Source organism: Saccharobesus litoralis (assembly GCF_003063625.1).
GTDB lineage: Bacteria > Pseudomonadota > Gammaproteobacteria > Enterobacterales > Alteromonadaceae > Saccharobesus > Saccharobesus litoralis.
The window spans coordinates 1,384,113-1,499,455 of sequence record NZ_CP026604.1; the positions used below are offsets into that span (position 1 = coordinate 1,384,113).

At 42.2% G+C, this 115,343-nt stretch carries 82 protein-coding genes and 1 pseudogene (2 of these 83 cut by a window edge); 38 read left to right on the forward strand and 45 right to left on the reverse strand.

Features of this window, described 5'->3' with window-relative positions:
* Nucleotides 1-3,333, forward strand: partial view of a cobaltochelatase subunit CobN gene (locus tag C2869_RS04820; RefSeq protein WP_108601876.1) — the 3' portion only. 831 nt of this gene lie to the left of the window's left edge; 3,333 of the gene's 4,164 nt are visible here — the last part of the coding sequence; its start codon lies beyond the left edge, outside the window; its stop codon occupies nt 3,331-3,333.
* A 121-nt stretch (nt 3,334-3,454) separates the two neighbouring features.
* The gene (locus C2869_RS04825; protein WP_108601877.1) at nt 3,455-7,738 is read left to right on the forward strand and encodes a cobaltochelatase subunit CobN; all 4,284 of its coding nucleotides are present in this window, start codon (nt 3,455-3,457) and stop codon (nt 7,736-7,738) included.
* A 200-nt stretch (nt 7,739-7,938) separates the two neighbouring features.
* Here the strand turns inward: C2869_RS04825 and C2869_RS23110 are convergent, their stop codons facing one another.
* The 3 genes from C2869_RS23110 to C2869_RS04840 form a co-directional block, all read right to left on the reverse strand.
* Entirely contained in the window at nt 7,939-8,334 is a 396-nt protein-coding gene (locus tag C2869_RS23110; RefSeq protein ID WP_108601878.1) for an AraC family transcriptional regulator, read from the reverse strand.
* Between the two features lie 201 nt (nt 8,335-8,535).
* Nucleotides 8,536-8,826 (reverse strand): helix-turn-helix domain-containing protein, encoded by a 291-nt coding sequence (locus C2869_RS04835; protein WP_108601879.1) that lies wholly within the window; start codon nt 8,824-8,826, stop codon nt 8,536-8,538.
* Between the two features lie 116 nt (nt 8,827-8,942).
* Nucleotides 8,943-9,152, reverse strand: a complete 210-nt coding sequence (locus tag C2869_RS04840; RefSeq protein WP_108601880.1) for an AraC family transcriptional regulator — start codon at nt 9,150-9,152, stop codon at nt 8,943-8,945.
* 313 nt (nt 9,153-9,465) lie between these two features.
* Here C2869_RS04840 and C2869_RS04845 point away from each other — a divergent pair, with 313 nt between their 5' ends.
* Nucleotides 9,466-11,109: a response regulator gene (locus C2869_RS04845; RefSeq protein ID WP_108601881.1), complete on the forward strand. Its 1,644-nt coding sequence runs from the start codon at nt 9,466-9,468 to the stop codon at nt 11,107-11,109.
* Nucleotides 11,110-11,298: 189 nt separating this feature from the next.
* Here C2869_RS04845 and C2869_RS04850 read toward each other — a convergent pair whose 3' ends face one another.
* Nucleotides 11,299-11,901 (reverse strand): glutathione S-transferase family protein, encoded by a 603-nt coding sequence (locus C2869_RS04850; protein WP_108601882.1) that lies wholly within the window; start codon nt 11,899-11,901, stop codon nt 11,299-11,301.
* 133 nt (nt 11,902-12,034) lie between these two features.
* Here C2869_RS04850 and C2869_RS04855 point away from each other — a divergent pair, with 133 nt between their 5' ends.
* From C2869_RS04855 to C2869_RS04865, 3 genes are all read left to right on the forward strand, one after another.
* Complete coding sequence (locus C2869_RS04855; RefSeq protein WP_159084041.1) at nt 12,035-12,613, forward strand: TetR/AcrR family transcriptional regulator; 579 nt, start codon at nt 12,035-12,037, stop codon at nt 12,611-12,613.
* Between the two features lie 24 nt (nt 12,614-12,637).
* Nucleotides 12,638-13,603: a hypothetical protein gene (locus C2869_RS04860; protein WP_108601884.1), complete on the forward strand. Its 966-nt coding sequence runs from the start codon at nt 12,638-12,640 to the stop codon at nt 13,601-13,603.
* 160 nt (nt 13,604-13,763) lie between these two features.
* A complete protein-coding gene (locus tag C2869_RS04865; RefSeq protein WP_108601885.1) occupies nt 13,764-14,429 on the forward strand; it encodes a cupin domain-containing protein in 666 nt (221 codons plus the stop codon).
* Between the two features lie 294 nt (nt 14,430-14,723).
* On the opposite strand, the gene C2869_RS04870 is transcribed toward C2869_RS04865, so the two are convergent.
* From C2869_RS04870 to efp, 3 genes are all read right to left on the reverse strand, one after another.
* Entirely contained in the window at nt 14,724-18,440 is a 3,717-nt protein-coding gene (locus C2869_RS04870; protein ID WP_159084042.1) for a PAS domain S-box protein, read from the reverse strand.
* A gap of 310 nt (nt 18,441-18,750) precedes the next feature.
* The gene (epmA, locus tag C2869_RS04875) at nt 18,751-19,728 is read right to left on the reverse strand and encodes an elongation factor P--(R)-beta-lysine ligase (RefSeq protein WP_108601887.1); all 978 of its coding nucleotides are present in this window, start codon (nt 19,726-19,728) and stop codon (nt 18,751-18,753) included.
* 490 nt (nt 19,729-20,218) lie between these two features.
* Nucleotides 20,219-20,788 carry an elongation factor P gene (gene efp / locus C2869_RS04880; protein WP_108601888.1) on the reverse strand — a complete coding sequence of 190 codons (570 nt, stop codon included), beginning with the start codon at nt 20,786-20,788 and terminating at the stop codon, nt 20,219-20,221.
* Between the two features lie 53 nt (nt 20,789-20,841).
* Between efp and epmB the strand changes: the two genes are divergently transcribed.
* Entirely contained in the window at nt 20,842-21,840 is a 999-nt protein-coding gene (gene epmB / locus C2869_RS04885; protein ID WP_108601889.1) for an EF-P beta-lysylation protein EpmB, read from the forward strand.
* 108 nt (nt 21,841-21,948) lie between these two features.
* On the opposite strand, the gene C2869_RS04890 is transcribed toward epmB, so the two are convergent.
* A complete protein-coding gene (locus C2869_RS04890) occupies nt 21,949-22,146 on the reverse strand; it encodes a hypothetical protein (RefSeq protein ID WP_108601890.1) in 198 nt (65 codons plus the stop codon).
* 186 nt (nt 22,147-22,332) lie between these two features.
* Between C2869_RS04890 and C2869_RS04895 the strand changes: the two genes are divergently transcribed.
* Nucleotides 22,333-22,674, forward strand: coding sequence for a hypothetical protein (locus tag C2869_RS04895; RefSeq protein ID WP_108601891.1), 342 nt, complete (start codon nt 22,333-22,335; stop codon nt 22,672-22,674).
* A 160-nt stretch (nt 22,675-22,834) separates the two neighbouring features.
* On the opposite strand, the gene C2869_RS04900 is transcribed toward C2869_RS04895, so the two are convergent.
* The 5 genes from C2869_RS04900 to C2869_RS04920 all read right to left on the reverse strand — a co-directional run bounded on the left by C2869_RS04900 (nt 22,835) and on the right by C2869_RS04920 (nt 28,170).
* The gene (locus C2869_RS04900) at nt 22,835-23,764 is read right to left on the reverse strand and encodes a Gfo/Idh/MocA family protein (RefSeq protein ID WP_108601892.1); all 930 of its coding nucleotides are present in this window, start codon (nt 23,762-23,764) and stop codon (nt 22,835-22,837) included.
* A gap of 176 nt (nt 23,765-23,940) precedes the next feature.
* The gene (locus tag C2869_RS04905) at nt 23,941-25,776 is read right to left on the reverse strand and encodes a TIGR03545 family protein (RefSeq protein ID WP_108601893.1); all 1,836 of its coding nucleotides are present in this window, start codon (nt 25,774-25,776) and stop codon (nt 23,941-23,943) included.
* Nucleotides 25,777-25,783: 7 nt separating this feature from the next.
* Nucleotides 25,784-26,293, reverse strand: coding sequence for a TIGR03546 family protein (locus tag C2869_RS04910; protein ID WP_108601894.1), 510 nt, complete (start codon nt 26,291-26,293; stop codon nt 25,784-25,786).
* 53 nt (nt 26,294-26,346) lie between these two features.
* Complete coding sequence (locus C2869_RS04915; protein WP_108601895.1) at nt 26,347-26,667, reverse strand: DUF2845 domain-containing protein; 321 nt, start codon at nt 26,665-26,667, stop codon at nt 26,347-26,349.
* 75 nt (nt 26,668-26,742) lie between these two features.
* The gene (locus tag C2869_RS04920; RefSeq protein ID WP_108601896.1) at nt 26,743-28,170 is read right to left on the reverse strand and encodes a peptidoglycan DD-metalloendopeptidase family protein; all 1,428 of its coding nucleotides are present in this window, start codon (nt 28,168-28,170) and stop codon (nt 26,743-26,745) included.
* A gap of 300 nt (nt 28,171-28,470) precedes the next feature.
* Between C2869_RS04920 and tyrS the strand changes: the two genes are divergently transcribed.
* Nucleotides 28,471-29,664 carry a tyrosine--tRNA ligase gene (tyrS, locus tag C2869_RS04925; protein ID WP_108601897.1) on the forward strand — a complete coding sequence of 398 codons (1,194 nt, stop codon included), beginning with the start codon at nt 28,471-28,473 and terminating at the stop codon, nt 29,662-29,664.
* Nucleotides 29,665-29,923: 259 nt separating this feature from the next.
* Here the strand turns inward: tyrS and C2869_RS04930 are convergent, their stop codons facing one another.
* Nucleotides 29,924-30,802, reverse strand: a complete 879-nt coding sequence (locus C2869_RS04930) for a DUF3014 domain-containing protein (RefSeq protein ID WP_108601898.1) — start codon at nt 30,800-30,802, stop codon at nt 29,924-29,926.
* Between the two features lie 635 nt (nt 30,803-31,437).
* Between C2869_RS04930 and C2869_RS04935 the strand changes: the two are divergent.
* Nucleotides 31,438-32,453: pseudogene (locus C2869_RS04935) on the forward strand (response regulator).
* Complete coding sequence (locus C2869_RS04940; protein WP_108601899.1) at nt 32,453-33,421, forward strand: sensor domain-containing diguanylate cyclase; 969 nt, start codon at nt 32,453-32,455, stop codon at nt 33,419-33,421. The pseudogene C2869_RS04935 and the gene C2869_RS04940 overlap by 1 nt, the downstream one beginning before the upstream one ends.
* 73 nt (nt 33,422-33,494) lie before the next feature.
* On the opposite strand, the gene C2869_RS04945 is transcribed toward C2869_RS04940, so the two are convergent.
* Nucleotides 33,495-33,965: a helix-turn-helix domain-containing protein gene (locus tag C2869_RS04945; protein ID WP_199915629.1), complete on the reverse strand. Its 471-nt coding sequence runs from the start codon at nt 33,963-33,965 to the stop codon at nt 33,495-33,497.
* Between the two features lie 54 nt (nt 33,966-34,019).
* Between C2869_RS04945 and C2869_RS04950 the strand changes: the two genes are divergently transcribed.
* Nucleotides 34,020-34,406 carry a hypothetical protein gene (locus C2869_RS04950; RefSeq protein WP_108601901.1) on the forward strand — a complete coding sequence of 129 codons (387 nt, stop codon included), beginning with the start codon at nt 34,020-34,022 and terminating at the stop codon, nt 34,404-34,406.
* A gap of 65 nt (nt 34,407-34,471) precedes the next feature.
* Here C2869_RS04950 and C2869_RS04955 read toward each other — a convergent pair whose 3' ends face one another.
* From C2869_RS04955 to C2869_RS04975, 5 genes are all read right to left on the reverse strand, one after another.
* Nucleotides 34,472-34,825, reverse strand: a complete 354-nt coding sequence (locus C2869_RS04955; protein WP_108601902.1) for a hypothetical protein — start codon at nt 34,823-34,825, stop codon at nt 34,472-34,474.
* Nucleotides 34,826-34,962: 137 nt separating this feature from the next.
* Complete coding sequence (locus C2869_RS04960) at nt 34,963-35,454, reverse strand: hypothetical protein (RefSeq protein WP_108601903.1); 492 nt, start codon at nt 35,452-35,454, stop codon at nt 34,963-34,965.
* Between the two features lie 132 nt (nt 35,455-35,586).
* Nucleotides 35,587-38,166, reverse strand: coding sequence for a DNA mismatch repair protein MutS (mutS, locus tag C2869_RS04965; protein WP_108601904.1), 2,580 nt, complete (start codon nt 38,164-38,166; stop codon nt 35,587-35,589).
* 119 nt (nt 38,167-38,285) lie between these two features.
* The gene (locus C2869_RS04970) at nt 38,286-39,467 is read right to left on the reverse strand and encodes an ABC transporter substrate-binding protein (RefSeq protein WP_159084043.1); all 1,182 of its coding nucleotides are present in this window, start codon (nt 39,465-39,467) and stop codon (nt 38,286-38,288) included.
* 243 nt (nt 39,468-39,710) lie between these two features.
* Nucleotides 39,711-39,968 carry a Rho-binding antiterminator gene (locus C2869_RS04975; RefSeq protein ID WP_108601906.1) on the reverse strand — a complete coding sequence of 86 codons (258 nt, stop codon included), beginning with the start codon at nt 39,966-39,968 and terminating at the stop codon, nt 39,711-39,713.
* A gap of 445 nt (nt 39,969-40,413) precedes the next feature.
* Here C2869_RS04975 and C2869_RS22970 point away from each other — a divergent pair, with 445 nt between their 5' ends.
* The 5 genes from C2869_RS22970 (at nt 40,414) to C2869_RS04995 (ending at nt 50,702) form a co-directional block, all read left to right on the forward strand.
* Complete coding sequence (locus tag C2869_RS22970) at nt 40,414-40,536, forward strand: hypothetical protein (protein WP_268958799.1); 123 nt, start codon at nt 40,414-40,416, stop codon at nt 40,534-40,536.
* A gap of 32 nt (nt 40,537-40,568) precedes the next feature.
* A complete protein-coding gene (locus C2869_RS04980; RefSeq protein WP_108601907.1) occupies nt 40,569-44,282 on the forward strand; it encodes a TonB-dependent receptor plug domain-containing protein in 3,714 nt (1,237 codons plus the stop codon).
* A 92-nt stretch (nt 44,283-44,374) separates the two neighbouring features.
* Nucleotides 44,375-46,192 (forward strand): Ig-like domain-containing protein, encoded by a 1,818-nt coding sequence (locus tag C2869_RS04985; RefSeq protein ID WP_159084044.1) that lies wholly within the window; start codon nt 44,375-44,377, stop codon nt 46,190-46,192.
* 243 nt (nt 46,193-46,435) lie between these two features.
* Nucleotides 46,436-48,790 (forward strand): alkaline phosphatase D family protein, encoded by a 2,355-nt coding sequence (locus C2869_RS04990; RefSeq protein WP_108601909.1) that lies wholly within the window; start codon nt 46,436-46,438, stop codon nt 48,788-48,790.
* A 451-nt stretch (nt 48,791-49,241) separates the two neighbouring features.
* On the forward strand, nt 49,242-50,702 hold the full coding sequence (locus C2869_RS04995) for a helix-turn-helix transcriptional regulator (protein ID WP_108601910.1): 1,461 nt from the start codon (nt 49,242-49,244) through the stop codon (nt 50,700-50,702).
* 434 nt (nt 50,703-51,136) lie between these two features.
* Here C2869_RS04995 and C2869_RS05000 read toward each other — a convergent pair whose 3' ends face one another.
* The 6 genes from C2869_RS05000 to uxaC form a co-directional block, all read right to left on the reverse strand.
* On the reverse strand, nt 51,137-52,456 hold the full coding sequence (locus C2869_RS05000; protein WP_108601911.1) for a glycoside hydrolase family protein: 1,320 nt from the start codon (nt 52,454-52,456) through the stop codon (nt 51,137-51,139).
* 374 nt (nt 52,457-52,830) lie between these two features.
* Nucleotides 52,831-53,913 carry a glycoside hydrolase family 117 protein gene (locus tag C2869_RS05005; protein ID WP_199915661.1) on the reverse strand — a complete coding sequence of 361 codons (1,083 nt, stop codon included), beginning with the start codon at nt 53,911-53,913 and terminating at the stop codon, nt 52,831-52,833.
* Nucleotides 53,914-54,331: 418 nt separating this feature from the next.
* Nucleotides 54,332-55,915 carry an alpha-L-fucosidase gene (locus C2869_RS05010; RefSeq protein ID WP_108601913.1) on the reverse strand — a complete coding sequence of 528 codons (1,584 nt, stop codon included), beginning with the start codon at nt 55,913-55,915 and terminating at the stop codon, nt 54,332-54,334.
* A gap of 162 nt (nt 55,916-56,077) precedes the next feature.
* Nucleotides 56,078-58,999, reverse strand: a complete 2,922-nt coding sequence (locus C2869_RS05015; RefSeq protein WP_108601914.1) for a glycoside hydrolase family 2 protein — start codon at nt 58,997-58,999, stop codon at nt 56,078-56,080.
* Nucleotides 59,000-59,432: 433 nt separating this feature from the next.
* Nucleotides 59,433-62,375, reverse strand: coding sequence for a glycoside hydrolase family 2 TIM barrel-domain containing protein (locus C2869_RS05020; RefSeq protein WP_159084045.1), 2,943 nt, complete (start codon nt 62,373-62,375; stop codon nt 59,433-59,435).
* Nucleotides 62,376-62,614: 239 nt separating this feature from the next.
* A complete protein-coding gene (uxaC, locus tag C2869_RS05025) occupies nt 62,615-64,030 on the reverse strand; it encodes a glucuronate isomerase (protein ID WP_108604964.1) in 1,416 nt (471 codons plus the stop codon).
* 278 nt (nt 64,031-64,308) lie between these two features.
* Between uxaC and C2869_RS05030 the strand changes: the two genes are divergently transcribed.
* Nucleotides 64,309-65,424 (forward strand): AraC family transcriptional regulator, encoded by a 1,116-nt coding sequence (locus C2869_RS05030; protein WP_108601916.1) that lies wholly within the window; start codon nt 64,309-64,311, stop codon nt 65,422-65,424.
* Nucleotides 65,425-65,521: 97 nt separating this feature from the next.
* Here the strand turns inward: C2869_RS05030 and C2869_RS05035 are convergent, their stop codons facing one another.
* The 3 genes from C2869_RS05035 to C2869_RS05045 all read right to left on the reverse strand — a co-directional run bounded on the left by C2869_RS05035 (nt 65,522) and on the right by C2869_RS05045 (nt 68,315).
* On the reverse strand, nt 65,522-66,307 hold the full coding sequence (locus tag C2869_RS05035) for a porin family protein (RefSeq protein WP_108601917.1): 786 nt from the start codon (nt 66,305-66,307) through the stop codon (nt 65,522-65,524).
* A 363-nt stretch (nt 66,308-66,670) separates the two neighbouring features.
* Complete coding sequence (locus C2869_RS05040) at nt 66,671-67,750, reverse strand: FecR family protein (protein WP_108601918.1); 1,080 nt, start codon at nt 67,748-67,750, stop codon at nt 66,671-66,673.
* A complete protein-coding gene (locus tag C2869_RS05045) occupies nt 67,743-68,315 on the reverse strand; it encodes an RNA polymerase sigma factor (protein ID WP_108601919.1) in 573 nt (190 codons plus the stop codon). The genes C2869_RS05040 and C2869_RS05045 overlap by 8 nt, the downstream gene beginning before the upstream one ends.
* A gap of 191 nt (nt 68,316-68,506) precedes the next feature.
* Here C2869_RS05045 and C2869_RS05050 point away from each other — a divergent pair, with 191 nt between their 5' ends.
* The 4 genes from C2869_RS05050 (at nt 68,507) to C2869_RS05065 (ending at nt 75,496) form a co-directional block, all read left to right on the forward strand.
* Entirely contained in the window at nt 68,507-71,731 is a 3,225-nt protein-coding gene (locus tag C2869_RS05050) for a TonB-dependent receptor (protein ID WP_329604289.1), read from the forward strand.
* A 78-nt stretch (nt 71,732-71,809) separates the two neighbouring features.
* The gene (locus tag C2869_RS05055) at nt 71,810-73,363 is read left to right on the forward strand and encodes a tryptophan halogenase family protein (protein WP_108601920.1); all 1,554 of its coding nucleotides are present in this window, start codon (nt 71,810-71,812) and stop codon (nt 73,361-73,363) included.
* Nucleotides 73,364-73,394: 31 nt separating this feature from the next.
* On the forward strand, nt 73,395-74,132 hold the full coding sequence (locus C2869_RS05060) for a SapC family protein (RefSeq protein ID WP_108601921.1): 738 nt from the start codon (nt 73,395-73,397) through the stop codon (nt 74,130-74,132).
* An 809-nt stretch (nt 74,133-74,941) separates the two neighbouring features.
* On the forward strand, nt 74,942-75,496 hold the full coding sequence (locus tag C2869_RS05065; protein WP_108604966.1) for a DinB family protein: 555 nt from the start codon (nt 74,942-74,944) through the stop codon (nt 75,494-75,496).
* Nucleotides 75,497-75,562: 66 nt separating this feature from the next.
* On the opposite strand, the gene C2869_RS05070 is transcribed toward C2869_RS05065, so the two are convergent.
* The 6 genes from C2869_RS05070 to C2869_RS05095 form a co-directional block, all read right to left on the reverse strand.
* Nucleotides 75,563-76,690 carry a substrate-binding domain-containing protein gene (locus tag C2869_RS05070; protein ID WP_108601922.1) on the reverse strand — a complete coding sequence of 376 codons (1,128 nt, stop codon included), beginning with the start codon at nt 76,688-76,690 and terminating at the stop codon, nt 75,563-75,565.
* Between the two features lie 95 nt (nt 76,691-76,785).
* Nucleotides 76,786-77,172, reverse strand: coding sequence for a DUF1801 domain-containing protein (locus C2869_RS05075; protein ID WP_108601923.1), 387 nt, complete (start codon nt 77,170-77,172; stop codon nt 76,786-76,788).
* Nucleotides 77,173-77,245: 73 nt separating this feature from the next.
* On the reverse strand, nt 77,246-78,523 hold the full coding sequence (locus C2869_RS05080) for a TRAP transporter large permease (protein ID WP_108601924.1): 1,278 nt from the start codon (nt 78,521-78,523) through the stop codon (nt 77,246-77,248).
* Nucleotides 78,523-79,038: a TRAP transporter small permease gene (locus C2869_RS05085; RefSeq protein WP_108601925.1), complete on the reverse strand. Its 516-nt coding sequence runs from the start codon at nt 79,036-79,038 to the stop codon at nt 78,523-78,525. The genes C2869_RS05080 and C2869_RS05085 overlap by 1 nt, the downstream gene beginning before the upstream one ends.
* 22 nt (nt 79,039-79,060) lie before the next feature.
* Complete coding sequence (locus C2869_RS05090; RefSeq protein WP_108601926.1) at nt 79,061-80,038, reverse strand: sialic acid TRAP transporter substrate-binding protein SiaP; 978 nt, start codon at nt 80,036-80,038, stop codon at nt 79,061-79,063.
* 121 nt (nt 80,039-80,159) lie between these two features.
* Nucleotides 80,160-81,287 carry an AraC family transcriptional regulator gene (locus C2869_RS05095; protein ID WP_108601927.1) on the reverse strand — a complete coding sequence of 376 codons (1,128 nt, stop codon included), beginning with the start codon at nt 81,285-81,287 and terminating at the stop codon, nt 80,160-80,162.
* 233 nt (nt 81,288-81,520) lie between these two features.
* Between C2869_RS05095 and C2869_RS05100 the strand changes: the two genes are divergently transcribed.
* The 4 genes from C2869_RS05100 to C2869_RS05115 all read left to right on the forward strand — a co-directional run bounded on the left by C2869_RS05100 (nt 81,521) and on the right by C2869_RS05115 (nt 87,323).
* Complete coding sequence (locus C2869_RS05100; protein ID WP_108601928.1) at nt 81,521-82,738, forward strand: glycoside hydrolase family 88/105 protein; 1,218 nt, start codon at nt 81,521-81,523, stop codon at nt 82,736-82,738.
* Between the two features lie 254 nt (nt 82,739-82,992).
* Nucleotides 82,993-83,823: a 5-dehydro-4-deoxy-D-glucuronate isomerase gene (gene kduI, locus C2869_RS05105; RefSeq protein ID WP_108601929.1), complete on the forward strand. Its 831-nt coding sequence runs from the start codon at nt 82,993-82,995 to the stop codon at nt 83,821-83,823.
* A gap of 202 nt (nt 83,824-84,025) precedes the next feature.
* Nucleotides 84,026-85,420, forward strand: a complete 1,395-nt coding sequence (locus tag C2869_RS05110; protein WP_108601930.1) for a BNR-4 repeat-containing protein — start codon at nt 84,026-84,028, stop codon at nt 85,418-85,420.
* An 850-nt stretch (nt 85,421-86,270) separates the two neighbouring features.
* Nucleotides 86,271-87,323 (forward strand): aldo/keto reductase, encoded by a 1,053-nt coding sequence (locus C2869_RS05115; protein ID WP_108601931.1) that lies wholly within the window; start codon nt 86,271-86,273, stop codon nt 87,321-87,323.
* A gap of 127 nt (nt 87,324-87,450) precedes the next feature.
* Here C2869_RS05115 and C2869_RS05120 read toward each other — a convergent pair whose 3' ends face one another.
* The gene (locus C2869_RS05120) at nt 87,451-88,437 is read right to left on the reverse strand and encodes an IS110 family RNA-guided transposase (protein WP_108601932.1); all 987 of its coding nucleotides are present in this window, start codon (nt 88,435-88,437) and stop codon (nt 87,451-87,453) included.
* Nucleotides 88,438-88,660: 223 nt separating this feature from the next.
* Between C2869_RS05120 and C2869_RS05125 the strand changes: the two genes are divergently transcribed.
* Nucleotides 88,661-89,899: an IS4 family transposase gene (locus C2869_RS05125; RefSeq protein ID WP_228710816.1), complete on the forward strand. Its 1,239-nt coding sequence runs from the start codon at nt 88,661-88,663 to the stop codon at nt 89,897-89,899.
* Between the two features lie 323 nt (nt 89,900-90,222).
* Here the strand turns inward: C2869_RS05125 and C2869_RS05130 are convergent, their stop codons facing one another.
* From C2869_RS05130 to otnK, 3 genes are all read right to left on the reverse strand, one after another.
* A complete protein-coding gene (locus tag C2869_RS05130; RefSeq protein WP_108601933.1) occupies nt 90,223-90,507 on the reverse strand; it encodes a putative quinol monooxygenase in 285 nt (94 codons plus the stop codon).
* Nucleotides 90,508-90,694: 187 nt separating this feature from the next.
* The gene (gene otnC, locus C2869_RS05135) at nt 90,695-91,333 is read right to left on the reverse strand and encodes a 3-oxo-tetronate 4-phosphate decarboxylase (protein WP_108601934.1); all 639 of its coding nucleotides are present in this window, start codon (nt 91,331-91,333) and stop codon (nt 90,695-90,697) included.
* The gene (gene otnK / locus C2869_RS05140; RefSeq protein ID WP_108601935.1) at nt 91,327-92,604 is read right to left on the reverse strand and encodes a 3-oxo-tetronate kinase; all 1,278 of its coding nucleotides are present in this window, start codon (nt 92,602-92,604) and stop codon (nt 91,327-91,329) included. Before otnK ends, otnC begins: the two co-directional genes overlap by 7 nt.
* Before the next feature lie 165 nt (nt 92,605-92,769).
* Here otnK and C2869_RS05145 point away from each other — a divergent pair, with 165 nt between their 5' ends.
* The 7 genes from C2869_RS05145 to C2869_RS05175 all read left to right on the forward strand — a co-directional run bounded on the left by C2869_RS05145 (nt 92,770) and on the right by C2869_RS05175 (nt 100,419).
* Nucleotides 92,770-93,453 (forward strand): GntR family transcriptional regulator, encoded by a 684-nt coding sequence (locus tag C2869_RS05145; protein ID WP_228710767.1) that lies wholly within the window; start codon nt 92,770-92,772, stop codon nt 93,451-93,453.
* Nucleotides 93,454-93,501: 48 nt separating this feature from the next.
* The gene (locus tag C2869_RS05150) at nt 93,502-94,608 is read left to right on the forward strand and encodes an isocitrate/isopropylmalate dehydrogenase family protein (protein ID WP_108601936.1); all 1,107 of its coding nucleotides are present in this window, start codon (nt 93,502-93,504) and stop codon (nt 94,606-94,608) included.
* Nucleotides 94,609-94,624: 16 nt separating this feature from the next.
* Nucleotides 94,625-95,644, forward strand: a complete 1,020-nt coding sequence (locus tag C2869_RS05155) for a tripartite tricarboxylate transporter substrate binding protein (RefSeq protein ID WP_108601937.1) — start codon at nt 94,625-94,627, stop codon at nt 95,642-95,644.
* Nucleotides 95,641-96,408 (forward strand): hypothetical protein, encoded by a 768-nt coding sequence (locus C2869_RS05160; RefSeq protein ID WP_108601938.1) that lies wholly within the window; start codon nt 95,641-95,643, stop codon nt 96,406-96,408. The genes C2869_RS05155 and C2869_RS05160 overlap by 4 nt, the downstream gene beginning before the upstream one ends.
* 7 nt (nt 96,409-96,415) lie before the next feature.
* Nucleotides 96,416-97,957 carry a tripartite tricarboxylate transporter permease gene (locus tag C2869_RS05165; protein ID WP_108601939.1) on the forward strand — a complete coding sequence of 514 codons (1,542 nt, stop codon included), beginning with the start codon at nt 96,416-96,418 and terminating at the stop codon, nt 97,955-97,957.
* A gap of 232 nt (nt 97,958-98,189) precedes the next feature.
* Nucleotides 98,190-99,227 (forward strand): Gfo/Idh/MocA family protein, encoded by a 1,038-nt coding sequence (locus C2869_RS05170; RefSeq protein WP_108601940.1) that lies wholly within the window; start codon nt 98,190-98,192, stop codon nt 99,225-99,227.
* 217 nt (nt 99,228-99,444) lie between these two features.
* Nucleotides 99,445-100,419, forward strand: coding sequence for an SMP-30/gluconolactonase/LRE family protein (locus C2869_RS05175; RefSeq protein ID WP_108601941.1), 975 nt, complete (start codon nt 99,445-99,447; stop codon nt 100,417-100,419).
* A gap of 213 nt (nt 100,420-100,632) precedes the next feature.
* Here C2869_RS05175 and C2869_RS05180 read toward each other — a convergent pair whose 3' ends face one another.
* A complete protein-coding gene (locus C2869_RS05180) occupies nt 100,633-102,090 on the reverse strand; it encodes a sulfatase family protein (RefSeq protein ID WP_108601942.1) in 1,458 nt (485 codons plus the stop codon).
* 433 nt (nt 102,091-102,523) lie between these two features.
* On the opposite strand from C2869_RS05180, the gene C2869_RS05185 reads away from it, so the two are divergent.
* Together C2869_RS05185 and C2869_RS05190 are read left to right on the forward strand one after the other, a co-directional pair.
* Entirely contained in the window at nt 102,524-103,981 is a 1,458-nt protein-coding gene (locus C2869_RS05185) for a tagaturonate reductase (RefSeq protein ID WP_108601943.1), read from the forward strand.
* The gene (locus tag C2869_RS05190) at nt 103,982-105,472 is read left to right on the forward strand and encodes a UxaA family hydrolase (RefSeq protein ID WP_108601944.1); all 1,491 of its coding nucleotides are present in this window, start codon (nt 103,982-103,984) and stop codon (nt 105,470-105,472) included. It begins immediately after the preceding gene.
* A 77-nt stretch (nt 105,473-105,549) separates the two neighbouring features.
* Here C2869_RS05190 and C2869_RS05195 read toward each other — a convergent pair whose 3' ends face one another.
* Both C2869_RS05195 and C2869_RS05200 read right to left on the reverse strand, forming a co-directional pair.
* Nucleotides 105,550-106,050 carry a flavodoxin family protein gene (locus C2869_RS05195; protein ID WP_108601945.1) on the reverse strand — a complete coding sequence of 167 codons (501 nt, stop codon included), beginning with the start codon at nt 106,048-106,050 and terminating at the stop codon, nt 105,550-105,552.
* Between the two features lie 37 nt (nt 106,051-106,087).
* Nucleotides 106,088-106,501: a VOC family protein gene (locus C2869_RS05200; RefSeq protein ID WP_108601946.1), complete on the reverse strand. Its 414-nt coding sequence runs from the start codon at nt 106,499-106,501 to the stop codon at nt 106,088-106,090.
* A gap of 112 nt (nt 106,502-106,613) precedes the next feature.
* Here C2869_RS05200 and soxR point away from each other — a divergent pair, with 112 nt between their 5' ends.
* Nucleotides 106,614-107,087, forward strand: coding sequence for a redox-sensitive transcriptional activator SoxR (soxR, locus tag C2869_RS05205; RefSeq protein WP_108601947.1), 474 nt, complete (start codon nt 106,614-106,616; stop codon nt 107,085-107,087).
* 13 nt (nt 107,088-107,100) lie between these two features.
* Here soxR and C2869_RS05210 read toward each other — a convergent pair whose 3' ends face one another.
* Entirely contained in the window at nt 107,101-108,165 is a 1,065-nt protein-coding gene (locus C2869_RS05210; protein ID WP_108601948.1) for a GTP pyrophosphokinase, read from the reverse strand.
* Between the two features lie 80 nt (nt 108,166-108,245).
* The gene (locus C2869_RS05215; RefSeq protein WP_108601949.1) at nt 108,246-110,069 is read right to left on the reverse strand and encodes an ABC transporter ATP-binding protein; all 1,824 of its coding nucleotides are present in this window, start codon (nt 110,067-110,069) and stop codon (nt 108,246-108,248) included.
* A gap of 284 nt (nt 110,070-110,353) precedes the next feature.
* Here C2869_RS05215 and C2869_RS05220 point away from each other — a divergent pair, with 284 nt between their 5' ends.
* The gene (locus tag C2869_RS05220) at nt 110,354-112,036 is read left to right on the forward strand and encodes a PKD domain-containing protein (protein ID WP_228710768.1); all 1,683 of its coding nucleotides are present in this window, start codon (nt 110,354-110,356) and stop codon (nt 112,034-112,036) included.
* A gap of 264 nt (nt 112,037-112,300) precedes the next feature.
* Here the strand turns inward: C2869_RS05220 and C2869_RS05225 are convergent, their stop codons facing one another.
* Nucleotides 112,301-115,343: the 3' portion of a DEAD/DEAH box helicase gene (locus C2869_RS05225; RefSeq protein ID WP_199915630.1), read on the reverse strand. 1,193 nt of this gene lie beyond the right edge of the window; the window shows 3,043 of its 4,236 coding nt (coding positions 1,194-4,236); its start codon lies off the right edge, out of view; it ends in the stop codon at nt 112,301-112,303.

The following is a 115,343-nucleotide window of genomic DNA, read 5'->3' on the forward strand; positions in this document are numbered from 1 at the left end:
GTCGAAAAACGCCGTAAAGAATTTACCCAAATTGGCGTGCCTGTTTTACATGCGATGAACTACACCGAAGGTAGTGAAGCGGACTTTAAAGCGGATAACGCCGGTATTTCACCTTCATTAACCCCATTCTTCTTAGTGATGCCAGAAGACACAGGCAGTGCCGATCCAACCATTATCGCCGCTAGCCCTAAACAAGGTGCTAATGCCGGTAATAAAGTCGTTATTCCTTATCAAATGCAAGCCTTAGTCGAGCGTGCTTATAACCATGCGCGTTTAGCTCATATAGATAACAGCCAGAAAAAAGTCGCGACCTTTATTTGGAACTACCCTCCGGGTGAGAAAAACGTCGGTGCGGCGTTTTTAGATGTACCAAGCTCTATTGAACAAATTGCTACAGCGATGACGGAACAGGGTTATAAGATTGCTTTCCCTGAAACAGAGAGCAAGGGCGAACTTAAAGACTGGTTAATTGAGTCGGCAGGCTTATTACTGCGCCCTTATTATCGTAATGAAGATGCTGAAGGTTTGGTTGCTAAAGGCCTAGCCGATTATTTACCGCTAAGTACTTATTTGGCTTGGTTTAATCAATTACCAGAAGAGGTTCGCACACCCATTGTTGAACGTTGGGGCGCGCCAGAGCAAAGCTCAATGCTGCGTAAGGCTACCATCAATGGTCAACAAGTTGATGCTTATGTGATCCCGCGGTTGGATTTAGGCAATATGATAGTTATGCCGCAAGGTTTACGTGGCGAAAATGCCGAAGAAAGCGCCTCGCTTTATCACGATACTAAAGAGCCTGCCAATCACACTTACTTAGCTATTTACCTTTATGCGCGTGAGCAATTTGGGGCCAATGCTTTTATCCATTTAGGCACGCATGGTTCACAAGAGTGGTTATCAGGTAAAGAGCGTGGATTATCGGTATATGACGCACCTAACCTAGTGATAGGCAACTTACCGGTATTCTATCCATATATTATCGATAACGTTGGTGAAGCCATGCAGGCTAAGCGCCGTGGTCGCGCAACAATGATCAGTCACTTAACCCCAGGTTTTGCTAAAGCAGGCCTATATGCAGATGTTGCCGTGCTAAATGAAAAATTAGCCAACTATATGATTTTAGAAGCGGGGCAAACTAAGGCCAATACCGAAAAAGAGATCATTAAGTTAGCCATTGAGTTGGATATGCTCAAGGATCTTTCAGCTAACTCGGGCGCTATGCTCAGTGAAGACGAGCTAAAAGCTAACTTTGCAGACTATGTGGCTACTTTGCAAGATCACTTAAATGGTTTGGCGGCGATGAGTCAGCCGTTAGGTGTACATACCTTTGGTGTATTACCAGAAGACGCGCATCTATATACCACCATGTTGCAAATGCTAGGTGAAGAATATGTCACTCGCGCCGCAATTTACGAGAAAGACCAGGGTCTAGCGTTAGAGCAACCTAATAACAACAGCCTTGAGCGCCAAAGTAAAGAAGAAGGCAGCCCTGAGCCTATCGGCGAAGCCGATGAAGATATGCAGCGTTTAGGTGTTGCTGAACTGGCCAGCCTAGAAGGTTTTCAATTATTAAAAGCCAGTGTAAATGGCGAGGAACTTAAAGATTTAACCCCAGAGCTAGAAGCCGATCTCAAACAAGCGCAAGAATATTGGGATAACTTCCAAGCGATTAGTGAGATTGAAAATCTACTATCTGCACTTGAAGGTAACTATATTCCGGTAAGCCATGGTGGTGATCCTATCCGTAACCCTAATGCCGCCCCTACCGGACGTAACTTGATTGGTTTTAATCCTGCCAAAGTCCCCACTAAAGAAGCGTATGAGGCGGGTGTCACCTTAATGAATCAAACCATAGATGCTTATGTTGCTAAACACGGTCGTTACCCAGAAAAACTGGCGTTCTCGTTATGGTCGCTAGAAACCATGCGTCATCAAGGGGCACTAGAAGCGCAGATCCTGCATGCATTAGGTTTAAAACCAAAATGGGATCGTCAGGGTAACGTGTCAGGTACTGAGGTTATTGAATACAAAGACTTAGGCCGTCCACGTATCGATGTGGTGATCTCGGCGACTGGTTTATATCGTGATGCTTTTCCTAACGTCATGCTGTGGCTAGCAGATGCGATTGATAAAGTCGCGAAAATGAAGGAAGAGAATAACTTTGTTTATCGCAATGCCAATCAGTTAAAGCAAACTTTATTGGCTGAAGGTAAAACCGAACAAGACGCTGACTACTTATCTTCGGTGCGTATTTTCTCTAACGAAACGGGCAATTACGGTACTGGTTTAGCCAGTGCGAGTTTAGCGTCTGGCACTTGGCAAGACGACAGCAAGTTAGCTGATTTATATACCCGCCGTATGGGCTTTGCCTTTGGTAAAGACGAATCACGTTGGAGCGAGAATGTGGGCGGCTCTGATGGTAATAGTGATCTATACAGTAAAGTCTTATCGGGTACTGAAGGGGTAATCTTCTCTCGTTCAACCAATCTATACGCCATGATGACCAACGATGACCCATTCCAATATTTTGGTGGCATCGGCTTAGCGGTACGTAACTTAGATGGCAAAACGCCAGAGATGTACGTATCTAACTTGCGTAAAAAAGACCAAGTTAAAAGCCAAACCTTAGCGCAATTTGTTAACCAAGAGCTGCGTTCGCGTTACTTCCACCCTCGCTGGATCAAAGCCATGCAGGACTCGGGTTACGCAGGCGCTACGGCTATTTTAGATCGCGTTAACAACCTTTGGGGTTGGGAGGTGATGACACCAGAGTCGATCCGTGATGATCAATGGCAAGAGTTCTTCGAGATCTATGTTGATGATAAATATCAAATGGATATGCGTGAGTTTTTTGAAAGCAATAACGCTGAAAGTTTAGCGCAAATTATCGAGCGTATGTTAGAAGCCGAGCGTAAAGATTATTGGCAAACCGACGAAGCCACGATCAAAAAGCTGGTCGAAACCTATGCTGAGCTAGCGGTTGAATTTGATGTTGCTACTAATAACGATAAGTTCAACGAGTATATGGATCAAAAACTGACTGGTTTTGGTTATCAACCTCTTTCGGAACAACTCGCCGCGTTAGAACCAGTACCAGCGATGCCTGCTAGCAATAGTTCAGCAGAGATGGAACAAGTACAAGGTCAAAAGCTCGAGAAGCAAAGCCAACAAGATGTAGAGATAGATAACTCATTCTTGTACAAGTCACTGCTTATCATGTTTTTGATTATGTTAGTTGGCGCGGTATATCAAGCCCGCATGGGGCGCGTCAGTGGCAAGAACACCAATAAGGTGATCCAGCTAGCACAACAGAAATTAGATAAAGCCGCTTAGGCTTATCTCAACGATTAAAGGCCGTTTTTAACGGCCTTTTTTTGCGCTTTAAAACAACAAATACGAATGAGAGTTTTAGCGCAAATAAGATAACGATATTTGATGACAAAATGGGAACACGATGAAAATAATCTCTCGGATCAGTTTATTGTTGATGGCTGTTTGCTGTTGGCAACTCCAAGCGCAAAGTGCGGATAAGAACGCCGCCAATGCGGCAATTGATATATTGTTTGTTAGTGGCCAGCATTCCAATCAGGCTAAAGTTGGATTATTGAAAAAGGCTGCGGCGGATAATGGCAATGCCACTTGGCATATCACGCAGAAAAGCGCTAAAGCCCTATCCGATCTCGCAGTCGCGGAAAAATTGTTCGCCCAGCAAGATCTGGTTATTTTTGACGCAGCATCTGCGCGTTTTGCTAAGCGTTCGTTTGAGGCTTTTTTACCTTCGATTGCTAAGGTTGCAGGGCAAACTCAGACTAAATTTATCGCGTTAAACTGGCTGCAAAACAAAGCAGCACAACAAGGCTTAAGCGAAACCCAACAAAATGCGCTGCAAACTTATTGGAAAAACGCGGGTCGAGCTAATTTAAGCAATATGCTTAACTTTGTTGTTTTTGATGTATTGCAACGTAAAAACAGCAATAACATAGCGCTAGTAAAGCCGATCATCTTTCCTAACAAGGGTATTTACCATCCACAGCAACCTAATTTAATGAGTGAGTCTTTAGCGGACTATCAAGCTTGGTCTCCCTCAAACGCTAAGCAGTTAAAAGTTGCATTGCTAATGCAACGCGCCTTAATTGAGACCGAACAGACAACGGTTATTGATGAAACGATAGCTAGGCTAGAAGCAAAAGGCGCTTATGTCGTGCCATTCTTTTTTGAATTAAGTCCGCGTAGTGGTGATTACTCGCATTTATTGCAATCTACACTGGCTGATGGCAGCAAAAAAACTGAAGTCGATTTAATCATTAATTTTCGCAATATTCACTGGGCAAACAAACGTAAAGCTGAGTTCGAGCAATTTGGCGTACCTGTTGTGCAAGCGTCACCTTACTACGATGGTGATCAAAAAGCTTGGGAAGAAAGTGCGGAAGGTTTTTCGTCAGCTATGATGGCGTTTTTATTGGTCTTACCTGAATCTGCTGGGGTAATTGATCCATTAATCGTGTCAGCGAGAAATCAGCAAACTCAAGAAGTAGAAGTTATCGACTATCAGTTAGACTTTTTAATTGAACGCGCGCTTAACTATGCCAAATTGGGTAAAAAGCCCAACGCTGAGAAAAAACTCACCACTCTGTTTTGGGGCGATGAGGCGATGGGCGCTTCTTTTCTTAATGTTCCGGACAGCTTACGCACTATCAGCCATAGGTTAAATGCCGAAGGTTATAATATTGAAAAGCGCGATGCGCAGTTCTTTATTGATAATGTTGATCCTATTCTCAATCCTTTTTACCGAGACTTTGAACTAGAAGCCTTAATTAAGGACGACTTAGCTGAATTAATGCCTGTAGCCGAATACAAGCAATGGTTAGCTACCGTACCGCAAGATATTGTGAATAGTATTAACGAACATTGGGGACAGCCAGAAGATAACTTTATGGTGACTTTCCGTGATGGTCAGCACTATTTCATTATTCCGCGTATTCGCAATGGCAATATGCTAATCATGCGCCAACCGCCACGAGGTGACAATCCAGATAAAGAACAAGGTTTGTATCACGACACATCAATACCGATGAACCATTACTATCTCGCTGCCTATTATTATGCACGCGTGTACTGGCAGTCGGATGCTTTTATTCATTTAGGTACGCATGGTACCCATGAATATTTACCGGGTAAAGACCGTGGCCTGTCGCGTTACGACGGTGCTAACTTATCAACCGGTACTACGCCTGTTATGTATCCGTATATTGTTGATGATGTGGGTGAAGCCATGCAAGCTAAGCGTCGCGGCAATGCCGTTACGGTTGGCCATATGACCCCGCCTTTTGCCGCAGCAGGCTTGCAAGGTGTTACCGCTGATATGCACGAGTTAGTCGACCAATATCGTCATATCGATACCGGTGGTGTTAAAGAAAAAACCAAACAGCAAATCATTGATTACTGTTTTGCTGAAAATTTATGTGATGATTTAAATTACGAGCTAGCCCAGAACAATGCGGACTTTGACTTGTTCTTACAGGAATTACACGATTATTTAGAAGAGCTAGCCGCTTCTAATCAACCACTTGGTTTGCACAGCTTTGGCGAGTTAGCAGAACAACGTTTAATTATTTCTACTTTAGGACAAATGCTTGGCAACGACTTTTTACGCACCGCTTCTGAGTTTGAACAAGAGCATTATCAACATGAAGACGGTCATGAACATCACGATCATCATGATCATAGCGATCATCAGGAGCACGAAGAGGGACACCATAAGCATGATAATTGGCATGGTGAAAATCACGACGTTCATGAAGAGCTCGTTGCGAACCATCAAGGTGAGCATTCTGACAATCACGATGACGAGCACAAAGACGGTCAAGATAAACCGAAAAGTCACGATGATATTAACGACGGCTTAATGCATATTGTTAATGAAGACTTAGAACACACAGCCGGCTTTAAAACGTTACGTGATTACGTAGTTAAAAACGGTGATATAAACGATTTAACTGATGAGTTGCAGCCTTTTGTTGAGTTAGCCAAAACTTATTACGCTGGCATCACGGGTATTAAAGAGCTAGATAGCTTAGTTGCTGGGTTAAACGGTAAATTTATTTCCGTTAAAAACGGCGGTGATCCGGTACGTAATCCTGAATCTTTGCCAACCGGTTTTAACTTAATCGGTTTCAATCCATCTCGACTACCGACTAAAGCGGCTTATGAGCAAGGTTCAGAGTTGGCCGAAGAAGTGATCGCCAACTACTACAAAAAACATGGTGAATACCCGGACAAACTGGCTTTTTCATTATGGTCGGTAGAAGCCATGCGTCATTACGGTGTTCTCGAATCACAAGCATTACGTGCCATGGGCATTCGTCCTAAATGGAGCCCTGACGGTCGTGTTGTTGGAACAGAGATAATCCCTTATCAAGAGCTAAATCGACCGCGTGTAGATGTTGTGTTGTCTGCTACGGGGTTATATCGGGATGCTTTTCCTAATGTCATTGAAATGCTGGCTAAGACGATTAAAGAATTGTCTGAACTAAAAGAGCAAGGCAACTCAATTTGGCAGAACAGCCTAAAAGTTCAACAGCAATTACAAGATGAAGGTGTAGCAGAAGACGAAGCGGTTTACTTATCAAGTGTGCGTATTTTCTCTAATTCATTTGGCGATTACGGCTCGGGTGTTGATGACCCTATTATGGCGAGTGACACATGGCAAACCGATAAAAAAATTGCCGACAATTACTTAGCGACTATGGGTAAACACTTCGGGGTAGATAAATCTCGTTGGGGGCAAGAAATCGATAATCTTTACGCCAAACAATTATCCGGAACTGATGTCGCGATATTTTCCCGTTCTTCAAATTTATACGGCATGATCACATCAGATGATCCGTTCGAATATTTCGGTTCACTGGCGCTAGCTGTGCGTAATATAGACGGTAAGAGCCCTGAAATGATGATCAGTAATCTACGCAATACCAAACGCGCCAAAATGGAGTTAGCCGCAGATATGATGTCTAAAGAGCTACGTACCCGTAACTTCCATAAACGTTGGATCGCTGAAATGCAAAAAGAAGGTTACAGCGGCGCGTTAACCATGGCTGGCGCGTTAAACAATTTTTGGGGATGGCAGGTCGTTGACCCTAATGTTGTGCGTAATGACCAATGGGATGAATTTGCTGATATTTATGTTAATGACAAACTGGAAATGGGCTTAGACGAATGGTTTGAAGACGTAAACCCTAAGGCGCTCACTCGAATGATGGAACGTATGTTAGAAGCCGAGCGTAAAGAATATTGGGACACGGATCCTGAGCGCTTAAAGCAGATTGTCGAAAAATACATTGAGATGATCGAAAAATACGACATCATTGTGATGAACGATGCGGTTAAAGAGTATGCCAACGAATTAGCCGAAGGTTTTGGTTTGCAACCTTCTTCTCTTGAAAAGATAGCAAACGCCAAGACAATGGAAGAGATGGCAGCACAAAAACTTAAGCAAGTAGCAGAGATGCAAGCTCAAGCAGCCGCCGCTAAACAATCACAAGTTGAAGGTCAAAAACTTGAGAAACAAACTCAGGAGCAGCAAAGCGAACAAGATTACTTTATCTGGAAAGCGCTAGCTGGCTTCCTGTTTATCATGTTAATTGGTGGTATTTACCAAACACGAGTTAGCCGCCGTTCAGCTAAGCAGTTAAATAAAGTGATTCAGTTAGCTGACAAAAAACTAGATAAAGTAACTTAGTAGCATCCATGCCTATTATGTTCCACGTGGATCATTGACTATATACACACGTGGGACATTTTGTTTCATCTTCATTGTTAAGTGTCCAAGTGTTGGACAACTTAGCTAAATCTAAAATTGTCCAACACTTGGACACGCAACACCTAGAAAATAAAAAAGCGTAACTCAAAAAAACAATATGAGTTACGCTTGTTCCATTCTTAACTGGCAATCGGAATATTAATACGAGTTAACCATTCCGATGGCGGTAGTTCTCTTGGATTATTTAAATACTCTTCTACCACTGGCGCATCAGCTAGTTCTAATTGCTTCTCTGGTAGCCATTGGTGATAAAGCCAGTGGTAGGCGGTTTCAAGCTCGCTGTATGGGCCTTTAAATTCAATCGAGACATATTTCTGTGGCGGTAGGGTTTCTGTTTCAAGAGGTGCTTGTACGGCGCGATCGACAGTTAAGCCGGCTTTCGAACGTAGCTTATCGGTAGCAACCGTTTCGGGATCATCGTAGTACAGGCCAAATGAACGATTTTGTGTACTATTGTTTTCGAGTAGACCCTGCCCTGCTGCATGCGTAAACAGCTGCTCAAAAGTATTACCGATTTGCTAATACCCAAGCTGCATGAAGATCCTCGATTTCAGCGTGAGATAAAACGCGTTTAGGCAAGGCATTGATTGAAGATAATGGTTATTCCCTTGTCAAAATCAATAACGCAGCATAAGCGCGTTTTAGCCACGCCCTTCGGGAGCTTCTCAGGACTTCCACTACTGCGTTGTGTTATTTTGAAAGGTGCCTACATTCCTTCAACAACACGCCTTGTATTGAAAGCCCTGAGATAGCTCTGAAACAGGTATCTTCAAGTAGCTTGGGTATAAATCACCTTGGTGGGGTAAATAGGCTAAGGTGATTTCTTCTAGTTGGGTAAACGTTACATCAAACATGGTGGTATATTCCTTGGCTAAAAATTGAGGTTTTTGTAAAGCCGTTAAGCGAGGTTTAGCTTGGCGGTATGCTTCAGGTGTTAGTGAATATTGTTGCTGAAAAGCGCGAATAAACGCGGTAGCACCTGAATATTGATAACGCTTAGCAATCAATTAAATGGCTTGGTTGGTGCGCAATAAGTCGGACTTTGCATGATGTAAGCGTAAACGGCGAATATAGTCTTCTCGCTCAGGTCTTATGGTTCATTGTCGGCGCTTACTCGCCCCAATCACATAATTGAGCATATGCTCATGGGGTCTCGACGCTTGACGGTTTCACCTAACATGCCACGATATAAACGATGGAAGTGATAAGGTGAAAAACAAGCGATATCCGCTAACTGATTTATATCTAACGGCTGGGTAAGATTTTGCCAAATATAGTCGACTACCCTACTTAACCTATTTTGATAATTAACCCGAGTTTTTGCTTTTTTCATGTTTCGTTCCTAATTATTGCAAACAGCAGGCATGTCTGCCTGTTGACCTCATCTATTTAGCCCTAATTTGGATATACAATGTTTGCGCTTTTTAATATTTGTACCTTGTTATGTACTATTGGCTTTAAATATTCATTAGCCAATAAGCTTAACCGCGAACGTTGTTGTGTACTATTGTTTATATATTTTGTTTTAAACAAGCTCGCCGATCACTAATAAATATTATTAAAATAACGCGCAGTAAAATTGCGTTTTTCGAGTATTATTAAATTGAATAAACGTAAACTTTAACGATTGATAACTAAGCCGTTACATGGAAAAACAAGATTTAAGCCATTACCCTGCCCTTAATGTGTTGATAATAGATGATCACACGCTGGTGCATAGCACCATAAAGCGAACCTTGTTTGACTTGGGGATCACCAATACTTTTTGTGCTTCTAATGCATTTTATGCGCTGCGACTTTGTGAAGAATATAAGTTCCATATCGTGATTTGCTCATTTAATGTCAATAGCGATAAAGACGGCTTTCATTTACTTGAAGAGTTAAAGTTTAAAGGTTATGTCAGCAAACGAACCGTTTTAATTTTTTTAAGTGCTGATACTGAAGAGGCGTTAGTGAATAGCGTGGCTGAATTACAGCCTGATGATTTTTGGGCTAAGCCACTTAACCACCATCAAATTGAAACGCGTTTAGCCTATACCTTAGATATTAAAAAAACCTTATATAACGTTTATCAAGCAGTCGATGACAAGGAATACAGCAAAGTTGTTTATTTTGTTGAACGGCATTTGCTCAATAATAAATTAAAAAAATATTTTCCTCATTTGTTACGCATGAAAGGCGAAGCGTTATTAGCTTTGCGAGAATTTGAAGATGCCGAGGCTTTTTACCGAGAATTGTTAGAAACGAATAAGCAATCTTGGGTGCATTTAGGCTTTGTTCGCGCGTTAATCAAGCAAGACAAAATAGAAGAAATTGAAGATCTGTTATTAACCTTACAAGAGCGAATCGATACTCGCTTTGCGACTTATGATCTGCTAGCGCAATATCATATCGAACACCAAGCATATGAGCAGGCTTATGACGAAATAAAAAAAGCCTCTGCCTTATCCCCGCGTAACATTGAACGCCATAAAAAATTATGGGATCTGGCGCGTTTAACGCAAGATTTTGAAGGGCAGTTTGTTGCGACCCGTAATATGGCTAAGTACGCGAAAAACTCCATTCATGAATCGCCAGAAATGTATTTGCATGTTATTCGATCAGGCATTGATTTTGCGTCAACCTTAAGCGATGGTCAGTCAACTAAGGTGATCCAGCAAGTTGAAAAATCGATCACCGATCTTGAAAAAAGTGGTTTTGAATTAAAAAGTATCAAAGAACAAATGCAAGTGATTCAAGCACGTTTGCATAATGTAAAAGAGCAACGTCGCTTAGCAGAGCGCTTAGTAGATACGCATGTCAGCTTACAAGTTAACCCTTCGTTAGAAGATAACTTAGATAAAGTAAAAGTTTTTCACGAATTAGGCCGCCGTGAAGAAGCCATGATTTTGCTGGATGCGGTGCAAAATCAAGTCACTTCTGATTGTTTAACCGGTCAAGTTGTCAGCAAATACGTTGAGCATGAAGTTGAGCAACGGGGCGAAGTGCATTTTACTGCGAAGCAGCTTAATAATATGGCGTTTCAGTTTTTCCAGCGTAACCGCTTTGACTCTGCATTAAAGTCGTTAAGTCAGGCGTTACAAATTACCCCAAAAAGTGCGCGCGTGATGCTGAGTATGCTGAAAGTACTAGTGGCAATTAATCGTCAAGAAGGGTTGGATGTTGAACAAAAGCAGCTAGCAGAAGAATTAGTTGAGATCCTAAGCCAAGCAGAGTTGAACGAAAAGCAACAGCAATCTTACCAAGCTTTGGCTGACGAGTTAGTTGTTAAACTTGGGGTTAAAGCCTAAATATTGTATAGCCTTCTCGCTCAGGTCTTATGGTTCATTGTCAGCGCTTACTCGCCCCAATCACATAGTAGAGCATATGCTCATGGGGTCTCGAAGCTTGACGGCTTCCCCTAAAACCTGATCGCTTTGACTATAGCTGATTTTTTAACTTATAACCCCTTTCCTAAAGTGCAATTTCTAGCTAAATGCTTAACTTGGGTTGAGTAGTTTATCGGCTCCCAATTGTGCTAAGTGAGGTCGCGTTGCGATTTTTTCTATATAGCGATTGAGATTGGGATAATTTTGTAATTGCTTGTCATTGCGCAAATAAGCTAAATTTTGCCAAGCGAATATATCAAGTAAGCTAAACTTGTCCTGATACCAATAATCCTTATTGATTAAATGAGCCTCCATGGCAGCCAGTTTGCTGGGGATTTTAGCTTCTAACTTGGCTCTTACTTTTTCACATTCTCCCAAAACTTTTAAGCCAATAATGCCGCCACTTAATTGATCTAGGCTGCTTGAAAAATAGAATAGCCATTGCATGAATTCAGGATCAACTTCATTAATTAACTCAGTTCCGTGTAGGCGACATAAATATAAGCTAATAGCACCGGCTTCGAATAAGGTTTGCCCATCGTCAGTGACCAAGGTCGGAATAAGGCTATAAGGGTTGATGGCTTTAAAAGCCTCTTGTCTATGTTCGCCTTGCCGAGCGTTTAATTGAATGACATCCAGTGTTATATCTAATTCAGCGGCTAGCCAGCGTATTTTCAGTGAGCGGTCAAAATGAAATAAGTGATAAAGCTGCATAGTCTTGTTCCTTTGCTGATAATGTTAAGTAACCGATTGGTGTAAAATAACCTTGTTTTTATCTTGATGCAAGTAAAAAGTAACCGGTTGGTGTAATATATTGTCTTGACGACTAAAAAGTAGAGTAGTGCAGTTGGCTAGAAATAAAGAATATGAGCGTAAAACCGTTATTAAACAATCGTTTAATGTGTTTATTAGCAAAGGCTATGAATCGACTTCGCTAACGGATTTAACCACGGCAACGGGATTAAACAAAAAAAGTTTGTATAACGAGTTTGGTAACAAGCAAGCGTTGTTTTTAGTGGTATTAGACGATTTTATTCAGCAAGAATTTAATAATACGCGGCCGTTGTTAATGGCGGAGCCTTTAAGTATTGCTAACATTCAGGCATTTTTTAGTTATTTATTTGAGCATTTTGCTAATAGTGGTTGCTTAATGACCTTAAGTTTAAACGAGGCATCTTGTATACCTCAGGAGGCATTAATGCTTATCAATAAATCGTTATCTGCGTTAGAGCAGGCTTTTAGTCGCAATATTATGGCCGATCTGAACCTAGATCAGCATGAAGCCAATCTATTAGCGCGTAATCTTTTAGCGCTTATGCAAGGTTATACTAGTTTAAGCCGTTCAGAGCCATTTAGAGCGCGTAATTTTGAGGCGATTAACCAGTTTTTAAAAAGTCTTAAAAAATGGCCTGTAGGACTTGTTTAAGCGATTATAAAAAGGACGAACAACATGCAGCTAATTTCAACTAAAGCGATTTCACCCTTTAACCAAAAGCATTGTGCCTTTACTGACTTAACCTGCTATGCGGGACGCTATTTTGTTTGTTATCGCCAAGCCGCTAACCATGTGAGCAAAGATGGTGAAATTATTATTCAGGTTTCTGACGATTTAGTGGTTTGGCAAACAGCCAGTGTGGTGCGAGCGGTTAATACCGACTTGCGTGACCCTAAACTGAGTATCGACGGCCAAGGCCGCTTGATATTGCTGTACTACCGAAAACAGTTTGCCGAAGATGGTCGCAATATTTATAACTTACCGGCAGTGCGCTTTTCAAGTGATGGTTTGAGTTGGTCAAGCGAGAGGCAACTTTGCGATAACAATTGGTGGTTGTGGCGTTTAAGTTATCATCCAACTAAGAAAAATTTTGCGCTAGGTGTGGCGTATAAACGCGCTGAAAATCGCGTCAAGCTATACGCAGGCGATCCATTACGCCAATTTGAGTGTATCGAGCCCGATTTATTTAGCCAAGACCGATATGGCAAAGGCTATCCGAATGAAAGTGATATTCAGTTCTTAGCGGACGGCACCGCTCTGTGTCTTTTACGCCGCGATGCCGATACAGGATCGGTGCAGCTAGGTACTGCATCAGCACCTTATAAAAAATGGCAATGGTTAGATTTAGGTTATTACCTTGGTGGGCCGACTTTACTGCAATTACAAGATGGCCGTCTGATTGTTGGCGCGCGAATTTGGTCTAAAAAAGGCGGACCTAAAACGGCTTTGTTTGAGCTTAAGCTGACAAAAAACAATTTAGCTGAATATTTTGCATCTTTAGATTTGTTGCTCGTTTTACCTTCTGCTGGTGATAATAGTTACCCTAGCTTGTTAGAAAGGCAAGGGCATTTATATGTGTCTTATTACTCGCAGCATTTATCGCTGCAATGCCGTGTTTACATTAGCAAAATAAAACTATGAACCATCATCAATTATTGACCGCTTAGTGCCTCGTCGCATGTGACTTATCATTTGCCTTGAGTCGTTACTGATAGGTTACAAATACCATTAACCTAGCTTGCTCGTGGCGTTTGTTTTGTGATGAGCGTAATTTATCTGATTTAATCAAAGAGAGGCGGATATGTTAAATATGGATTTTAGCCAGCGAGTGGTGATCAATACGCATTTATCACCTTGGCTTGATAGCCCAATGTCGGGCGTACAACGTAAACCGTTAGCACGTGAAGAGGCTGAGCGCGGACACGCAACAAGTATTGTGCGTTATCAAGCCGGTTCTCGTTTTCGGCGTCATGAACATCCGTTAGGTGAAGAAATTTTAGTGCTTGATGGTGTCTTTTCTGATGAGTTTGGTGATTTTCCAGCTGGGACCTATTTTCGCAATCCACCGGGTAGCAGCCATGCGCCTTTTAGTGAACAAGGTTGTACGCTATTAGTTAAGTTACATCAATTTTTCTCTGGCGATAGTACACAATTACGTATCGATACCCACAATAGCCCGTGGTTGCCAGGCCAAGGAAGACTGCAAGTTATGCCGTTGCATCAATATGCTAATGAAAACGGTGCTGAGCAGGTGGCTTTAGTTAAGTGGCCAGCCGGAGAACGTTTTAAAGCGCGTCAGCATTTTGCGGGTGAAGAGATTTACGTTATTAGCGGTGAGTTTATCGATGAATTGGGTCGATATCCTGCGGGAACTTGGCTGCGCAGTCCTCATGGCAGTCAGCATTGTCCCTATGTTGAGCAAGATACCATTATTTGGGTAAAGACCGGCCATTTACCAATTAAGTAATGGCTATTTTTCTACTTACTAGAGCGATATAGTCAAAGCGATCAGGTTTTAGGGGCAGGTTTCTAGTTCCAGACGAAACCTAAGTACCTACATCCATGTAGGCAAAGCCGTCAAAGCTACCGCGTCCTGCTCTCGCCCCTTACCAGCATCCATGCAGGCAAGCTTCGAGACCCCATGAGCATATGCTCTATTATGTGATTGGGGCTGCCTAAAGGGATTTAGGTAGTAGGACGACGCAGGAGCCAAAGTCGAGAGTAAGCGCTGACAATGAACCATAAAGCCTGAGCGAGAAGACTATGATAGCCATTTATTCAGCGCTTGTAATAACTTTTCACTATCAAGCGGTTTGGATAGGTAGTCGTTCATACCGGCAGCAAAACACTTTTCATCGTCGCCGATCATCGCGTTAGCGGTTAAGGCAATGATTGGAATATGTTGATAGCCACTGTTGTTTAACGCTCGGATCCGCTCTGTGGTTGCATAACCATCGAGTACTGGCATTTGACAGTCCATTAAGATTAAATCGAATTGCAAAGCATTGGCTGCTAGCGTGTCTAAAGCTTGTTGACCATTCTCGGCGATAGTGACTTGATAACCTAGATTATCTAACATAGCTTTGGCGACTTGTTGGTTAATGAAGTTATCTTCAACTAATAATAGGTGGTGACGATTAGTTTGCTCTGTTTTTTGTTGAGTGCTAGTAGATTGCTCATCTGCCGTTGTTGGCTCTTGGTTAGCCCACTGTTGCAGTAAGTTATACACGGCGGAAGGGCGGAAGGGTTTGGTTAAATAGCAACAATAACCTTGTGCTTGGCAATCTTGCGATAATTCAGCATTGATAATATTGTTCAGCATGACAGATGCGGTTTCACTTTGGCTTGCTTGGATTAGCGCGTCGTCATTTTGTTTATTAATTTGATAGTCAATAAAGGCTAGATCGAACGATTTATTGGTTTGGCTTAACCATTCGGTCGCTTGTTGAACTTGGTCAGTAACTTGGCTGGTAATACCATATCGTGCCAGCAAGTCGCTTAAAATGTTATTACTAGTCTTGTTGTTATCAACAATTAAGGCATGGCCACTAAATTGTGCTTTAGATTGAGCTTTGCTTTGAGTGGCTGAACTTTCCACTTCGATAGCCAGTTGTACCGTCATGGTTGTGCCAACACCTTCCTGACTTTGTACACTGATGTCGCCACCCAGTAATTGGCTTAATTGCTTGGAAATAGCCAAGCCAAGTCCAGTGCCACCGTATTTACGTGTTGTGGATGTATCAACCTGAGTAAACTTATCAAATAAATCAGCTTGTTTGTGTTTTGCAATTCCTATTCCGCTGTCTTGCACCTGTATGGTTAATTGATTGCCCTTGCTAATACTGATGTGAACTAATATTTCCCCTTCATGGGTGAATTTAATCGCATTACTCACTAGGTTAGATAATATTTGGCGTATGCGGCTTGGGTCAGTCTTGATTCGATTTGGGACGTCAGCATCAATTTGATAGTGTAAATTTAACTGTTTGAGTTGAGCTTTGATGCTTAACGTATCGCAGACACTAGCAATCAATTCTTCAATATCAAAACTAATCTGTTCTATTTCTAATTTACCGGCTTCAATTTTAGAGAAGTCTAAAATGTCATTTAGTAAGCTAAGTAACGAATGACCGCTTGACTCTAACAAGGATGCATAATGGCGTTGTTGTTCATCTAAATCAGACTTGAGCAGAAGTTCACACATACCAATTATACCGTTCATTGGCGTGCGAATTTCGTGGCTCATGTTGGCTAAGAATTCGCTTTTGGCACGGTTAGCCGCTTTGGCTTTTTCTTCGGCTTTTTTAAGTTTGGTTATATCTTGAAACGCGCCAGTTAAACTGACTGGCTTACCGTTTTCATAAATGGGTTTACCTGTGGCTCGCACCCATATACGTGTACCGTCGGCTTGGATGAAGGGCAGTTGTAAGTCCCAAGAAGAATTTTGCGCTATGCTTTCTTGCACCGCTTGGCTGATGGTGTCTCTGGCTTCTGGTGCATAAAAATTGATGGCTTGTTCTACGTTAGGTTGGTAGTCAGGCGACACGCCATGAATACGATAAACTTCTTCACTCCAAAATAACTCATTGGTTTCTAGGTTTAGCTCCCAGCCGCCAAGTTGCGCCATATTGCCGGTTGCTTGCAGTAATTGGCTAATGCGTTTTTGTTCTTGTTCTAATTTTTTTATGTCACTGAGATCGCGCCCAACCCCGACAAAACCAAATACCTTACCGGCACTGTCATATAAGGCGGCGATACTTAACATAACAGGAAAGCGTCGGCCGCTTTTACTAATATAAGTCCACTCGCTTTCATCGATAAGGCCGCGTCGCGCTTTGGCAACTAGGGTTTCAAACCCAGGTTTGATATTACAACCTAATTCGAAAGACAGTGCTTGGCTGCGCAGAATGACTTCTTTTTTGTCATGTACCGCTAACGGACTGGGGCTACCTAATACTTCATCTGGGGTATATTCCAGTAGGCGTTCAGCGGTTTTGTTGTAGGATAAAACCTTACCCGTTGTATCGGTCGACACTATGGTGAGATTGGCGCTGTTTAAAATCGCGGTTTGCATGGCGGAAAAGCGTTTAATACGCTCTTCGGCTTGCTTTTGTTGAGTAATATCATACTCAATAGCCATAAAGCCAGTTAACGCATTTTGCTCAAATACGGGTTGGCAGTCTATTTTAATCCAATAAGGGTTGCCATTTTTGTGGTAATTGATGATTTCAACGGTAAATGCCTGCTTGGCGCTTAACGCGTCAGTCATTTGTTGTATTGTGTCTTGGTCACTGTCTGGACCTTGTAAAAAATCCTTGGGTTTTTGGCCAATCACTTCATATAAGTGATAACCACTTATCCGTGTAAACCCTTGGTTCACCCAAGTGATCTTGCCGGTTTGATCGGTAATAACGACGGCATTGTCTGTCGCTTCAACAACCCGAGCGAGTTTAGCGTTTTCTTCTACTGTGGCTTCTAGTGCTTGTTCAGCTAAGTAGCGTTCTGTTAAGTCGTAATTAACGCCGATGACCTTAACCGCTTTGTTATCACTGCCGCGCACAATTTTAGCGAAGGTCTTAATATATTTGGTATTGCCGACAGGGGTAATGACCCTAAATTCACCATTGAATACGTCAAGGTTAGCCATGGCGTACTGGAAGTTTTTTTCTAACAAGCCTAAATCGTCTGGGTGAACTAGGCGTCGCCAATTATCATAAGTACAGTTAAAGTCGAGTGGATCAACCTCATATAGCGGGTACATTAAGCGATCCCAAGCAAGGTTGTCTGTAATGAGATCGTATTTCCAAATACCAATGGCTGCCGATTCAGAGGCAATTGCGTATTCTTGAGTTATGGCTATTAATTGTTGTTCGGTAGCGATGCGATCACTTATATCTTCTACACACAATAATATGCGTTGGCTATGAGTTCGGCTAAATCCAACTTGAACTTGGAGTTCCACTCCATCTGCGCGCTTGGCGGCGTAATAGATGCCACGACTAATAGGGATGCTTGTGCCTTTTTTATCTAGCTGCGCGCTGTAAAAACGAATGCTGAATTCTGAATCTGCTGCAAATAGGCAACTAATGGCTTGACCGGCGAGTGGCTTGTTTTCATAGCCAAAAATGCGATTTGCTTCGCGGTTGCTGCTTATGATGATATCTGAACCATCCGATGCGACCTCAAGAAATCCACAAGGCGCATTCATTAAGCTGTTGTCCATTTCCTTTGTATCGCAATGGATGAGGCTGATATTTGAAACAAGCCAGTGAGTTGAGTCGATGGGTGACAGATCAAATTGTAGAGCGCAATTAAGTTGTTCTAATTGCGCTTTAAATTGTGACGATTCATCAGCGAGTTCAAAATAAGGTTGCCAAGAAAACTGTTTTAAAGTTTCATTAGTTTGGCTTGATACACAGGTCAATAATTGCTGATAGGCTTGGTTTTCATCGATCACTTCATTAAGCCGGTTAATCACGATTGCAGGCTGCACAAGGGCATTAATGAAGTTTGAAAAGCTCAGCATAGTTTGAGTATCTGTCGTTGTTTAATTAGTGTTGCCTAGTTATAGTCTTCTCGCTCAGGTCTTATGGTTCATTGTCGGCGCTTACTCGCCCCAATCACATAGTAGAGCATATGCTCATGGGGTCTCGAAGCTTGACAGCTTCCCCTAAAACCTGATCGCTTTGACTATAGATAAGCTTAATGCTATTTTCAGCTATTAGCCACGTACGCCTGTGCTTATCTTTTGTTGCGGGCAAGTACGGGCAAGTCCTGAAAGTTTAACACTAACAATTGGTTATATTAAAACTTTGTATCTCATGTATATGAGCGGCTTGTTGAGCTAACATGACCAGCCTGTCAATGCCTAAGGCAACGCCTGCACATTGAGGTATTCCAGTTTTAAGGGCGGCTAATAAGTATTCGTCTATGGGTTTGGTTGCTAAGCCGTGCTCTTGGCGCAATTGATTATCATGTTCAAAGCGGCGTCTTTGTTCGTTAGCATCGGTTAATTCATCAAAGCCGTTGGCTAATTCAATTCCTTTAAAGTACACCTCAAACCGTTCTGCTACTCTTGAGTCCTGTGCTGACAACTTGGCTAAAGCGGCTTGGCTAGCTGGAAATTGATAAATAAAACAAGGCTGCTGTTGACCAATTTGCGGTTCAATATACTGATTAAATATATATTGCAGTAGCGTGTCATATTCGTTTGCTTGGTCTTGATACAGGGTTGTGAGGTCCGCTTCATTGTTATCCACTAAAAAGTGCTTTAAGCGAGCAAGGTCGCCATCAAGTGGATCAAGTTGCGTAAACTGCATAAATGCCTGTTGATAGGTTAGGTAATCTGCGCTTGGGCAGTTGAGTATTTGTTGCAAAAGGTGATCGACTTCGTGCATTAGTTGTTTGGCGTCAAACCCAACGCGGTACCACTCTAGCAGGGTAAACTCTGGGTTGTGGTGCCGACCAGCCTCGTCATTGCGAAACGCTTTACAGATTTGATAAATACAGCCGCTACCAGCTGCGAGTAAGCGCTTCATCGCGTATTCTGGCGAGGTTTGTAAGTACAAGGTTTTACCTTGGTGACAACCTGGGCCATAGAATTGACTTTGCATATTTTCGAGGTGCAAGTCGGTTACACCACTACTAGCGAGCAATGGGGTTTCAACTTCTAACACATCACGTTCCGCGAAAAATTTGCGGATCTGAGCTAGGGTATTGGCGCGTTGTTTTAAAGCGCTAATTGACGCGGATGGTTGCCATGCCATGGGGGAATCCTTTTCGGGTCCGTGAACATTTATAGTCTTCTCGCTCAGGTCTTATGGTTCATTGTCGGCGCTTACTCTCGACTTTGCTTACATGGATGTAAGTACTTAGGTTTCGTCTGGAACAGGAAACCTGTGGCTCCTGCGTCGTCCTACTACCTAAATCCACTTTCTTCCATTAAGAGCGGCAGCCCCAATCACATAGTAGAGCATATGCTCATGGGGTCTCGAAGCTTGACAGCTTTGCCTACATGGATGTAGGTACTTAGGTTTCGTCTGGAACCAGAAACCTGCCCCTAAAACCTGATCGCTTTGACTATAGGCTTACGAACTTGATGTGGTGAAAATGTCGAAATAAATTTCGACCGACAAATCAATCTAAAGCTTACTTTTCTATTAAATAGGATTAAACGATACAATCAAAAAAGGGATGTTTTACCATCCCTTTTTAGTATATAAATAGGTTTATGCTGTTTGTTCTTGAGTCGGTAAATTACTTACTCGCTCGACCTACATATTCGCCAGTACGAGTGTCAACTTTAACCACTTCGCCAATTTGAACAAATAATGGTACGCGGATCACTGCGCCTGTGACTAATGTCGCTGGTTTACCACCTGTGCCGGCCGTATCGCCTTTAAGGCCAGGATCCGTTTCAGTAATTTCTAACTCTACAAAATTAGGCGGAGTGACAACAATTGGGTTACCGTCCCATAATGTAATGGTACAAACATCTTGTTCGACTAACCATTTAACCGCATCACCAACTGCTTTTTCGTCAGCGGCAATTTGCTCAAAGGTATCGTTGTTCATAAAGTGCCAAAACTCACCATCGTTATAAAGATACGCAAGGTCGTGATCCATGACATCTGCGCCTTCAACTGATTCGCCAGATTTAAAGGTTTTTTCTAAAACTTTACCTGAAATCAATTTACGAATTTTTACGCGGTTAAACGCTTGGCCTTTACCTGGTTTTACGTATTCGTTTTCTAGGATGGAACAAGGCTCGCCGTCAAGCATGATTTTAAGGCCGCCTTTGAATTCATTTGTGCTATAGTTCGCCATAACTTTCTCTGATCAATTCACTTGCAAATATAATCCCGCAATTCTAAACCAAAATGACCATTTTTGAAGCGTGTTGGCAAAAAGAACTAGCGAATTCTTTTACAGATCCAATAAAACTGCTCGATTTTTTACATATTTCAACTGAAAACGTGGCTGATGACGCCGCAGCTCGCAAATTATTTCCGTTACGCGTGCCGCGTCCTTTTGCGGAAAAAATGCAAAAAGGCAATGTTAACGACCCGTTATTGAAACAAGTTATGACTTCAGCACAGGAATTTAGCCCAGCATTAGGTTATAGCGACGATCCTTTGCAAGAGCATGACGGCGTGATCCCCGGCTTGCTGCATAAGTATAAAAGTCGAGTATTGATGATAGTGAAAGGAGGGTGTGCCGTAAATTGCCGCTATTGTTTTCGTCGGCATTTTCCGTATCAAGATAACCCTGGCAATTTGGCTAATTGGCGTAAGGCTGCAGATTATGTTGCTAAGCGGCCAGAGATCAACGAAGTTATTCTGAGTGGCGGCGACCCTTTAATGGCCAAAGATGAACAATTACAGCAATTGTTTGCTTTATTTGAGTCAATTAGTCATGTGAAGCGGATACGCATTCATACAAGGCTTCCGGTTGTTTTGCCGCAACGTATCAGCAATGGTTTAGTGGCATTATTAACCTCTAGTAATAAGAAAGTCATTGTGGTTAATCACATTAATCATCCTCAAGAAATTGATAGGCTTTTTGTCCAAGCCATGGACAAGTTGCAGCACGCTAATATTACCTTGCTTAATCAAGCCGTGTTACTGAAAGGGGTTAATGATACAGTCGAGTTGCAAGTGGCGTTGAGCGAGGCCTTATTTGCAGCAGGTATACTGCCCTACTATTTACATTTATTTGATAGAGTGACTGGGGCTGCGCACTTTGAGGTAGATGATAATATCGCCCAACAAATCTATCAGGGCATGTTAGCTGAATTACCCGGTTTTTTAATGCCTAAATGGACAAGAGAAGTGCCTGAACGTAGTAGTAAAACGCCAATCCACTATAAAAACATTTAAATATAGGTAAGACTATAAGAACAAAACCTCTACAGGGTAGAGGTTTAGATTTAAAATAAGTTTGAGGGTGCCGAGACCATTTTCCCTAACCCGGTCTGGCATACCAAGTTAAACCTTGATATTGATGTTGTTCCCAATAGCTGGATCAGCGGGCTGTGAGGGGGGGACATCTGCCGACTTCAAGAGCTCCAATGATGCTTGTCCTTCAGCTTCTTGTTGATCTTTTGCCAGTTTTGCCGAACGCAATTCAGCGCTTGACGTATCTGGACCACCTACAGGGTTCGAACTTGCAGAACCTATTTGCATGAGTTACTCCAAAGTTTGATTTATTTATCAATTACTAGCGTAATTGCTAACTAAGCCATGTACATCAGTTAAGGTTAACGAGAGTTTTTACCCTCAATCAGCTTATCGACCGTAAACTAAAAGACTTTAGGAAAAAAATTAAATAAAATTAAGAGTATTGAGTGACAAGCCCAAAAGAGATTTTTTATGGAGCAAGTAGTTGAAGCCTTTAGGCAAAATTTAAAATTAGCACGTGAAACCGCACAGCAATCAGATGATATTTTGCAGCAGTTATCTGAACAGGGTATGGGCAAGTTTAGTGCAATTTTCCCAACAGAAGCGGGTTTTAAAACCCAAGCCAATCGTATTATGCCGTATGTGGAAGAGGTCGCTGAATTATTTTACGACTTAACAGGCAATGGCACGCGCAATGATTTTACCGGCGACGATTTAGCGAAATTAGCGTCTATGCTTAAACATATATTTGCTGTGCAACAGCAGCTCGCTGCCAATACGTTGGTAGCGCCGCCACAGTCAGAGCAGCACTAAATCGACAATATATAGTCAAAGCGATCAGGTTTTAGGGGAAGCCGTCAAGCTTCGAGACCCCATGAGCATATGCTCTACTATGTGATTGGGGCGAGTAAGCGCTGACAATGAACCATAAGACCTGAGCGAGAAGACTATATTGAATTCAGCGTATTGAGTTTTAGCCTTGATTGAATTTTGCAAAATCAATTAAGGCTTTTTCCATTGCCACGGCGCGCTCTAAGTTAAATAACCCTGCCGCTTTTGCCTCTTTAGTCGTAATTTGACCGCGAATGGTTGCTAAATACAGACGAACCGCCTCTGTGTTAGCTTGTAGCCAAATATCCTCTTCTGTTGAAAATTCACCGCTGTTTTGTGGAATACCATTAAGCTTAACAGGATCAAAAAACCAGTTGGAATAAGGGCGATACCCTCCTTTTAATTGCAAATCCCCTTTCTCGCCAACGAATGTAATGTCGTACAGCATTGATGGTTCATGGCTACGGTAAAAACTGATATCGAGCTGCACTCGCTCTGTGGTAAATACCGCTGTAATATGGTTATGGTCCGGCATTTGGTAGGCCATTTTCAGATCAAATGCGCCAAACAGGTGACTTATATAAGCAAATGGATGGACAACTATATCGGTAAACCAATCTTTAAAAGCTTTTTCGCCAGGTAAATCAAAACTGGATTTCATTATGATGCTTTTAACTCGCCCGAGTTGCCCTGAGCGAATAATATCAGTGCACTGTTGTACGCTACGCAGGTGAGGAAAAGCGTAGTTGACATAACATCTAGCAAAGGATTGAAAATCAATCGCGTCGCTATCTACGCTCGATAAACTGACAGGCTTTTCACACCATATGGCTTTTTGTGGAAAGTGCTGAATAATATCTAAATGGGTGTCGGCTGGACTGGCGATTATAAGTAAATCAGCATCGTCTAACGCATGCAGATCGGTCGAGGCTAGGGGAATATTTTCTAGCTTGGCAATTTTCTGACACTTTTGCAGGTTTTTTCCAACTAAAACAGCAATATCTAAATCGTTTTTTGCAAATGTACCTATATGGATCCGCCCCCAATTGGAGCCTATTAAGCCTACTTTCATCTATTATCCTCAATTGTTGCCGTGTGGTGCTTCTATTATGTGTTATAGGTAAAAGTATAGACGGGGATCAGTTAGCTGGTATAAAAATTAGTTTCCAGTTGGTTATGGCTGAACAATAGAAAAGAAAAAGCCCTGAATTCAGGGCTTTAAGTGATACTGGTTTTAAAGAGATGGGGTTAGCCGAATAGCTTACCTAGCTTTTTCTTTAATTTATCTTCGACTTTGTTTTTTAGCTTATCCTTATGCTTGTCGATAACTTTGCTTTTTAACAATTCGTCAAGTTTACCGTCAGTGTCATCAAGCAGTTGACTGAGTTCGGCTAGCTCATTCGCTTCTTGTTGGTTTAGATTTAGGCTATCAGCGGCTTGTTGCTGCAGTTTTGACTGTAAGCTGGACTTAAAATCATCCAATTTCGCGGCAACCTGTTGTTTGGCGGCATCTTTTAATAGCGAGTCTAGTTTTGATCTGACACTGAAGTTAGGGTCATTTATTTCACCTGTAACCGTTACTAGTAAATCGAGAGGCGACAATCCCTTAATGGTATTCAACACCGCTCTATTTAGGCTTGAATCTGCCGATCCCGAATATTGCGCATTACCAATATCTAACTTGGCGACACTGGTAATTTGACTGTTAGTGAGATTGAAATCTCCTGTCCCTTGCAGATCAGCACTGTCGAGTGACAGTTGCAGTGAATCACTGTTAGCTAAAGACAGTTTATCGAGTTTTAATTGGGTTAGTTGCCATTGCCCATCACTGGTTATTACGCCATTTTCTGATATTCGAGCTTTACCTTCGCCATTTAATTGGCCACTGCCTAACATGTTGCTGCTTAGTAATGTCCATTGCGTTGGCAAGTTTCTGAACCAATGTTCAGACGTGAGCTCATTTATGCTTAAGTCGAACTCACCTTGCGGACTAATAATATTAATTTTGGCAGACTTAACTAACCAAGAGGGCAGAGGATTACGTTCAGTGAAATGGACAAAGCGGCCCATTGCGTTGGTATTGAGCTTTTCTTCTTTAGTTGATGATTGACTTAGTAGCGGCTTAACTCGACGGTAAATATCTGTTGCTGTGTTGTAATGCTCGCGCGCTTTTGCGCCAAATAATAAGTGGGCAACATCGCCCCCGTCTAATTCATCTAGCTGGTAGGTTTGTTCAATATATTGCCAGTCAGCTTTGGGTGCGGTTTTTAATTCGCTTACGGCTTGGCTTATATTGCTTTTACTTGTGGCGAGTTGTTCTTTTGCGGCTTTTATCGCTGCCTTATCTTGTTTAAATTGCTGTTTAAGCTTCTCAAAGTCTTGTTTAAGTTGCTCAACATCTTCAAGCGATTTAACTTTGCTATCACCGAGTTTTTTCAACTCTTGTTCATAGTACTTTAGGGTGTCTTGATTTGGGATATCTGATTTTAAATCTTGATACTTTTGCTTTTCAGCGGCATAAACGCTTTTTAAGTTATCAGCCGCTTTGGGGGTTTTTAGATTAGGATCGTTAAGTACAGTATCTGTACTTGGAAGCTCGATATCCATTCCTGTTAGTGATGCATCGTCTTGGGCGCTAGTTTGCTCATTGGCTTCAGGTTTAGCTATCTCTGATTTGTTGAATACTTCACCTGGTGTATTACGGTGACTGCCGAGCGCCAGTTGATTGATACTGAGTTGTTCAATAATTGTTTTGCCAAACAGATATTGCCAAAAGTCGATACCGGCACTGGCTTGTTGAAATGCCACTAAATTTTGCGTGGGTTGCTCAGGATCGGTAGCTTGAAAGCCTATAATATCCAGATTAAAAGGCGACCATTGAACATCAACTTGTTCAACATTAACCTCGGCTCCCAAATACCAGCCTAAGCCTTTTTCAATACTGAATTTAATTAGCATACCGGCAAAAACATACAGGAATAAACCAATAAAAATAAAGGTGGTGGCAAACCCTGCTAAACCTTGCCAACGTAAAATGGATTTTTTAACCGGCTGTGAGGCGGTTGTTTGTTGGTTATTAGACATAATTACCTTAGCCTCCTGTTACCGTTTGATAAATTTGATAAAACTTCGACGATTTCAGCCATTGAACAACCTTAAACTTTTCAATGAAGGCTTTGATATGGACTCGGTAACGAATAACGATTTGTTGGCTCGCTAACATGCAGGGCACAAACAGTATTAAGCCTACCAGTAGAGAGCCTAATGTTAACGTATGATGCAAGTGAGCTAATTTATAGATATTAAATTGATAAAGACTGGTCCATAACCCTTGCAAGCTAGGTGCGGTTAATAAGGCTTCTCCTAAGCTAATAGAGATAGGGGCTAACAACAGGCCAACAGCAGAAAAAACGGTGGCAGATAAGAAAAATGCACTGAGATTAATGCGTATCAAAAAGGCGAGTAATAAAAAAAGTAAGTTGTGTAGACTGAGTAAAGGAGTTATTCCTACACAAAGACCAAGCGCGATCGCTGCCGCGATTTGTCTTGGTGAACTCTCTGAATTGAGAGCATGCAGTAATTTTGCGAGCAGGGTGAGCATAGAGATCCTAGCTAAATAAATTTGAGTTTAAGTTTATTGGAAATTGACGTTTACTACTCAACACGCCGACCATTATCTATCTGCTTTAATATACCATCGACAAAATACAAGTGCTTGAAATATCCACCTTTTGTTGTTTTATATTGCCATAAGCTTTTACGACCTTTAGGCCAATAATCTTGTCGAAAGTTTTTCTTCAGTTGAGTTTTATATTGTGGCGCACCGCAAATTTGCTTAATTTGCGCGCTTGTCATGCCGGTTTTGGCAAAGTGTTTGCCACATTTAAAGCTGGCGCTATGTACTTGTGAACCATACAAAAAACAAATAATAAGCGTTGTGTGAGTAGTAAAACGTCGAACAAATCCTTTGTTCATGGTAAATCCTTTATTTGAGGTAACGCTTCATTGTTTTGCTAAAACGTCTTGAATCGCTACCTGTATTGGCTAAATCTAGTTAGTTTGCGCTAACAAAATACGTTTGTTTTGCGCAAGTAAAGCTGTCATTTTCTTCGATTGCGCCAAGAAGTTAGCCTTCTCATTTTTGTCGATAGGCACGGCTTTTGGTAGTTTAACTGTCTTCGGATTACGGTGCACGCCGTCAACTAAAAACTCATAATGTAGATGCGGGCCAGTAACACGCCCCGTGGCACCCACGGTACCAATTTTCTGATTTTGCCGAACTTTGGCGCCGGTTTTTACGTAGCGACGATGTAAGTGTAAATACTTGGTTGTGTATTTTTCACCGTGCTGAATAAAAACATAATTACCGTTTAATTTACTGTAACCGGAACGGATGACTTTACCATCACCGGCAGCTACAACAGGCGTGCCGGTTCGCGCTGCATAATCAATGCCTCGATGTGGACGAACTTTGCCCGTAACTGGATGAAGGCGGCGAGGGTTAAAGCTTGAACTTATGTATTTAAAATTAACCGGAGCGCGTAAAAAAGCTTTACGCATACTACGTCCTTCTGGGGTGTAGTAATTGCCGTCTGAATGTAACACGGCAGCGTAAGATTGATTTTGATTAATAAATTCAGCGGCTAATATCTCACCTGGACCAATATATTCACCGTCGACATAACGTTTTTCAAATACCACATTAAAGCTGTCGTCTTTACGAATATCCAATGCGAAGTCGATATCCCAACCAAAAATATTGGCCAAATTCATAATTTGCGTTTCTGTTAAACCGGCGTCGACTCCAGCATTCCAGAAACTGCTAGATATAGAGGCAAATGAAAAGGCTTCGCTTGTTTCCACTTGTTTGGTTAATTTTCGGCCTTTAAACCCTGTTTCAGTGGCGGTGACAATGAGGGTGTCGATAGCAGATTCTGCATAGGCAAGTTCCGCTAATTCGTTGTTGTTGTCGAATGTGATAATTATCTCATCACCGGGTTTGAGCTGCTTAATAATTTGTTTAGCCGTATTATTTTTACTGACTTCGAGTAGGGTTTTAGCTGGAATTTTATGGCGCTCAAATATTTTAGCTAGGCTGTCATTCTTTTTAACGTCAGCGGTAACAACTCTTTGTTCTTGTTCTACTAAGGTTTGCGGGCTAACTGGCTGTGAGTTGTTATTTGCTATGGTTTGTTGGCTAACTAAACTAGGGGCGATATAGGCCGCTGATGGCTTATTCTCGGCCGCCAGAGTTGATATTGCCGGGTTTTCGGTAAGATCGAGATCAAGCGGTAACGCTATCCGTTCGCCGGGACGTAAAGACCCTAAGTTATTGATTTCAATACCTGAATCGTCATCAGTATGTCGGGAAGCGGAGGCATCATCCGAAGGGAAAAAGCTGGCAAGCAAAATAATGCCAGTTATTGCGCCAATTGAGATCTGATGAGTACGAGGAAATTGATGCCAAATATGTAACATTTACCAGTCGAAATTAACCATGAACAATGCGCCGAGCATATAACGAATTGCCATTGTTTTCTACCTGTCAGATACTGATTATGGCGTTAAAGTCGCTTAATTTCGCTTTTTTGATTGATTGACGCTGAGATTACCGGTTTTTGTAAACTTTTCTCTACAAAAAACGTGATTTTTCGAGACAGAATGCGAGTTTTACTTTCAATGCTAACGCGGCATGATTACAATCTGCGCACGCAAAAATCCTGATGGGATCCGGGGGCAAGTGTACTGCCCGTAAAAAAGAACTATAGAGAATTATCAATGACAGATATTCAGGCTGCACTGGCAGAAATTAAACGTGGTGCTGAAGAAGTACTTGTTGAAGAAGAGCTAATTGAAAAACTAAAAGAAGGTCGACCATTACGCATAAAAGCTGGTTTTGATCCAACAGCGCCTGATCTGCATTTAGGGCACACGGTACTTATCAATAAGTTGCGTGCTTTTCAGCAACTCGGTCATGAAGTTATTTTCTTGATTGGCGACTTTACTGGCTTGATCGGCGATCCGACAGGTAAAAATGTCACTCGTAAGCCGTTAACCAAAGAGCAAGTATTAGCAAACGCAGAAACATACAAAGAGCAAGTATTTAAAGTTTTAGATCCTGCTAAAACTCGAGTTGAGTTTAACTCAAAGTGGATGGAGCAATTGGGTTCGGCTGGCATGATCAAATTAGCAGCTCGCCAAACAGTTGCGCGTATGCTTGAGCGCGATGACTTTAAAAAACGTTATGCCAACGGCCAATCTATTGCGATTCATGAGTTTTTATATCCACTGGTTCAAGGTTGGGATTCAGTTGCATTAGAATCAGATGTTGAGCTTGGCGGTACCGACCAAAAATTCAACCTATTAATGGGTCGTGAGCTACAAAAAGAAGAAGGTCAAAAGCCACAAACTGTATTGATGATGCCATTGTTGGAAGGTTTAGACGGCGTACAAAAAATGTCTAAGTCATTAAACAACTATATTGGTATTACTGATGCGCCCAACGATATGTTTGGTAAAGTGATGTCGATTAGTGATGAGTTAATGTGGCGTTATTTTGATTTATTGAGCTTCCGTCCTTTAGATGAAATTGCCGGCTTAAAACAAAAAGTGGCTGATGGTGCTAACCCTCGTGATATTAAAATTGAGTTAGCTAAAGAGTTGATTGCTCGTTTTCACTCAGATGACGCAGCTGAAGGTGCACATCAAGACTTTATTCAACGTTTTCAAAAAAATGCGATCCCTGATGATTTACCTGAAGTGACAATTGCTGGCGGTGATGACTTAGCAATTGGCAATTTATTGAAAGAAGCAGGCTTAGTGGCTAGTACGTCAGAAGCGATGCGCATGATCAAACAAGGTGCAGTTAAAATAGACGGCGAAAAAGTGACAGATAATAAGTTAACTGTGGCTAGCGGTACAACGGCTGTTTATCAAGTCGGTAAACGTAAATTCGCTAAAGTGACTAGCTAGTAACTAGTACTGTTTCCAGAAAGAAATGATCAGTTGAAATCACGATGTAAGCTAGAAAAAATGAACCAATGTAGGTCGAAATTTATTTCGACAATAGCAGCGGAGCTGCTAAAGGCTTAGTTTCCATCGACAACAATGCCCTAAGGTTTCAACCTTTGTCGAGGCAAGCCTCGACCTACAAGAGGGATTTCAATACGCGTGTTAATAATAAAAAACCGATGTGACATCACATCGGTTTTTTTGTTGGTTAAAGTCTGGTTTATCTTACTAATTCGGCTTTAAATTGAGCGAGTTTAGCTTGGACTTTTTTCTGGTTTTTAGGGCCCATGCGGATCAGCAGTTTTTGAATAGGGGCTAAGCTTTCTAAAGCCGGATCGGAAAATTGATACATGGCGGATGGCGCAATGAGGCGAATATCCCCTTCTACCACTGGTGCATCCAGCGCTTGGTCTATAGCCGCTAGTAACGTATCGTCAAAGTCTTTGCCATTGTAGCCAATTTCTTCATAGGCTTCTGATAACAAAGGTTTTGCTAAATCAAAAAGTGCCATGCTAGCCGATACGGGTAAATTGTCGATTAGGTTGGCCAAATCGTTGTAGCGGCTATAGCTACTTTCTTCTAGCGTGAAATAGTGCTCGTTACCGGTTTGCATGGCTTTTACTACAATACCTGTGCTAGGTGCTTTTACAGGACTATATTGATGAGCTAAATCACCGCGCGAGGCATTATCAACAAAAACGACAAACTTTCGCACTAAATCATTATTAACCAAATCGTCATGAGCCAACACTTCATTTTGGCTGGTTAAAGAGGCTATTTGGTTTTGCATCCAACCACTGCTTTGTTCTAGTTCAGGAATACTCGGTTCTTCTGGTTCTGGGGCAACAACTGGCTCAGGTTCATCGACAATGACTGGCTCGGGGTCAGCGATCTCTACAGGTTCTGGCTCAGGTTCTGGGGCTGTGTTTATTGGCTCGGGTTCAACCGCAGGAGTTGGCATTGCCACTTGTTCGGGTTTGGTTTGATTGACTTCGGGAGTTTCATCCGAAGGCCATAACGCGTAAAGACTTATGCTTGAGACAACAACAATGCCTGCCAATATGGCTGGCACTAAACTGGAAGATGTGGGTTCGGCCATAATTAATTCCTAATGTTCTAAAAACGATTCAATTTAATATAGCCTTCTCGCTCAGGTCTTATGGTTCATTGTCAGCGCTTACTCTCGACTTTGGCTCCTGCGTCGTCCTACTACCTAAATCCCTTTAGGCAGCCCCAATCACATAGTAGAGCATATGCTCATGGGGTCTCGAAGCTTGACGGCTTCCCCTAAAACCTGATCGCTTTGACTATAGATATTTCTATTGATAGCTCAATAATCACTTAATTAAACTTAGATATCGCCATTCGGGTTAAAGTTCCCGTTATGCGATATTTATTTTAAAATTTTATCTTTAATATCTGAGACTTATAATAAACATACGTGTATAACTATAGCTTGAAAAAAGTGCTTCGTGTTGATTTTTTGAACGGTTTTTAGCTCATTATGCGTTATCTATATAGCGATACATTTTCCTATAATAAAATGTTTATAAAAATGTAAAATAATTGTTGAATCCCTTGCTGTTAGTCAGCAATATGCTATTCATGATCTGGTAGTTTCTGCTAAATAATGATTGTTTTGCACAACAAAATTTGCGAAACCAGATATTCTCCACAACACTTAGTATAAAGTTCGGCTTAGTTAATCCACGTTAAATTCGAAAAAGCGAGATTATGACAACCCAAGTACTCATTTGTGACGATTCAAACTTTGCGCGAAAGCAGATGGCCCGCTCACTGCCAGATGGCTGGGAGGTGGAGATCACTTTTGCTTGCAATGGTGAAGAAGCTTTACAAGCAATTAAAGACGGTAAAGGCGAGGTTGTGTTTCTCGATCTAACTATGCCTGTGATGGATGGTTTTGAGACACTGCGCAATATTAAACAACAAGATCTTCACGCGTTGGTCGTTGTTGTGTCTGGTGATATTCAGCCTGAAGCCCGGCAGCGAGTGAAAAGTTTAGGGGCTATTGATTTTATCAAGAAGCCAATAAACAAAAATAAAGCCGAGATGATCCTGAAAGAATACGGCATCTTATAAACGCGACCTAAGGTTAAGAGAAGCAAACAGTGAATCGAGCTTTGAATGTAAGCATCACGGAAGATCAAAGAGATTGTTACCAAGAAATAACCAATGTGGCTATGGGGCAGGCGGCAGATTTGCTCGCACGCTTGTTAGAAGTCCATGTCATCTTGCCTATTCCCGTGGTTAACTTGCTTGAAGTTAACGAACTGCGCATGGCGTTAAGTGGTATCGAAAATTCTGATTCAGTTTCCGGTGTATGCCAAGGCTTTATTGGCGATGGTATATCAGGTGAAGCACTACTGATATTTAATGATGCTAGTTTTAGTGATATTTCGTCGTTACTTAAATATGGCGGTGATTTAGATACGTCATTAGAGCTGGAATTGTTAATGGATACGGCCAACATCTTGATTGGTGCTTGTTTGCGCGGTATCGCGGAGCAATTACATGTTATCTTTAGTCAGGGGCATCCTATTGTCTTGGGGCAACATGTCAATTTAACGGATTTAGTACAGCCAGATAATTATCGCTGGAGTAAAACCCTAGCGATAGAAATAAACTACAAAATTGAAGGCTTCGATATTAACTGTGATCTATTGTTGTTATTCGCAGAAGATTCTATCGGAGCCCTAAACCAAAAGATTAATTTCCTGTTGGACGAGTAATGCCGAATTCTCAGGTTGATGAAGATTTAAAACAAATGCATGCCTTAATGGCTATGCTGCAAAATTTGGATGTTGGATTGGTGATTTTAGATCGCAATTACAACATTCAACTTTGGAATAGCTTTATGGAAAGCCATAGCGGTATGTACCCGCACGAAGTGCGTGACAGATTGCTATTTGAAGAGTTTCCGGAAATAAACGAAGATTGGTTTCGTCACAAAGCAGAATCCGTTTTTCTATTAAATAATCGGGCTTTCACGACTTGGGAACAACGTCCCTATTTATTTAAGTTTAAGAACTATCGCCCTATTACAGGTAAAGCCGAGTTTATGTATCAAAACTCGACGCTTATTCCTTTAGCTTCGGCCAATGGCGTGGTTGAACGTATTGGCATCATTATTTATGACGTAACTGACCAAGCTATCAATCGAGTAGAGTTAAAAGAAGCTAACGATCAATTAAAACGGCTTTCTCGAACCGATAAGTTAACTGGGCTATATAATCGTGGCTATTGGGAAGAATGTTTAAATAAAGAATTTAAACGCTGCAAACGCACAGGCAATACCAGCACTTTGTTAATGTTTGATATTGATCATTTTAAAAAGGTTAATGATCAATATGGTCATCCAACTGGGGATGAAGTTATTAAAGTCACAGCCAATATTTTGCAAGAAACCATGCGTGAAACTGACATTGCTGGACGTTATGGTGGCGAAGAATATGTGGTTATATTGATTAACTGTAGTGCTGAACAGGCATATCATTTTGCTGAGCGCTTACGGACTAAAGTTGAGCAAACCGTGGTTGAACATCAAGGTTTCAAGGTTAACTATACCGTTAGTTTAGGGATATGTGAGCTTGCCGATACCATAGTTAATCATAGTCAATGGATAGAGTTAGCAGACCAAGGTTTGTATCGTTCAAAAGAGTCTGGTCGCAATACAGCAACAATTTATACGCGTAACTAGCGTTCTATTTTACTAGGACGAATGTAGGATTAACAAAAAGGCGTCTTGTGGTGAGACGCCTTTTTGTATTTTACTAATCTATCAACTCGCTTACTATTTTTTGCACGGTGCGCAGCTCGTTTATTGTGTTGGTTAGGTTATTAATCGAGGGCTCGTTTAAAAGCAAGTCATCAAGTTCAGCTAAGGTTTGTCTGGCGCTAGCCATCAACTGTTCGCCTAGCTCGGTAAAGACTATTTGCTTTTGCTTACCGACTCCGTCTAATTGCTCTAAATAGCCAAGCCTAACCATTTCTTTAACGGTTTTCGCGACCATTTGTCGAGACACACCCAGCTTTCGGGCGATCTCTGAGCCATAATTGACATCACATTCCAAAGCACTTAAAAAATTCAATGTTGAACTCGTCGCTGCCGGAAACCCTTTATTAGTCAGAGTATTAGCAAGGTGTTCACTGATCAAATGATTCATACGCGAACTGATCATTACCAAGTTTAACGACAGGCTTTCCACCATAGGTGTGCCTCTTTTTGTCAACCTTGTTGACATGTGTATTCCTCTTGTCTACCCTTATGTCAACCGAGTATACATAAGGACCTAACTATGTTCACACTAAAAAATACTTTACTAGCTAATGCCACGAGTTGTATTTTATTTGGGTTAGCCTTTGTGATCTGGCCACTAAGCATCGCAAATTGGCTAAGCGCTACTAGCCCGGCACCCGAGCTCATATTACAAATGGTTGGTGCAATCTTGGTACTAAATGGCGCGCATCTACTTTGGGCTGCATCACGACAAAAACCTAACTCGTTATTAGTTAAATATTTTGCGATTGGCGATTTTAGCTGGGTGGTTGCAACTGGGGGATTAATCAGTTTAGGTGTGGCGGTGACCAGTAGTGCAGGCGTAATACTAGCTTTGCTGGTCGCTTTAGTTGTGGGGATGTTTGGGATTTTGCAATGGCGGTTTAGTGCCTGTACAGACAACTAATGACATCTTGAATTAGCGAGTCAATGAGTTAATAACCAGAGACTCGCCCAATAGACAATCAATCGCTATTTACAATCGCGGCGATATAAACGATCAAGGTTGATCACTACACTGTCTAATGCAAGGTCAAACTTGTCGCGATCCATCTTGTTGTATGCCTTAAATAAACGGTCGACTGCTTGATCTAATTTGAACTCTTTTTCGACTTTAGTTAGTAGATCTAAAGCATCCAGTAAATCACCTAAAGCTTTGTCTAATTCATCACCTTCGGTAATAGTTTGTACTTTATCGAGTGCGATAATAATGCTGTCTAAATCGTTAGCCAGCTCGGTTAAATCTTCACAGCTAAACTTTTCAGATGCGTGGCTTGAAAAGCTTAAAACAAACAAGGTAGCGACTATTCCGATTAGTTTTTTCATATTAATCCTCAATTAATTGGCTGAGTGTTGTGGTGCTTAATTTGTGCCGCACTATAACGATCCGGCTAAAATCTACGAGTAACTAGATCACAAAGTAGAATTATACCCTCAACTCGGGTTAACAATTACGATCAAGTTTAGTTTCGTTTCACGCATTCAGCAGTATCAAGTTCAGATTGGTGCCAATCTATTGCCTTATCAGCTTGTGTATGGCCCCATATGGTGATGGGTAAAAATAGTAATGGCAGACATAATAAAAGAGCGCAACGGCGTTTAGCTTGACTACCTTTTAATACCTTGGTTGGTTTAAATACCTTAACGCCAGTTGGTGGGTACTGTTGCTCTACAAGCCCCTTGATTGCCAGAGGCCAGAAACATATCGCTAGGGTTAATGACGTTAGCATAGGGATCCCGACAAATAGCCCCAGCCATAATATTTTAATGTCGGAAACGCCAAAAGACTGATGACAATGAGCCGATTCGATAAATGATTGCAAGAAAGGAAGCAAGCCAAATTTTAAAACCAGTATCAGTACCAGAGCAATGCCGAGGTAAATGCTAAGGCGGAGTCGTTTTTCTGATTTAGAGTATTCAGGTGCATACTCTGTTGCAAGTTGCGGTTCTGACATAAAAAACTCCACGTATCATATCGATACAAGGGCAGACTATATTTGTGCTAACTCAAGTATATATGCCGAACGCCAACTTGCAGGTGTAAAATCTGCCCTACAACAATTTACCGTATTTGTAGGGCAATTTAACTAGCTCTGATTTAGCGTTTTTAGTTCATAAATCAGATCCAAAGCCTGTCTTGGGGTTAAGGCATCTGGGTCGATCGTGTCCAGTTTTTCAATAGCAGGGTTCTGGTTGGACAGTAAATCAAGCTGACTAGCGGCTGGTGCTTGCGGCAGTTGCATATCGTTCGTACTGCGATTGGCCTCTAAATCAGCTAATTTGGCTTTAGCCATTTTTACTACATTTTTAGGTACACCGGCGAGCGAGGCTACTTGTAATCCGTATGAGCGGTTGGCTGCGCCTTCTTGTACGGCATGCATAAAACTAATCGAATCACCGTGTTCAATCGCATCTAAGTGGACATTGGCGACATTGTCATGGTCTTGTGCCAATTGCGTCAACTCGAAATAGTGGGTGGCGAATAAGGTTAGTGATTTGATTTTACGTGACAAAGATTCAGCACAAGCCCAAGCGAGTGATAAGCCGTCGTAGGTACTGGTGCCACGGCCTATTTCGTCCATCAATACCAAACTGTTTTCGGTAGAGTTATTGAGGATATTGGCGGTTTCTGTCATTTCCACCATAAAAGTCGAACGACCTGATGCCAGATCATCCGATGCGCCAATACGGGTAAATATGCGATCGATCGGACCTATTTGTGCACTATCGGCAGGAACAAAGCTGCCGATATGCGCCATGATGGTAATCAGAGCCGTTTGGCGCATATAGGTTGATTTACCCCCCATATTTGGCCCAGTAATGATCAGCATCTTACGGTTTAAATCAAACTGCACAGGGTTAGCGATAAAAGGCTCGCTGGTTAATACTTCGACTACAGGGTGACGACCAGCGGCAATACTCAGTCCGGGCTCTGCACGAAACGCTGGACGACAATAGTTTAAACTGTCAGCCCGTTCAGCTAAGTTATTGCTAACATCTAATTTAGCTAACTTTTGTGCTAGCGTTTGTAAACCAGCAATATGCGGTGCGAATTCATCAAACAGCGCTTCGTATAAACGCTTTTCACGCGCAAGTGCTTGGCTTTGGGCGCTGAGCACTTTGTCTTCTAACTCTTTAAGCTCTGGGGTAATAAAGCGTTCTGCGTTTTTAAGTGTTTGGCGACGTATATATTCGGTTGGCGCATCAACCGATTGCGCGCGGCTGATCTCGATAAAAAAGCCATGCACCTTGTTATAACCGACTTTTAAGGTATTTAGTCCGGTACGTTCGCGTTCACGTAGCTCTATTTGCTCCAGTATGCTTTCGGCGCCTCGACTTAACTCGCGTAAGTTATCTAGTTCTTGATCGTAACCTTCGGCTAATACCCCACCGTCGCGAATAACCACAGGCGGGTTTTCAACAATGGCTCGCCCCAATAATTCGGCAAGTTGTTCAAAATATTCAATACCTTGGCCGTAAGTTTGCAAAGCAGCTTCTTGGCTGTCGGCTAATAAGGCTTGCACGCTAGGCACGGTATTTAAGGCTTTACCTAGACGAGAAAAATCACGCGGACGCGCCGAACGTAACGCAACGCGCGACAATATACGTTCAATATCGCCAATCTGTTTTAACTCAGGTTTTAACTCTTCGTACAGGCCTGATTGCTGGATCGCTTCAATTAAATCGAGTCTATGCTCGATCTCTTCAACATTACGCGTCGGCTGCACTAAATAACGTTGCAGTAATCGACTGCCCATGGCCGTAGCCGTTTTGTCTAATACCGAGATCAAAGCGTTGTCGCGACTGCCCGCTAAGGTTTGATTGAGCTCTAAGTTTTTAATGGTGACAGCATCAAGGTATAAGCATTGTTCAAGACGCAAGATCTTGAGCGGCTGTAAATGCGGTACGGCAGTTTTTTGGGTTTCTTTTACATACTGTAAAACACAACCGGCGGCAGGAATGGCTAAATCGTTATCTTGCAAACCAAAACCAGATAAGTCCTGCATTTGGTATTGTTTGCAGATTTGCGAGTGGGAAGTTTTAAACTCAAAGTCCCAATCTGGACGGCGACGGGTACATTTATAGCTATCTAAAATATGGCTATATACAAAGCTTTCAGGATAAAGGATTTCGCTAGGCGCCACTTGCTGCAAGAAAGATTTTAACTCGTCCAACGAATGGACATTAGCCACTTCAAAACGCCCTGTACTGACTTCAATACAGGCAACGCCAAAGTTTTCGTTTTTGTCGGCGTAAATTGACAATAAAAGGTTGTCGCGCAACTCATCTAATAAGGCTTCATCTGTGATGGTACCCGGAGTTAACACGCGCGTCACTTTGCGTTCTACTGGCCCTTTGCTGGTAGCGGGATCGCCAACTTGTTCGCAGATCGCCACAGTTTCACCCAAGTTAACCAACTTAGCTAAATAGGTTTCCACTGCGTGATAAGGCACACCCGCCATCGGGATTGGCTGGCCTGCGGTCTTACCTCTATGAGTTAGAGAAATATCAATTAGCTCAGCGGCCTTTTTCGCATCATCAAAAAATAATTCGTAAAAATCACCCATGCGATAAAAAAGCAGGGTAGTGGGAAAGTCGGCCTTCAAACGCAAATATTGCTGCATCATTGGCGTGTGTTGCGATAGATCTTGAGGACTTTTACTCATAGGAAATAAGAATATTTAAAGTAATGATTATGCTCAGGTATTTGGGGTGCGCATCTTAGCACAGATGAATAGTAACAAGGAGTGGAAAGGGAAAGCTAAGTTGGCTAACTAGCGTTTTTTCATTTGAAATATTTGCGGCGTAAGCGCTCCATATTTTCAGCAAAGGGTTTAATTTCGCCACTGCGGATAAATTGCACAAACAAAGGGCGGCTGTGTTTCTCAAAGTCTGGTGGTAACATGCGATCAATAAATTGGCTATGCCCCGCTGCTGTTGAGAGTGCATTAGCGAGCTTCTGTATTAAAGGCGCGGGAGGTACTGAAGAAAGACGGTTGGCAGCAAAACGCCCTGTGTTGCTACTTAGGCGATTTTGGACGTGAGCTTGGCTCATAAAGAGTAAAAATCGTTTAATAGCGTGGTGTTTTTCACTGTTTTTGTTTACTGCAAAGCCTTGCACAGGTACAGATTCATAGCGTGGAATATTGGCTCCTTTTGGGAAATTAAAAAAATTTAAATTGTCGAATTTGTTGGTGGTAGATGTGCTGGTGATTATGGAATTGTTGCCAAAAACAAAAGCTATTTCATTGCGATAAAATAAATGCATAACGTCTTTCCAGCTTTGTTCACCGTAGGCCTCACTAAAGCAGTTCGCATGAATGAGCTGTTGCCAAGCTAACAGCACTTGCCTAACTTTATCGCTTTGGTAGGAAATCTCGCCATTGGTTAGTTGCTGAAAAAAAGTTAAGCCATGCAGTCTCAGGGTTAAATATTCAAACCAAGCCGCTATATTCCACGGCGTTTTTGCTGCGATATAAAAAGGAATAATATTTTTTGCACTTAGTTGTTTGCAGGTTGTCGCTAGCTCTTCTAAGGTTTGTGGAACGTGCCATTGCTGAAAATTAGCTGAATTTAAGTAATATATATGCCAGCCGTTGATAGTTAGTGGTAGAAGTAGTTTATGCGAATCAAAGGTGATGGTGTCACTTAAATGCGCAAAGTATTTATCGAGATTGTTGGCTTGCCAAAGTTCATTGAGGCGTTTTAAGTCACCGCGTTGATAATAGGCTAATAATCTGCGCGATGCATGGGCGTTAATGATATCTATTGGCTGCCCATCCTTTGTTTGCCAATTTTTTCGGTCATCCAGATCTTTCATATCAGCTATTCGTACCCGAATGATTTTAATACCTGTTTCTTTTTCAAAATCTTGATAAATCGGTACATGAATCGCTTGGACTTTTGGACCAATACCAATACCGACATACAGTTTATCTGTTGCAAGTACATTGAAGTGACTCAGCAATAAACTTAGGCAGAAAACGAGGCGAATAAAACGAGATAGCAAAGTGCAGTTGTTCTTAGAAAATCTATGTCTACAGTCTAGTCAATAAAATACATTTTCGCTGAGCGCGGGAAAAAATAAGCATTGGGTTGTGCTAGACGAATATGAGTTGGTCTTTTATAGAGGTACGCAAAAGACCAAAAAAATGAAGATAAAGTAGAAATTGGCTGATAAATATTGTTACCTATTATCAGCGTTAATCACTTAATTTAGCTCAACAACAAAATTATGGGCTGCTATCGGGTTATTGATTGCAGCTAAGCAATTAATGTCCAGCAAGTTTATGGAAAGGAGCTCAGAGTCAGTTTGCAGCTTTAACCACTCTTTACCATTTTCCAATACTATATCTAATGCCTGTCCAGTTTGTTTATTGCCATCAGCCAAAGTCACTTGTACCTGACTGCGGCGCATACAAACAATCTCAAAGTGATCATGTAAATCGCAGCTTATTAGCTTAGTCATTGGCTTCTACCTTGTAACTTTGATTGAACGGTAGAATAACCTACTTGTTGGTCATGCTCACTGACGTTTTCACATTTATTTATTCAAAATAACCACGCAACCAAGACACCAAATGGGCAAAGCCAGTTGCGTCTCGATATATGATGTACTTCTTCTGTATTTAGAAGATGTGACCAGTGTTCATCTATTATTTGACTCTCAATTCGCTTAGTACATTATTTCAAATGTTTTTATGACACATATCCAAACAATATCCCAATAATCAGAAGGTATTGTCGTTCTATTCAAATGTATCCATATGTTGGCTATGTAAAATTTTAAAGCCTGAAATGTTGAATAAAAGTTAAATGGTGTTGACCTAACTGAGAGGCGGTTATGGCTATTTCTCTTGTGTGTAAATTACCCACTCACTTTTATTTTTCTTTTTAGTGTTTTAAGTCCAAACATGGAAAACAACAAAATTCTGTCTGTTTGTGCTTATTACAACGCTGCCGCAGAGCAGTGGATAATTGCTACTTCATCTTGTGTATTTAGCGTTGTTGAACGTGAAAAAAATATAAAAGTTTAAGTGGCATTGATTAGATAATTTGGAGATGTCTCATGGCACAAACATTTAGACTAAAAGCAGTTTCAGCAGCAGTAATGGCGGCCTGTATGGCAACGCCGCTATATGCAGCACCAGAAGATAAAGCCGCATCTGAAGAAGATGTTGAAGTTATTGAAGTGACGGGTTTTAAAGCCAGTTTACAAAAAGCCATCAACGCTAAGCGTTTTGCCAATAGCGTAGTCGATACTATTCATGCAGAAGATGTAGGTAAATCAACTGATGCCAATATTGCTGATGCCTTGTCTCGCGTAACTGGTGTAACGGTGCAAGAAAGTGATGGTGAAGGTACTCGGATCTCGGTACGTGGTGCTGGCGCATCATTAAATCAAATTTCAATGAATGGTGTTGCCTTAACGGGTGGCTTTAGTGGTAGTGATGCTAACGAAGCTGATAATAGTGTCGATCTCAGTGCATTCTCATCTGATATTTTGTCTTCAATTGATGTTATTAAAACGGCTGCTGCCGATCACGATGAAGGTTCGTTAGGTGCGAATGTTATTTTACGCACTGCAAAACCGCTTAGCTTCAATAATTCACGCCGTAATTTAGATTTTCAAGGTCGGTATAACGAGTTCTCTGGTAATTCAAATTACCGTTTATCAGGCACTATTTCAGAAAAATTCTTTGATGAAACGCTAGGTGTTATTTTAACCGTAACGGATGAAACGCAAGATGCACGAACTGATCGTGTGCGTGTTGAATTTTGGAACCAAGCTAAAAACATTGGCGACAATCGCTCGTATGATTTATCAACCTATGATGCTGAAAAAGCATTAGCAGGCGATTTTCCTTATAAATCAATCCGTGTACCAGATGCCGATGGTAACGCCCCTGCTGATTTTGATGAAGCGACGCAAGTCCTTATTCAAGAATCTGCACTAGAGGTTATTCCTCGTCAGTATCAAGATATGTTACTTGATATGAATGAACGAGATCGTTTTACATTGAATGCTGGAATTCAATGGCGCGCCAGCGAAGATACTGAATTACAACTCGATTTTAACCATTCCGAACTGAATATTAAACGTGATAATCATAGATTACGTTTAAATTTTACTCCCAATATGTCGCCTTATGCTCAAGATCCACTTAATCAGTGGTGGGGGATTGATCTAGAAAATAAGACGGTTGATCGCATGATAGGTCGTCATCCGCAAGGCACTTTCGACCGCACAATCGGCGGTCAAAATATTGAAAACGATGTGGCGACATTATCTTTACAAACACAGTTAACGGATAATCTTAAGTTAGACCTTAAAGCTGGCTATTCACGCACCACAGACGATACGCCTGAGAGTGTGGCTATTTCTACCGCAACATGGAACACCATTGGCCAAACTTTTGTTAATACCATGGACGCGGATTACATTACACCGACGGGATATGACTGTACATCGGGTCAGTGTGAGTTATTTGTTGGTGAGAAATTTGTTGAATATGACCCGGTTGTTAACAGAACCACACGAGCTGATAGTCGTTTCACCCCGCATGACTTGTTTGGTAATCACCTAGGCAACATTCGTCGTACAGAAAACCATTTAGTTGATAGCAATAAATCTTTGTTTGTTGATTTTGACTGGGATGTTGACTGGGGCAACATTATTAAAGTTGAGTTCGGTGGTAAGTTATCTGAACGCTTGAAAACGGTTGATGCTCAAACCACAACATTAACCTCAGGCGCTAGAGTTGTCGAAAACATTGATGGACAAGCGCAGGAAATATCCTCAGGGCCACTACAAAATATTCGTATGGCTGACATTTTGGGTAATGGTGCCTTCCCAGTTAACAACTTCTTGGAAGACTTAACGCCTAATCGTGACGCCGCTTTTTTACAGGGTTGGGGTTTGCTGGATCCGTTTAAAGCCTACGAATTGGCATTTTCAAGACCAGCCGGCACCACAGCTTTAGCCCGTAACCCAGCGGGTTCACGTGAAATTGGTCAAGATACTCAAGCCTTATACGGTAAGGTTAATTTTGAATTTTTAGATGGCCATTTAACCGGTAATCTAGGTTTACGATATGTTCAAACACAAGTAGAAGCGCAAGGCTTTAGCTCCATTCAATACCATAATGCGGTTCACGGTATTGATCCTTATGATTTAATCATTAATAAAGAGTTGGCCGATGTCACTAAGCCTATTTGTCAGTCATTTAATTACACCAATGGTAATCAAAATGAGCCAGATAACTTTAGCGCAGTGGCTAGTAGTGGCTGTATGGACTGGCGTTTAACCCATTCATATCAAACCAATAATAATAGAACACTCCCCCTATTTGAAACACGCATCGATCCGGCAACAGGTAGCGAGTTTGCATGGCCAGATGGTTCACCTAAGCAGTGGTTAGCCGATGTACCGACTTATGATCCAAGTATGACCGAGGAGGAGCTACTGGCTGAAGCTCAGGCTCATAACATGATCCTATGGTACGACTATAGCGGCGATACACCTAAAAAGTTAGTTGATATCGCTCAGCCGGATCAAGTGCAATTTACCGACGGTTCTGGTTCTGTTACCACCAACTTTGGTGTTGCTCGTAATAGAAACCCATTAATTGGTTGGAATGATCGCCGCACCACATTCTTTGGACCGGCGGGATCAGATGCGCAAACCACAGCGTTTTTCCGTACATCGCCGATTGCTGACGAGTCAGACTATAGTGTTTGGTTACCAAGCTTGAATATTAATTACCAATTAAGTGATCAATATATAGGTCGATTTGCTATGTCCAAGACCATGGCTAGACCGCGTTTTGACTCAGTTAACCCTCGTGTCCAAATAAACGAGAGTATATGGGATGCATGGGGCACAGGTGCATTAGGTAATACTCATCTTAAGCCACTTGAATCGGTGAATTTAGATTTGTCTTTTGAACGTTACTGGGGCGATTCAAACATGATGTCTGTTGCCTTGTTCTATAAAGATATGAGTAATTTCGAAGAGACATTTAGCACTCCGTATTACTACGTTAATCACATGAGTGACTATACGTTGCCAGAAGGCGCGGGTAACCCAGATAACTTGCTAATCACACCTAATGGTCAAGTTCCGGGTGATGAATCTAACTGTATGCCTCAGCGTTGGGTGTTCCAGCAAATAACTCAACCACTGACCATTCAATGTCATCAAGTCAACATTAATGAAATACGCAATGGTAAGGGTGCTGTTACACAAGGCCTTGAGCTGAGCTATACGCAAATTTATGACTTTTTACCAGGTGCTTTATCTGGGTTAGGTTTGAGTGTTAACTACACGTATGCGGACTCTGAATCTGATGCAGAATCAGTAACCTTATCGGAAACGGAAGAACGTTTAATTACGCCATTACCGCAAACCCATACGCCTAAGCACTCTTCTAACATTGCGCTATTTTGGGAGAAAAACGGTCACTCTTTGCGCTTAGCAAATCGCTATAACTCTATTCAATTAATCAACCGAGGTTTGACGAGTGGGGCTGAGTGGTTAGATAGCACTAATCGCCTAGATTTCAGTTCAAACTTCAAGATCAACAATACTTTCTCTATTACGTTTCATGCTTTGAATTTAACTGATGATATTCGACGCACCTTCTATACCAGCACCCGTACTGAGATCAACGGCGAAGTGTTCGACGAAGGAAATGCAATGGACGGCGGTAATACATCAAGAACCATGTCCGAGTTTAAAACAGGCCGTAACTACCGCATTGGTATTCGCGCCTCATTCTAAGTCAACCCGCTTTAGTTAGGTTCATGAAATTTATAACAGCAAAAAGGTCGTTACTGACCTTTTTGCGAGAACAGTACATTTGGAGAAGTAAGATGAATAAAAACTTACTAAAAAATACCTTATTAGCCAGTGTTATGGCAGTGGCATTAGTTGGTTGTAAAAGCGATGTTGAAGAGGGTTTTGACTATGGTTACAACGCCAGTAAACCTGCAGAATTTTCAACATTAAAAGTCACTATTGTCGAAAACGCGGCATCGGAAACCGGTGACATTGTTCGTGTAGACCTGATGCAAGGCGCTACATCAGATGGGGAACCATTAACCGCAGAGTCAACATCGGCCATTGTTCGTAGTGTGCAATTTGATTTAGATGCATTGGCCGTACTCGATCCACGAACTGGCACGGGTAACAACTCTCGTTCAGCATTTCGTATGGTCGGCAATTATTTATATATAAATCTCGCCATGTTTGCAGACGCTTTGCAAGCCGGTGGTTCATTGCCTCAGCATACGTTTATTATTGATTACATTATTGATAATGGCGCCATACTGGCGGAAGGCGAAACCCTACAAACACGTCGATTAGAATTGACCATAGCTGGTTCACCAGATCCCGTTGAAGGTGTTGAAGTACCGAGTGAGCTAACCGTCGCGGTAGATGGTGAATTACAAGCCATGGCGTCTGTATTACCTGCTTACGCATTTAATAAAAACCTGATTTGGCAATCGAGTGACTCTGACATTATCAGCGTTGACCCTGCGTCTGGCGTACTACGCGGTATTAAAGAAGGCACAGTTACTATTACGGTAACCACAGAAGAAGGTGGCTTTAGCGATACCTTTACCGCAAACGCAACAAATGCTCCACGAAATGTCGCGTTAATGAATGTTTATAGTAAAGATGGCCTAGAAGTTACCTCTAGTCAGAATGGTCAGAGCAATCAAAACGGTCAGGTTACTGTGCCTGCCTGTACTGCGATTGGTTTTGAAGCAATGTCTACTCCTGAAGCCGGAAAACAATTGGCAGGCGATTTTGTCTACAACTGGTCAACGGGATTAGACAGTGTTAACAACATCAACAATGGAGAAATGGTTTATTTCTCTAGCGAAGTAACAGGCCCATATGTCGCAGGTGTATCACTGAGTGGCACCGCTTTTGAAGCTGATATTGATGTAATGGTTGAAGCTAACTTGGCTTGTAACAACAGCAACCATTCAATCGACCTTAATTTTGATGATGATGGCAAGTTTACCAGATGGGGTGTGCAGCCTATTGTCGAATGGGCAACCATTACCCATGACGAAAACGGCTTAACAGGCAAAGCACTGAGCTTTACCCGCAATGTATCGGACGCAGATAAAATGTTGGATGCAGGGCAAATCACTCAATTTGGCGATGTTCTCGGTATTATTGCCTTTGATTGGGCAAAAGGTACGGCAAACGGTGGTGCGAGCTTTTTCGGTAGCCATTTTGGTTTAGGCACCGCGCCAGCTAATCCATCCATTGCCTCTGTTGGTAAAGAGATTAAAGCGGGTATTTGGGTCAAATTAATCAAGCAAGACCCGAGTGATACCACCCCGGTTGTCGTTAAACATCACTTACTGCCATGGAGTGCTGCCAGTGTAATTGGCCCTAACCGCCCACCTAAGCGTTTAGTTTCACCTGATTTTACCGGTGTGATCCCTGCCGATAAGCATGATCAATGGGTATATATAGAATTTGTCGATCAACAACACGACGATGATGACGCTACTTTCAACTCAACTTTTACGATTCCTGCCTCTTGGGGTGAAAACAATGATGGCTCTGGCTGGATAAACGTTCAACCGGAATTTTTATTCGAAGGGTTGGCAGAGGGCGACACCATTCTAATTGACGATTACGCCATTCAGCACGTCAATGCCAATTAGTAAATGATTGAGCAACAGCCTTGGGCATTGTCAATTTTGCAATGCCCTGACTGATGCTCTGCAAGGTGGCCAAATCAAGCTAAGCAACCACTTATACGTTTTTGCAGCCTGCTGTGTGCTGTGTGCTGTTGCCGGAGCTGGTGGCCTCTCCACTATGCTCTGGCTTTTTGTGTACAAGCTAAAGTGTGAGAGTTCTTGTATGAGACGCCACCATAAAGAACACAATTTAAATAGGAGTCTTTTATGACCAGCAATGTATCTAGACGCGACGCATTAAAATTTATCGCGGCAGGTGTTGCAGCAAGCGGCGTAGCTTGTACGGCCAATACCAATTCATTAGTAAATAGTGGAGCTAGCAAGCCCAGTAAACCAATGACTGATAAATGGGCGAATACTCATGATCGTACTTGGCTTGGTGGAGAATATTGGGCTAACCCTATGGAAGATTGGCAGATCGTTAATGGTTATGCTGAATGTGCGAGCCGCCAAGGCAATCGCAGTGTTCATTCTTTAACGCACCGCTTAGAAAATACCAACAAAGCGTTTTCAATGTCAGTGAATATTGTTCAGGTTGACGACAAAAAAAATGTAGGCGGCGCGGGTTTTCGCCTTGGGGTGAGCAGTGATATTAATGAATATAGAAGCAGCTGCTTTGTGCAACGTGGTCTAGATGTTGGCATTATTCAAGATAAGTTGTCGGTAGCCGGTAAACGAGTTGCATTAACTGAGCCTGTTGCAAAGCAGGCGGTCACATTAACCCTCACAGGTACGCCACAAGCGGGTGCGGTTTCTCTAGTATTAAGTGCCACTTTAACTGAATCAAACAAAAAGATAGGCGAATTAAGTCATTTGGTGCCGGCTAGTGATGTGTTGGGCAATGTCGCAGTGGTGAGTAATTTTGTCGTAAACTCACATGCAAAGCCTGAAAAAGAAGGCAACTTATTCCGTTTTGGTAATTGGCAATTGTCTGGTGACGCGTTTTCGGAGAACCCATCTCGCAAGTTTGGCCCTATCTTATGGACAATGTACACATTGAACAATACTCGAAGCAAGGAAGGGTATGTGATGAAAATGAGTGCGTTTACTGGCCCTATGGGTAAAAAAGATAGCCAAACGGTTATTTTACAAATTCAGCAAGGGCAAGAATGGGTTTCGTTAGCAGAAAGCAAATTAGATCCTGATGTTTGGGTGGCTAACTTTCGCATAGCGAATTGGCAGGAAACAAAAGACACCCCATTTAGGGTGGTGTATAACGAGCAGCATAGAGATGGCTCGACAACGCCTGATTTATGGCAAGGCATTATTCGAGCAAACCCTGAAGGTCGACCTGTGAAAATGGCGGCATTGACCTGTCAAAATGATTACAGTTATCCGTACGCGCCAGTCGCGGAAAATGTCAAAAAACTAAATCCTGATATCGTGTTTTTTTCAGGTGATCAGATATACGAAAGTCATGGCGGCTTCGGTATTATTCGTCATCCATTTAAGCCTTCGCTTCTCAATTACCTGAGAAAATTCTATCAGTTTGGTTGGGCGTTTGGTGAGGTCATGCGCGATCAGCCAACAGTTTGTTTGCCTGACGATCATGATGTTTTGCAAGGCAACCTCTGGGGGCAGGGCGGCCAACCGATGAAAAGCCCTGAATCTGACCCAAATGCATCATTAACCGGCGGTTATATTCATCCGATCCCTTTTGTAAATCTTGTACATAAAACTACGGTGGGTCACCACCCTGATCCATACGATCCTAATCCAACTGCAACTGGAGTGGTTAATTACTATTGTGACATGGTTTATGGCAATGTTGGCTTTGCAATTTTAGCTGACCGATTATGGAAAAGCGGCCCTGAAGATGCTGGCGTTATTGTTGGCGAAACCGGTGTTGATGAATCGCCTACGTTTATCAACCCTAAGATTAACCCGCCCAACTCGCAACTTTTAGGTGACGATCAAGAAGCCTTTCTTGAAAAATGGGGTAAGGACTGGCGCGGCCATACCCTTAAAGCGGTGTTAAGCCAAACTGTTTTTGCTCAAGTTTCAACTCATCAGCCAACGCCTCAGCGCTACCTTAAATATGATTTTGATAGTAGTGGCTGGCCAGGACCAGCTCGAGACAGAGCCGTTGAGGTAATGCGCGAATCAAAAGCCTTACACATATGTGGTGATACGCATTTGGCTTCTTTAGTGCAATACGGTGTAGACAAGCAGCGAGACAGTAACTGGTCGTTCTGTACGCCAGCGATATCTGCCGGTTGGCCGCGCTGGTGGATGCCTGATCAAGTGGGCATTCCACATAAAAATCGACCAAGCCATGGTTTAGCGCAAACGGGTGAATATTTAGATAGCTTTGGTAACGAAATGTATGTGTATGCGGTTGGCGTTCCTGAACTAGGAAAGTCGGCAAACCGTTATATAAAAGCACATGAAAAAGGCAGTGGCTTTGGCGTGATCAATTTCGATACTAAGAAATTAACCTATACCATGGAAGCTTATCGTTATTTAATTGATGTTACGGATGGCAGTTCAAGCAATCAATTTCCAGGCTGGCCTGTAACGATACACAAAAATGAAAATGGTGGTATCAATCTTCTTTCGTAATCATTACCGACTTAAGCCATCACAGGGGTGATGGCTTTCCCTATTTAATTAACTATGTTCCCTTTAACTGTTGGCGAGTTCACTAAAACATGCTTTGTAGGTCGAGTTTTAACTCGACAGCTCTAATACGTATTAAGTAAATAAGTTGTGTTAATTAGACCTGTCGTATCTTTTCGTCGAAATAAATTTCGACCTACATAAGATTCTGTTTTTATTGAGATTTAATTATTAACAACAATTAAGTACAACAGAGCCATTTAATTAATACAATAAGCTAATTGGGTGCGAAAGATAATTAGGTGACAGTGGGTTTAGATGGAGTCAGCCATATTAGGCTAGGCTTTGTTGTGTGGTGTTCTATAATTTTCAAACAACAGGCGTCTTGGTTTTTATCTGATTAGCCGTTTGTTTTTGTTCGTATTTTTCTAAGCAACAGGTGTATTAAAAGCTTATGGGTAAAATTGTTATTGATTGGTTAGTGCTTTTTCATAATATTTTGCCATTTGCTGCAGCTCAGTTGTTTCTGGTTGTACTCATCTATTTTACCTTGGTTAAAGAGCGAATTGCTCAAGAATACCCATACTATGCTACGTTTCTCGTTAGCTTTATATTTTATTTAACCGCGACCTTGGTCAATATTTTACCCATACAAGATATAGCGGTTTGGTTTCATTATTTGGCAAGCTTTTCACTTTTTTCTTTGGGATTTCCGTCCTTAGTCGTTGCGTTGTATATGCAATCGAAAGTGAATGTCAGCCCTGCATTGCGCGCTTTTGTTTATGGAATAGGCTCAAGTTGGTCTATTTTTTATTTTATAACCGCAGATTATCGAACCGATAAAGTTAATATACTGGCTTCCGCAGGTAAGGAAGGTGTGATTGCAGACTGGGTTAATTTTGCGAATTTATTTTATGCCCAGAGTCTGGTGATATTTTGTTTATTAGTCATACCAGGTTGCTATCTGCTGTATCGCATGGCTCCACAGCAAAGCAAAACTTATGTTTATGGTATGTTGAGCTTGGCGGTATTTGCCATTATTGGCAGCTTTACCCAGTTTTGGTCGATTTATTATATCGGTTCTTGCTTTTGTGCGCTGGCGTGGGCGTGGGCAATGTTCAAAAGTATCAGAGATTTAAACCAGCAAGTGAAAGCGCATTCTGAACATGAAAAAGTATTAGCATCCGCGCAATTCGCAGCTAAAACGGGCAATGTACCGCTTACTGATCTATACCCTGACTCAATTGATGAAAGCTATCCTTATCGTGAACGCGAAGATGTACTTGAAGCCTTACGAACTGCCAGTACAGGCTTAGTCGGTACAAGAGTGGCTAGTTTGGTCACTTCTCTTAAACGTTTTTCGGGTGAAAGTCCTCACGTTTTTAAAGCACGCATTCGCGAGATCCTCTATTTATTGGTGGATACTAGTATCTACCTTGGCTGTGATGCCAAAACATTAATTATTCGGTTGGAAAAACAAGGGCAATTAATTGATGCTTGTGACAATGATGCGGCGATCATAGAGCTATTAACCGAAGAGTGTTTATATTTATTGCGTGTCATAGAAGTACCGAAACGAAAAACGACGGTTGATGCCTTAGTTGAACGGATTAAAGCTTGCGTCCTTGCGAATTACTATAAAGAAGAATTAACCATGGATAGTATTGCGACTGAGGTGGGTGTTAGTCGCTCCCATGCGCTTAAGAGTTTTAAAAGTAAGCAGGGCATGACGTTAAACCAGTACTTAATAGAAGTGCGGGTCGATAAAGCAAAAAGCTTTTTGCTAGAAAAATCCGTAACTGAAACAGCTTATGAAGTTGGATTTAAGAACCCGAGCTATTTTTCTACGTTCTTTCGCAAACATACTGGCTTGTCTCCTAGGGAATACCAGCAAAACGCCCAAATTGATATCTAGTTTGGTTATAGCAAACAGTGGCTAGCTTGTTAGTTACAAGTCTGTCTCTCATAGATAAATACCGCCTTTTCCTGGTCAGGTATATCTACTGCGACCTGCTAAGTACCTGCATCCATGTCTCTTATACCCAAATCTTAATTGGCACAAATCGACTAAAATAAGATGGAAAAAGTGGATTGCAGGTAGTACTTAGCGGTTAAAAAAGTACCGTCTTTCCTGCGAAGGCAGGAACCCAGTATCTTTTACTTAAACCTATCAATGGTTATCCAACCAAAGTCACTGGATCCCCGCATTCGCGAGGATGACTAGGGTATTTACCTAAACTGTGGTGATAATATTCCAACTCGTTGACCTAAAAGAACGCTTCTGAAACTTGTGTCTAAGAGGCGTACCTGCATCCATGCAGGTACGAGGATGTTAGAGCTGAAAGTCAGTTATAGGTTGAATCTATCATCCCAAGTGACAATGTTTGGTACATACAAGAAACCATGAGCAGTAATATTTTCGATATTAACTTCATAGAATCGAGGGTCGTTTGAACTGCCTTTTGCCGCATATAAAACAGGCGCTAGAGACGGACCTTTAAACCAGTTTGGGTTAAATGCAAATGGTGTTGTTGAAATCTCGTCTTCTAATATTTGAGGTACGAATGGAAAACTACCGTTTTTAATTTGTGAATTTAATCCATATGTCGCTGTAATGTTCGAAATGGTGGTTCTAGGATCAAATGAACCTATGCGCTGGTTAGGATCAATATTGTCGTTGGTAGGATCAACGTAAGCGCGGTCAACACGAACGGCAAATTTGCAGCTATTGGCGCTAACGTTTGCAATATCAAGAATGCCGTTGTCTATGTCCCATGGTTGCAACATCACCGCCGAGTTACCATTTTTACAAGTTATGTCACGCGCGACAATATCAAATGCCCCCAGCTTAGGTGAAGCTTGATTATGAACATGATGCACCGCATGAGGGTCTGTCTCTATTCTCAATGTTGCGCCGCCACTGTACGAATCTAGGTTTTTGAAGAAGATATTTTTACCGATCCGAACTTGGATTAATCCATAGCCACCATGGCCATTTTCATTACTAAAATTTTTGACTAATCCATTCTCAGGTCCATAAATTTTCGACTGATACCAACTGAAGTTAAAGTTGGCAGCAGAATGAACAGTAAAGTCGTCCTTTACATGTATATCAGACAACATGAAGTTTTTTACGTTTAATAATTTGAATGGAATAATGTTTTTATTGACTTGGTTATTGAGGTCAACCTTAAAGCGGCCGCCCGAACCACGAATACTGACATTTTCAACGGCGCTGCCATTTTCGCCAAGATTAAAGATTGCAGGGTTGCCAGTTGGATTGATAAATGGGCGAACCGTTGCATTTTTATCAAAGATCAAATGGGTGTTCGACTTTAATCTTAACTCACCGATATACCATGTGCCTGCTGGAATGAATATACTGCCGCCGTTAGGTAATTGGGTTAGATCGTTGATTAATGATTGCAATGCTGGCGTATCATTGTTTGTATCCTGCCCGTTGCCTTGAAACTGTCTGTATACGCCATTTTTAGAGTAATTCTTATAGAAATCACCTTCGTTTGGCGCAGCATTAGAACTAATATTATATGAGTTACCTTCATCTGGCGTTGCATTCGAGCAAGCGGATGTAAACATGATGACAAATAAGGCGAGAAACTTTTTCGTAGAGAATATGGATTTAATAACTTGTTGATGTGTTTTGAACATATAAGACACCTGACTAAATTAAAATTGTTTGATTTTTATACCTAGATCCTTCTTGTTAGCTTTTAGTCACCATTCGCAAAGATTGAGATTATTCGTTTGTCAATTCGTTAACCAAAGCTGCGATAATCCTAAAGATTTGCGATAAATTAACTTTTAATATCCGACACAATGAATTTAGAAATGAGTCTTTTGTTTCAGTTTAAGGCGCGTTAATCAACGGCTCTTAGGCATTAGGAGCCTTTAAATGGGAAGCGAATGGGTACGCGAGGGTGGTTGATATTGATTAACTAGCTTTTGAAGGCGGGGCTGGTTGTTGGCTAAATAGCCTTCGGATAATTCAGCTTAGGTGTGGCACCTAAGCTGATCGATTTTAGCTAATCACATTTTAAATTGTGGGTCGCTGAGGTTTTCACTCTTCCACGTTGATAACCTTGGAAGCGTTGGATATAGGTATAATCATGCGTCTTAATATTATGGGTTAGGCCCCATTTAAATATTTTAAATGGCTCGTTTGATTTAGCTAAATCGCGCACTAGTCCCATGGCTGGCGGTGCTTGTTTTATATGGGCTAAAATTTCAAAATTAATTCCATCTTTTGCCCACTGTACTGTGTTGCGTTCAACCCCATCGGTAGTAATTAATGAGCCTATGCCGCCATTATGATGCCAAACTGCGACTTCATGACCACTATTGGAAATAGGGTTAAATGGTGATTTGGTATAAGGGCCAAATGGTGTTTCTGCGGTGGCTACGCCGTGACGAATTTCGCGACCGCCGTGGGTCATTTCCCAGCCCATTTGTTCGCCTTTATAGTACAGGTGGAACTTGCCGTTAAAGTAGGTCAGGTAAGGGTCATGGACTTTATGGCTATCGAAATCACCTTTGTTGGTTACACTAAAGCGATCGTGCACATCATCGCCAGACCATTGAGCGTTATCAGCTGGGCTCAGAATTGGCTTATCATGCTTAGTCCATGGCCCCCAAGGCGATTTGGCGTAGGATAGACCTATTTGGTTTTTAACGCGTTGGATATAGGGCGATTTAACGGTTTGATACACTAAGTAATAAGTATCTTGGTGTTTATATACTTCTGGGGTAAATACTGATCTGTCGTCAAACTCACCCGGCTTGCCGCGATATACCGCCGTTGCGTCTTCGTCCCAAGTAATGCCGTCTTTGGAGGTGGCATGCCATACTTCACTGTGATCCCAAGGCCAGACTTTGGCATCTGGATCATCTGTAAAGCCTTTGCTTGGCCCTTCGGATTTGGTGTACCAGACATGGTATAAGCCGTTTTCGAATAGCACTGAACTGGGATCGCGACGCACTACGCTTTCTTCAAAAGCCAGATCGCCTTTAAGATCTTTAACCGTAAATGCACCATACCAATTGTTCGGTTTATCCTTCCATAGTAAAGCACGTTTCGACGCGGCGCTGAGTTTGTTAGGGTTAGTAATGCCCAAACGCTCAAGCTTTTGTTCATAGGTTTCAAATGAACAAACATTGGCTTTAAACGCCGCTAATTCTTGTTGAGTGACATTGCTTTTGGCGACTAAGGCATCGTTTTTTGATGACGGTAATGAGTTAGTTGGTGATGTTTGGCAAGCGGCTAATACCGAGCTAGCTAATGCTGCTAAGCCGACTAATCTAAACGTTTGATAAAGGTTACTCATATTGTTTTTACCATTTAGTAAAAATAAGAAAACTAGATTGAACTAAGATCTTTTTTCTCTTCAGGCTGAGCGCGAAGCAGTCGAAGCCTTTTAGTTTTTTAAAATGCCGACACTTCGACGAGCTCAGTGTGAGGTCGGTTTATTACTTCAAAGCTGTGTTAATGCTCGAAGTGACGAACCTTACCTCGAAAAGGAATATCATTTACTCAAGATGCAACTTAAATACCGTGGCGATCTCGTTTAGGTCGCGCTCTGGCATTACGATATTGAAGCTATAGGTGTCGTCTTGCCATTTCACATCAACATCTGAACCTAGCATTGTGACTTTTTGTACTGCCGAGCGTGGTGCATAGCGATGGCGGCCAAGGGCTTTAATTTTGACTTTGCTGCCGGGCTTGGGCTTACCTAAAAAGTGCACATACATAGCTTTACCATCTTTACTTACGGTAAAGCGTGCATCCTTGGCGGTGTATTCAATTTTGGCTGATTGACCATCATGAGTACTAGATTTGCTGCCTGCTGTGCCATAGCCAAAGGTATCGAATGGACGAGTGCCGTATACGGCTTCACCATGGGTTTTTAGCCAGTCACCAATCACTTTTAACGCGTCTCGTTGTTGTTGGTTGATCACGCCGTCGGCACGTGGCGATACATTAAGCAGTACCACTCCGTTTTTACTCCAGACGTCGATCATATTGCGCACCACCAAGGCTGGATCTTTATAAGGGTGACCTTCTACATACATCCAGCGAGTTTGGCTTAAGGTGATATCTGTCATCCAAGGTTCAGGATGCAGATCACGACGACCACCTTGTTCAAAATCCAGCACACTGAGTGAGGTTGGCATATCATTGTGCTTATGCACGGTTACCACTTCTTGGCCGGTTTTCTGTGCATGATTAAAGAAGTTAGCTGCCATTTGTTTGCGGTAAGATTCCGGCACCATATTCATCCATGAGTCGAACCAAATAATATCGGGCGAGTATTTGTATACCACTTCGTCGACTTGCTCTAACCAGTATTGGTTAAACTCATCCAACGTTTCAAAATTACCGAATAGCTTGCGTAACTTTGGATCATTAGTGGTGGTAGGTGAACCTTGGTACCAAGGGTAATGACTGTTAAAGTCTTTCATGCCCTTTTCGAGTTTATGTTTGTTCCGCTGGCCATTACGGGCGTGATGGAAGGTGGCTATGGTTTTAAGGTCGCGTTGTTTTAGTTCGCTAAATAGCTCACCTAAAATATCACGCTTAGGCCCCATGTCTTTGGCATTCCATGGATTAACCTGACTATCCCACATCGCGAAGCCGTCATGGTGTTGCGCTACTGGGCCTGCGAATTTAGCGCCAGAGTCTTTAAATAATTGCGCCCATTCTGCTGGGTCAAAATGCTCGGCTTTAAACATGGGAATAAAATCTTCGTAGCCAAATTCTTCAACTGGGCCATAGGTTTTTTCATGGTGACGGTTCATTGAACTGCCTTTACGGTACATATTGCCTGAATACCAAGCGGTACCGAAAGCGGGCACGCTATATGGCCCCCAGTGAAAATAGATACCTAATTTGGCATCTTGAAACCATTCTGGAGCCGCCTCATGTTGCGATAAAGACTGCCAGTTTGGTTGATAATGAATAGGTTTAGAATTTTGAGTTTGTTTGTTGTCTAAACCTTGTTGCGTACTTGAGCAACCAAGCGCGGTAATGGCCAAAGCCATACATACTGCGAGTTTGTTTTTTTTAAGTAAACGTACTGACATTCCCTTGGTATTTGTGTGTTGTTTTGTCATTGTCTTACTCTTGTGTTGTAGGTCGAGGCTTGCCTCGACAAGGGTGAATAAATAAACCTATGTACCTACAATTTACATAAACGCCATCTGTTGGCAGGTTCTAAAGACACTGGGTTCCTGCGTTCGCAGGAATGACGGTATCTTTAAAACCTCAGCGTTAATTTATCTATTCAACTGAAACGTTACTGACCCCTTTACTGCGCCGTTGATTTTCTTCGGTTCGCCTTGAGGCCCTAACGCTTGGGCATAATGGAATTTGGTGCCTATGCCCGGAATTTTATGGAAGATATGTAAGCCACCAGCATCAGGGTAGTTCCACACGGCATGGCGTGGATGAACTTTGTCGTCCTTAACCATTTTTTTCGGATGAACCGGAACCGCAGGGATCGTGTTGCTTGGTTGTAATACCCCCACAAAACTGTCGGCTGGCGTATCTAGGGTTAAGCTTGCGTTTGATTTAAGGTAGAGCTTTAACCAGTCAACATCACCGAAAATACCTTTGAATTCTGGCGCTCCCCATAAATTCATGCCGGTTAGTTTGTTGTTATAATCATTCGACCAAACACCATAGTTGCTGCCTTTTAAACGGTTTGCCCAAACTCTATATGGCCCTTTACCTAACCAAGTTTTAGACTCAACATTGTTTTCGGCTAAATCAAAACCAACCGCTAGATATTTAAACTTAAACTCGTATTCGCCATAGTTGTAGTCGAGAGTCACTGCGCTATCGGCTGAGACAGTCCACTGGAAGCTATCGCCTCTTTCATTACTTGATTGAATAATATGGTTAGCACCTTGTTTAAACGCTTTGGCTTGCCAGTTGGCGGCAAATTGCAGTTTCTTGTCAGCGGTCGCGCCATATAGCACAGGGCCTAGACCTAAGCCTGAATCCTTACCTTGGAAGCTGGCACTAAGCAATTGACCGGTTTCAGGTGAGAATGTCCATACTTGCTTGCCTACTTGCAGTTCGAATGGATTACCGTTAACTTGGCTAACTTTCGCTTGTTGATTGACTATTACTTGCTGACTTGCTTTATCCGCTTTTTCTTTTACGATGGGCAGTGACCACGTCATTACTTTCATACCATGTGGATCGGTGGCAGTTAGCTCTAACGCATTGGCTTTTTGCCAGTTACGCGGCAGATCAATATTAAGTTGGCCAGATTGCCCCGGTAATATTGTCGGGCCTGCCATTTTGCCTTTAGCAATTGTGCTGGTTTTAACCTTTTTATCTTGAGCTGCAGAATGGGTAACAAAGCGCCAGCTAAAGTTACAGTCACTTAGCTTGGTATCGTAGTAATCGTTTTGTACGGACAGCTTGCCTGCAAAATCTCGACTTAGCTTGGTTTCGCTAATTTGGATTGGTGACCAAATATGACGAACCGCATAAAAGCTGCCTTCTTTCTCACCATATGGGCCAACAATACCGTCTGCCGACATATTACCCGCGGTATCCAATTCGCCCGCCAATGCGCTACCCAGTTTATCGGTGCGTTTAAGGGCGGCATCTGCCCAGCACCACAATACGCCGCCTGCGCTAGTTGGCGTAGCACGCATTGCTGCCCAGTAATCTTCTAAGCCAGCACCATGGCCGCCATCGTATAAGCCGTGTAAGAATTCAGTTGGTAAAAATACGGTTGGTTTAGCTAACTTTTCCAACAGAATTGAGTATTTCGGATAATGGAAAGCTTCAACATCTTCAAAGTTGGTCCACGGATGAATAACCTGACGATCTTGCAGATCCAGCAAGTGGTAAATCTCGTCGATTTCAAAGTTAAAGCCACTTTCATTGCCGTTTGCCCATAAGATCACAGACGGATGGTTTTGGTATTTAGTAACAATTTCATAGGCAATATTGCGGGCGATAGGCGTATCAATCCATGGATCATGCCAGTTGCTTAATTCAGTGATCACTAACAATCCTAGCTCATCACAAGCCTGCATAAATTCGGTTGTCGGTGGAAGATGAGAGCGAACTAGGTTCATATTAGCTGATTTAATTGCGCGGGCATCAGCCCACACTTTTTCTTTATTAACCGCGCGGCCCGTTTCAGGATGGAAGACATTACGGTTAACGCCTTTGATCATGATTTTTTTACCATTTAGGTAAAAACCATCTTGGCGACGCACTTCAAATGTACGGAAGCCAAAGCGCTGGTTGTAGCGTGAGACTGTTTGGCCGTCTTTACGCAGTTCAACTTGAACTCGATACAAATTAGGGTATTCAGGTGACCAGGTTTGATAGCCGCTTATTTGGTTATTAAAGCGTACGCGACCACTGCCATGGATCATCGGTTTAGACATAGGTTTACCGATTTTTTGGCCATCTAGGGTATAAATTTGCGCATGCACTTCATCTACGTAAATGGGTTCGGTTTTCCAAAATTTAGTGATGTAGTTGATTTGCGGGAAGACATCTAATGCGAACGAACCATCGGCTTTAGCATCAATCGCGACGCGATTAATAAAGCTCATATCTTGCACTTCAAGATAGACAGGACGATAAATACCGCCAAATACCCAGTAGTCTGCTTTACGCTCGGCATGATCTAAACTTTCGTTGCTCGGCTTCTTCGCCACTATGACTTTAAGTTCGTTTTGCTGACCATACTTAAGCAGCTTTTTGACTTTGGTTAGGTCATGGCGAAAAGGCACAAAGCCACCTAGATTGGGTACACCTAGCTTTTTGCCATTAACGAATACGGTGGTTTCTGTCATTGAGCCTTCAAACACTAAACGTACATGCTTTTGCTGCCATTCCTTTGGGGCAAAAAACGTGGTTTTGTAGGTGCCCACTTCGTCATGCTTTTCTTCTGGCTTATCGTGACCATAGTTGTAATTACCAAAACCATGCTGCTCCCAGTTCGACGGCACAGGGATCTTTGCCCATTCGCCACATTTGCGGCCTTTTGAGCATTTAAAGTCCCACTCAATTGCATCGGTTGTGCCTTTACCCGATAGATAATGTCTATGAGCCGTGTATTGATTGGCATCCATGTCTGACTTTGGTGGGACAGAGCTAGCGGCATTCGCCGTTACGCTTAAACCCAGAAAAAACAGAACTGAAAGTAATTTACGCATCATTTTAGATTTCTCATCGGTTATAACAAAGCACAATTCGCGTGAAAATGTGCCGACATATTTTTCGTTTAACTGTTAACTATTATGTGCTGCTCATAGTGTGTTGACACATTGTGTAGGTCGCCAACACTTGTTCCAGACAGCTTTCGGTATTCCCTACATCCATGTAGGTCGCCGACACTTGTTCCATATAGCTTTCGGTATGCCCTACATCCATGTAGGTCGGACGTGTACGTCCGACATGTCGAAATAAATTTCGACCTACAATGTCTTTTTTTCAGACATAGCTTTAGGCAATTGAAGTCTGTTTACTGCATCAACTCAGGACACTTCGACTTCGCTCAGTGTGAAGCCCATTGTCATCGACAGATCCAATTTAAACTTTGGCCTGCTTCGCAAGCCATGCAAGCATAAATGCTCGCCTACAATAAAAGCGTTACATTACCGAAAACGTGACTTGGCCTTTAATTGGCTTATCACTCATTACCGGTAAGCTTTGTGGGCCTATACGGTCTTGAGGGCCAAACTTATTTCCCATTGGTGGTATCTTATGGAATATAAATAAGCCGCCGTTGCCGGCTTGTTCAGGATAGTGCCACCAAGTATGAGCCGGGCCGAATTTCTGCTGTTTGCCTCGTAAGCCTTCTACGTTGCGCGGTTGCATTACACCTATGGTGTCACGCGTTGGTTTTTCTAACTTAAGTGAGCTGCCGTTTTTAAGGCCAAACAACATCCAGCGTACTTGGTCAAATATGCCTTTAAATTCCGGTGTTCCCCAGTTCTCGCCAGACAAGTAATCGTTGTATTGGCTTTGCCATAAACCAAACTGCATACCTTCTACTCGGTTTGCCCAAGTGCGGAATGGACCGCGGCCAAGCCATTGTTTATTAGTGACTTGGTCTTCAGCTAGGTTAAAGCCAACTGCGCTGTACATGATTTTTTGCTTAATTGGCACAAAGTGATAATCAAGCGTGACTTTGCCGTTATTGTTTAGTGTCCAGCTAAAGCTAGATTCATCGGTTTTACTGTTAGATGTAATAACGATGACGTTAGACTTTTTAACTAATTTAGTTCGCCAGTTGTGGTTAAAGATAATGGGTAGGTCTTTATCCTGCTTGGCGTCATCTTCGGCTCTGGTCTTGGTTAAAATGCTTGATGGCTTGCGCGGCTTACCCGCATACAGAAGTGGGCCATTACCAAAACCAATATCCTTGCCATTTACACTGACTGACTGCAACAGACCGGTTTTTTCTGAGAAAGACCAAGTGCTATTGCCGAGCTGCACAACATAATCGTCAAGCTGTTTAAGCGAGACCTTTTTGTTGGAATGGCTGATTTGGTCGTTGTCGATTTGGTAGTTGCCTAAGTCCCAAGTCCAGCTCATTATTTCCCTACCGCTGGCACTGTAAGCGACTAGTTTTAAGCCGTGTGCTCTAGGTAATTGCTTGTTGATCGGTAATGAGAGTTTACCTGTTTGCCCCGGTGCGATGGCTGAACCTTTTAACTCACCTTGTGCCAATAAAGATGTTTTGTATTGTTCTTTGTGTTGCCTAGCTTGTGGGTATTGGACTTGTGAATATTGTGCCTGTGTATATTGAAGTAATTGCCATTTAAACGTGACAGCGTTAAGCGAGGTTTCTTGATAGCGGTTTTCGACAGTTAACGTGCCATTAAAGTCACTGTTTAGTGTTTTCTCGGTTATCTGAATTGGTGACCAAATTTCGCGAACCGTAAAGTAGCTTGCCTCTTTTTCACCATAAGGGCCAACTAGTCCATCGGCTGAACGGTTGCCATAGGTGTCTAATCTGCCACCCATATCCGTGCGTTCAATTGCCGCATCTGCCCAGCACCATAATACGCCACCCGCGCCGATGGGTGATTGGTGAATTGCTTTCCAATAGTCGGCCATACTGGCACCGTGACCACCATCATATAAACCGTGTAAAAACTCAGTTGGTAAGTAGATATTAGGGCCTTTGAGTTTGTTAACTAACTCATCCCATTTTGGATAGTGCAGGGTATCAATACCTTCAAATAAAGACCAAGGGTGGATCACATGGCGGTCTTGTTTGTCATACAGGTGATACATCTGGTCGACTTCAAGGTTAAAGCCGTTTTCGTTACCATTCGCCCATAAAATGACTGAAGGATGGTTTTGGTAGCGTGCGACGATCTTAAACGCTATTTCACGTGCAATGGGGCTGTCGATAACCGGGTCATGCCAATTGGTTAATTCGGTGATCACTAACAAGCCTAACTCATCACAGGCTTGCATAAATTCGGGTGTAGGCGGCAGGTGAGAGCGTACTAAATTAGCATTCATCGCCTTAATATCACGTGCGGTCTGCCAAACATCTTGCTTGCTAACCACGCGACCATGTTTCGGATGAAAGACATTGCGGTTAATACCTTGGATCAACAGCTTTTGACCGTTTAGGTAGATACCGTCTCTGACTCGCACGTCAACAGTACGAAAACCAAAGCGCTCAACTTTTTCGGAAATGGCTTGGCCGTCACGTAGCATAGAAACCCGAACTTGGTATAAGTTTGGATGTTCTGGTGACCAAAGCTTGGGTTTATTGATTTTAGTATTAAGCTGAACGCGACCAGTCGCGCCAATGATCTCGGCCGAGAAAGGCTTACCGACTTTTGTGCCGGAAAGAGTTTCGATTTGCGCTGTAACTTGGTCAACATAGTTAATGGTTTCACGCTTGAACTGGGTGAACCGTTGCACTTGCGGGAATACGTCCATATTAAAGCTACCATCAGCTTTGGCATCTATCGCCACGCGATCAACAAACTCTTTAGCCTGAACTTCCAAGAATACCGGGCGATAAATACCGCCAAACACCCAGTAATCGGCTTTACGTTCGCCCATATCTAAACTGTGATTAGTTGGCTTTTTCTTTACTAATACTTCTAATTCATTTTCTTGACCAAATTTGGCGCTGTACTTATCCAAGATAAAGTGAAATGGGATATAGCCACCAAAGTTAGTTGCACCGACAGGCTTGCCGTTAATTTTGATTGAGGTTTCGGTCATTGCCCCTTCAAATACTAGGCGTACGTGTTTGGTGTTTTTCCATTCTTTGGGTAAGAAGAACTTAGTGCGATAAGTGCCGGTTTCATCGAATTTAGTGGCTGGATCGTCGTGACCATAGTTATAGCCACCAAAACCTTGTTGCTCCCAGTTGGACGGCACAGGGATCTTTGTCCACTTGCCGCAATTACGGCCTTTTGAACATTTAAAATCCCAGTTAATGGCGTCGCTGTAGTCTTTGCCCGACAGGTAAATTCTTTCAGCTTGTAACTCGGTAGCCTGCAATGTAAGGCCACAAAACAGCATAAGCATGTTGGCTATTATTAGTATTTTTTTCATGTTGTTTTTGCGCATATTTTGCGAACAAATCTTATTTAACAACAATCTCAGCTTGAGATTATTTTAATGTTTCTGTAGCAGCTCCACTGCTATTGTCGAAATAAATTTCGACCTACATGGATGTAGGGAATGCCGTTAAGTGTCTGGAACAGCGCACGGCGACCTACATGGATGTAGGGAATGCCGTTAAGCGTCTGGAACAGCGCACGGCGACCTACATTGGCTTTTCTTACTATTGCTTACGCTTTTGGCAAATCAAAACCGAAGTAATTCGCCGCATTGTTGTAACAAATATCTTTAACTAAATTGCCGATTAAGTTGAAATCTTTTGGTAGTAAACCCTGCTTAATGTCGTTACCTAAAACATTGCACAGCACGCGTCGAAAGTATTCGTGGCGCGTAAAGCTTAAGAATGAGCGTGAATCGGTCAGCATGCCAACAAAACGACCTAGGCTACCGAGTTGTGATAAGGCTTCGATTTGCCGTTCGATACCGTCTTTTTGATCAAGGAACCACCAACCTGAGCCCATTTGTAATTTGCCTGCGGTTTTACCGTCTTGGAAATTACCAATCATGGTGGCAATCATCTCGTTATCGCTTGGGTTTAAGTTATAGATAATGGTTTTTGGTAAGCTTTCTTCACGATCTAAGGTATCAAGATATAAGGCTAGTTTTTCTCCTTGGCTCCAATCGCCAATGGAATCAAAGCCTTTGTCTGGCCCCAAGGTTTCGTTCATGCGTGAATTGTTATTGCGCAACGCGCCAAGGTGTAATTGCTTGGTCCAACCTTTTTTCGCGTCCATACGGGCGAATTCTAACAGCAGTGCTGTTTTGAACTGTTCGACTTCGGTTGGGGTTGGTAAGCTGCCAGCGCGAACCTTGTTAAAAATAGTCGCTAACTCTTGGTCGGAGGCTGGTATAAAACTACAGGTATTTAAACCGTGATCCGATAAGCGACAACCTAAACTATGGAAATAATCATGGCGTTTGTACAGGGCGGTTAGTAGATCTTGAAAATGACTAATATCGATATCCGCTACCGCACTTAATTTGTCGATATAGGCGTTGTATTTAGTTGGGTTTTCAACTGCCATGGCGTTATCCGGGCGCCAAGTTGGTAACATGCTGACTTTAGATTTAGAGCTAGCATGCTGAATATGATACTCAAGCGAATCGACCGGATCATCTGTAGTACACACTAACTGGACATGACTTTGTTCCAGCAAATCATGGGCAGATAACCCCGCGTCAAACTTGGCCGAGGTGCGATGCCAAATCTCATCCGCGTTATCGGTATTTAATAAAACATCGTCAATATCAAAATAACGCGCTAATTCAAGATGGCTCCAGTGATACAAAGGGTTACGCAAGATATAAGGCATAATGCTGGCGAACTGATCAAACTTTTCGCGATCGGATGCATTACCTGTGCAATAGTATTCACTAACGCCGTTGGTGCGCATTTGTCGCCATTTGTAATGATCACCGTCTAACCAGACTTGAGATAAATTTTGCCACTGCTTGTTTTGCGCAAGCTCGTTTGGTGGTAAATGGCTATGGTAATCAATTATCGGCATATCAGCCGCGTATTCGTGATACAGCACTTTGGCTTCGTTACTTTGCAGTAAAAAATGCTCACTAATAAATTGATTCATGAATAACTCGCTATTTTGCATATTGTTTACAATGTTATTAAGTTTGTTTTTCCCTGTCAATATGTGACTTTATTTATAAAAATAGCATAATTGCGCAATTTAAGGCTCGGGGTGATAGTCGATTTATTTACACTTTTTTGGCTAATAGTTGGTTTAAAACAGTGTTAAACCGCTAAATGCTTGTCTTTACTGGATTGTTAACAGTATGTAGAAATGATGATTTGTTAAGTTTTCAACTTTAGCCTGTGCTAATATTTGTACGTTTTCGAGGAAATTGTATGAATGCGCCGAAAAAAATTTTAATGTTATTGGGAAATTATGATCCCGCTACTCATGCTGGCATTGCTAAAGCGTCGCGAGATCTAGGCTGGCACCTAAATGTGAGTATGCTCAGCCCGTTTCAAATTCCAACCCGTTGGCAAGGCGATGGCATTATTTGTTCGTTAAATAATAACCAAGCGTTAACCGACTTTATTGTTAACGCTAATGTACCTACTGTTGATTTGTCAGCGTGGCGCATTGATATTGCCATGCCAAGAATTTCAGCCGATAACCAATGTATTGGTCGTTTAGCTGCCAGTCACTTTTGCGAGAATGGTCATCAGTCATTTGGATGGTTTTGTCATTTACAAAACCCTGTAGCGGACGCGCGATTAAGTGCGTTTCAACAAGAGCTGACCGACAGAGGCCTCGGCAAAGCCGCGACTTTAGTTGGTGAAGCTACGCAAAATCATGATGAAATTGACGCTTGGTTAGCGAGTTTAGCCAAGCCTTGCGCCATTTTAGCTTACAACGATAACGATGCCGCGTGGTTACTTAACACCTGTCTGTCTGCCGGATATCGGGTTCCTGAAGACTTTTCCATTATTGGTGTCGACAATAATCCGTTGATTTGTGAGCACATGCCTGTGCCACTTTCGAGTATTAATCATGATCATGAGCGTATTGGCTACCAAGGCGCGTTATTGCTTAACTCTATTATTGGCGGTGAAGTCGCGCCTGAAAAAATTCAATTAATTGAGCCGCGCGGTATTACAATACGCGCGAGTTCAGATTTATTAGTGGCGACGGATCCTATTATCAAAGCCGCGTTAAAATTTTTAATGGAAAACCTGAAAAATTCGATAGGTACACAAGATGTGGCGGATTCGTTGGGGATCTCACGGCGCAATATCGAGCATAAATTTCAAAAGCAGTTAAATACTAGTGTTCACAAAAAGTTATTGGAATATCGGCTAGCAGAGGCGGAAAACTTATTACGCAATACCAAACATAAAATTGAAGACATCGCACTCATGGCGGGCTTTTGCCATGCGCCACACCTTAACCGCTATTTTAAAAACGCTTATGGCTTAACGCCACTGAACTATAGGAGAAATAGTAGCAAGTTATAGTTGCTGGATTTGCCAAAGGCGTAGGGTAATAAGCCGATGTTACTGGGTGCAAACATCGGCATTAGGGTTTAAAAGGCAAGATAGTCTAATTTTTCTATTATTCGAAACGGTAAGATAGCGTTAAATTTAGCGAACTTATCTTGGCCGAATCCACCTGATTAACCTTGTAATGTATACCGACTGCATAAGGTGAAAAATCGTATGCGACGCCTAATCCGTAATAGAGATCAATACCTGATCGCTGTTCTTGTTTTTGTAATCTATGCAGTGAATGGCCAGCGTCATTAGTAATAGATACGCGATAACATTGGCAGTCGGAGTCCCAACCCGCGAATTGCTCACTTGGTTGGCTCGAAGGCGTATGTGTTTGATCTGGGTTAGGTGTTGTCGTAATTAATTGACAAGTGCCTGATGTACAATCATAGCCCGCAGATTGATTACCCTCTAGCACTGGCGTTTTGTTATTGGAAGCAGTGCCGTTGGCAACTTTGGCATTTTGGTCAACTGCAGTGATATGAGTATCGGTAGCAATTTGATTAGACCAACGATAAAGTCCCACATTGTATTGTAAGCGCCAACTGTCCGATACTGCATATTGTCCAGCCAGACCTAGGGTAAAACCATCAATTTGGTCCTTAGCTATTACACTGCTATAACTCAAAACGTTATTTTGTTGACTAACCGCGTTTTGCGTAGTTTCAATTTCAGCTAATTTTAAATAACCGATATCAAGTGCAATATCTTGGTTTAATTGGTAACCAAGGGTCAAGCCGTAGGCAAGTGCATCTTCACTGTCTTGAGTTTGTGCTTGGCTACTGTCGGTATCTAGCATGTCTTTGGCGCTGGCTTTACCAACCGAAAGACCTAAGTAAATATCACTCATTTCGAGTGCCGTGGCGTGACTAGGGCTACAAAAAATAAAGGGTAATGAGCTTACAATTATTAGGCTCTTTTGGGCAAGATAACGCAAGTTTCTGACTCCATGTGATTGTTTAAATATCCGCACGGCAGATGTTACGTTATTTTTATTTGAAGGTTAAGTTTTATATGTTGATTGGCCGGTTGTTTGTTCGGCAGGTTGATGCCTTGTTTAACTTTGTCAGCTCTCCACTTCCAAGGATCTACTTCCAAGGGAGTTAACAGGGCGGTAAATTGCCCTGTTAAGATTGCTAATCAATACCAGAATATAAAAAATGTAGCGACCCGGTTTTATTACTTTTAATACTATGCATTACGCTGAATGAAGTTAAGCGGCCGGCGTTAATACTATGGTACCGTCCGCTTGCTTTTTACCTTGTATAGCAAAGTTGTGTTGCAAGGCATTGAGTAAACCTTCGACATCGCCAGTTTTAAATACCCCAGCCACTTTAGTATTGCGCAAATTAGTATCAGCTGTCAGTTCGATTTTTATTTTGGTGTAACGACTGATTTCCGCTACCGCATCTTCCAGTGATTCACCTCTAAACACCAAGTTGCCGCTGCGCCACGATAAATCGACAGCGATCTCGGCGGGTGCAATGTCCACCACATGGTTTTTCTTCACTTCTATTTGTTGGCGATTAATATCGACTTTTTGGCCTTTGGTCACGGCTAATGCTGATTTGGCTAGTCGGTCGCCTTTATCCACTTCACCTTCTTGCTTGTCGACCAATACTTCACCTTCAGTAACAATCAGCTCAATGGCATTTTTTTGCATTTGTACGCTAAACGCAGTGCCGACCGCCTGAATAATTTTGCCTGCAGCTAAAACACTCAAAGGACGGGTTTTATCATGTGCTACATCGATATGAATTTCACCGCGTTGCAACTCAATAATGCGCGCATTTTGGCTGAATCTTACCTGAACAAAAGTATTGGTATTTAAAGTGAGTTGGCTGCCATCAGCCAGTTGTACCTTATTGCTTTGGCCAACTTGGGTTTGATAGTTAGTTTGGGTTGATACAATTTGTTCGGACCAAGGCCCAGCTTGCCCCATTAAGTTGATACCCGCTAACACCAACATAAAACAGATAGATGCGGCAACGGCCCAAGAACTTGGCGTCGCTTTGCTGCGCGTGGTTTGCGATGTTTGTTCTACTTGTGTTTCCGCGTGTAAGTTAACTTGTGGAAACAGATCGGAAAGCCGCTGTAAGTCATCCATTTTGTCCCACATTTCAGCAACGTTTAATAAGCAAGGTAAATGTTGTGGTTGCTCGGCCAGCCAATTTTTTAAGGCTTGCTCTTCAATTTCGGTTAAGCCGCGATCCAGTTTACTGATCCAATCGCATGCTTGACTCATCACTTGGTCTTGGCTGTGTTTGTCTGGAAACTGAACGACATTACTCATGACGTGCTCCTTGTTTGTTGGCTGCAAACTTGGTTTGAGTCGCTGGACTCAAATGTTCCCTTTCTAACATAAATTGCATGCAGCGTTTCATGCCGGCGGCAATGTGTTTTTCCACCGTGCTTTGACTGATCTCGAGTTTTTCTGCGATCTCTTTTTGCGAAAAACCGTATACTTTCTTCAAAATAAATACTTTTCTACATTGTAATGGCAATTGGCGAATACTTTCACAAAAATCAGAAAACTCTTCACGAGAGGCCGTAACCTGATACATTTCGTCGTCGTTCTGACTGCGTAGCAATTGCTCTACTTGTTCGTTTTCATCGTTTTGCGCTGCGGTTTTAACAGCGGAGCTTTTTAGGTAATCGTAAGCGATATTTTTTGCCGTTTTTACCATAAATGAGCGTGGCGATTTGATGTCACTCTTGTTGTCTATTTGACAGATCCTAACGTAAGTTTCTTGCACTATATCTTCTATTTCACTAGGTGGAACAATTCGCGAAAGTAAACGCGAGATCAATCCCCGAGAAGATAGGAAAATGCTGTTGAGTTTGGGATCTTGTGACATATAAAAATCGACAAATTTAAGCGAGTTTCTATATGACGAATCAGTATCAATAATCCGCCATACCAATTTTTTTGACTAATCTGTTAACTATTCATTTACCTTATGGGCAAAAACTGAATAATAGTATCTGCTGTATATTGTAGTTTGTCTGCAAAAAACTGATTAATTTCGACAAAAAATATAGATCTAGATTGAATTTGTTAAAAAAATATTTAAAAAATGTATGGCGGATTTGTCCAACTTGTTCGTCTAGCGAAACTGAAGAGTATTTTGCTTTTCAGGTTTTATGCTTAGGAAGGGTTTTAACACCAGCCAGTTTTGTACTGCTAGTTTGTCTGTCAGTGCCTGCGCTTGCCGGTGAAAAAACCAAGATTGATTTTGACATTCCTAAGCAACGAGCTGATTTGTCATTAATTCAATTTGCTGAGCAAGCTAATTTGACACTGCTTTTTCCGAGTGCCCAAATAGGTGAGATACAAGCAAACCCATTAAATGGGCAGTACCCTGTACAACAAGCCGTGGTTTTGTTGTTGGCAGGTACAGGCGTCAAAGGTGAGTTTAATGAACAAAATCAGCTAGTTATTTCACTAGACTCAGGTTTGGAGCCAAACAACAATATGCAATTACCTAATAAGAAAAAAGTAGCTGGCGCGGTCGCGGCCATACTCGGGACGGTAACTAGCTCACAAGTCATCGCCAATGAAACACAATCACTAGAAACAGACGAAGTTATTCAAGTCATGGGGATCCGTGGCTCGTTAAGTAAGTCAGCCTCAATTAAACGAGAAGCATCCGGCGTTGTTGATGCTATTTCCTCAGAAGATATTGGTAAATTTCCAGATACTAACCTCGCTGAATCATTGCAGCGTATTACTGGGGTATCTATTGACCGAGCCAATAACGAAGGTAATCAGGTTACCGTACGTGGTTTTGGTCCGAGTTTTAATTTGGTAACACTAAACGGCCGTCAAATGCCTAACTCTTCGGTTTTGGAATCGCAGGGCATTTCACGCAGTTTTAACTTTCGTGAAATTGCGTCGGAAACCGTCTCGGGTGTGACTGTTAATAAAACAGGGCGAGCTAATGTGTCTTCCGGTGGTATTGGTGCGACTATCGATATTACGACAGCAAAGCCGTTTGATTATGACGGCTTTAAAGCTTTTGCTGGTGTAAAAGGTATATACGACACTAGCGTAGAAAAGGGTGACAAAATTACGCCTGAATTATCAGGTATGGTTAGTCAAACCTTTGCTGATGGTAAATTAGGTGTATTGTTGTCGGCTTCTCATTCTGAGCGTCATAGTCACCGCGATCGTGTTGGCACCGACGGCTGGTATACATCGGCTAAAGACAGTGTTGATAAAACAGCAATTGATACCACTAAAAACCCATCGAAAACGGTATTTATTCCTTGGACCGCGACAGTTGAACATTATGATACAGAGCGCGAACGGCAAAATGCGCAGGCAGTTATTCAATTCTCGCCTATGGATAGCCTAGTTGCGACGTTAGATTATACGTTATCGCGTTTTGAAGAAGTCAGTTATACCAACCGTATGGCTTATTGGTTCGATGATCCAAGTGGTAAAGCGGATAGCAATGGTACCTTGATTAACCCTTTTGATCCTGATGACGAGCTAAATTTTTGGGCGTGGCAATACTTTGAGAAAAAAGAAAATGATTCTTTAGGTTTAAATGTTAAGTGGCAAGCAACAGATGAGTTGAGCTTTACCCTTGATTGGCATGATTCAACATCTCATTCCAACCCTGGTGGCAAAACTGCTGAAACCTTGGCTAACCTTAAAAACCCTAAATATGATCATGATAGCAATGACACAACCCCAAGCTTAGGGGTGGATATAGGGGCGAATTTCTCTGGTGATATTCCAGCCATCACAATTGATGACAGTAAGATCCCTGGCAGTGCGTATGACAAGGCGAATATCGTTTCGGATTTATATCAGTTACGTGGTTATGAAATGGAAAACAACATTCAGCAGTTACATTTAGCTGGTGAATGGGAAAACTTTAATACAGGCTTGTTGAGTAAAGTGAAATTTGGTGTGCAAAGCACCGAATATCAAGTAGATACTTTTTTAAGTCAGCGTTTTGATTTTGTCTCAGTCCCGTTAACTGATTTAGATATATCGTTTGAGCCATTGGGTGATACGGCTGATCAATTCTCAGGAACAGATAAGTTATTCCCGCTGGTGCCAAAATACAGTGTTAACCAGTTTATCGATATTGTTGAGAAAGCCGGTAAGTTTAATGCGCCTAATATTCGCACTAACGGTATTACTGAAGAAACAACAGCGGCTTATATTAGTGCTGATTTAGAGACCGAAGTCGCGGGTATGCAAGCCAATATTAATGTCGGAGCTCGTTACGAGCAAACCGATATTACGGCTTACTCAGTGGCTGAAAGCATTGTCGCTATGAATTTTAACCATGATGAAGAGTTACGTCCTGTTTATGATGGTGTTGCCGCGCGTCAAAATTTAACGGGTGACTATACGCGATTCCTGCCTAACTTAGATGTCAGTTTAAATGTGACTGATGAAGTGGTTGCTCGTGTTTCTTATGGTAAAACGATTTCTCGTGCCGACATTAGCGCTATGTTCCCTTCCACAACCTATAACGCGCGTCCAGACGGACCTTTTAGAATTACTCAAGGCAATCCAAGCTTGTTACCTATTACCTCAGATAATATCGACTTATCGTTAGAGTGGTATTTAGATGACGGTAGTTATGCGTCAATTGGTTACTATCGTAAAGACGTTGAAAACTTTATTGGCTCTGTTACCACGAATGAAGAGTGGAATAATAAAGATGGCATTGTTTTAACTGATCCGAGTATCAACCCAAGAGCAGGCTGTCCTGATTCATCTGTTGAACCTAATCCTGCTTGTTTGAGCCAAGCCAGCGACCCAGCTATCACATGGGAAGTTTCTCGTCCTGAAAATCTACAGTCTCGTACCGTCGATGGTTGGGAATTCAACGTGCAATATATGTTTGGCGAAACCGGCTTTGGTTCCGTGGCAAACTATACTACGGTTGAAAGTGACGAAACCTATGATCGCTTTGATTTCTCGCAAACTGTGGCGTTAACCGGCCTAAGTGACTCTGCAAACTTAGTTGGCTTTTATGAGAATGACCAGTTGCAAATTCGTTTTGCTTATAACTGGCGCGATGAATTCTTAATGCGATTCCAAGGTTCTGAGCCGCGTTTTGTTGAAGCCTATGGCCAGTGGGATATGAACGTTAGTTACGATATTAACGATAACATTTCGGTGTTTTTCGATGGTATCAACCTAACTGATGAAACAGTACGTCGATACGCTCGCTTTGAAGAGCAAGTTATTGACGCTGAGCAGTATGGCCCGCGTTACACCTTTGGTGTTAGAGCTAAATGGTAATTTAATAAACCTTTTGGCGAGTATTAAAAAGCCGTTCTTACGGGCGGCTTTTGTTGTTTGAATAACAGAGTACACACCATGACAACTCCAGTACGTAATATTGTCATTCTTGGAGGCGGCACCGCGGGTTGGCTCACTGCGGGCACTATCGCCGCTAAGTTAAAAAAAGAGTTTGAGCAAGGTTATTCAATTACCTTGGTTGAATCACCTAATGTGCCGCCGATTGGTGTTGGTGAAGGCACTTGGCCAACGATGCGTCGTACATTAAAAAACATGGGGGTGCGTGAAACAGACTTTATTCGTGAGTGTCAGGTCTCGTTTAAGCAAGGTGCCAAATTTGCGCAGTGGGTTACCGGTAAGCCAGATGACTTTTATTATCACCCACTCGTTTTGCCGCAAGATTTTGAACAGACTAATCTTGTGCCTCACTGGCAATCTATCGCGCAGGCACCTTCATTTGCTCAAGCTGTGAGCCCACAAGAAACCGTATGTGAAATGGGGCTTGCGCCCAAAAAAATAACGACCCCAGAATATCAAGCAGACATTAACTATGCTTACCATTTAGATGCTGGGCGCTTTTCAACTTTTCTGAAAAATCACTGTACATCACAACTAGGCGTTCGGCATGTATTGGCCGATGTTACTCAAGTTGTATCTGCAACCAATGGTGATATTCAAAGCTTAAAAACCCAACAAGGGAAAGAAGTTAGCGGTGATTTATTTGTCGATTGCAGTGGTTTTCAGTCTTTGTTGTTAGGGCAGCACTATCAAGTTCCTTTTGTTAGTTGTGCTGATGTGCTGTTTGTCGACAATGCCATTGCTGTGCAAGTTCCGTATCAAGCGCCAGACACTCCAATTGCTTCTCACACCATTTCTACAGGACAATCGGCTGGTTGGATTTGGGACATAGGTTTGACTCAGCGTCGAGGAGTGGGGCATGTCTATTCTAGCCGGCATATTAGTCAAGATCAGGCTCACCATGAGTTACTAAGTTATATTAAGCCATTTTGCCAAGACCCAACCCAACTTAACTTTAAGCAAATTCCGATCACGTCGGGGCATCGCAAAGTGTTTTGGCAAAACAATTGTGTGGCGGTTGGTTTATCCGCAGGTTTTTTAGAGCCACTGGAAGCCTCGGCTTTGTTACTGGTAGAGATTTCTGCCAATTTTATTGCGGAGCGTTTGCCAACGGGTCGGCAAGCGATGGATTGGGTCGCTAAGCGTTTTAATCAAACCGCAGATTATCGTTGGCAATGCATTGTTGATTTCTTAAAACTGCATTACATGCTTAGTCAGCGGCAGGATACGGCATTTTGGCGAGATAACCGTGATGAAGCGACGATCCCTGAGCGCTTATTAGAAAGGTTGGCATTGTGGAAATATCAAACCCCTTGGCAGGATGATTTTGACCAAACAACTGAGGTTTTTCCGGCTGCCAGTTACCAGTATGTTTTATATGGTATGGGGTTTGAAACCTTAGCGAGTCCTTTTGGTTTATCAGCCGCTAGTAAAAAAATTGCGATGACGAGTTTTAATAAAAATATAGCGCTTACGCAGTCATTACTTAGCTCATTGCCGAGTAACCGAGAATTAATTAATCAAATAAAGCAGTACGGCTTACAACCCTTGTAAGGCCAACAGAAAATTACTAAGAGAGAACAATATGGCTAATTACACCGTAGTGGAACCTCAAGTTCACAAAAATACCAGCATAGCGCTAGGGTATAGCGCTGAATTTGGTGACAATATTCATTTTGCCCCAGTTATTGCTGACGAGTTGCGGCGCTTGGTTACCGAATACCCAGTTGGTTTTTTAAAAGATCCGCAAACAGGTCAATTTAACTTACAAGCACTATTGGGGTTTGAGGTAGGGGAAAATTTATTTTTGCAGGATCAGCAATGGTTAGCCAGTTATATTCCACTTCATTTTCAGCGCCAACCTTTTATGTTTGGTGTTGTGGGAGAACAAGAGACAACGCCGGCTGATGAAAATTTAGTGGTGGCAATTAATATGGATAGCCCACGAGTTCAAACGTCTAACGGGCACAATGCGCAAGCTTTGTTTGATGAGCAAGATAAACCGACGGCGTTTATGCAGCGAATTAATAGTATGCTGAGTCAACTTATGCCGGGTATTCGCCGTACAGACACATTTGTACAAGCGCTATTAGATTTAGAGTTGATTGAGCGGGTACAATTTGAGATTAGATTAAAACAGGGAGGGAATAAAAAATTCGATGGTTTTTATTCAATCAATGAAGATAAATTAGCCGAGTTACAAGGCGATATTTTACAAAGCTTCCATAGCAAAGGTTACTTACAAGCCTGTCATTTGATTATTGCATCGTTGTCAAATTTGCAGAAACTCGTCAACCTAAAAGATGCCGCGAGCGAGAACTAACAGAAAAGCGCACAAGATTTAAACATAAGGTAATTAATTTAAAGACTTTTGTGAAAAAAGCGGCTTTAAAGTATCAAGTTTTTGTGGGTGAGCATTTATGCTTGCAGAGCCTTAAAACCATTATCAGTTAACCATCGCTGGCGGTGGTTAACTCCGCGTAATCGGATATTTCGGTGTTATTCGAATAAGTTCGCATCTATTATGGATATAGAAAATCTCGGGTGGTAGGGAGCAAACACCGGGGAACCTTCAAGGGTAAATTTCGCTCTTGGGGTTTTGGCAGAATGAGCAAAACTAAAGGTGGTTAGGTTAAAAATGCGACTAAGTGAATTTTTGTAAGGGAAAGGTGAGTGCCAAAAAGTTTAACAATCGTGTATTGCTTCGTTGCTGTCGATATTGGCAATCATGACTGGGATGAGTAAGTATGACCAAGCGACAATACTAAGCGCTGATTGCAATGGTGTTGTCGTTTACAGACGGTAAACTGGTTAACTAATATATAGTCAAAGCGATTAGGTTTTAGGGGCAGGTTTCTAGTTCCAGACGAAACCTAAGTACTTACATCCATGTAAGCAAAGCCGTCAAAGCTACCGCGTCCTGCTAACGCCCCTTACCTGCATCCATGCAGGCAAGCTTCGAGACCCCATGAGCATATGCTCTATTATGTGATTGGGGTTGCCTAAAGGGATTTAGGTAGTAGAACGACGCAGGAGCCAAAGTCGAGAGTAAGCGCTGACAATGAACCATAAGGCCTGAGCGAGAAGACTATAGTTAAACTAATATAGTTAAATATGGGACAAACCACATCCATGGATAATAAGACAAGCGAGCTGTACTTACAGCAATTTCAATTATTAGCTAAATACAATCAGGCACTGAATCAAAGCTTTTATCAAGCTGCATCACAATTAGATGAGGCGGCTCTTAATTTAGATCGCCAAGCGTTTTTTCCTTCTATTCTCGCCACCTTAAATCATTTGATTGTGGGGGATATTTTGTGGCTCAAACGCTTTGCGACCCATCCTAGCCAATTATCCGCTTTAAACGCCTTGGCTGATTACCCTGCAGCGACCAGTCTTGAGCAAATAATGTATGCCGACTTGGCTACTTTGCAACAAGCCCGCTTTGCCTTGGATGAGACCATAATTGAATTTTGCCAGCAATTGACGCCAGAAATTCTTGTAAGTCCATTTGAGTTTAAAAATATGAAAGGCCAGCAATTTAGTAAAGCCTATGGCTTGGTTATTCATCATTTACTTAACCATCAAACGCATCACAGAGGCCAAGTGTCGACTTTACTGTTTCAAGCTGGGGTTGATGTCGGCGTAACGGATCTACTTTATCAGATCCCTGAATTGACATAGGTTATAGTCAAGCGATTTGGACTAGGTGACTTTGTCTAACCTTTGCTATCTTTATTAAATTATTGGTTAGTCTAACCAAGCCGTGTCATCAATGGTTAGTTGATAATGAGATCGCTTGGGTGAATAGCATTTACTCAAGTGTTTAAAGTTAATTTGTCCCCAGTACGATTTATCAATCAACTTAGCATCTTGATGTAGGTTGTTTTTGGTTAAGGGTTGGAGCGGCATGGTGATCATGGTATCTGTTTCTTCAGCAAAATCTATGCCCTGAGCGTAATCCAACATCAGTGCCAAAGCGACACCGCCTTCAATAAAATGACCGCCATAGGCGACATCTATCCAACCTGTTTTAATCAGATCCATGGTTTGCTGTGTCCAGTCGAAGGTGCCAAGGGTGATCTGCCCAGGCTTAAATTGCAGATCTTGCAAAACACTGATTGCACCCAAGGTAATCTCATTGCCAGCAAGCCACATAGCATGAGCACTGTTAGCCCGCTGTAGCCTTTGTCGTAGTACTCGACTGGCATCTTGTTGTGACCAATTGGTGTGGGCAACCGGATATAAGCTGACCTTATTTTCATCAACTGCTTTTTTTAACCCTTTTACCCGATTTAAACTGACGGTAGATTTTATCGCTCCAGCAATGGCAATCATACTTGTCGATGTTTGCTGTGGCTTGTTAGCTAAGATCCGACGTGTCATATGATAACTTGCAGCTTCATCGTCTGGCATTAGGTGGCCTATCCAATACTGATATTGCTCCCTTGGTTTGCCAAATATCTGACGTAACCTTTCACCAAAGCTGGTATTTAAACTGAAATATGGCAGGCGGTGTTGTTCAAAAGTATCGACAATCGCTGACTTTGGGATCATATAAAACAAACCTAGTGCCATATCCGGTTTGTTGTCTTGATTTAAGGTTTTTTCTAGCTCTTGTGTAAATACTGCGGCTCCATTAGTTACTCGACCAATCTCTAATGTGGTTAATTTGATGTTTAAACTTTTAGCGGCGGCTTGAGTAAATTGTTTGTGGCGATACCAAAAAGTGTCGGGCGGGGCTTTAGGGACAAAGTAAACCACATGCAGTGGTCTAACTTCCCCTTGCTCAGAAATGACTTGGCATTTTTCAGACGAGGCTCGGCCAGTGAAAAGCAAAAGTAAACAAAATAGCACTGCTAGCCAAGGATGGGTCATGCTGTTTTTCAAGTCGTCTGGGGGTATTTAAAGTATAAATGACTTTGTGAAATTGGCAGGTAAAAATTTTTCCTAAAGGTGCAAAAGATCCAGTGCTAAAGACCGAGTAAGGGTAAATGTTTGAGTCTTTTGTAATTGAGGGCAGTCATGATGCATTGCATCATAATGGCTTGAGGAAACGGTTTGGCGATCTCTAGTTTAATTTGTCGATTACCCACAAATTCGATTTGCTCGCCAAATACTTCTTTAAAGCTGGCGATGAGCTTGGTTTGGCAGTGGCAATATAACGAATAATGTTGTGGCTCTCTGCTATCCCAACCAATACGAATCGGGCTGCCGTATTGCGTTTGAAAACTTTGCTGCCCCCATTTGATTGATTGTTCAACATTGCCCAGTTCTTGTTGTTGGGCCACGTCTAAAATCAATTGGCGTAACAACTCTAGTTTTTCTTGAGCTGGGGTTGGAATTGTCGATTCTGGCATCCGTGTTAGGACTTCATTGTTTGCTGTTTAGTCGCTAGAGGCTATTAGCCTCTAGCGCTGTATCTAAGATATTTTAGTAAAGAAGTGATGGTAACCACAAGGTGAGTTGCGGAATAAATGTGACTAAAATCAAAACCAATACTAGCGGGATCAAGAACGGGATTGTGGCTTTAGCGCAGGTTTCAAATGGCACTTTGGTAACCCGAGATAAAACATACAACACCATGCCGACCGGCGGCGTCAATAAACCTATCATTAAGTTAAGTACCATAACCACCCCAAAGTGAACCGGATCTATGCCTAAGCTAATGGCAATGGGTAACAACACTGGGGTTAAAATGGTAATAGCGGCAATGGTTTCCATAAAGCAGCCAACAACAAACAGGATCAAGGTGATCAAAATTAAGATCATGATTTTGTTGTCAGTAAAGCCCAGCATCCATTGGGTGAAATCTTCAGTGACATGTTGGGTGGTTAATACCCAAGAGAATATCGACGCACCAGCAATGATTAGCATGATGATGCTGGTGGTTTCTATGGTCTCTATACTTAACGCCACAAACTTTTTAAAGGTTAAGCTTTTATAAACCACAGTACCTAAAAACAGGGCATAGGCCGTAGCGGCAATTGCGGCTTCAGTGGCGGTGAAAATACCAAACAAAATACCACCAATTATGATCGCTGGGGTCATTAGCGATAAAAATGCGCGTTGAAACGTAGTTGTGCAGTTACTAACCGAAAATGCGTGATCTTTAGGGTAGTTACGTTTTTTGGCATACCAAGCAATCATCGCCATTAAGGCTAATGCCATTAGCAAACCCGGGATCAAACCTGCAGCAAACAGTTGGCCAATTGAAGCGCCAGCCATAACACCATAAATAATAATAGGTAAACTGGGTGGAATGATAGGGCCTATGGTAGAAGAAGCGGCTGTGACACCGACAGCAAAACCGGCGTCGTAGCCTTTTTCGCGCATGGCTTTAACTTCAATCGCGCCTAAGCCGCCGGCATCAGCGACCGCTGCGCCTGACATACCAGCAAATAAGACAGAAGCGCCAACATTTACATGGCCTAAACCACCGCGTAACCAGCCAACTAATGCATTGGCAAAGTCAAAAATACGTTGGGTTATACCGGTTGAATTCATTAATGCACCGGCAAACACAAAGAAGGGGATGGACAGCAAAGGAAAACTGTTCATGCCGCCTACCATACGATGCAATACCACTAGATCAGGCAATTGGCCGTCAACGATAACAGCCAGTAAGGACGAAACGATTAGTGCAAACGCGACCGGCACGCCTAATACGATCAACAATAATAGTGAGATAAATAAAACCGCAATAACCATTAACCTTCTCCTTGAGTTGTTTTAAGCGCTGCATAATCTTGGCGGATGACAATTAGCGTTCGCCAAGCCATTAATACTAAGCACAATAAAATTAAGCCATAAACCCAACTTAAGGATACGGTTAACGAGGCTAGCGTGTGTTTTTCTATTAGGAATACGATTTGCCAAGCGTAAACGGCTAATGCGATCACAATGGCGAAACTAAGCATGGAGATCGCTAATTGAAAAATCGCCTTTACCTTAGGTGATAAATAGCGATGTAAAATAGTAACGCCAATATGACTATTGTTACGGCTGGCGATACATGAACCGGCAAAAGCCAGCAAAATGAGTAGGTAGCGCGCGACTTCTTCTGACCAACCTAATGGTACGTTTAACACGTAGCGAGTAAAAAATTGCGCAAATAAAATTAAGGCTAATGCCCAAAATAGGGTCAAGCTTATATAGTCTTCAAAGCGCAAGTTCTCGGCTGCGCTTTCGTCTTGTTGTTCATCAAATAATGGGTCGTTTTGCATACTGGTCTTCTTATTCGATTAATTATTTAGAGACAGGATCAAGAGCCAGCAAACGCTGGTAATTATCTTGGCCGACTTTTTCGATAAACGGGGCGTGCATTTTTAAAGTCGCTTCGCGAAATGGTGTTTTATCAACTTGATGTACGTTCACGCCTTGTTGCTTAAACCAGTCGATTAATGCCAGCTCATTATTGCGGGTGTCGCGCGAGACACGTTGTGCGGCCTGATGTAACACAGACGCAAACAATTGTTTATCTTGCTCGTTTAATGCTTGCCAAGTACGGCCACTCATAATGGTTAAAATAGAGCCCAGTAAATGACCGGTTAGGTTAATGTCGCTTTGTACTTCGTAAAACTTTTTGGCTTTAATGGTGGGTAATGGATTTTCTTGGGCGTCCACCACATTTTGCTGTAATGCCATATACACTTCAGAAAAGGCAATCGGGGTCGGGTTGGCATTAACCGCCAGTGGAAACATTTTGAAAATGGTGGCGTTAGGCACACGAATTTTCATTCCTTTAATACTGGCTAAATCGGCAACGGGCTTGTTTGAGGTTAAATGACGCTCACCATAGTAGTTGTTCCCTAACACTTGATTGCCATGGGTTTCATGTGCATAGCCGTTTGCTAAATCAGTAAACAGATCACTGTTACTAAAGGCTTGCCAATGTTGATAACCACTAAACATGTAAGGCATATCGGCAACCGCAAAAGGGGCATAAATTTGCGAGGTAAAACTGGTGCCGGTATAAATTATGTCAACAATTCCTAAACTGAGGCTTTCGTTGAGCTCAGCTTCTTTGCCTAGAATTGAAATTGGAAATACATCAATTTCGAATCGACCATTGGATTGTTTATTGATCTCTTGCGCTGCCCACAGTGACCACTTGTGCAAAGGTTCACTTGATTCATATACGTGTCCCCACAAGAGTTTTTGTGGTTTGGCTGTTGCGGTAAAACCTATCAAAATAGACAGGCAGACTAAAATTATTTTAAGCATGCTATTGGTTGAGTTTTAGGCACTTAATAGCAAACCATTATCAATTAATTAACACCTGTTGTAAACAGTTAACATGTAAAGAGCCTTGCACTTAGGATTGTTTTATTTGAATAAGGTCGAGCTAATGCTTTTGATATTGCTTGCGAAAATTGAGAGGTGTTTTGCCGTAAGTTTGTTTAAACGTATGGTTAAAATATTGAGCAGTATTAAAACCGCATTGCTCAGCTATTTTAAAAATAGAATGATGACCGTGAATTAGGGTTTCTTTAGCGGCTCGCATTCGCATGTTTTGTAATTCAGTATGCACGCTATGGCCTAATTCTTGTTTAAATTTGCTATCAAGTGTACGACGAGTCACACCACAGGCTTCTGCTGCTCTCTCTACCGAATAATGCTTGTTGACAAAATGTTGCTGCATTAATCCTAACGCCTGTTTAACAATAGAATCGTTGACCGCTAAGCAATCTGTGCTGCGGCGTGTTGTTACACCTTGCGGCATAATTAACTTATTTTTTCTGGGGGGCGTTTCACCTTGCAAAATTTGCTGTAACAGTTTTGCGCCTTCATAGCCTAAGCGTTCAACGTTATGGTTAACACTGGATAGCGGCACTTGTATCGAGTTGGTGATTAACTTATTGTTGTCAACGCCGATAATGGCGATTTGTTCAGGTACTTGAATGTTATGGTTTATACAGGCTTCAAGCACCATGCTTGCGTCGAGATCACGCGTTGCCATGATAGCTGTTGGGTAATGAGCTTGCTTTAAATGTTGTACTAATCGATTGGTTTTATCAGCCCAGCTGCCTTGGGTATTGCGCATTGTCCAATCTGATATGGACAAAGCTTGATCGTTAATACAACTAAAAAAAGCGTTTTTTCTAGCGGTGGCGACTTTGTCATCCGTCGCTGAAAAATAAGCAAAATGCTTATAGCTTTTTGATAAAAAATGTTCGCCAGCGAGTGTGCCAATGGCGTGGTTATCTGCTACGACCCGCGGGGCGATAACATCTTCTCTTAATATAGATAAATCAACAAAGGGCACACCTGCGTGTGTGACAAAGTCGACAACCGCATTATTGTCGGTTAATAAGCTAACAATGCCATCACCTTTCCAGCCATGCGGAATGTTACCGTTTATGGCCATTTCACAATTTAAATGCCAGTTATGTTGAGCGGCAAAATTAGCGACACCTCGATGCGTTCGATAATCATAACGGGATAAAGCGAGTAATATTTTTAGCTCTCTCATTGATCGTTTTTAAATCTCTGTCTTTACATATGATTAAATCATGTTTTTAGTCGTTTTCCATATATTGAAATTTTATGGGTGATTATTGCAATTGAAGTCTGATATTTAAGGTTGTTATAGTGTAGTTGTAATTTTAAGCCTAAGTTTTGTTCATATTTTATTGAATGTGAATATTGATTTTCATCAAGAGGTTTTGTTTTGTTCTTGGTGTATGTAAAAAATGGTTACTCAATATGAAATTGTATAGAAAGATTTTGATCTCTTGTATTTCGGCCTTGTCATTAAATTTAACGGCTTGTGCTACAACATCGCAAAACACATTAAGCACAGTTGAAATAGCAAAAGATGTGCAAAGGGTAGCCGATTGGCAAATTGAACATTTTCGCGGTAAATACAGTGGCCGTAAAAAACCGCATCATATTCGTGATTGGACTAATGGTGCGCTTTATGTCGGTATGCTGAAATGGGCAGATATTTCGGGTGATCCGCGTTATCAAGCTTGGTTAAAGTCGATTGCCGAGCGCAGTGAGTGGGATATGCACTGGCGTAAATATATGGCGGATGATCATATTATTGGCCAGCTTCATCTGGATTTATATCGTCGCTATAACGATGCCAAGATGTTAGAAAAAACCAAAGCTCGCTTGGATTTTATTATGGAAAACCCAAGCAAAGAGCCAATTACCTTAGACAACTACAAGCATTTACAACGTTGGACTTGGTGTGATGCTTTATTTATGGGGCCGCCTGTCTGGGCCAAGTTGTCTGCTATTACAGGTGAGCAAAAATATAACGATTGGATGTTCGAAGAATTTAAAGCGACAACTGATCATTTATACGATGCTGATGAAGCGCTGTTTTATCGCGACAATAGTTATATTGGGAAAAAAGTGGATGGTGAAAAGATTTTTTGGTCGCGCGGAAATGGTTGGGTATACGCTGGCTTAACCTTAGTGATGGATGAGTTAGACCCTAATACTACCCAGTATGCTTACTACAAAGATCTGTTTGTCAAAATGTCAGCAACATTAAAGCGTATTCAAACTGAACAAGGTCACTGGGCCATGAGTTTGTTAAATGCTAAGAACTATCCAACTCCAGAAACCAGCGGCACTTCTTTCTTCACTTACGGTATGGCGTGGGGCATTAACAAAGGCATTTTAAAGCGCGATGAATATTACCCTAACATAGCTAAAGCTTGGCAATCGTTAACCAGTCATATCACTCAAGATGGCATGCTAGGTTATGTACAACCCATAGGCGCAGCGCCGGGCGATGCTTGGCCAAATAAAACTGAAGTTTATGGTACAGGGGCATTTTTAGCGGCCGGTAGCGAACTGTACAAATTATTAAAAGGTCAGCTACCTGTGGCTATCGCTCGCTCACAAAAACTTGATAACGCGATTGCTATTAGTAATGCCGCGTTGGAACAAGAATACGCGAAGAAGTAATTTTGAATGAATTGATTAGTTGAACCTATGTAGGTCGCCGTGCGTTGTTCCAGACACTTTACGGCATTCCCTACATCCATGTAGGTCGAAATTTATTTCGACAATAGCATTGAAGCTGCTAAAGACTAAGCTTCCAGCTGCAACATTGCCTTAGATTCTTGGCTTTTGTCGAGGCTAGCCTCGACCTACATTAGTGCGGTTAGCTAGCTAAGTTTCAACTAATCAAGATCTGATTAAAGTAGAAAAGAATTAACATGAAAGTTAGATATACCCTAGGTCGAAACGAATACAGTCGCATGACTACCCAAGAACTGCGCGATGCATTTTTGGTAAACACGCTATTTCAGGAAGGGATGATTGAGCTCGTCTATTGTGAAGTAGAACGTGGCATTTTAGGCTCAGCAGTGCCGACCAGCCAAGAACTAGTACTTGAAGCTGGCGCAGAGTTAGCAGCGGATTATTTTTGCCAGCGACGTGAAGTCGGCGTATTAAACATAGGTGCAGCCGGTAAAATTAGCGTTGACGGTAACAACTATACAATGAATAAGCTAGATTGCTTATACATAGGACGAGGCGCTAAAAATATACGCTTTAGCAGTGATGATGCCAGCCAACCGGCTAAGTTTTATATTTTAAGTTACCCCGCTCACACTAGCTACCCAACTACGCATGCATCACAACAAGATGCTAACCCATTACAACTAGGTACGGTAGAAGACTCAAATCAACGGACAATTTTTCAATATATTCACCCTAACGGTATTCAAAGCTGCCAATTAGTTATGGGCTATACGGCGTTAAAACCGGGTAGTGTTTGGAACACTATGCCTGCGCATACACATGAGCGTCGCACCGAAGTGTATATGTATTTTGATGTATCGCCTGACAACGCGGTGTTTCACTTTATGGGCCCGCAAGACGAGACTCGTCATATTGCGGTGCATAACCAACAAGCGGTGATCTCACCTATGTGGTCAATTCATTCAGGTTGTGGCACTCAAGCTTATAGTTTTTGTTGGGGCATGGGTGGTGAAAATCAACGTTTTGACGATATGGATCATATTGCTAAAACCGCTCTTAGATAGTAGGCACTAACTTACTAGATATGGATTAACGAGAATTTTTAGTTTCAAATATAGTCAAAGCGATCAGGTTTTAGGGGAAGCCGTCAAGCTTTGAGACCCCATGAGCATATGCTCTATTATGTGATTGGGGCGAGTAAGCGCTGACAATGAACCATAAGACCTGAGCGAGAAGACTATACAACTTTGCATATAGGTACAAGCAATGGTTAAGGCAGTAAAGCAGTTTCGATTATCGGCTATATTAGCGGGTGCGCTAAGCGTCGCCGCTCCTTTTGTTAGTTTGGCTGAACCTGTGGTGTTAAATGATAACGCCGGTTGGTGTTGGTATCAGGATGAGCGGGTTATTGTTCATAATAACAAACTTTTCTTTGCGTCGGTCGCGAGCATCATAGGTAAAGACGGTGACAAGCGCAGTGGCAATATTGAAGTCGGCAGTTACGATTTATCCGGTAAATCGTCTCCTGTGGTAAGCATTATGCACGATGGTTTGGAAGATGATGACCATAATGTCCCTGCTTTACTTGCTCTACCGGATGACAATGTACTGGCGGTGTATTCCAAACATAACACTGATTATATGGTGCGTTATAGGATCACAAACGGCAGTGATAATTTAGATTCATGGCAGGATGAAGTGGCCATGAAGCGTAAAGATAAAGTGACTTACGCCAATGTGATGCGTTTAAGTGAAGAAAATAATGGCAAGGGTCGCATTTATAATTTTTATCGCGGCATCAACTTTAACCCGACTTTTGATACCTCAGATGACAATGGTAAAACTTGGTCTAAAGGCACGCACTTTATTAAAAATAAAGGTCGCCCTTATGTGAAGTATATTGCTAACAACAAAGACGAAATTCACTTTGTGACCACAGAGCAGCATCCACGCGTATTTGATAACAGCATTTACCATGGTTATATCAAAGCCGGAAAAATATACAAAAGCGATGGTTCGTTTATTCAAAATATCAGTGATGGGCCGATTGCCCCAACCGTATTAACTAAAGTCTATCAAGGTGGTAAAGACAACGTAGCGTGGACAACAGACTTACACCTAGATGAAAATGGTTTGCCATTTACTGTGTTCTCAGTCCAAATGAATGACGGGAATAAAAATCGCTGGAAGGGTGAAAAGCACGGTGATGACATGCGTTATTACTTTGCAAAATGGGTAGAGCCAAGTTGGTGGCAGTTTGGTAAAGAAGCGGGTTGGCAGGTTAATGAAATTGCCTATGCCGGATCACGCCTATATGACAAAGAGCAAGATTACACTGGCCTAGCTGCGTTAAATCCGCAAAACGCTAACGAAATTGTTATCTCTACCAATGCTAACCCAGATACAGGTGAACCGTTAATTAGTCAAGCTGATGGAAAGCGCCATTGGGAGCTATTTAAAGGCACATCTAGCGATAACGGCAAAAGCTTTAAATGGGCAGCCTTAACTAAAAATTCGACTGAAGACCATTTACGCCCTGTGATCCCAATTAATACAGAAAGCGACGATATGTATTTAACTTGGATGCGCGGTAAATACGTTTCTTATATCAAAATTGATACAGAATTGGTGATGGCTAAAAACCCACAGCCCGTTGAGTAAGGGTTGGTTTTACTGAGCTAGGAGCTAGGAGCTAGGCACTCGGTTTAAAAAAGGTTAACGAAATTAAGAATCAACGCTGCACTCTTGTGCAGTGTTTTCTGGTAATACACCTAATAAAGAATGAGGTGCTTGTTTCGCTTGAACCGCTCCCTCAAACCTTTGCCAACTTAGGTAGAGCAACTTGGCGATTTGTTCTGCTGTGGTAAGGCTTTTCCAAAAAGGTAAAAGTCACAGATATAGTCTTCTCGCTCAGCTCTTTTGGTTTTTTTACTAGTGCTTACGCTCGACAGTGCGTATTTGGATATCGGCCTGTCTTGCCTCTTATCTTCTCTTATACATAAATATTCATGACTGAAAATTAATCAAACGTTGCAGATCCCCTGAACCCACTAGCCTTGGCTATAGCTTCGTTGAATAATCTCACTCGAACAAGCTTCGTGGAACAGATCTAGTTGAAAAATCGATTAAATGACTGAAATGCGCTGTGTTTACAATTGCAAATCAATTAGGTTTAGTGAAGCATGTATTTTAATTAAACTCTATTTATATAGTCTTCTCGCTCAGGCCTTATGGTTCATTGTCAGCGCTTACTCTCGACTTTGGCTCCTGCGTCGTTCTACTACCTAAATCCCTTTAGGCAACCCCAATCACATAATAGAGCATATGCTCATGGGGATTCGAAGCTTGCCTGCATGGATGCAGGTAAGGGGCGTGAGCAGGACGCGGCAGCTTTGACGGCTTCCCCTAAAACCTGATCGCTTTGACTATATATAGCCCTTCTTCGTAACGGTTTAAGGGCTAAACACCACATAATCAGTTACACTGAAACGAGCTTTTTAAGAGACAAATTATGCAATATTTACCTTTAGGAACCAGTGGCTTATCTGTGTCAAAAGTCTGTTTAGGCACCATGACATGGGGTGTACAAAACACCCAAGCTGATGCTGATCAACAACTTGCTTACGCACTTAATAAGGGTGTTAATTTTGTTGATACCGCAGAGATGTATGCGATACCGCCGACCGCAGAAACTTATGGTAAAACCGAGTCCATCATTGGCGATTGGTTAAGCCGTAACTCAGCTCGCCGCAAAGATATTATACTGGCGACTAAGATAGCCGGTAATGGTCTACCTTGGATCCGCAATCGTGGCGATATTACCGGCCAAGCTGTTATTCAAGCGGTAGATAATTCGCTTAAACGTTTGCAAACGGATTACATCGATTTATATCAATTGCATTGGCCAAATCGAACATCGCCGCATTTTGCTAAACATATGCCAGGTAAAATCCGTTTTTCTGATGTTGATACAGCAGCTCATGAAGCACAAATGCTAGACATTCTGCAAGGGATCGACACTTGTATTAAGGCCGGAAAAATCCGCCATTTTGGTTTGTCAGATGACACGACGTGGGGCATTAAAACTTACCTCGAGTTGAGCAAAACCCATGATCTACCACGTGTGGTTTCTATCCAAAATGAATTTAGCTTACTGCATGCCAAAGATTGGCCTTATTTGATTGAGCATTGCGTACATGAACAAATTGCTTATCTTCCTTGGTCACCCTTAGCCGCTGGGGCATTAAGTGGTAAGTATATTGATGGCGCCCGCCCAGAAGGTAGTCGATGGACTTTTATGCAAAGAAACGGCAACTTCCGCGATACCGAAAACTCTAACGCGGCGATCAAAGCCTATGCGCAAGTAGCACAAGATCATGGCTTGAGTTTAACGACCTTAGCACTAGCTTGGTGTAACCAAGTGGATGGCGTGACATCTAGCATTATTGGCGCGACAAAAATGTCACAATTACAGGAAGATATCGACGCGTTTTCGGTGACGCTAAGTGAGCAGGCGCTAGCAGATGTAGCCGCAGTGTTTAAGCAATATCCGGTGCCTTTCTAGCACTTTTCAGCAAAAGGTATGATAAGTTTGGCTGGTTTGTACTAACAATCTGTTCAGAAAAGCGCGCAAGATAAAAAATGAGAGCCTTTGTAGATACCATCTCTCAATACCGGTCTCAAGTATTAATTTATGTTACTTGAGGCTGATAATTTGTTTGTGTTTTGACTACGCCAAAACATATTTGTGCAAGCTTTCGCATCGCTGCGCCTAAGGCTTGCATTTTCGTTTTTCCTTTGGCCAATAAGCGTGCTTTCTGTGCCTTTATATCTGGATTATGCTGGCTAGCAACAACTGCTGCCATATACAATTTTTCTCTTATGTAACTCGGACCGTCTTTGCTCAGAGTCGTTTTTCCAGCTTGCTTACCGGACTCTTTCAGCTTAGGAATTAACCCCAAATAAGCCGATAATTGCTTAGCGTTCTTGAAGTCTTTACTGGCGAATAAGCTCACCATGTTCCTGGAAATAACAGGGCCCACACCTTTGATAGTTAATAAGAAATCTCTGTTTTTTCCTAAATTGGGGTGACGGTCAATATGATCGTCAATCTCTTCTGTTAGATTATCAATTTCTTCTTTTAACGCTGCAATCATGTTTTCTAATGATTCAATTACACGTTTTGATGTACCTGAAAAGTCAGCCGCCTCAAATCGGTTTTCTTCACGTTGTAAATCCTTCTCTAATGCTTGTAATCGGCGCAACATAGCTCTTAACTCTCTGAATTCCTTGGGCTCTGGCTGCCAATGAGATAAAGAGTGCCGTCTGTCATGACCATACCTAGCCAGCATTATCGAGTCTGATTTATCTGTCTTGTGAACCAAATCTAAGGCTTGAGCATACTTGTGTGCTTTACCAGGATTAGCTTGTTGTAAAATAAAGCCTTTAGCATGTAAAAAATACATCAAGGGTTCACTATAAACCCCAGTAGGTTCAACGGTGATAACAATCTCTTGAGGTGTTAAGCCTGTATTTTTCAGTAACCATTCTGCTAACGCTTCATGGCCTTGAGAAGTGTTTTTTAACACCTTTGTTTTCTTTTTATTTGTGATGACATCACGAAGCCAACACACGTCTAATTTATCTTTACCAACATCAATGCCTGTAAAAGCCTTCATCTCTATACACCAATGCCATTAAGTTAACGATTTTTAGTCGGATTTTTAGTCGATTGGGCTTCGCAAGCTCAGCGCTAACCAACGTTAATTTAAGAAAAGGTGAATGCTGGGGGCAAAAATATGGTAAAATAAGTGCTTAATAATTCGATGATTTTTTTGAAAAAAACGGTTGATCTAATGACACTTATCCCGCAAGAAAATTGTTCAAAATATAGCCAATCTGATAAACAACCCTGAGTTTATTGCTCGTTATAAGTCTTCTCCTAAAGATTTTACTCGTAATCGTTCGTTAACCTTCAGTCACCTTGTCTCTTTTCTGCTGAATTTTGTAAAAGGCTCTGCTGCACAAGAGCTCGATAACTTTTTTGATATCATTGAGCAAATCAATGGTACTTATTCTCACGTAACCGCTTCGGCTTTCACGCAAGCAAGAAAAAAGCTCGACCCCTCGGTGTTCGTTGAATTAAACCGCGTGTTAGTTAACCAATATAGTCAACATTGCCGTCAACGGTGGCATGGGTTTCGCTTACTCGCTGTTGATGGTTCAACTGTCAATCTCCCTGCAACAAAGGAACTGAAAGCCCATTACAATCCAACAGATGAAAGTCGAAAGAGACCCTTAGCCCGCCTGTCTCAGCTCTACGATATCAGTCATCGAATGACGATTGACGCGTGTATTGAGGGACATCACACAGATGAACGCACGATGGCGCTGTCACATTTACCGCATACTCAGCAAGGTGATTTGGTTATCTATGATAGAGGTTACCCAGCGTTCTATATGTTTGCTTATCATCGTCATATCGGTGTCGATTTCTGCATGCGGACGCTTTCCAACTATAACACTCAAGTTCAAAACTTCATTCAATCTGATGAGAAAGAAGAAATGGTTGAATTGCACCCGAATCGGTTTGCCATCCAGCGTTGTAAGGAGCTGGGGGTATCAATAGCACCGCTCAAGGTGAGATTAGTCAGAGTGCCACTATCAAGTGGTGAAACGGAGGTGTTAATGACGTCAGTCGATGAAGACAGATTGCCTTATGAAGAATTTCAACCCTTATATCACAAGCGTTGGGGTGTTGAAGAAGATTACAAAATCATGAAAAGTCGACTTCAAATCGAGCAATTCTCTGGGAAGTCACAGGTCGCTATCGAGCAAGATTTCTATGCAAAAGTCTTAAGTAAAAATATCACCAGCCTTTTCGTCAACGAAGCGCAGAGTACGATTGATGAAACGTTAGCGCATCGCAAGCGGCGCTATCAAATCAACTTCACAGCGGCCCTTAGTGTAATGAAGCAAAACATAATTGTGCTACTTCAACTAAAAGACATCACGTTGAAGATAAACAAACTAATATCTAAAATGCTCCGGCATACCAACGCTATCAGACCAGGCCGCTCTTTTGTTAGAAACGTTAAATTGGGAGCCAAGCATCATATGAATTATAAGCGGCCTAACTAGGCAAAGGCTTAACTTAATGACATTGCTCTATACACTCCCCTTGTTCATGCAGCGTCAAGCGCTTGGATACCATTCAGTTTTATGGAGGTTAGGAAGTCAGGATATAATCTACAAAACATCATTTTCTGATAAGGGCCGAAACATAATTCCTGACTTCCCGATGTGATAAGTGTTAGCTAAACACCTATCACTGAGAGATACAAGGGCCGAATTTATTTCGGCTAACACAAGGTTTGTCTCAATTTTTATTTTTCGATCTAAGGTTATCGGTCGTATCTGCCCGATAACCTTTTTTCTATTCCAATTAGGCTGAATTTTAACGCTTATATTTTGTTAAAACTCAATACTTCTTTGCTCTCTACCCAAGGCTGAACCTTAGCGGCGAAAGATTTAAAGTGCTCTGTGTCTAAGTGATATTCAAAATCAGCTTTGCTGGCGTATAGCTCATACAAAAAGATGGTGTTTTTATCTTCTTCCCCCTGACACACATCAAAGTAATGGCAGTTGGCTTCTTTGGTTAATGAGTCATCTGCTTGCTTGTGCATGGCTGGTAAAAATTCATTTAAATGTTGCGGTTTGACTACAAATTTTACGGTAATTACGTACATAGTGTTTGGCCTATCTTGTTAACCGCCATTAATTTTTTTGGGGCGGATGTTATTGATTGTATTTTTTAGTCGACATAAACCCTGTCGAAATAAATTTCGACCTACATGGATGTAGGGAATGCCGTAAAGTGTCTGGAACTGCGCACGGCACAACCAGCTACAAGTAAAAAGCGTTGCTTTAAGCATGTTACTTGTTGGCAAACTTGGCTTTTAAATCTGCAATATTGTCTTTGCTAAGTAAGTTAGCTTGATGGCCTTTTAACTTAAACGCGAGTTTGCAGCTTTCTTCTAACTCTTCCATACCAAAAACGCAGGATTCAACGGTTTTACCACTAACAATAGGCCCATGGTTGGCCATGATGACGCCGGGGTGATTGGCTGCTACTTCATAAACCGCATCGGCCAACGCCACATCTCCTGGTGCAAAGTAAGGTACTAAAGCGATAGCGCCAAGGCGCATGGTTAAATAAGGCGTATAGCTTGGGACGGCATCCGAAGTATTGGCACAAGGCAAGCAAGACAACGCAGTAGCGTAGGTTGAATGCAAATGCAGTACACAGGTGTCATCTGGGCGTTGGTCATAAAATGCTTTGTGCAATAAAAACTCTTTTGAAGGTTTGTCACCGCTGATCAAGTTACCTTGTTGATCAAGCACAGACAAACGATCGGCATCTAAAAAACCAAAGCAACTATTGGTGGGGGTGATCACCCAACCTGTGTCGGTTTTTATACTCATATTAGCGCTGGCTCCCGCGGTTAAACCGCGGTTGAATATTGACTCGGCAAAAGCCATAAGCTTTTGTTTCGCGCTTGCTGTATCTAACATGTCATTTGTCCTAATGCTGTTTGAAAAAAGTGTTTGTCGCCAAAGTTACCTGACTTTAATGCTAGATTGACGGGGTTATCGTCTAATGTGCGTACCAATGGCACACCAGGCGCAATACTTGGGCCAATTTCAAAGCGATTAATGGCCAGTGCGCTAACAACGGCTCCTGAGGTTTCTCCTCCGGCAACCACAAAATTGCGATAACCTTTGCTGTACAAGTGTTTAGCCAGTTGCGCAAATAAGCCTTCTACTAACTCTTGCGCGGTTTGCACGCCAAGTTGCGTTTGATTTTCTTTAACTTGTTCAGGTGTCGCGGTGGCATAAATGATTGGCTTAGCGCTTGAAGGTAAGGTGTGTAACCAGTTGGTTATCGATTCAAGTGATTGTTCACCACTTTGGATCTTTAACGGCTGGATTTGATAACCCGGATTGTGGGCTAGGTATTCAGCCACTTGGCTTTGCGTCATGGCTGAGCAGCTACCGCTTAATACGATAGTGGGTGCCGCTTGGCTAAATTGTTGCTCATGTTCAAGATGGTTTTTCTGCTTGATCCCTAATGCTGGTTTTAAATCTAGTGCAATACCAGAACCTCCGGTAATCAAACTAAACTCATCGCAAATTGCGCCTATGTTCAATAAATGTTGCTGACTAATGGCGTCGACCACTAGGTAATTATATTGCTGTTTAGCGGACTGAATAGCCGCACGTAAAACCGTTTCGCCTTGTTCAACGGTTTCGTATGGAATGTTGATGGCTTTACCATGACCTTGTTTTTCCAGCATGCGAATAATGGAAGGATCTGTCATCGGGGTTAATGGGTGATCTTTTAACGGGCTTTCATTTAGCGGTTGGCCGTTAACAAATAAATAGCCGTTGTACACGGTGCGCCCGTTAACGGGCAAAGCAGGACAAACAAGCGTACTGTTTTGCTTTAACTTGTCTAGCAAGGCATCAATTACCGGGCCGATATTGCCTTTCGGTGTTGAGTCGAATGTTGAACAATATTTATAAAAAAATCGTTGGCAATGGGCTTGTTGTAACCAGTTTAACGCGCTTAACGTTTGCTGAACGGCTTGTTGCTTTTCAACCGTGCGAATTTTTAATGCGACCACCACGGCGTCGAAGCCTTGTAAGCTATCTAACATGTCTGGCGTTGGTAAATTATTGATTTGCAGGGTACGCAAGCCGCTTTTAACTAAAAAGCTAGCTAAATCAGTCGCACCGGTAAAGTCGTCTGCAATACAGCCTAATATTGGATATTGTTTGCACATAAGAATTTGTTAATTTATTGTTGACTTTATTTACAACATAGTTGAATCTAATGTTAATGTATACATTAATGTATTTTCAAGTGTTAAGTTTAACCACCGCTAGGGTCTGTGGAAAAATGTTGGTAAATTATGTGCCGAACTAGAGTTGAGTAAGAAGAAACAACCGTGAATCAAACCGTAGCAATTAAATCGAATGAGTCGTTAAGTAACCGAGCGTATCGTGAACTTAAAGAAAAAATTCTTAAAAATGAGATCAAATTCGGGACTTATTACTTAGAAAAAACCTTAGCTGAAAGCCTTGGTATTAGTCGTACGCCGTTAAAAGAGGCGTTAGTACGTTTAGAAAACGAAGGCTTAATTGTCATCCAGCCTAGGCATGGCATTAAAGTACAAGCTGTATCCGCAGAGGATATGGAAGAAATTTATCAAATTATTGGCTGTTTAGAGTGCGAAGCGGTTTATCTGCTTGCCAATAAAGGCTTAAGTGAAGAGCAAATACAAGCTTTTGATAAAACAGCAGTCGATATGGACAACGCGCTTAGTCGAGATGATTTAACCGCGTGGGCTGAAGCCGATGAAAATTTTCATCGTTTGTTACTCGAGTATTGTGGCAATAAACGCTTGCAAAATATTGTAATGAACCATTGGGATCAAGCGCATCGCGCGCGTTATTTCACATTAACGTTGCGAGAAAAGCCGACTAATTCAACTGCCGATCATCTAGCTGTGATCGAAGCGATGAAAAACCGCGATGTGACTCGAGCCGTCGAGATCCACCGAGCGCATCGTTTAAAAGGCAAAAAGCTGATAGTAGATATTTTGAAGAAATTTCGGATGGAAGGCCTATAAATCTCATAGAGGTTTGACTGACTACCGAGCAACATAAACAGAGATAGTATGAGTAAAAAAACCTCTTTCGACATTACAGTCTTACCTGGCGATGGCATTGGTGTAGAAATTACGCCAGTGTGTATCGAACTAATTGAAAAAGTGCTAACTAAGCTAGATGCCGATGTCAGTATAAACTTCACCACGTTTGAAGCTGGCGCAGCATACTATCAAAAAACGGGTATTTCCTTGCCTGAAGAAGCCTTAGCGCATGCGCAACAATCGGATGCTACCCTATTGGCTTGTATGGGCTTACCGAGTATACGTTATCCGGATGGTCGTGAAATTGCACCGCAATTAGAACTGCGTGAAAAGTTGGATTTATATGCCGGTGTACGCCCAGTTAAAACCATGCCGGGTTTACCGCTGCCTTTGGCCGATGAACGTGGCAGTCAACTCGATTTTGTGATGATCCGCGAAAGTACCGAGGGTTTATTTTCGTCCCGCGAGAGCTTTAGAATTGAAGGACAAGGTCAAGATGAAGCGGCTTATGATACGCAAAAAATCAGTCGTCGCGGTTGTGAACGCTTATTTAACTTTGCGTTCAAAATGGCTGAACAACGCAAACAAAAAGGTAAGCAAGGATTAGTGACCTGTATCGACAAAGCGAATGTGTTGGGTTCCTTTTATTATATGCGCCAAGTGTTTGATGAAGTCGCACAACACTACCCACATTTAGAAGCAGATCATATATATGTTGATGCCTGTGCATTACAGTTAGTGCGTCAACCTTGGGCTTATGATGTCATGGTCACTGAGAACATGTTTGGCGATATTCTCTCGGATTTATGTGCCGGCCTAATGGGTGGTATGGGCATGGCACCATCGGGTGACATTGGTGAAAACAGCGCGGTATTTCAACCTTGTCATGGCAGTGCACCGGATATTATTGGCCAAGGCAAAGCTAACCCAACCGCCATGTTTTTATCAGCGGCACTGATGTTGGAATGGTTAGGCTATCAACATCAAAACCAAGCAATGTTAGACGCAGCCAATAAAATTAATCAAGTGGTAGAAGCCGCGTACGCAACAGGCGATTTATTGCCTTATGAGTTAGGTGGCAGTGATGGCACCGTTGCGATTAGCTCCAAAGTATTTGCTATGTTGGAACAATAAGCTTAAGGAAGGCGATATGACTCGTTTAATACCAGCTTTAGTGATATTCACCAGTTTGCTCAGTATTTGTTTACCGACACACGCTGCAAAAAAATATCCTTATCGGCCGATTACGAATACTGTGGTGTGGGGTGCCGGTGGTGGCACAGACTCGATAAACCGCATGATCATGGCTGAAATGGAAAAAGAGTTAGGCGTTAAGGTACGCGTGGCCAATAAAACCGGTGGTATTGCCGGTTCAATTGGCATGAAGTACGTTCACAGCAAACGCCCAGATGGCTATAACTTGGTTGGAATTTCAGAGTCAAATGTTACCTCTTCGGTTAATGGCGGGTGGAATAAGCGTTTTGATCAATGGTGGCCGTTTATTGTTGGCGGTTCACCCGATATTATTTCAGTGGCGGCCAATTCGCCTTATACCGATTTAAAACAGCTAATTGAAGCATCTAAAGCTAACCCTAAAACCATTAAAGTGGCTGCGGGTGATATTGGCTCTATTCATCATTTAAATATGTTGGCTTTAGTTAAAGGTACAGGCGCCAGCTTTAAGTTTATTCCTTACCCTGGCTCGGCTAAATCGCAAACGGCGGTACTGACTGGCGAAGTGGATATTGTGATCACTTCCGTGGCTGAACAAGCCGCGCTGATCCGTGGTAAAAAATTAAAACCACTTGCCACATTAACCCCATCTGCGTTCAGTGGCGATAACATTCCTATCATTGTTTCGGCTTTGTCTATTTACCCAACCTTGCATGAGCATTTACCTATTAAACAAGCTATAGGGTTTGCGGTGCACGCCCAAGCTTCACCTTCTACTAAATTGATATTAGGCGCAGCGTTTGAAAAAGCCATGCAGTCAGATAAGGTGAAATCGTGGGCCAAACAAAATTATTATCAATTATCCGGTAAGCATGGCTTACAAGCGAAAATTGAGTTTTCCCGTTTAGAGTCGCTGTTTGCTTGGACCTTGTATGATTTAGGGGCGGTGAACATTTCGCCGCAAGTATTTGGTATTGATAAACCTAAACTGCAATGAGCCAATTAATGTTACGTCGAGCCGATTTGCGCATTGCTCTAGTTTTACTACTGGTTTGTCTGGCGCTTATTGTTGAAACCTTATCTTATCCCATGACTGGGGATTATGCGGGCGTGGAGAGTAAGTGGTATGTTTCGCCCGCATTATTTCCCTTGATATTGTTGATATTACTGAGTTTGGCTTGTGTATTTGTGTTGCAAAATGCCCTGCGCAATGGTGGTGCTCAGCAATTGTTTAAGGTCAGCTCTTGGCTTGGTCAGCTCGATGATAAAGTCAATCTTGATCGTTGGTATGTCATTGGCTTGTTGTCGGCTTATGTGTACGTTTATATACCGTCTTTTGATTTTTATTTAGCGACTAGTCTATTTTTATTGTCGGCTTGTTATCGCTTTTACTTTAAGCATGCCAGCCTCGCTTGGGTTAGCTTATTTAACCTAGCGGTGGTCAGTAGTGTTTTGTTATTACGCGGCTTTTACGCTGAGTCTTTTTATTTACTCAGTACTGAGCTTGCTAGTGACGAGGCGCTGATTGCAATAACAGATGGTGTGATCTTATTCGAGGTATTGGCTTTTATGACTTGGGTTGTGGTTAGTCAGCGACAAGCCGCTAAGCAACTGGCTTATTTAATTCTCACCTGTTTTGTGATGCCGCTGGTTTTGATCATTATCTTTCAATTTTTGTTGTATGTACCTATGCCGGTAGAGTATGGCGTTATTAATCAAATGCTTGAAACCCTTTGGTATGTCAAATTAGGGTGGCAGTAGTCGAGCTATGTTTGAACAGTTTAGTCACTTTTTTCAAATTTTATTTACCCTATGTACGGATCCCAGCAATTTAGCCGTGTTGTTTGGTGCCAGCATCATGGGGATTATCTTTGGCTCTATGCCGGGTTTAACCGCCACCTTGGGGGTGGCTTTGTTAACATCTTTAACCTATCAGTTTGATACCAGCACCGCATTGATCGCCCTGTTGGGTTTATATGTTGGGGCGATTTATGGTGGGTCTTATCCCGCTATTTTGCTAAATATTCCAGGAACACCGGCAGCGGCCGCCACCGCGATGGACGGCCACCCTATGGCTAAACGTGGGGAAGGGGGCCGAGCATTAGGCTTAACGACCACTGCATCCATGATCGGCACCATTATTGGTTTATTGTTTTTGGTGATCCTTGCTCCGGTTATTGCCACGCTAGCTTTGCAATTTACGTCGTGGGAGTTCTTCTTGCTGGCGCTGTTCGGTATTTTAATTAGCGGGACCTTGGCCAGTAGCGATATGGTGGTTAAAGGCTGGATAGCGGGTCTTATCGGTTTATTTCTCGCTACAGTCGGACGGGATGCCTTGCAGTTTTACCCGCGTTATACTTTTGAATCGAGCTTTTTAGATAGTGGCTTAGAAATTGTGCCTGTGCTGATCGCCGCGTTTGGGATTCCGCAAATTATTCGAGTTCTGTCGGAAAGACAAAACCTCGCGAGTAATATGCAATTTGGCCGAGTATTGCCGGAATTATCTACCTTAGTGCGTAATGCTAAACACATATTTCGCTCTGCTTGTATTGGTGTTGGGATTGGCTCAGTACCTGGTGTTGGCGAAGATATTGCCGGTTGGGTTTCTTACAGCACCGCTAAAAACACCTCCAAGCCGGAGGAGCAAGCTAAATTCGGTAAAGGCAGTGAAACCGCGATTGTCTCGTCAGAAACCGCTAATAATGCCTGTATTGGTGGAGCATTGATCCCATTACTGAGTTTAGGGATCCCAGGTAGCCCTCCGGCTGCAATGTTGTTAGGCGCCTTATTGTTGCATGGCGTTGTGCCCGGCCCGACGATTGAAGTGGATCACCCTGGCTTTTTACTCGAAGTGACCGCGATCATGATTATGGCTTCTTTTGCCATGTGGGCCAATGGCATGTTACTCGCTAAGCAAGTGGTTAAACTATTATATGTGCCTACGCCGTTATTTATGCCCTTGATTGCCGTGCTGTGTATTTTAGGCTCGTACTCATTAGGGCTGAACTTGTTTAATTTGTATATCATGATCCCAATAGGCATTGCGGCTTATGTATTAGGTGAATATAAGTTTCCTATCTCGCCATTAGTGATTGGTCTGGTGTTAGGGGGAATGGCAGATGAAAGCTTACGTCGCGCGCTTATGTTGTCCGACGGCAGCTTTTTGCCTATGTTACAGCGCCCTGTTGCTTTGTTATTGTTAGTGGTCATTGTTTATTTTGTCTTGGCGCAAATTCCTGCCGCCAAACGAGCGATGCGGCGTTTAAACCCTTTTATTAAAACCAATAAGTCGTTGACGACGGTAAATTAACCTCAACTCTGGATAATAAATCCGTTTCTGGAGGCTCTTTGAACCAATTACTGCGTTAAGTTTACTTGCAATAGGCTAGCTATTGACGCGTAAACTTGCCTTGTTCTTGGCCCAAATTTCTCTCCAGAAATAAAAAGGAACTATTGTTGGGTATCACAACTTGTTAACTAGCTGAAATTAATGATAAAAAATAATATCGTCGCAATTCTTAACCAGAGTTGAGGTTAGTAAAATGAACGAACACAGTAAAAAGTTACGCGTAGTTGGCGTTGGTGCCGGATATTTTAGCCAGTTTCATTATGATGCATGGGCGCGATTAGATAACGTGGAATTAGTCGCCGTTGTCGATTTAGATCACAGCAAGGCGCAGGCCATTGCTGACAAATATCAAATCCCACTGGCCAGTGATAACTTAGCCGCGACGTTACGCGATATTAAACCTGACTTGTTGGATGTGATAACCCCTCCGGCGAGTCATCAAGCAGCTATCAGTTTAGCCGCCGAGTTAGGCATTAACTGTGTTTGTCAAAAACCCTTTGGTGAAAACCTTGAGCAAGCGCAGCACATGGTAACGCTTGCGCAGCAAGCGAATATTGATTTAATTGTGCACGAAAATTTTCGTTTTATGCCTTGGTTTCGCCAAGTTAAGCAAATTATTGAGTCTGGCCAATTGGGCGAGATATTTAACGCGCAATTTTATTTACGCCCTGGTGATGGCCAAGGCAAAGATGCTTATCTTGCCCGCCAACCTTATTTTCAAACCATGGACAAATTTTTAGTACACGAAACGGCTATCCATATCGTGGATACTTTTCGTTATTTGTTTGGCGAAGTGAAATCGCTGTATGCCAATCTTAAGCAACGTAACCCTGTGCTCAAAGGTGAAGATGCCGGCACTATTATTTTTGACATGCATAATGGGGTTGAAGCTGTGTTTAACGGTAATCGCCTGCTGGATCACGCGGCAACGAATAAACGCAGAACCATGGGCGAAATGTTAATTGAAGGCAGTAAAGCGTGTTTAAGGTTAGATGGTGAGGCGCGATTATGGCTACGTCCGTTCGATCAGTTACAAGCCGAGCCAATCGCTTATCAGTGGCAAGATAAAAACTTTGGTGGTGATTGCGTATTTCAACTTTGCCAGCATATTGCTCAGCATTATTTATCTAATCAGGCGTTAGAAAACAGTGCCGCGCAATACCTACGTAATATTGAAATTGAAAATGCGATTTATCAGTCTAATAGCTTGCGCGCCGCAGTTGATATATAGACTAGTGCTGTTTTCAGAAAGAAATGATCAGTTGAATCTTTTGTAGGTCGAAGCTGCTGCTTCGTCAAAAGCTTTAAATACGACGCAAGCGTCGAACCTACAAAAATAGCTAGCATTGTTTCAACTAATCAAAATTAAATTGAAAACGCACTAGACACAACATGCCAATGACTAACATACAGCCCGACTAAAACCAAGACTAAAAATAAGAGAACATATGAGTTATAGCATTGACGATATTGCTTTTACAGCCGAGCATTTAGTGCGTCCAGAATGTGTTTTGGCGACACGCGCTGGTCATTTATATGTCGCGGATTTTCGCGGCGGCGTTAGCCATATCACACCAACAGGCGAACAATACTTTTATGGCGGTGGCGATGTTGCCGGCTATGGTCAACTTAAACCTAACGGTATAGCCTTATTGGCTGATGGTAGTTTTTTAGTTGCGCATTTGGGTGATGAAAAAGGCGGCGTGTTTCGAGTTTATCGTGATAATCGCATAGAGCCCTATGTTACCCATATTGCTGGTGAACATTTACCGCCAAGCAATTTCATTTATTTAGATAAACAAGGGCGACTCTGGCTGACTGTCAGTACTCGTCATACGCCGCGTGCGGCTGCCTATCGCTCTGATATAAAAGACGGTTTTATCGCTGTAATAGAAGACGGACAAGCTCGCATTGTCGCAGATAATATCGGCTACACTAACGAGGTTTTTGTTACGCCAGATGGTATGCAGCTTTATGTTAATGCAACCTTTAGCCGTGAATTGCTACGCTACGATATAACGGCTGATAACCAACTGGAAAATGCAAAAGTCATTAGCCAGTTTGAGGCTGGAGTTTATCCGGACGGTTTAACAATGGATAGTCAAGGTTACTTATGGATTGTCAGTATAGTCAGCAATCGCCTGATCCGCTTAAATCCAGCAACCGGTCAATATCAAATTATGTTGCAAGATGTTGATATCGACCACCTTAATTGGGTTGAACAAGCCTATCAACAACACGCCATGGGGCGTCCACATTTGGACCAAGTTAAAGCGAAACGCTTAAGCAATATATCCTCATTAGCCTTTAGTGGAGAAAACTTATCTCGCATGGTCTTTGGCTGCTTACTTGGCGCTAAACTGGCTTATATAGATACCGAGTTTAGCGGGATTGCCCCCGCGCATTGGCATTTTGACGATTAAGCAACGTGGTGAGTGTTAAGAGTTGGTATAACAAAACATATCTTTGTAGGGCGGATTTTATAGCCGCAAACACAGGGTATCTAAATCATTCTGTATTGGTACAAGGTACTTGTTTTGTAGGTTGAAATTTATTTCAACGAATTTTGTTTGATACGCTGGGTTTGCCGGTGTAAAACCGGCTTTATAAGTGACATTTTATTTCTTAATATTTCCCTATATTTTGCTGCGCCACTGCTGATACAGCACCTGTAATGCTTGTAATTTTTCGGGGTGCGCTTGCGATAAATCATTACGCTCTGACGGATCGCTTTTTAAATTGTATAAAAAGGTACCGACTTCAATATCAACCATTTCATACTTGGCATGACGTTGTGACGAAGGTTTAGCTATTTTCAATTTCCAATCACCTTGGCGAACCGCGACTTCGTGATTGGTATCCCAAACTAAATAGTCTCGTTCAAGTGTTTCGCCGCCTTTCAGCGCTTGTTGAATATTGATGCCGTCGGTTTTATCAAGGGTGCATCCAGATATATAAGCACACAAAGTGGGAAGAATATCCAAGGTCGAGACAATATCATTACGTTGTTTGCCTGTTGGAATCGAATCAGGCCAAGAAATTATCATGGGAATACGAATACCGCCTTCGTATAAGGTGTATTTGCTACCACGCAGATGACCATTATTGGCGTAAATTGGGGTAGAGCCACCATTGTCGCTAATGTAAATAACTAGGGTATTTTGTCTGAGGCCGCTTTCATCTAAGTAATTAATGACCTTGCCAATTTCGCTATCGAGTAATTCAAGCTGAGCTAAATATTGCGCTCGCCCTTCGTCATTATTTGGCATACGGCTACCGACATACCAAGTTCGGTAATCCTCTTTGGCCGGATCCCAATCGCGGTAGCCTTTTAAACCGCGGCGTTTGAGCTCGTGCTCTGGGATCTGATGCGTAAAGTTGTGCACGGCATTAAAAGCTAGTTTTAAAAAGAAAGGTTTGTCATTATTTTGCTGCATAAATTGAATGGCTTGTTTACCAAACAACTCAGTCGCAAAACCTTCTTGGTCGACTAACTGACGATTGATCCACATTGGCCCTTGCGCCAAACTTTGTCCTGCCTGTTTATGCTTTTTCTTGGACTGTAAAAAGGCGGCTTCTACACTTTCTTTATGATTAAGGTAATGTTTGCGCCCGCCTTCAAAGCCGTAAAAATAATCAAAACCATGATTAAGTGGAAAATCACGGCGCGCATGGTTTTTAAGTTGAGTTTTACCAAAGTGGAATTTACCCACATAGCCGTTGGTGTAACCGTTGTCTTTTAATACTTCGGCCATAGTTGGGATTGTTGCATCATTTAGCCCAGGCCCGCCATACCAAAATGTGCCTTGTTTTTGTTGATATTGTCCTGTCATTAGCCCCATGCGAGATGCATTACAAATAGGTGACGTTGCATAAGCTTGCTTGAACAACACCCCTTGTTGAGCCAATTTATCAATATTGGGCGTGTTGACATCGGCTAAGGTTTTGCCGTGATCGGCATAACCTTGATCATCAGACACAATCAATAAAATGTTGGGTTTGGCCATTTGTGTTGTTGGCTTGGCCGTGAAAATGCTACTGCAAGCCGTTAATGTCAAAGGCAGTATAACTAAGGCTAATTTGTTGTAGTTCATTATTTAAGTTTCTTACCTGTTTTTATATAACAACCCATATTTACATACGATCATAGTCTATTCAATTTAATCATTATCCATGTAATATCTTGTTGAATCATATTGATTGAATGATCTTTGTAAATTCATAGGTTAAATAATACCAATTAAATATACATTCAAATATAGATTGATATTTTTTCTAGTGGATTTTCAAAGTTAGTTTTTAAGCTAAACCTGTTGTTGAACACAAATATAAATTGCGTAAATTTGCATAATTTGTAAAATAATGCGTATTATTGCAAATAACTTTGTATTTGAATTTATTGATTTATATTTAACCCTATTTATGTTTAAATTACAGCTATAATAATTAGGTTAAAACTAATTAAATTTTTAGCTCGCCGCTGTTTAGGTGGCCTTGTATACAATATTTTTAAGTACTGGATTTAGTATGAAGCAGCTCAATAGACAAAATTTTAAGTCAAATCAGTTCCCTACCAAGATTATGCAATTTGGTAGTGGCAACTTTTTACGTGCCTTTATCGACTGGCAAATTGAGCATTTGAACAATGAACACGGTCTTAATGCGGGTATTAGCATTATTCGATCGACTGGATCCAGCTCGCGTCCTTCATTGAATAGTCAAGACGGCTTATTCACCACTTTGGTTCGCGGTATTAACGAACAAGGCGAAACGACTGAGCAAGTACAATTGATAACTTGTGTAAACGAAGAGATCGTTGTTAAAGATGAATTTGCTAAGTACATGGCATTGGCTGAGAGTCCAGAGCTAAAAATTATTGTTTCGAACACCACGGAAGCTGGCATTGAGTTTGTCGAATCAGATAAATTGGCTGATGCACCAGCTAGCGCGTTTCCAGCCAAACTAACGCAATGGTTATATAAGCGTTATCAGCACTTTAATGGCGCTAAAGACGCTGGCTTAATGATTATTCCGTGTGAATTGATTGACTATAACGGCGAGAAACTTAAAGAGGTTGTGTTGCAATATTGCTCGCACTGGCAGTTAGAGAGTGGTTTTACTGCATGGATAGAAAACGCTAACCACTTTTGTTCGACTTTGGTTGATCGCATTGTTACGGGCTTCCCACATGGTGAAGAGGCTAAACTGCAACAGCAGCTTGGTTACCAAGATGATTTTATGGTGAGTGCTGAATACTATTATCTGTTAGTGATCCAAGGTCCGGCTGAATTAGCCGATGTATTGTGCTTGCACGATAGCAGTTTAAATATTCAACTGGTTGACGACATTTATCCGTACAAGCAGCGTAAAGTGGCAATTTTAAATGGTGCTCATTCAGCACTAGTGCCATTAGCTTATATGGCAGGGTTAAATGCCGTGGGTGAAGCTATGGCGGATCCGCTATTTGAAAACTATGTAAATCAATTGGTATTTAATGAAATTATTCCCACGCTTGACCTACCTAAAGATGAATTAGAAAGTTTTGCCGGTGATGTGATTAAACGTTTCCAAAACCCATTTATCCATCACTTACTGATCTCTATTTCGCTCAATAGCATGACTAAAGTGCAAACACGACTCGTGCCGCAGTTATTAAAATCAATTGAAAAAAATGGTCAAGTGCCGAGCCTAATGGCGCATGCTATTGCCGGACAGATACTTATGTATAGCGGTAAGCGTGGTGAAGAAAGCATTGAGCTAAGTGATAGCGAAAAATGGTTAGCCCTATTTGCCGATGCGTGGCAAGCCTATGCAGTCGGTGAAAAATCATTGCAGCAATTGGTGGCGGATGTGCTGTCTGCCGAGTGGCATTGGGGACAAGACTTAACTCAAATTAATGGATTGCATGCGGCAGTTAGCCAAGCATTAGAAAATATTATCGAGCATGGAGTTCGCAAAACTTTAACTCAGGTGTTGGAGCCTTAAATGAAACACTTAATTCGCCTGCATGAAACAGACAATGTTGCTATTGCTTTAGCGCCATTGTCGCAAGGTATCAAATACGAATTTGATGGGCTTAGCGTTACGCCGACTCAAGATATTGATAAGGGCCATAAAGTGGCATTGCAAGCTTTAGCTGAAGGTAGTGATGTTATTAAATATGGTGCACCAATTGGGCATGCGTTAAAACCGGTACAAGCAGGCGATTGGATCCACGTTGAAAATGTCAAAACCAATTTACATGACGAGTTGCAGTACACCTATTTGCCAGAAGGTAATCAAGCTAATTTATTAGCGGATGATTCACCACAAGTGCAAATTTATCGCCGCGATAATGGTGAAATTGCCATTCGTAACGAGCTTTGGGTTATTCCTACTGTGGGTTGTGTTAATGGTGTGTCAAAGCAGATGGTCACCGAGTTTTTACAAGAACACCCTGATTTAGAAATTGATGGCGTACATGTTTTTCCTCATCAATTTGGCTGTTCACAGCTAGGTGATGACTTAGTCAATACGCGTGGTTTGTTACAAAATATGGCCCGTCATCCTAATGCCGGTGGTGTTTTGATTGTCGGTTTGGGCTGCGAAAATAATCAAATCGCTATGTTTGAAGCTGGCCTAGGCGACTATGACAAAGACCGCATTAAATTTTTGACCTCGCAATTGGTTGAAGATGAAGTAGAAGCCGGCCTTGAGCTAATGGAAAGCATTTATCAAAGTATGCGTAATGACAAACGGGTTGATGGTCGCTTATCTGAAGTGAAATTTGGTTTGGAATGCGGTGGCAGTGATGGCTTGTCAGGCATAACGGCTAATCCATTATTAGGTCAATTCTCGGATTATTTAATCCAGCGTGGTGGAACAACCGTATTAACTGAAGTACCAGAGATGTTTGGTGCTGAAACAATTTTAATGCAACGCTGTAAAGACGAAGCAACCTTTAATGATTTAGTTAATATGGTCAATGGCTTTAAGCGTTACTATAAAAAGCATGACCAGCCAATTTACGAAAACCCATCACCGGGTAACAAGAAAGGCGGTATTTCAACGCTTGAGGATAAATCATTAGGCTGTACGCAAAAAGCGGGATTAAGCCCAGTGCAAGCGGTATTAAAGTATGGTGAACGTTTATCGACGCCAGGCTTAAATTTGTTGGACGCGCCAGGTAACGATGCGATTGCGACCAGTGCATTAGCTTCAAGTGGTTGTCATATGGTGTTGTTTACTACTGGCCGTGGCACACCATACGGTGGCTTTGTGCCCACCATGAAAATTGCAACTAACTCAGAATTAGCGGCTAAGAAAAAGCGCTGGATTGATTTTGATGCCGGTAAGTTAGTGACAGATACATCTATGGAGGAGTTACTACAAGAGTTTATCGATTTACTGGTACGCACTTGTAATGGCGAGCCAGTGAAAAACGAAATTAACAATATTCGTGAAGTGGCTATCTGGAAAAACGGCGTTACATTGTAAATTGAATGGCGAGTTTGCAAAAATAAGCGGTAGGGTATACGCATTACTCTACCGCTTTTTTATAGGATAAGCAGTCGTTACTGTAATTGCTGAGTAAATTGTTCAATCGCCTCGTTATGTTTATCAACCTCAAAACTGGATTGACAGCGACAATACAGCATACCTTGGTATTGCATAGCAAAGTAGCTGGACGTTTGACTGAAAATCGCCTCAAAACCATCATCAGCTTGTTCAGCTGCACCAGTGGCAATCACACGACTGAACTTATCTTTTAGTGCCCGTCCGCGGCTTTTATCGACTTCAATTAAGTCACACATACGGTCTAAAAATAACTTCATGGTGGCACTCGGCGAATACCAATAAATTGGCGAGGCAAATATCCATTGATCATAGCCTAGCAAGTGTTGGATCAAGGTTGCAAAGTCATCATCTTGATTATTGTGTTCATAATCGTAAGGTTGAATGTGATACGTCGCTAAGTCGATTACCTCTGCATTGATTTGTGTTGCTATGTATTGGGTAAGATGTGCTGTATTTCCTTGGTTACGGCTTGTGCCTAAAATAATCACGCTTTTCACTGGTTGTTCTCCTTTTTGCTATGCTTGAGATCGACGATCAATATTCATTTCGCTCATTAGGTAAATCAGATAAATACTCGACGAATTCAACTTCAAAGCCATTGGGGTCGTTAAAGTAAATATTCTTGCGATATTGAGTGTTATTGCCATCTTTACTGTGTAAGAAACCTGCAGCTGCAAGCCGTGTGACAGTTGCATCAAGGTTTTGTGTGACATAAGCAAAATGCGATAAGCCAATGGTGTTGGTTTGTAAATTACGATTTTCTCCAGTGCCATTGTCGCAAAAGGTTAAGTATTGAAAGTCATCGCCAAAATGTAACCAACGGCGCTCGGTTCCATACCATTTTTGTGTGCCTTGCCCTCTTACATGCCATTGTGGGAAAGCCGCTTGGTAAAAGGCTAAGGTGCTATCTAAATCTTGGACAACTAAATTTAAGTGTTCTAAGTGCATTTCTTGTTCTCCTTTGTAAAAGTTAGCGTTACTATAAAACCTCAAGTTAACTTGAGGTAAAGACCTTTTTTTAACTTTTTTACAATGTCTAAAATGTAGGAGGCAAGTCGTTATGGCAAAAGAACGAGAATTGAGTGTCGGTGATGTGGCTAAACGTTGTGGCGTAAAAGTATCGACACTGCATTTTTATGAAGACAAAGCATTAATATACAGCTGGCGTAATGCCGGTAATCAACGACGTTATCATCCTGAAGTGCTAAGACGGATCGCAATTATCAAAGCGGCGCAAAAACTCGGAGTCAGCTTGGACAGTATCAAACAAGCTTTTGCTGCTTTACCCAATAACCGCACACCCACTAAAAATGATTGGCAAAATTTATCTAACCAATGGCAGCAAGACCTAAATCAACGCATTAATTATTTAACGAATTTACGTGATCTATTAACCGGTTGTATTGGTTGTGGCTGTTTATCGCTAAACCATTGCCCTATGTATAACCCTGAAGACATATTGGCAGAACAGGGGAGTGGCGCGGTTATTTTAGACAAGAACGACGATAGAGTCATAATGCGGGATAATAAATAGGCGTAAAGCTTGTTTATGACAACAAGATGCGGCTAAATTCTGCAAGAAACTCAGAGGTGTCGTTGATATAGTTGGGGTAGGCTTTTTCTATCGATTTTAGATCTTGCCCAGCAACAAGTAACACGTTGAAATGGTTATTTTTTTCAAGCTCAGCGTAACGCTGTAAGGCTACAGCTTTTTTACTTGCGCTATAGAAGTAGGCGCTACCCGTTTGATTTTCAAAGTTGTATATCAGAAGTGTGTAACCCGTGTCTTTGGATTTCTTCTTTAATTCATCTAATGTGAATGCTTTATTAAACACATCGAGTTTATGAAAAGCCGATAGCTGCTCATTTAACTGAATAAGCTCTTGCTTATAGCTGGCAATAGTTTCAGGGCTGAGTGTAAAAGCTCCGTCCTTGACCGCTAAAAACTCTCCCATAATGACAAAGAACCTTTTCCAGCTTTCATTTGCTGCCTGCGGGTTGGTTTTTAACGTTTCTTTTTCAATGATGTCGACAATTTCAACTGTTGTTGCCCAAAGATGTTGTAAGCGGGTTCGCAATTGAACTTCAATCTGAAACCCCTTCCATGCATGATTGTCGAGATGTTCATAACTTTTATAAACCCGATGAATACCTCGATAGCCTGTTGTTTTGGGCTGTTCAATATAGTCGTACACTTTAACTCCGTGTTTAGTACGACTGCTGTCTAGACTTGAACTGAGTTTAGTTAAATCGTCTAACGAATCGACAATAACGCGACAACCGCCAATATCATGCATGCGTTTCAAACTAATGGCATTGTCGGTTTTGCCATCTAAAGATTTACGCTGCAATTTATCGACAATAGTTGGCAGACGTTTTAATCGCCTGACCACGGTTGCTGTTTCAAGCATGCCGAGTTTTCGTACGTGCTTCGAAACTAAGTTTTTTATAATTTGCAGAGGGTAAAGATGAGTGGCACGATAGCTTTGAATAACCGCAATAGCCTGTTCAAAGTCACCCTCTTTTTTACGGATAACACGACCGGCTTTTTCAACTTGTTTACGTGAAAAAGTTAAATATTGTTTACTTTTTCCGTAGTTTTCGTTGACCACTTAAACTTTTCACCTTATGACCAATTTTCCAGTTACTTACTATTTGCTTTTAAATAAAGCTAACCGCCAAGCTAAACCAACTAAACTAAAAAGCCGCCTGTTTGGCGTTGCCATAATTGCGCATAAACTCCGCCTTTGGCTAGTAATTCTTGGTGGCTACCTTGTTCGATAACTTGGCCTTTGTCCATCACAATTAACCTATCCATAGCAGCAATAGTGGATAAACGATGGGCAATTGCGATAACGGTTTTCCCTTGCATGAGCGCTTCTAGGTTTTCTTGGATGGCTGATTCTACCTCTGAGTCGAGGGCCGATGTGGCTTCATCCATAACCAGTATCGGCGCATTTTTTAGTAATACCCGAGCAATGGCGATGCGTTGTCGTTGACCGCCAGATAACTTAACGCCGCGCTCGCCAACTTGCACGTCATAACCTTGATTACCGTTATCGTCTTCTAATTCGGTGATAAAGTCGTGTGCATGAGCTTGTTTTGCCGCTTCAATTAAAGCTTGCTCGTCGGCATTGGGATCGCCGTATAAAATATTTTCTTTAATAGAGCGGTGCAGTAACGACGTATCTTGCGTAACCATGCCTATCTGTTGGCGCAGCGATTCTTGTTCAACTTCCGATATGTTTTTGCCATCTATGGTTATGCTGCCGTCATTAATGTCGAAAAAGCGCATTAGTAAATTAACCAAGGTTGATTTACCCGCACCAGAGCGCCCGACAATACCGACTTTTTCACCGGGTTGAATATCGATATTAAGCTGTTGGAATACCGGTTTTTCTTTGTTGTACTGAAAGCTAATATTGTTAAAACTAATCGCGCCTTGGTTAACTTCAAGGTTTGCGGCGTTGGGTAAATCTTTAATTTCTACTTCTTTTGATACGGTATTTTTACCGTCGATAACTGTGCCTATATTTTCAAATAGGCTGCTAACTTCCCACATTATCCATTTGGATAAACCTTGCACGCGTAAAGCCAAACTGATGGCAACTGCGATAATTCCGACGGTGATCGCCGACTCTAACCATAAGTAAATTGATAAACAGGCAACGGCTAACAGCAAGGTGTAATTAATTAGATCGACACTGATAACTAAGCGAGTTACCAAGCGCATTTGCCGATACACGGTTTTAAGAAAACCTTTCATGCTGGATTCCGCATACTGGATCTCACGTTGCGAATGAGCGAACAGTTTAACGGTTGATATATTGGTGTAGCTATCGACCACTCGTCCGGTCATTTCGGCTCGCGCATCGGCTTGCTCGGTTGCCACTTGCTTTAGCTTAGGCACGAAAAAGCTTTGGATCACAATATACAAAATCAGCCAAATCAGGATAGGCAGCATCATCAAAAAGTCGGATGAAGCCATCAGCCACAGCATAGAAAGAAAATAAACCGAAATATAAACTAAAACATCCAGTAGCTTCATTACCGACTCACGCACGGCCAGTGCACTTTGCATCACTTTGGTTGCTACGCGGCCAGCAAAATCACGTTGGAAAAAGCCAACGCCTTGTTTTAATAAATACTTGTGCATTAACCAGCGGATAGACATAGGATAATTGCCAAGCAAGGTTTGATGGGTCAGTAAGGCATGCAACAAACTAAGTAACGGCATACCGATAACTAATAAAATGAGCATTGGCCATAGGCGATCGCCCTGATCTTGCCAAAAAGTTGCTTTATCTTGGCTGCTTAAAATATCGACCAGTTCACCCATATAACCTAATAATGTCACTTCGGCGATCGCGATGGCCGCACTGAGTAATGACATTAAAATTAACGGTAATTTAAAACCGCGTGAATAATACAAACAAAACGCGACTAACGAGCTAGGCGGCTTGTCAGATTGTTGCTCAGGAAAAGGTTTGGTGAAACTTTCAAACAGTCGGAACATATTAGGGAAAAAGCCAATAAAAACGATGGCCGCATACTAGCATTGATTCACACAACACGCCGCTAAATTAGCAGGCTGCCAGTGTCTTTTACTGAACAAAAAGCGATTAATTGCAAAGGTTAAGCTGTTAACGCAATTACATTTAATTACAACACCCCAAAGTCATAACTGTTAAATTGTTGTCTTGCACAGGTGGTCGTACCTGTTAGTGAAGCAATTTATGGACAAAGTTAATGATATATTCCCTTCGAAATATTTTAAGACCTGTTGTGTTAGTGTTGAGTGTGACGCTTTTTTTGAATGCTTGTAGTGGTGGAAAAAATAGCGGCGCAGAAAATGGCGGTGAAAATGAAGAAACGCCCCCACAAGCTAATCAGCCTTCTGACATTCCAGACAATGTCATTTCGCGAGTTATCTTTCGTGATCACGATCCGCAAATAGGGCTGTTGGGCGGTGAGATGTTATTACAAACTAATACAGCACAGCCAATTTCAGAACCTTTTTTAGCGCACGGTATTTCTCACGTGTTTTTGTATTGGGCTGATGCCAATGGCGATCCCCTAGGTGAGCCTTTTCAACAAAGTGAAATAAGCCAATTACAAAATCTGACTGTCGATAATGGCACTAGCTTTCCAAGTGACGTGAGATTTATCAAGGTTTACGTAGCCAACTCATTGGGTCGAGCAGAACAAGGGGTTCATTTTCGGTTTGATGATTTTATTGGCAATGCGCAAATGGCTGGGGCGGGTGGTAACGAACAAACGTCTTGGTATTATGGTGATGATAGACCGTTAATTAGTATTGTTCGCCAGAATGGTATTTGTCGGTTAGACAATGGTTTAGTCAGTGTCATTGATATGGCCAATGAGCGAGATGAAGATTGGCATAATCGCACGGATAATTCATCTGCGAATGTGGCTGACGATGATTTGTATCCTGCGTATGAGTTTGCGTGTGATGCTGAGCCTGTAAACAGCCATAGAGAGATCGCCGATGACATTGGTGTTTGGACGTATTCAACCCTGAATGATGCAATGTTTTATGGCACCTTGGTGTATGACGCTTTTGTAAAATACTTCGGTGAGCCGCCCCTAAACGACAAAATACGTATTCGAGCGCATTATGCGGCAAGTTGGCGATCTTACGCTTATTGGGATGGGGCTTACGCAAATTTTTCTGATGCATATCCTTTACAATATTCAACCTTATCGCTGGATTCAGTGGCTCATGAAGTCGCTCATGGTGTATTAACCCGTATTTCTGCCTTAGATCCTTGGGTTAACGACTTGAGTCCTGATGCTAAAACGCTACATGAAGCTTTTGCTGATATCAGTGGTGTAATGGCTAAATACGAGATGACAGGGCAACTTGATTGGTTGCATGGCGGTGAGAATCACGGCTGGGTGAGACAGCTTGACCGGATTAAAACCGAGCATGGAGCTATAGCCAGCTTTTTGGACTATGACGCCGCGCAAGATAATTACTATCGACGGATAGGCATGTTGACCTACCCGTTTTATTTGCTGAGCCAACAGTGGGGTATCGAGCCTGCCTACCACGCTTATTTAAACGCCGCCAAACATTGCTGGCTGCCGTCAAGTTCGTTACCAGATGCGGCGCAATGTATTAAACAGCAAGCCGTTGCTGTTGGAGGCTCAGAACAAGATGTGGTTGATGCGTTTAAAACCGTTAAAATTAAATTGTTTGAGCAAGGGGTACTGAGTCATTTCACCCTTGAACAAAATGGCTATCAAATAGCTTTGACAGACAATAGCCAAACCGATAGCCAAGTGCTTAACTGGCATTGGACTTTAGGTGATGGCACAAGCTCAAATTTACCTAATCCAACGCATACCTATGCGCAAGCAGGTGAGTATCAAGTTAAGCTAACGGTTACGGATCAAAATTATCATCAGGATACGTTTACCCGCCAAATTGAGGTAACAGTTGAGGTAAACGCACAATAATCTTATTAGTACGGTTTCTATTTAATTTTGATTAGTACTCTAAGTAGAAAAGCGTGCGAGATTAAAGACCCGTTCTCCCGTTCCATTGCTGGGACGAATTTGTAGGGCAGAATTTATTTCGGCTAACACAAGGTTTGCCGATGTGAAATCGACCCTACAAGGTATTCAGGTAGGGCAGGATTTATTCCTGCAAATGCAGGATTTGATAGATACGCTGTGTTAATCGGTATAAAACCGACCCTACAATTTAGCATGTATTATTTTTTAAAACTCTTCCTTCAGCAAGCCAAGCATTTCTTCTACCGATAGTTTACTGACTTGATCATTACCGGCGAGCAATTGGTCGGCAAGATCGCGCTTATGTTGATGCAAGGCGACTATGCGTTCTTCAATGGTATTTTTGCTGATTAAACGATAGATGGTGACAGGTCGTTGCTGTCCCATACGATGTGCGCGATCAGAAGCTTGTTCTTCTACTGCTGGGTTCCACCAAGGATCCATATGAATAACGTAATCTGCCGCGGTTAAGTTTAATCCCGAACCACCGGCTTTTAGGCTGATTAAGAACACATCACCTTCACCATTTTGAAAGGCGTTAACCCGTTTGGCTCGCTCTTTTTGTGGGGTAGAGCCATCAAGGTATTGATAGCTGATCCCTGTTTGATCTAAATGCTGTTTAATTAACTGCAAGTGGCCAACAAATTGGCTAAAAATGAGCGCCTTATGTTTGTTTTGTTTTAGCTCCTGCACTAACTCATCTAGTGCGGCTAATTTAGCGCTGGGCAGATCACTTTCGGCCATCACGAGTTTAGGGTGGCAACAAGCTTGGCGTAGTTTGACTAATTCAGCGAGCATTTTAATACGTTGTTCGCCGGCATTGGCGGTGTCGCTGGCAGCCATAAGATTGTCGATAGCGTTTAAACGCAAAGCCTCGTAAAAGGCTTTTTCTTTGTCGCTTAGTTCAATCGCAATATTAATCTCGGTACGAGGCGGTAATTCCGTGAGTACCTGATTTTTCATGCGGCGTAAAATAAACGGCTGGATCAAGGTTTTTAAGCCTTGGCTGGCTTTGCGAGCGGCAATTTTGTCTTCTTTGACATTTTCGATAGGAAACGCAAAGCGTGCGCCAAATTGTTTTAAATTGCCTAATAACCCGGGGTTAACAAAACGGAATAAGCTCCATAGCTCGGTTAGGTTATTTTCAATCGGCGTGCCTGTGGTGATCATTCTAAAATCCGCTTTTAAAGCGCAGGCTGCTTGCGTTCGCTTAGCTAGCGGATTTTTTAATGCTTGCGCTTCGTCGGCGATAATAGTCTGCCATTTGATTTGCTTGAGTTTGTCGCTTTCACGTAGCAGTAAACCATAGCTAATAATGACTAAATCAAACGGGGCAAGGTTATCGAGCAATTGTTCACGCTGTTCACCTGTTGTTGCTTCGGCAAACATTTTTACATTTAAGGTTGGGGCAAATTTATGAGCTTCTTGTTGCCAATTGAAACAAACCGAAGTGGGCGCGATCACCAAAGTTGCCCCTTGGCTGGCGCGGGATAAAATAACGGCTAACGCTTGTAACGTTTTACCTAAACCCATGTCGTCAGCTAAACAGGCGCCAGCGCCCCAATGGGCGAGGCGCGATGCCCAATCAAAACCTTCTAGCTGATAATCGCGCAATTCCGCTTGTAAGGTACTTGGCACTTGCGGATTAATTTCATTCGCTTGGTGCATCTTTTGCGTTTGTTTTTCCCAGCTATGCAGGGGTTTTAATCGCATGCCTTGGGTGGCTTCTAAAATTTGGCCGCTGGCTAACTGATGGAAGCGACCTTCATCCGTGGCGTGATTGAGTTGCTCTAACTTGGCGCGTAAGTCGTCAGACAAGGCAATAATTTGTGATTCGTCGAGTTGAATAAAGCGGCCATTACTGCTGGCTACTAGTTTTAATAATTGACGAAAATCAATGACTTGCTCTTCACTTATTTGTAACTCACCACTGAGATCAAACCATTCGGTAGACTTACCTACTTTTAACTGTAAATGCTGGCTTTCAAGTGGTTTACTTAGGCTAAATTTTTTGCCTTTGGGCCATCTTAGCTTTAATGCGATGGGGTTGTTTTCTTGGGTGGCTATCTGTTCTAGTTGTTGCAATGCTTCTAACGCCTGCGGTAAATCCTCAAGTGCTAAGCTGTTGTCGTACATGGTTAAAAATGCGGGACAATACTGATCAAGTTGATCTAATAATTGCTCTTCGGCTTGCAGATCGCGCTGCGTGGCAATGCGCTGGCCGTTTAACTCTGTCGTCATATTAGCGTTGCCAATACCAGGCTTAAAGGCAGGCCCCTGTTCGCCAAACGGCATAACTAAGCAGGTAAATTCTAGCCCCGATTGATACGGCTGAATGTTGATGACTAAGTCGCTATCACAAGTAACCGACTCTAAACCTGTATCTAGCTCGCTAATATCTGATTGAATGTTAAGAAAAGGCGCAATAGCCGAAATACTGGCAAGAACTTTTTCTTTGGCACTGGACGGAACCAACAAGCCGCAGTCGCCAATAATATTGGCCACGCGCATATGCTCAGTACTAAATACAGTTAAATGCCAACGCTCTGGCGAGTCTTCACGCAAAGTAAAGTTCTCGTCGTTATTTAGCTCGGTATAGGTTTCGGGGAGATCGGCAATACTTAAGCAATATTGATCACCTTGCTGGCTAACGAGCAATTCAGGCTCTTTTTGTTGTAGTTCGATTGGTGCACTGAGATCGTCGGCTAAATATAAGTTTTCGTGGCCAATTGCGGCTTGTAATGCACTAAGGCCGCTTAAAGAATATTCAGTAGAGCTGTGATAGCCCCAACCTTGATAAGCCTCAATAGCACGACATAGCTTAAGGTCTTGCTCGGTTAAATAATCAAATTGCGAGGCATCTTGGTATAAACGTTTTAACGCGACGTTACGGCCTTTGCCCCAGCCTTTGCGCGTTGCCTTTTGTTCACGCGGTTTGATCCGATAGCCTTCAAAATCTTCATGTAATTCCCAAATCATGCGCATGGGTTTTGCGGCAACTGGCTCTGTTGGCGTTGCTGTGGCGGATTTACCTGGGTTTAAGGCCAATAATTTATCTAAAGCAATATCCCAGTCAGCTTGTGGTGAAATTTGTTCTGGCAAGTTAAGCACATTAGACGGTAGCGCATACACTTGTTGGTTATCTAACGTATTGATGAGTTGTTTAGCAAAGGTGGCGTATAGCTCAAACCCGAGTTGGTTAAACTGCGCTAAACTATTATCCAATTCCGCGCGTTCACTGGTTGACAAT

What these genes read in the sequence shown, in the direction of transcription:
- C2869_RS05020 (WP_159084045.1), bottom strand. Translation starts at nt 62,375, where the DNA reads ATGAAAAAAATACTAATAATAGCCAACATGCTTATGCTGTTTTGTGGC.
- C2869_RS04840 (WP_108601880.1), bottom strand. Translation starts at nt 9,152, where the DNA reads ATGAAAAAAGCAAAAACTCGGGTTAATTATCAAAATAGGTTAAGTAGG.
- C2869_RS05100 (WP_108601928.1), top strand. Translation starts at nt 81,521, where the DNA reads ATGAAATTGTATAGAAAGATTTTGATCTCTTGTATTTCGGCCTTGTCA.
- C2869_RS04900 (WP_108601892.1), bottom strand. Translation starts at nt 23,764, where the DNA reads ATGAAAGTAGGCTTAATAGGCTCCAATTGGGGGCGGATCCATATAGGT.
- C2869_RS04960 (WP_108601903.1), bottom strand. Translation starts at nt 35,454, where the DNA reads ATGTCAGAACCGCAACTTGCAACAGAGTATGCACCTGAATACTCTAAA.
- C2869_RS04865 (WP_108601885.1), top strand. Translation starts at nt 13,764, where the DNA reads ATGTTAAATATGGATTTTAGCCAGCGAGTGGTGATCAATACGCATTTA.
- C2869_RS05185 (WP_108601943.1), top strand. Translation starts at nt 102,524, where the DNA reads ATGAAGCAGCTCAATAGACAAAATTTTAAGTCAAATCAGTTCCCTACC.
- C2869_RS05030 (WP_108601916.1), top strand. Translation starts at nt 64,309, where the DNA reads ATGAATGCGCCGAAAAAAATTTTAATGTTATTGGGAAATTATGATCCC.
- C2869_RS05115 (WP_108601931.1), top strand. Translation starts at nt 86,271, where the DNA reads ATGCAATATTTACCTTTAGGAACCAGTGGCTTATCTGTGTCAAAAGTC.
- C2869_RS04955 (WP_108601902.1), bottom strand. Translation starts at nt 34,825, where the DNA reads ATGAAAAAACTAATCGGAATAGTCGCTACCTTGTTTGTTTTAAGCTTT.
- C2869_RS04940 (WP_108601899.1), top strand. Translation starts at nt 32,453, where the DNA reads ATGCCGAATTCTCAGGTTGATGAAGATTTAAAACAAATGCATGCCTTA.
- C2869_RS05035 (WP_108601917.1), bottom strand. Translation starts at nt 66,307, where the DNA reads ATGAGTGATATTTACTTAGGTCTTTCGGTTGGTAAAGCCAGCGCCAAA.
- C2869_RS05040 (WP_108601918.1), bottom strand. Translation starts at nt 67,750, where the DNA reads ATGAGTAATGTCGTTCAGTTTCCAGACAAACACAGCCAAGACCAAGTG.
- C2869_RS05120 (WP_108601932.1), bottom strand. Translation starts at nt 88,437, where the DNA reads ATGAAGGCTTTTACAGGCATTGATGTTGGTAAAGATAAATTAGACGTG.
- C2869_RS05090 (WP_108601926.1), bottom strand. Translation starts at nt 80,038, where the DNA reads ATGCTTAAAATAATTTTAGTCTGCCTGTCTATTTTGATAGGTTTTACC.
- C2869_RS05060 (WP_108601921.1), top strand. Translation starts at nt 73,395, where the DNA reads ATGGCTAATTACACCGTAGTGGAACCTCAAGTTCACAAAAATACCAGC.
- efp (WP_108601888.1), bottom strand. Translation starts at nt 20,788, where the DNA reads ATGGCGAACTATAGCACAAATGAATTCAAAGGCGGCCTTAAAATCATG.
- C2869_RS05155 (WP_108601937.1), top strand. Translation starts at nt 94,625, where the DNA reads ATGACTCGTTTAATACCAGCTTTAGTGATATTCACCAGTTTGCTCAGT.
- C2869_RS04980 (WP_108601907.1), top strand. Translation starts at nt 40,569, where the DNA reads ATGGCACAAACATTTAGACTAAAAGCAGTTTCAGCAGCAGTAATGGCG.
- C2869_RS05170 (WP_108601940.1), top strand. Translation starts at nt 98,190, where the DNA reads ATGAACGAACACAGTAAAAAGTTACGCGTAGTTGGCGTTGGTGCCGGA.
- C2869_RS05150 (WP_108601936.1), top strand. Translation starts at nt 93,502, where the DNA reads ATGAGTAAAAAAACCTCTTTCGACATTACAGTCTTACCTGGCGATGGC.
- C2869_RS05180 (WP_108601942.1), bottom strand. Translation starts at nt 102,090, where the DNA reads ATGAACTACAACAAATTAGCCTTAGTTATACTGCCTTTGACATTAACG.
- C2869_RS05095 (WP_108601927.1), bottom strand. Translation starts at nt 81,287, where the DNA reads ATGAGAGAGCTAAAAATATTACTCGCTTTATCCCGTTATGATTATCGA.
- soxR (WP_108601947.1), top strand. Translation starts at nt 106,614, where the DNA reads ATGGCAAAAGAACGAGAATTGAGTGTCGGTGATGTGGCTAAACGTTGT.
- C2869_RS04930 (WP_108601898.1), bottom strand. Translation starts at nt 30,802, where the DNA reads ATGGCCGAACCCACATCTTCCAGTTTAGTGCCAGCCATATTGGCAGGC.
- C2869_RS05045 (WP_108601919.1), bottom strand. Translation starts at nt 68,315, where the DNA reads ATGTCACAAGATCCCAAACTCAACAGCATTTTCCTATCTTCTCGGGGA.
- C2869_RS04950 (WP_108601901.1), top strand. Translation starts at nt 34,020, where the DNA reads ATGTTCACACTAAAAAATACTTTACTAGCTAATGCCACGAGTTGTATT.
- C2869_RS05070 (WP_108601922.1), bottom strand. Translation starts at nt 76,690, where the DNA reads ATGACCCATCCTTGGCTAGCAGTGCTATTTTGTTTACTTTTGCTTTTC.
- epmB (WP_108601889.1), top strand. Translation starts at nt 20,842, where the DNA reads ATGACCATTTTTGAAGCGTGTTGGCAAAAAGAACTAGCGAATTCTTTT.
- C2869_RS04905 (WP_108601893.1), bottom strand. Translation starts at nt 25,776, where the DNA reads ATGTCTAATAACCAACAAACAACCGCCTCACAGCCGGTTAAAAAATCC.
- C2869_RS05075 (WP_108601923.1), bottom strand. Translation starts at nt 77,172, where the DNA reads ATGCCAGAATCGACAATTCCAACCCCAGCTCAAGAAAAACTAGAGTTG.
- C2869_RS04990 (WP_108601909.1), top strand. Translation starts at nt 46,436, where the DNA reads ATGACCAGCAATGTATCTAGACGCGACGCATTAAAATTTATCGCGGCA.
- C2869_RS05000 (WP_108601911.1), bottom strand. Translation starts at nt 52,456, where the DNA reads ATGTTCAAAACACATCAACAAGTTATTAAATCCATATTCTCTACGAAA.
- tyrS (WP_108601897.1), top strand. Translation starts at nt 28,471, where the DNA reads ATGACAGATATTCAGGCTGCACTGGCAGAAATTAAACGTGGTGCTGAA.
- C2869_RS04850 (WP_108601882.1), bottom strand. Translation starts at nt 11,901, where the DNA reads ATGCAGCTTTATCACTTATTTCATTTTGACCGCTCACTGAAAATACGC.
- C2869_RS05215 (WP_108601949.1), bottom strand. Translation starts at nt 110,069, where the DNA reads ATGTTCCGACTGTTTGAAAGTTTCACCAAACCTTTTCCTGAGCAACAA.
- C2869_RS22970 (WP_268958799.1), top strand. Translation starts at nt 40,414, where the DNA reads ATGGAAAACAACAAAATTCTGTCTGTTTGTGCTTATTACAACGCTGCC.
- C2869_RS05200 (WP_108601946.1), bottom strand. Translation starts at nt 106,501, where the DNA reads ATGCACTTAGAACACTTAAATTTAGTTGTCCAAGATTTAGATAGCACC.
- C2869_RS04915 (WP_108601895.1), bottom strand. Translation starts at nt 26,667, where the DNA reads ATGAACAAAGGATTTGTTCGACGTTTTACTACTCACACAACGCTTATT.
- C2869_RS04890 (WP_108601890.1), bottom strand. Translation starts at nt 22,146, where the DNA reads ATGCAAATAGGTTCTGCAAGTTCGAACCCTGTAGGTGGTCCAGATACG.
- kduI (WP_108601929.1), top strand. Translation starts at nt 82,993, where the DNA reads ATGAAAGTTAGATATACCCTAGGTCGAAACGAATACAGTCGCATGACT.
- C2869_RS04985 (WP_159084044.1), top strand. Translation starts at nt 44,375, where the DNA reads ATGAATAAAAACTTACTAAAAAATACCTTATTAGCCAGTGTTATGGCA.
- C2869_RS05010 (WP_108601913.1), bottom strand. Translation starts at nt 55,915, where the DNA reads ATGACAAAACAACACACAAATACCAAGGGAATGTCAGTACGTTTACTT.
- C2869_RS04910 (WP_108601894.1), bottom strand. Translation starts at nt 26,293, where the DNA reads ATGCTCACCCTGCTCGCAAAATTACTGCATGCTCTCAATTCAGAGAGT.
- C2869_RS04845 (WP_108601881.1), top strand. Translation starts at nt 9,466, where the DNA reads ATGGAAAAACAAGATTTAAGCCATTACCCTGCCCTTAATGTGTTGATA.
- C2869_RS05015 (WP_108601914.1), bottom strand. Translation starts at nt 58,999, where the DNA reads ATGATGCGTAAATTACTTTCAGTTCTGTTTTTTCTGGGTTTAAGCGTA.
- C2869_RS05080 (WP_108601924.1), bottom strand. Translation starts at nt 78,523, where the DNA reads ATGGTTATTGCGGTTTTATTTATCTCACTATTATTGTTGATCGTATTA.
- otnK (WP_108601935.1), bottom strand. Translation starts at nt 92,604, where the DNA reads ATGTGCAAACAATATCCAATATTAGGCTGTATTGCAGACGACTTTACC.
- C2869_RS05160 (WP_108601938.1), top strand. Translation starts at nt 95,641, where the DNA reads ATGAGCCAATTAATGTTACGTCGAGCCGATTTGCGCATTGCTCTAGTT.
- otnC (WP_108601934.1), bottom strand. Translation starts at nt 91,333, where the DNA reads ATGTTAGATACAGCAAGCGCGAAACAAAAGCTTATGGCTTTTGCCGAG.
- C2869_RS05110 (WP_108601930.1), top strand. Translation starts at nt 84,026, where the DNA reads ATGGTTAAGGCAGTAAAGCAGTTTCGATTATCGGCTATATTAGCGGGT.
- C2869_RS04860 (WP_108601884.1), top strand. Translation starts at nt 12,638, where the DNA reads ATGCAGCTAATTTCAACTAAAGCGATTTCACCCTTTAACCAAAAGCAT.
- C2869_RS05065 (WP_108604966.1), top strand. Translation starts at nt 74,942, where the DNA reads ATGGATAATAAGACAAGCGAGCTGTACTTACAGCAATTTCAATTATTA.
- C2869_RS04975 (WP_108601906.1), bottom strand. Translation starts at nt 39,968, where the DNA reads ATGACTAAGCTAATAAGCTGCGATTTACATGATCACTTTGAGATTGTT.
- C2869_RS05130 (WP_108601933.1), bottom strand. Translation starts at nt 90,507, where the DNA reads ATGTACGTAATTACCGTAAAATTTGTAGTCAAACCGCAACATTTAAAT.
- C2869_RS05165 (WP_108601939.1), top strand. Translation starts at nt 96,416, where the DNA reads ATGTTTGAACAGTTTAGTCACTTTTTTCAAATTTTATTTACCCTATGT.
- uxaC (WP_108604964.1), bottom strand. Translation starts at nt 64,030, where the DNA reads ATGAATCAATTTATTAGTGAGCATTTTTTACTGCAAAGTAACGAAGCC.
- mutS (WP_108601904.1), bottom strand. Translation starts at nt 38,166, where the DNA reads ATGAGTAAAAGTCCTCAAGATCTATCGCAACACACGCCAATGATGCAG.
- C2869_RS04895 (WP_108601891.1), top strand. Translation starts at nt 22,333, where the DNA reads ATGGAGCAAGTAGTTGAAGCCTTTAGGCAAAATTTAAAATTAGCACGT.
- C2869_RS05190 (WP_108601944.1), top strand. Translation starts at nt 103,982, where the DNA reads ATGAAACACTTAATTCGCCTGCATGAAACAGACAATGTTGCTATTGCT.
- C2869_RS04825 (WP_108601877.1), top strand. Translation starts at nt 3,455, where the DNA reads ATGAAAATAATCTCTCGGATCAGTTTATTGTTGATGGCTGTTTGCTGT.
- C2869_RS05085 (WP_108601925.1), bottom strand. Translation starts at nt 79,038, where the DNA reads ATGCAAAACGACCCATTATTTGATGAACAACAAGACGAAAGCGCAGCC.
- C2869_RS04945 (WP_199915629.1), bottom strand. Translation starts at nt 33,965, where the DNA reads ATGTCAACAAGGTTGACAAAAAGAGGCACACCTATGGTGGAAAGCCTG.
- C2869_RS04995 (WP_108601910.1), top strand. Translation starts at nt 49,242, where the DNA reads ATGGGTAAAATTGTTATTGATTGGTTAGTGCTTTTTCATAATATTTTG.
- C2869_RS04920 (WP_108601896.1), bottom strand. Translation starts at nt 28,170, where the DNA reads ATGTTACATATTTGGCATCAATTTCCTCGTACTCATCAGATCTCAATT.
- C2869_RS05175 (WP_108601941.1), top strand. Translation starts at nt 99,445, where the DNA reads ATGAGTTATAGCATTGACGATATTGCTTTTACAGCCGAGCATTTAGTG.
- C2869_RS05055 (WP_108601920.1), top strand. Translation starts at nt 71,810, where the DNA reads ATGACAACTCCAGTACGTAATATTGTCATTCTTGGAGGCGGCACCGCG.
- epmA (WP_108601887.1), bottom strand. Translation starts at nt 19,728, where the DNA reads ATGGCATGGCAACCATCCGCGTCAATTAGCGCTTTAAAACAACGCGCC.